We start from the raw sequence: 115,343 nt of genomic DNA on the forward strand, positions 1-115,343 counted from the left end.
TTGGAAACCCGCTTCTATCGTCTTTGGACCATGGACTATGGACAATCTCTATTCTCCCCCCTAAGCGTAGTCTTCCACTACGCTTTTTTATTTTTTGAATTTGGAATTCAAAAGCCGACTATGTCTTAATAAAACCAGTTTCTGGACGGTTTTGTAAAGCTCTTACTTAATAAAATAGAGTACCTCCGAAAGATAATAGACCACAATAGATCCAAATAAGACTTCAAAGCTTTGGGATCAGTTGCCTGACAGAAGGTTTTATTATTGTAATTGGCTTAAAGACCCTAACTCTTCATTGTCGCTTGTGCACATCGACACCAATGAATGCCTTAGGAGAAAATCGGTATTCCATGATAGATTTCTTTTTGGTTCTGTTCTTAAAACGAACATGATTATGTCATGGGAACTAAAAAAAATTTCGATTTAATAACTTAAACGAATGAAAATGAATAAATTAAAGGAAAGCTATTATCCGAAATTTAGTGCTTAAAATCCGCTACTTTTCATATTCAGGACTTTTGTGATGCATTAAAAAATAAAATTATGAAATGGATTTTTGTCCTTTTGACTTTTATGCTTTTTGCTTGTAACCAGCAAAATGACGAACTGTCCGCAGATGCAATTGAACGAATAAAAGAAGATATTATTAAATCATCCGAAAGACATGCTCAAGGGATCGAGAACTTGGACTATGAAACGGTTATGGAATTTTATTGTGAGGTTGAAGACTTCGTAATTTTTGGTGACGGGTATTATTGGGGTGATTATTTGACATGTTCTGGCATCTGGAAGGACTTTCTAAATCCCGAAAATTGGAGAAAGATGGTTAGATGGGATCTAAGCAATCACAAAGTGAGCGTTATCTCCAATGATGCAGCTTCATATTTGGTTGAATTTGACAATGTAAGGGTCAGCATGACTGGAGATACTACGATTGTAAAGGGTTGCTTCACCTACGGCATGAAAAAGATAGGTGAAGATTGGAAAGCAGTAACAGTCCATGTTACTCATAATTATAAACCTGGATATGGATTTGAAAATAGTCAACCAGGATATTATGTAAAAGAACAAGGGAAAGATTGGTGGCATAGTTACTCTCCCGAACTTAGAGAAGAATAGAAACAGAATTAAATTAGAAAAACATGAGAAATCTACTATCCGGATTTCTGATCATTACTATAGGGCTAGTATTGTTCAGTTTTGTAAATAATCAGAACACGTCAATTCAAGGCGACATACCTGAAAAAGAATGGATGATCGCTCCTCGTTTTTTAAAATTACAAGATGGCATTTCTAAAAAGGAGGCTAGAGAGTGGCTGGAGCAAGAGTACCTACCCTTGTACCGAGCATATCCGGGATTCAATTGCCAAGCAGGTGAACCTTGGAGATCAGGAGGTTGGGGAACAACTGATAATACTCTTAAATCAAAAGCAGATTTTGTATTGATCTATTCCTTCGATAATAAGACAACTTTCGATCGGTACTTTCCAGAAGATGGAGGAGGGTTTGATGCAGTTGCTGAAGAATCGGCAAAACATATGTCCATTGTTGAAGAGGTCTTTTTTGGAAAATATTTTATCAAAGATGAATATCAAATCGAGGAGTATTTGATGTTTGCTTCATCTAAATAATATAGATTCCATCGGCTAAATACATCTGATTTAAAATGAAAAACCGAGATCAACAAAAGTACCCCCTTAAGCGTTTCTGCGACTACGCTTTTTTTTTCTTGAATTTGCAATTCATGATATCCAGCTATCCCGATAATTACCGGGCCAGGTGCAATTGAATCTCAAAATCTCTAATCTCAAATTCTCTAAATCTCTAATAATGAAGATTTGGAATGCCACTTCTATCGTCTATGGACCAAGGACTATGGACAATCTCTATTCTTTAAATCTCTAATCTCTTAAATATCGAACATCGAATGATGGATATTGAATAATGAAGAATTGGAAACCCGCTTCTATCGTCTTTGGACCATGGACTATGGACTATGGACAATCTCTATTCTCTCAATCTCCATTCTCTAAAATATCGAACATCGAATGATGAATTTTGAATAATGAAGATTTGGAAAGCCACTTCTATCGTCTTTGGACCATGGACTATGGACTATGGACAATCTCTATTCTTTAAATCTCCAATCTCTTAAATATCGAACATCGAATGATGGATATTGAATAATGAAGAATTGGAAACCCGCTTCTATCGTCTTTGGACCATGGACTATGGACTATGGACAATCTCTATTCTCTCAATCTCCATTCTCTAAAATATCGAACACCGAATGATGAGTTTTGAATAATTAAGATTTGGAAACCAGCTCCCCCTCCCTATTTCTCGTACTCAATATTCCTGATCTTCCAGGTCATTAGCCCGTTGGGGGTTTGGACGATAGCCTCTTCACCGACCTCCTTCTTCAGCAAGGCCTGAGCCATAGGTGAATCGATGGAGATATAATCCCTTCGCTGAATGATCTCCTCCCCTCCAACAACACGGAGACGGATCTTATGCCCTTTTACATTTTCGATCTCAACCCAAGCTCCAAACATGACTTTACCTTCTTGAAAAGGAGCATAGGAAATCACCTTTAGATCATCGATACATTTGCGCAGGTAGTGCACCCGCTTGTCTATTTCTCGCAAACGCTTTTTATTGTAATGGTAGTCAGCATTTTCCGAGCGATCTCCTAGGCTAGCCGCCCAAGCCACTTTTTGGGTTGTTTCAGGACGTTCTACTTTCCAAAGATGATCCAGTTCTTCCTTCAGCTTTTCCAATCCCTCGGGGGTGATCCACATGGTTTTCATATCGGTAATTGAGTTTTTTGGGCCGGCAAGTTTAAGCATTCGATGTTCGAAATTCAAAAATAATAGTTGCATGTGTCTCACTTAGGTCTTTTTGATAATGCAATAAGGTTCCGAGTCGGCTCGGTCAAGGGCTTCTTGGATTAAGTTCCGTGAGGACACGGAACAGGGCGTAGGGACCAGGGCCGGCTCGCTCCATTCAAAGCAAACGATTCCGCAGTATTTGGATAGGCACAGCACCTCTCTTTGCTTTGCATTTGCTAAATTGATATCAAGAATCCCAAAAATAAAAACATGAAATCAACCTTATTGACCCTTTTATTTGCCTTTTCCCTGATTGTGTGCAAAGCTCAAGAAACCAGACCCGGACCACAGCTTCCACCTGAAACAGGTGAAACATTCAAAGTCGGAATTGCAGGATACACTTTTGCAAGATTTGATCTCGACAAGGCACTCGAAACCTTGAAAGCCTTAGATGTCCATAACCTATGTATCAAAGATTTTCATTTGCCAATGAATAGCACCGATGCTGAAATCGCAGCTTTTCATGAAAAGCTAAAAGCCCATGATGTGACTGGATATGCCGTTGGCCCTATCTATATGAAAACCCAAGAGGAAGTTGATAGAGCATTCGACTATGCAAAAAGAGTCGGTGTGAAGTTGATTGTGGGCGTTCCTAATGTAGAGCTACTTCCTTATGTCGAACAAAAGGTAAAAGAGTATGATTTCAAGTTTGCGATCCATTTGCATGGCCCAGATATCGCAATCTACCAAGATGCCGACGATGTATGGAATCATACCAAAGATCTTGATCCAAGAATGGGAATGTGCCTGGACATCGGACATGATACCCGTAATGGAAAGGATCCAGTTGCAGATATGGAAAAATACCACAGTCGCGTGTTTGACATGCATATCAAGGATGTGACTGGACCGACTAAGTTGGGATATTCTCTTGAAGTTGGCCGTGGCATTATTGACTTCCCGGCGATGGTAAGTATGATCAGAAAAGTAGGTTATACCGGAGTTTGTAGCCTGGAGCACGAGAGAAATATGGATAATCCATTTATGGGGATTGCCGAATCTCTAGGGTATTTCCGTGGTGTTATTGAAACTACTAAAGAATAAAGTTATATGAATATCCGCTTTTGCTCCACAATCCAAATTTTCTTTGTTAATCAGGGCCAGAAGACCGATGACGGATGACCGAAGTTTGCTAGACTGTGCTTCAAAGCTTCTTTTTAGCCGATTCCTGATTATACTGGAAAGATTGCGGACAATCATATAAAGTTATTAAGCTTTCTTTTAAGGGTCCAAGTCGGAAGGCTTGGGCCTTTCTTTTTGCAATTTTGATTAGCACGGAAGTCAGAGAGCTTAATTAAACTAAAAAAGAGGGCTTGGTATGGGGTCTTCCAATTTAATTTCCGCAAGCTCCTCGGCATTAAACCGCTACTCCTAGCAATATTTTCGTGGCCGAGGTCAAAAGATTAGGCCTTCTTCAACCCCGGGTTGCGGCAAGCCTTACCCGGGGTTATTAAAGTTTAGCCCCTTCAGGGTTAGTTTCAAATTTTGCACATAACTCAAAACTTGTGGTGCGGTGGGAGGTCGCAGCCGCGGGGAGTGGGTTGGCTATGTGCGGTGGAAGCTTAGCTGCGACTAGCCCTCGATAGCCATCGGGGTTTTCGTACTTTTGGGCCATGCCAAAAGTACATTCAGAAAGAAGGAGAAAAAGTGTGATTGCCTTGTAAAAATGATATCTCAAATTGCCTTGATTGTAGTTATAAGTCAAGAAACCAATACAAAGGAAGGAATAGAATAGAGTAAGGGTTCTTCCAATTTAATTTCCGTAAGCTCCTCGGCATTAGACCGCTAATCCTAACAATATTTTCGTGGCCGAGGTCAAAAGACAAGCCTTCTTCTACCCCGGGTTGCGGCAAACCTTACCCGGGGCTATTTAAGTTTAGCCCCTTCAGGGCTAGTTTCAAATTTTGCACATAACTCAAAACTTGTGGTGCGGTGGGAGGTCGCAGCCGCGGGGAGTGGGTTGGCTATGTGCGGTGGAAGCTTAGCTGCGACTAGGCCTTTTCGTACTTTTGGGCCATGCCAAAAGTACTTTAAATGAAAAATAAAATAATAGTCTGAATTGAACCTAAATCCCTTTCTATCAAACTAAAAGAGAATTTTTATTTGTTCTCTCCTTCATTGTGCGTAATTTTTAGTAGGTCAAAAAACTTCTTTTTACCAAACTTTCATTTATTCTTTATCCTTAATCAAATCAACCATGGCAAATGAAATTTTAAAATCAATCAAAAGCTCCATTAAAAATTGGTACCTCCAATTACTGATAGGAATATTGTTTATCGCCGTAGGCGTTTACACTTTTATGTCCCCGGGAGCGGCCTATCTTTCTTTGGCCATTTTATTCAGTATTTCCTTCTTCATCTCGGGACTATCTGACATCATCTTCTCTCTTTCTAACAAGGACGAACTTGATAATTGGGGGTGGATTCTAGCTATTGGCATTCTGACATTCGTCACCGGAATTATTCTGATGATTCATCCAGAAATCTCTATGGTTACTATTCCATTCATCGTTGGTTTTCTATTTATGTTTCGTTCTGTGGCTGGGATCGGGATTGCTTTGGATATGAAAAGCTATGGAATAAAAGAATGGGGATGGATGATGGCATTTGGCATTCTGGGAATGATATTCTCATTTATCATGATTTGGAACCCAATATTTGCGGGGATGACATTGGTAGTCCTTACAGGAATGGTAATGCTTACAATCGGCTTTTTCCACGTATTTCTTGGGTTTAAATTAAAAAAACTAAAAGGAAAGCTTCATTTATAATTAACCTAAACTTGGCTTAGAATGTGTAATTTCCATTCTAAGCCAAATTTTATCCATGCAACGAAGACCCTTCCTCCAGAAAATCACATTATTGAGTTCATCTTTAATGACTATGCCTTTTATGCTCTATGGGAAAATGGATTTTCCCAAAAACACCAAACTGAAATTCATCACCGCTTCTGACGGACATTGGGGCCAACCCAATACCGATTTCCACACTTCTCATAGGAACTTGATCGAAGCAATCAATCAGGAAAAGGATGTGGATTTTGTGGTGATCAATGGTGATTTGACTCATGATAATGCAGATTTGATTCCTGAGGTAAAAGGTGTTTTTGAGCAATTTGAGGCTCCTTTCTATGTGACTCGAGGAAATCACGATCATATGACTGATGCTGCTTTCTTGGAAACCATGGGCTATCCTGTCAATCATTCCTTCAAGGTCAAAAATGACTATGGAGTAGTTTTACTCAATTGCTCCAATACCAAAGGAGAATACCTATGTGTGGATATGGACATAGCAAAACAGAAATTAGAAGAGTTTAAAGATCTTCCCCATGTCTTTGTTTTCGTTCATATTTCACAAAATGACTGGACCCGACATGGGATAGACTGCAAGCCATTTTTGGATTTGTTAGCCTCCTACCCTAACGTTCGAGCGACATTCCATGGACATGATCATGATGTGGATGGCATTATGCTTTACAAAAAGAAACCTTTCCTTTGGTCAGGTCACTTCGGGGGCTCCTGGGGAAACCCTTTCCCTTCTTACCGTGTTGTTGAAGTAGGTGAAGATGGTAAGGCTGTTACTTATCTGAAAACAATCAAAGAAGGTATGATTTTGAATGGAAATAACCTTTGATTGAAATTTGGCTAGAAGGTATTGTAAATACCCCAAAACAAACTTATCTTCAATGAGTTACATTTTTTCACTTTTCTAGTATGCGTATGAGTAAACATCTACATTATCAGTTATTTTTCATTTCAGGCCTCCTATTATTTCTTGCTTTCGAAGGCAGAGGTCAAACTCATAAAATCAAGCCTGATTTCGAGCAAAGCCTTTTGGATGCAAGGATGTCTTTTCATCGTACCTACTATGAAAATGCCTCTCATCTTTTTGATCAATTGATTTTGATGAAGGAAGATCATGCCCTGGCTCATGCCTACATGGCTTTGATCGACTTTATGCTTTACAAAGACCCTAGTTTGCATATTGAAAGGGCTTTGACTCTTACCGACGAATCAGACCCTAATAATTCAATTACGCTGGCCTTATGCAGCTTTGCCAGTGGAGATTACTGGGGCTGCGAAAGCAATATCAAGGAATTCCTAATAAAGGATCCAGAAAATCAATTTGGAAGCCATCTCCTTGCCATGACCTTGATAGCCATGGATCGGGCTGAGGAAGGCAAAATCACCTTGATTGACCTACTGAAAAGGAATAAGGAATACTTCCCTGCGTACAATCACATGGGCTATGCCTGCCTAAAGCTCAATCAAAAGGAAGAAGCGATCCAGGCGTTTGAAACATTCCTTCAAAAAGACTCTTTGAATCCCAGCGCTTATGATTCCTATGCGGAAGCCTGGTTTGAAAGCGGCAATACTGAAAAAGCCATTGCCTGCTTAAATAAGGCAGTAAAACTTGATCCCTATTTTGCCTATGGCTGGAATCATATGGGTGATATCCTTTATCAGATGGGAGAAACCCAGATGGCCATCAATGCCTTTGAAAAGGGGAAAAAAGCTGCAAAATATTACGGTCCAGAGTTTACCGAATCTCTAAATCAGAAGTTGGAGGACCTCAAAAAGGAGCATTAAATCCCATAAAGCGAGTCTACTTTTCGCAAAAATTTCAATCAGCCTTCTTTCTTTCAATTTTTCCTAAATTGGGATACGTGTAGACATCAGATCCCATGGGAAGAGTTCACCTTTTTGAATTTGAAGATCAATCTTGGTTTCCTGATTTTTTGAGAAACTATGGAACGGACTTTTTACAATTCCTCTCCAACAAGACGAATATGTATAAGCCGATCATTCCATTGATTAGCAATATCCTCCAAAAACAGGGCATTGCTAAAATGATTGATTTGGGCTCCGGAGGTGGTGGTGGTTTGATTCGCCTCAATGAAGAACTTCTAAGTCTACATCTAGACCTTAAGATCATTTTGACAGATCTGTATCCCAATTTTTCAGCTTTTGAATACACAAAGGAACAAGCTAGCAACTTTGAATATTACCCAAAACCTGTTGATGCGAGGAATGTTCCTGAGGACTTGAAAGGTTTGAGAACGCAATTCCTGTCTTTCCATCATTTCAGGACTAAGGATGCGATCCAAATTCTCCAAAATGCCGTCAATTCAGATGAATCCATCGCTATTTTCGAAGCCCAAGAAAGAAGTATCCCGAGTGTTTTGGCTATGATCTTTTCTCCGATCACAGTTCTCTTGACCACTCCTTTTATTCGACCATTTAAATGGGGAAGAATCATTTTCACCTACCTGATTCCCATCGTACCAATTTTTGTTCTTTGGGACGGTGTGGTTTCGGCTTTCAGAACATATTCAGCGGATGAAATGAATCAGTTGATTTCCCAAGTGGAAAACCATGAAACCTATAATTGGGAAGTCAATAAGATCAAATCTGGACCCGGAGTGATATTATATTTGATCGGTACTAAAAAGTAAATCTCCCTACAAGAATTCTACCTCAGTATGAAAAAACCAGCTATCATTATTTTCCTTTCTACTTTGATTTTCGGCGCTTGTCAAGAAAAGACTGAAATCAATTTAGGCGATGAAATTACTCAAATTGAAAACGGTCTTTTGACAAGCTATCGCTCAGCTTCTGATTCCATTACCCATTACAATATCTATGACAGAATGGACTATTATCATGTCCCGGGAGTTAGTATAGCAGTGGTAGAAAACGGAGAAATCAAATGGGCTAAAGGTTACGGGATAGCCGATACGGAAACAGGCAAAGAAGTAGATCCTACTACCCTTTTTCAAGCCGGATCAATCAGCAAACCAGTTGCTGCTTTGGGAGCCTTAAAATTGATGGAAGAAGGAAAATTGGATCTGGATCAAAATGTAAATGACTATCTGCAAGGTTATCAGGTTGCGGAAAATGAATTCACCTCCGAGGAAAAAGTCACTGTACGAAGGTTACTGACTCATTCTGCAGGGACCACAGTGCACGGATTCCCAGGCTATTCCCAAACAGACACATTTCCTACAGTCATCGAAGTACTGAATGGAGATGGAAATACTCCCAAAGTATGGGTTGACACGATACCAGGCAGTATTTGGAGATATTCAGGGGGAGGCTACACAATCATGGAAAAAGTCGTCGAGGATATTTCAGGACAAGCTTTGGAAGTATTTTTGGAAGAGCAAATATTGAAGCCGATGGGTATGACAAACAGTACCTACCAACAGCCTTTAGGAGAAAAATGGCAATCGAATGCCAGTGCAGCTTACAATAGACAAGGAGAAATCATCGATGGCAAATGGCATAATTACCCCGAACAGGCAGCAGCGGGACTTTGGACCACACCCACTGATTTGGCAAAATATTGCATAGAAATCCAAAACATCAAATCAGGGAAAACAGATGGAGTGCTCAAAAAGGAAACTGTCGAAGCCATGCTAACCAAGCATCTGAATGAATGGGGATTAGGCCCAGCTTTAAGCGGAGAAGGTGACGATCTACTTTTTAGGCATGGTGGAAAAAACGCAGGCTTTTCCAATAATTTGGTTGCCTTTGCCAATAGTGGCGAAGCGGTTATCATCATGACCAATGCTGATCAAGGGGTTAGCCTGATGGCTGAAATCCTTAGATCTGTTTCCGATTTTTATGATTGGGACATCAGTAATCAAGAAGTCCTCGAAACTATTCCATTGCCAGAGGAACATCTCCAAGAATATTTAGGTACCTATCTTTTGGACGAGCAAGTTCCTGGAATTGGAGATTATTTCATCGATGTGGCGATTGTTGATGGTAAATTTCAAGTGAATGATCCCAATAATGGAGAAGTAAATATTCTGAGCGCATTGACTCCTGATAAGTATTTCGACCTCACAACCGGAAATCAAGTAAACCTTGAAAAAAATGGAGATGAGCTACTGATCATTTTTGACGGCAGATTCACATTCCACAAACAAAAAGAGTGAAAATTAATTTGAATGGTATTTCAGCATTCACTTAAAATATCTTTATTGGCAACTAATCATTTTTCAAAAAACTTGTCAATAAAAATATGGAAGAGAATACCACTTTTCAAGAAGAAACACCTTTAAAAAAGCCTTCATTAACGATCCCAGATACCTCCTTGCCCATATTGGCTGAAACCAGCAGATGGGGAAATTTCTTGGCGATTTTAGGATTTATCGGAACAGGTCTGATGGTTCTTATGGGTTTATTTGCAGGCACAATTTTCTCTTCGATTGGAAGTGAATTTGGAGGAAATCCTTTTCAGGGAGTCATGGGAATATTTATGGGGTTATTCTATGCCTTATTTGGATTGATTTACTTCTTTCCGTCCCTATATCTGTATCGTTTTTCTGATAAAATCAAAAAGGCAATCATTCAAAGAGATTCCGATATTTTGGCAAACGCTTTAGAAAACCAAAAGTCCCTTTACAAATTCATGGGAATATTCTGCATAGTTTCCATTGGGCTATACGTCTTGATTTTTGTTTTTGCAATTCTTGGCGGAGCGATTGGATCCATGATGTAAAACGAAAAAAGCCCCGAATTGCTTCGGGGCCTTTAAGTATATTCTAAACTGATTTTTAAGCTACATCAAAACGATCCAGATCCATCACTTTCTCCCAAGCTTTCACAAAGTCTTTTACAAACTTCTCTTTGGAATCTGAACTCGCATAAACTTCAGCATAAGAACGAAGTTCAGGATGAGAACCGAATACCAAATCAACTCGAGTACCAGTCCACTTCAAAGCTCCGGTTTCACGATCTTTTCCTTCAAAGTATTCTTTGGTTTCGTCAGTTGCATTCCAAACAGTTCCCATATCCAATAGATTTGCAAAGAAATCATTGGTCAATGATCCTGGAGTCTCAGTCAACACACCAGATTTGGATCCGTTGAAATTGGCTCCCATCGCACGCATACCACCTACCAACACGGTCATTTCTGGTGGAGAAAGAGTCAACAATTGAGCTTTGTCAACCAAAAGACTTTCGGTAGAAGCTGTTGTTTTTCCTTTCAGATAGTTTCTGAATCCATCAGCAACTGGCTCCAAGAATCCGAATAATTCTACATCTGTTTGCTCCTGAGTAGCATCCACTCGTCCTTTGGTAAATCCAACAGTCACATCTACGCCAGCATTCTTAGCAGCTGTTTCTACACCTACATTTCCTGCCAACACGATCAAATCTGCCAAAGAAACTTTCTTGCCGGATTGGCCTGCATTGTATTCAGACTGGATTTGCTCTAGGGTATCCAACACTTTGTTCAATTGAGTCGGGTTATTTACTTCCCAGAATTTCTGAGGAGCCAATCTGATTCTTGCACCATTTGCTCCACCTCTTTTATCAGATCCTCTGAAAGTAGAAGCAGAAGCCCAAGCTGTAGTTACCAATTCAGAAACAGAAAGTCCTGAAGCAGCAATTTTTGATTTCAAAGAAGCTATATCCTGATCTTCGATCGCATCATAATCTGCTACAGGAAGTGGATCTTGCCATACCAAATCTTCTGCTGGTACTTCTGGTCCCAAATATCTGGATTTAGGTCCCATATCACGGTGAACCAACTTAAACCAAGCTCTTGCAAATGCATCAGCAAACTCATCTGGATTTTCGTAGAATCTTCTGGAGATTTTCTCATAAGCTGGATCATATCTCAAAGACAAATCCGTAGTCAACATGGATGGAGCGATTTTCCCTTCCAAATCGGCAGTAGGAACAGTTCCAGATCCTGCACCGTTTTTAGGAGTCCACTGATGCGCACCTGCCGGGCTTTTGGTCAATTCCCATTCGTATTCGAATAAGTGAGTGAAGAAGTCATTGCTCCACTGTGTAGGCTTGGTTGTCCAAGTTACCTCCAAACCTGAAGTGATAGAATCGATACCCACTCCAGACTTATAGCTGTTCTTCCAACCAAAGCCCTGCAATTCCAAATCAGCTGCTTCTGGCTCAGGACCTACGTGATCCACTGTAGATGCACCATGAGTTTTACCGAAAGTATGTCCACCAGCAATCAAAGCAACTGTTTCTGCATCGTCCATCCCCATGTTTCCAAAGGTCTTTCTGATAGATTTTGCTGCCAAAACTGGATCAGGATTATGATCTGGACCTTCTGGGTTTACATAGATCAAGCCCATTTCTGTAGCACCAAGCGGATTGGCAAGTGATTCAGGATTTCTGTGAGATGCTACCCACTCCTTCTCATCACCCCAATAAATATCTTTATCAGCTTCCCAAACATCCTCACGACCTCCACCGAAGCCAAAAGTTTTGAATCCCATAGATTCCAAAGCAACGTTTCCAGTCAAAATCATCAAATCTGCCCAGGAAATCTTGCTTCCGTATTTCTGCTTGATTGGCCAAAGAAGTCTTCTCGCCTTATCCAAGCTGACATTGTCTGGCCAAGAGTTCAAAGGAGCAAATCTCTGCTGACCTCTTCCTCCACCTCCGCGTCCATCTTGCTGACGATAGGTACCTGCACTATGCCAAGCCATACGGATAAAGAATGGACCATAATGACCAAAATCTGCAGGCCACCACTCTTTAGAGTCTGTCATCAAATCCGTCAGGTCCTTTTTCAAACCTTCGTAATCAATACTTTCAAAGGCCTTGGCATAATCAAAGCCAGTGCCCATAGGGTCAACCAAAGACGAATGTTGTCTTAAAATATCCAAGGAAAGGTGCTTTGGCCACCAGTCTTTATTCTGGGTACCTTCCACACTAATTTTTTCCTGCTCTAATGTTCCATTATGGAAAGGGCATTTACTGATGTCTCCATTCCCATTGTGATCAAAAGCTTTGTCTGACATAATGTTGTGTTATTTATAAATGGTTAAGGTTAATTTCTGGAACCAATTTACCTAAAAGTTTTTAGATAAAAATATTTTTTCGATTGATAAAAACTATGACACTTATCACTTTTTGATAATGCCTACAACACCTCCATAAGTTACGAAAGATGCCATTCAGGTTCAACAAAATCATAAAGAATCAATGTGCCTTAAAATCAAGGTGACATTCGGGAAATATTCCCCCATTCTCTTATATTCAGATTTAATTTGATCCTTCTAAGAGTACTGATCCCAAATACTTAGATGTTCCTTTTCTTCAAAAAAATCAAGAAAAAACTTATCGTTGAAAACCGAATCAAAAACTACCTGGTCTATGCCTTAGGTGAAATTGTCCTAGTCGTGCTAGGTATCCTCATCGCTCTTTGGATCAATAATTCCAGCCAATACTATCAACTTCGTAAAAAGGAACAAACCTACCTCATTGGTTTAGAAAAGGAGTTTCTGATCACACAACAGAAGCTGGATACTCTCATAAAAATCAATCAAAAAAATATTCAAGGAGCACAGGAAATCGTCCAGGCCATGGACCAAAGGCCTATTGAAATTTCTGAAAGGCAATTTTCTAATTTGTTGTATCAGGCTTTGGCTTTTGATATATCCTTGAATTCAAATAATTCGCTTTTAACAGAAATTATCAATTCGGGTAGTTTGAAAGACATCACCAACCAAGAATTGAAACAATCCCTCACCACTTGGATGGCAACATTGGAAGACATCAAGCAGCAGGAAAGAGATCAAGAAGATCAGAGACAAGCTCTATTAGACTTTTTCAAATCCGATCAATACAGTTTAAAAACAATTTTAAATGAAGTCGGAGTACTTGAAAGCAATCAAGAAAAAAGTCAAGGTGGAACCGGAAACAATATGGATCTCTTGAATTCTGTTGCCTTCGAGAACGCATTATTGCTATTTATCTTTTCGGCGGAAGGTACAGATAAGTCTCACTACCTTCCATTGAAAGAGGATATTGAAAAAATCCTATCTCTTATTAATCAGGAAATTGAAGATTAGGAAACCCATTTAGCAAAAGCAAAAAATTCATCCAACCACTGGAACTAAAACCCTTTTTTATTTGGCATTTTTAGGTAATTTTTAGCTAATTGATTGAATTCCATATGGAATTCAATTTTTTATAAATACTCAAAAACCCAAAATGCTGACAATTTTCCTGATTCTAATCGTGCTGGCGATTATCCTGCTGGCAATAGTAAAATTTGACATTCACCCCTTCCTGGCTCTTTTTGGAGGAGCCATTTTATATGGGCTTTTATCAGGAATGTCTCCTGAATTAATCCTTCAATCTATTTCTGATGGCTTTGGAGGAGTTTTAGGTTCAGTGGGGCTTTTAATTATTCTCGGAGTCATGCTGGGGACTTTTTTGGAAAAAACCGGAGGAGCAATTGTCATCGCAGAAAAAATCCTCTCTTGGATTGGAAAGAAAGCCGTAAATCTCACCATGATGCTGGGAGGCTATATTCTTTCTATTCCCGTTTTTGGAGATTCTACGATCATCATGATGAATCCAATTGCCAAGTCCTTGGCATTGAAAAGTAATCGATCCTATGCAGGAACTATGATTGCGCTGTCTTTGGGAGCTATGTGCTCTCACTCTTTGGTACCTCCTACTCCAGGCCCGATAGCCACAGCAGGTATTCTTGGTGCTGACCTGGGTCAAATGATTTTCTTTGGTTTCATTGTTTCTCTTTTGACCTTGATCCCAGGCTATATTTTTGTCAATAAGTTCGTTTCCAAAATCCCATTAACTCCAAAATTATCCACCTCGGAGGAAAGTCTGGATAGAAGGCATTATCCAACAGCTTTCCGCTCATTTCTTCCGATCATACTTCCTTTGGTTCTGATCATTTTAGCCTCTGTGGCCAATTATCCCACCAAACCACTAGGAGAAGGGTCTTGGATCAAAGTGATTGAGTTTATTGGAGCTCCTGTCATCGCACTTTTGATCGGAGCTATCCTTTCTTTCACTTTACCACACAAATTCGACAAAAAGATGCTTTCCTCCTCTGGCTGGGTTGGGGAAGCCTTATTGATTGCAGCACCAGTAATTTTCATAACGGGATCTGGAGCAGTATTTGGAAAAATGCTTCAAAACTCCGGAATCGGTGATATGATCAGTAGCGGAATGAAAGATGCCAATTGGGGTATTTTTCTTCCCTTCTTGATAGCCTTCACATTAAAAACTGCTCAAGGATCCACCACTGTAGCCATGATCACAACTGCTTCTATTGTTGCACCATTACTTGGGCCTTTAGGATTGGATTCAGAAACTATGAAGGTTTTGACGGCCTTATCTTGTGGAGCGGGAGCTGTTGCAATTTCTCACGCAAACGACAGCGGCTTCTGGGTAGTCACCCAACTTTCTGGTATGACTATCAAGCAAGGAAACCAATCTCATAGCTTAGGGACACTGATCATGGGAACTGCCGCAATCTTGATCATATATGTAATCAGTTTGATTGTGGGATAGTCAAATCCAAATCTTATATTCACATAAGTTGCCGATTTTAGGGATTAGCAGGCATTTTTTAAATCACCTTTCCAAATCCAAATGAAAAATCAAATCTGGGAAAAGCTATATCTTGAATCCTCGTCATTGACTAGACCGGTGATGGCTGAAGGGCTAATACCTGAAAATCAACTAGAGGAATTCAAATCCCTTCTTTTATCAATCATCCGAGAATTTCTTCGAAAAGGGGACCTGCATTTGGGACTGAAAACCTATATCGACAATATCCAAAGTCAGGAAATCCCAGAAATCATGGCTTCAAAACTTCCTCAACAAGATGAGACCTTAGAAAACTGGGCCTATTCAATTTTTGGGGAGCAAAAATTTGGAGTAATTCTGAATTATTTGGAAGAGTACAGCAACGAATTTTCTGAAAAAGCGGCCATTTTGATTAAGCCACTTTTAGAAAAAGCCGGTTTACCATTGGAAGGGATATCCTTCCTTTTCTTCATGGGAAATTATGGATTCACTCCTTTTGGGATCCATAAAGAAAATGTAGGTGAAGAAGGGGTATTGTTCCATTTGGGACCAGGCGAAAAGCAATTCTATACTTGGGACAAGCCTGAATACAATGTCATTGAGCATAATTCGCAAATATTCCGCAACATCGATGAAATGCTCCCAGAAAGTGTTTCCTATAGTCTGAAGCCAGGGAATGCGATGTTTATCCCTCATCAAGTTTTTCATGTAGCCAATACCCCTGAGTTTTCGATCAGCTTTGTAATGGACTATGTCAATCCTCCTATGGATAGATTTGAAAATGAATTGCTCAAAGCTGCAAACGAGGAAAACCTGAACCTTCAAAATAGGTTTCAAAAGCCTTTACACGGCGACAGTCCATCATCTGAATGGGGACAATTTTTAAACCAAGAATCAATTCAAAAGAAACTTGAAATAGCTTTCCGAAGACACATTCTCAGTTTAAAAAGTAATGGAGGAATCAAAAGAAAATCAAAACCGAACTTTAGACTTCATCTTCCCAATGGAAATTTTATTATCAAAGGAAAATCCATTTTCCCAATTCAAATTGACAGCCAAGCCGACGGGAGCAATCTGATTTTTGCCAGAGGACATAGGATAGCATCCAAAGGACATCCAAAACTCTCTCAACTAATTCAAAAAATTAATGATGGCGAATCATTCAATCTAAATACAATCCAAAATTTATTATTTCCTGAATGGGACCTGGTAGACATTTTTAGCTTTTTTTCAGAACTACAAAAAACAGAAACAATTGATATTCAGCCACAAATAGAATAAATCAATTTATAATCCACGTCTGTATTTTTAGTCAAATCAATTTTTAGTCCCTATTTTTATCAGAGGCCCAAAAGCTATTTTTTGATCCTAAAACCAAAATACCATGATTATTCAGACGATCCGATTCAAATCCACTTTAGAAAAAATTGCAGTTGTAAAAGCTGCTATTCAAAGAGAAAAAGAAATGCTATTGGTCCCTGGCTTAATGCAAAAATACTATGTGAAGCCAGAGGAGAACGGGCATTATTCTGGGATTTTCGTTTGGGATTCGACAGAATCCATGAATGCATATTGGAAATCGGATCTGGCAGAACGATTTCCTCAAGACTTTGGTGTGGACGGGAACCCTTCTTTATTTTCTGAAGAAATTCTTTTCCAGCTTCGAAACTAGATCCATCCCAATTTGTCGGAAATGATTAGCTAATTTGACGGAAATAGCATCTTCCTTTCATCTTAGAATTTGGAGATTTGCTTAATATCAATTCAACTAAAATGAGACCATTAATTGTTATTTCAATGATCACCTTGGACGGAGTGATCCAAGGTCCCGGAGGTCCTGAGGAAGACACTTCCAATGGATTTGAATGGGGAGGTTGGGCTGCCGGATATGATGATGAAATTTCTGATAAAGTCCTCATGGCGGAACTTCAACCTGCCTCTTATTTATTGGGAAGAAAAACATTTGAAATCTGGGAAGCTTATTGGCCAAACCATAGTGAATATTGGCCGGCGATAAACGAAGGGACTAAATATGTTTTCTCCAAGTCCCGCAATTCAACCGACTGGCAAAACACAGTTTTCATCAATAGTGTAGAAGAAATCAAAAAGCTCAAAGATTCAGAAGGCCTACCTATTCATGTTTGGGGTAGTGGAGAATTGATTCAATTACTATTGCAAAATGATTTGGTTGACGAACTAAGGTTAAAAATCTTCCCAATCACCTTGGGGAAAGGAAAAAAACTCTTCCAAACTGGAGCAATTCCAGCTGCTTTTAGCCTGAAAGAAAGCTTTACAAATACCAAAGGACTTGTGATTCTCAATTTTGAAAGAGCTGGTGAAGTGAAAACCGGAGTAGCAGGAAAATAAGTGAATTCAATTTTCTAATCGATTTTGGCTTTAAATTTTGATAAACTAGTGCGATTGCACTATTTTTCAATTAATATTCAAAGCACTCCTTTCTTCATGAGATTCTTCCCCAAACTGTTTTTATTTTTCTTCTGCCTTTCCTATTCAATAATAACATTTAGCCAAGAGACATCCGTCTCTTTTACGGACCAATGGGAGTTTGTAGGAGTGGCAGTCGAAGAACCGGGATATACGATTTGGGGATCCTCTCCCATCATTGGTGAAGATGGTAAAACTCACCTATTCGTAGCAAGATGGCCAGGAGACAAAGTAGATCCAGGATGGAGAACTCATAGCGAGATTGCCCACTACGTGTCCGATTCACCAGAAGGCCCTTTTACCTTCTCAGAAATTGCAGTAAAGGGTGATATTGAAGGATTAGGATTAAAGTCCATGGCTGATCAAAAAGCCTATGCTCCTCACAATCCAGCCATCCACAAAGTAGGAGATCAATATGCTCTTTTTTACATCATGAATGATGGCATAGAAAAACATCCCTCCAACCAATACATCTGCCTTTCAGTATCAAAAAGTCTCTATGGACCTTGGGTAAAAGTTGGTGAAGATGGTGTTATCCTCAAACCATCTGAGAATGAAAATTATTGGACTCACTCTGCCACAAATGGAGTAAATAATCCCGCTTTCCTACAACATCCAGACGGTGGCTTCTTTCTGTATTTCAAATCCGAAAAGGCAAAAATGGGATTGGCAATGGCTGAAAAACTGGAAGGTCCCTATGTTCAGTTACCTTTCCCTGTTTCAGCCAATGACAGAAATATCGAAGATGGCTATGCATTTATTTATGATGGCAACTTTGCACTTCTAACAACCGATAATCATGGAATCTTAGAAGAAGGAGGAGGCTTACTTTGGAAATCTAAAGATGGAATTCATTTCGATTCCTACGAAAAGGGCTTTCACCGAATCAATGATTACACATCTGTGGATATGAGTAAGGTCGCTGTTCATTACGGTTCCAAAACCAGACCTTATGCAAAGTTTGAGCGGCCACAGGTTTTATTAATTGACGGGAAACCAAAGTACCTCTATGTAGCATCAGGCACCAATATTTATGGAGGCCCATTTACAGTTTCTTATGTTTTGAAGAACAAATCAACCCTTGACTAAGATGAGGAAACTGTATTCCTTTTTGGAATTAAACGTTTGAATTCTTAATTTTTAATAGCTGACAATCAATAACTTAATAATAAAATAAACGAATATTTTATTATAATAATCCATTTCTAGAGTAGCTATTTCATTTGTCAACCTTTTTCCTTGTCAGCATCATAAAATGAAACAAGTTCTTTTTAGTCTTACCCTTTTTCTGGTTTCTTTTATTTTTTTCTCCCAGTGCTCAAAGCCTGAAAAACAGGAATATCCTATTGAGGATATAATTGAGGTGAATGGATTGAAGACTCATTATATGGATTTTGGAGGAGAAGGGAACCCTATTATTTTACTCCATTCCGAAGGTTGGGATGCAACAACTTATAAAGATTTCGCCCCTCTTTTGACAGGAAACAATCATGTCTATTCTATAACTAGACCTGGCTATGGAAAATCCGAAAAGGGAGATTATTCTGTGGAAGGACAGGGAAATCACATCATTGCATTCGCAGATGCATTGGAAATCGATCAAGCCATTTTTATGGGCAACTCCTCCCAAACTTCGGAACTCACCTATTTGGCCGAGAACTTCCCTGGAAGAGTAGCTGGATTAGTTTATTTCAGTGGATTGGGAGGCTTTAATATAAAAGAACTATATGAAGACCCAACCAATTCTTTTGAAATGTATTCCCGAGTCGGGCCCGCCTCCAATACCAAAGACAATGATAAACTGGCAATCGATTTGGCAAGAAGGTCTTATAAACCACATTTTTTTCAATCAGATTCTTCTATAATTCAAATTCCGACTTTGGCCTTTGTTCCAAATAAAGAAGAGTCCGGAATTATGCTTGGCCCACCTTCTCTTTTATATATCGGATCAAGATTGATGGATTCTGTGAGATTGGGCTTTCCGGAATCCGGATTGAGAGATTTTTTAGATGGAGTTGCATTGGATTCCACTTTTCGACAAGAAGTAATAGATGAAATCCAGGACACAGATGCCAAGGAGTATTACACCCGACTTGCCAATGACACAACCTTCCAAAGAGAAGTATATCAAATTCATTTCGACCTGGTATTACCTGCAATTAAAGAAGCCGGAGAAAGACACTATAATGCCTTTGGAGAAAATTTGCGGCAGGTTCAATTAGATATTCCTGAAGTAACTGGCTATGAATACAGGGACAATCCTGATCTAATAATTGACCACATACTGAAATTCCTAGAAACAGTGAATTGATTTCTGTACTTACCTAGCGGTCCAACCTCCATCAACTGTTACCATGGAACCTACCAGGTAGGTAGCTGCAGGAGATGCTAAGAAAATTGCTACTCCCTGGATTTCCTTTAATTCTCCCCATCGGCCCAAGGCCGTTGCTCCAACAATAAACTTTTTACCTTCTTCCGTATCTGCAATGGGCGCATTCATCTCTGTTAAGAAAGGTCCTGGACAAATTGCATTCACATTGATATTCCAAGGGGAAAGCTCCAAACCCAATGCCTTGGTCATATTAACAATTGCTCCTTTACTAGCTGTATAAGGTGTTCTATTTGCCAAGCCAACCAATCCCAAAGTACTGGCCAAGTTGATAATAGCACCACTCTTCTGGCCTTTCATTGTTGGGATTACTGCTTTAGATGCCAACCAAGTTCCGTTGACATTGATATCCATGACTTTTTTGAAATCCTCCTCAGATATTTCATCAATAGCTCCTCTAATATTGATTCCAGCCGAGTTGATTAGCGTATCGATTCTCCCAAATGTATCAATCGCCTTTTGAGCCATTGCTTCCATATCAGAACTTTTGGTGACATCACCGGCAAAACCGATAGCTTTTACCCCATATTCTTGAGCAATCTCAGCTGCGGCTTGTTTGCATTCCTCTTCATTTCTAGCCACTAACATGACATCTGCACCAGCCGAAGCCAATCCTGAGGCCATAGCCAATCCCAAACCTTTGGAACCACCGGTAATGATGGCTGCTTTGCCTTTCATTGAAAAAAGTCCTATTCCGGGTAATTTGCTAAAATCAGTCATCTTATATCTTTTATAAATTCTTCAATTATATCTATTGGCTATTCGCCCATTGGATGCACTCTACCACATTTTTTTCTTCCAAACCTAATTTGGCATCATCTGATAATCCCGAGGTCATTGGTAGGGATCCTGAAAAGCTATTCTTTTTGATCATAGCTAAATGCCTAGCGAAATTCTGGGCTTTAGGATTATCGAAAGTCTCCCAATAACGATCTGTCAAACAAGGAACTTTCAAGGGATCCCGAGTAATCATTTCCAATGAAAAAGTGATTTCCGGGTTATACTTTTTGCATAAGTCCATCCCCTTCTTCAAATCCACAATCCCTTCACCCAAAGGAACTTCGGAAAGCAGAAAACCATCCTCATATTCCTGAACTCCCATGTCTTTTATATGGGTTGAAAATGCAAAGGGGGCTAAAGTTTCAATCACTTCATTGGGGTCTTCGATAAGCGAAACATTATTTCCAAAATCAACGGTGGCTCCTACCCATTCCGAACCCAATTGCTTTAAAATCTCAGCCAATTCAGCAGCTTTCCAATCTTTATGGTTTTCGATAGCCAGCTTGATTTGATGTTTTCTTACTATGGGTTCAGCCAGTTGTAATGATTGAATAGCTCCCTTTTTGAAATCCATAAACTCCTCCAGAGAATTGAAATTTTCATAACGCCTTCCATTCAAACAAACCGAGCGAACCACTGTGGCTCCAGCTTCTTTGGCAGCAAGAATATCAAATTCAAATCGAGCAACATCCTCTTTTAACTTTGGAAGACCTATACTTCCTTCCAAATACATTCCCTTTTTCTCTCGTTCCTCTCTTACCTTTTTGCTAAAATCACTCTGCCATCCATTGATTACAGTTTGTATCCCACTAGCCCCTATTTCATGGCAATGGTTCATAAAGTCTAAGGCATCCTGAAAAGCCGGAAATTCAGTACTTGGCAATCGCCCGCTGGATCGCATACCATAAGAATGTACCACAATCCCCAATTCATAACCTTTCATGAAATCTGGAATTTTTGGAAACGGAAGCCCAAAGGTCAAACCTAAAAGTCCAGCCTTTTTCACAAATTCCCTCCGACTATTTCCAGATTGAGTTTTCATGGCTTGGTTTCATTTAGCGTTTTCATATGTTCCACCAATTCAGAGACAGACCAAGGATAAACTCTTCCTTGCGAAGAATGGCGAACTCCACCAACAGTTTGTCTTGTGATCGGATCAGCTTGATTTCCCCATTCATTTCGGATATAGGTCAAAATCGCAGCGATATTCCCATCATCCATGGTCGAATGAGAAGGCATTACAGGCAAAATCTCCGGCTCGTCATACACTTTTCCTCTGACCGTAATCGGACCTTCTATTCCATGCAATAGAATTAATGCCAATTGACGTTCATCTCCCAACACCCACTCAGAACCTACCAATGGAGGCCCCATGTGATCAACTCCTTTTCCATTGCTACCATGACAGCCTGCACAAGAAGCCAAAAACTTTTGTCTTCCAGACGCAAAAAGCTCCAAAGCATTTCCTTCTAAATTGTGCGAACCTGAGGCCAGAGATTCTGGAGAATATCCTGGCCAAGAAAATAGCCTTTGAACCCTTGTCAGCTGAAATGAATCAAGTCCAGCAATCTCTTTTTTGAAGAAATCAGGTTTTTGAGAAAACTTAATTTTACCCAGATTTTCTGAATCTGCAGCTTGAATAGACAAGCCTGCTAAGGCTATTTCACCTTTCCAGTCTCCTTTGTTTTCTTCAATCAAAGACAAAAGCTTTATGATTTCACTTGGCTCTTGATTTTGGATAATCGAAGCTGTCAAAGTCTCTATAAAAATCTCACGATCCGGATTCGACTCCTTCCAGTTTTTTGCTAAATATTCCAAAAAGGCATACTCACGATTTTCCAATCCACTCATTACGGCATCTTTGAAAAGCGCCTGATTTCCATATTTATTGAAAATGGAGGCCAATCCCAAAAACTGATCATTTTCTTCCAAAACATTGGAGGAAAGTGCCATCTGTAAAGCCAGTATTTCAGAATCGGTTTCAGCATTTTTCTCATAAAAATCCCCAAGCATTTCTTTCACATGAGGGTAATTTCCAAAACCCTCCAATAACCTGAGAACATGAGCCTGAATTTGATAATCTGGAGTTTCTAATGCCGTCAATAAGATTCCAGGATCCAAAAAGCCCATGCCTTCCAAGGTATAAAGCGCATGTGTTTTTAATAATTTCCCTGAATTCGGATCAATGGCGATCTTAATCAACCTCTCAGCAACTGGTTCCCCTCCTTTTTCAACGATTAATCGCTGGGCTTGCTCTCGATAATAAGCATCAGGATGCCCAAGGAAAATGATTAAGTCTTCGGGAGTTTTTTGAGATAATTTTTCAGCTTTTTGAGGCTTTGAGCCTTTTGGAGCCACCCTCCAAATCCTTCCCATTTGAGCTGGAGCATCCAAATGTCTTTCCAAAGTTTGCTCAGTTAAATATGGGGTCATATAGGTCTCATGTTGAATGATCCCCTGATACATATCTACGATATACAATGCACCGTCAGGACCAACTGCCCCATAGACAGGTCGAAAACGCTCATCCGTGGAAGCCATAAATTCCCGACCTGGATTAGGGTCATGTGCTTCCAAGGTGGCTCCCTTTTGTGTTACCACATTTCTCTTGACCAAATTGCCTGCGCTTTCCATCACAAAGACATTTCCATAATATTCTTCAGGAAATAGTCTGCTTCGATACATGACTGGTCCTCCAGCTGAGGTAAATTCCAACAGCCTTCCCAAAGAATCCAAAACCCCAGGAATATAGCCTCGATTTACAGCTAAGGTCTTTCGAATCGGGTAAACTTTCCTATCAATGGTCAATCCATGATCAATCCCTGTACTCGGATTATGATTTGGATTTCTCGTCAAAGAATTCGGTGGAACTAGGTCTCCATGAAGCTGAGACCAGTTGTAATTGTATAAAAGTCTTCCTTCATCATCTTGAGAGATTCCCCACTGCCCACGAAACTCCGTGGTATCACGAATCCACTCTCCATTTTTATGTCGATATCTCAATCGGGATTTGGCACTGTAGTACCAGTTATCCAGATTTCTCAACATCCCATTATCTGTATGCTCAGGATTGGCACTTGCAGCATATGTTGAATCCAAGAGGATCATATTATCTGCAATCCAGTCTCCATTTTTGGAGTCCTCAGTCAACCAAAGAGATTGATTGGCTACCACAAGGGCGCCTCTACCAAAGGGAGTAACTGTACGAGGCATCACCAAGCTATCCAGATAGACGGTCCTTTGATCCATAACTCCATCACCATCTCTATCTTCAAGGATCGTGATTCTCCCTATCGGGTCGGGCTCTTCAGAGCCTTCCATGTCGGTCATATACCCTCGCATTTCCACAACCCACATTCGACCATCTTCATCGAATTGGATCATTACCGGGGATTCCACCATGGGTTCAGAAGCGACCAATTGAATATCAAACCCCGCATCTACTTGAAAATGTAACAATTCCTCCTCTGGAGACCGAACTGGGCTATCAGCTCTCTCTGGCAGGGGTTCTCTTGACTTTTCTTGACAAGACTGAAAAAAAACTAGAAGGAGAATAAGCTTCAGCCAATGGACTGTGCGCATAAGAAATTTGGAATTTTGGGTTCTATGCAATTAGAATTTTAGACTTTCCAACGAAAGCGCCATCAATAATAAACATATAACCCTCATTAACAAGAATTTATTTTTAAACGGACACTACACTTTTTTAAAAGTTCTTAAAATCAAAGAGTCCATAATATTTTCAAAAAGAAAACAATACAAGTTAGATACTTAAGTCATAGGCAAATTGACTATTAATGCACTCGATTTAGAAACATTAGTCCAAATGCACAAAAAACTTACAGAGCGTGTTCTATTTAAAAGAATGAACATTATTTTTAAAGAAAAATTTATCTCACCCTTTAATCAGGGAATTTTCTCAATTGAATTTTATGGTACACTCCTTCAAAAAAAGGGGCCTTATACTTGCCTTCATCCTTGGAATCATTGGGTGCAAACCTACTCCTACTCAAGTCTTTGAACCGACTGTTGAATCACTTCAACAATACCAAACACCCGAATGGTTTAAAGATGCCAAATTTGGAATTTACTGCCATTGGAACGCTCAGTCTGCCTCAAAAAGCGCCAATAATGGTTGGTATGCACGCCATATGTATCAAGAAGGTCATCCTGCCTACGAAGACCATTTGAAAAATTGGGGACATCCTTCTGAAGTGGGATACAAGGATATTATCAAGGCTTGGAACCCAGACAAATTTGATGCTGAAGAATGGATCAGACTCTTCAAAGATGCCGGCGCCAAGTATGTTTTGACGATGGCTGTTCATCATGATAATTTTGACTTTTGGGATTCCGAACATCAACCTCGTTGGAACTCACTCAACTATGGACCCAAGGTAAATGTCGTGGCAGAAATGAAGGAAGCGGCGACCAATGCTGGGTTGAGATGGGGAGTGAGAACACATTTGGCACGAACATATAGTTGGTTTCAAACCAACAAACGTTCCGATTCGACCGGACCCAAGGCGGGAATTCCTTATGATGGAAATGATCCGGAATTTGGGGATTTATATTTAGAAAAAGCTACTCCAGAGCAAATAGGAGATGATTCTGACCAGATCCGACATCCTCTAAATCCATCTGAAAAGTGGATGACTCATTGGAAAAACAGGATGTTTGACCTCATAGACAAATACCATCCTGATCATTTTTATTTTGATGGAGCGATCCCTTTCTTAAATGATGAAGGAAAAACCGGAATGGAAGTAATGGCTCATTTTTATAATGATAACGCTGCTCAGCATGGTGGAAGAAATGAGGGAGTCATGGTTATCAAAGACATTCCCCGTCATGGATATTTTTATGAAAAAGTCTCCACCGTGGTGCTAGAAAGAACTCGGGAAAATGAAATCGTAAAAATCCCAAGAGAAACAGAAAACTCTACTGGACCATGGTTTTATACAGGCAAGGAAGACGGCTATCGGACATCTAAAAGTCTTTTACATGAGATGATTGATGTGGTTTCCAAAAACTGCAATTTCGTATTGAATGTCCCGCCAAAACCTGATGGAAGCTTTGACGAGAAGTCTCTTGCCATTCTCAAAGATTTTGGAATCTGGTTTAAGCAAAATGGGGAAGCGATTTATGAAAGCAGGCCTTGGAAGACTTTCGGTGAAGGTGATGTTAGATTTACCACAAATGGCAATAAGCTATTTGCGATATTCCTAGAAAAACCTCAGCCCAACCAAATTCTAAAGTCTCTTCAGAACCTTAAAGATGGTGACATTGAATCAATTTCAATTTTAGGTTCCTCCCAAGCTCCCACCTGGAATCTTACTGCTGAGGGACTAGAAATCAAAAGTCCTGAAAATCTTCCCGAACAACTTGCTTATGTATATGAAATCCAATGCTCTAAAAAAGCTTCAGAATTAGAATTTACAGAAATCAATTTGCAATCCGCAGAAGAAATAAACAAAGCAAATCAAGAAAAATATGGAGCCGATGGACAGGGAACAGAAGCTCTTCCAGAAAGAAAGCAGAATAATTAAAAACCTTAAATAATCGCTAAAACCATGGAAATCTGATTCCATGGTTTTTTTGTTTGAATCGGAATAGCTTTTCTCCTCACATCCCTCATTTTTTCCCTAAACATAATTCTGGCTGTACTTCGGATATTTTTTAAGAAATTGAAGTTAGATCAACCCTTTTGAATGTTTAGAATCCAGTCCATATCGCTACTGATAGCACTGATTGCCCCTTTATTTTTGGCAATTGGATGGGTGAAACTAGACTTGGTAACCCATCAAAAAAAGGTAAAAAAAGAAATCAAAGAAGGGATCGAATCTTCTGAAAGAATTACCGAACTCACATTCTCTTTGGAAGAAACTAAAACGAAATTAAACTGGGAACATGACCGCGAATTTGAATTTCAAGGTCAGATGTACGATATCCTAGAAAGTCATTCCGAAGGAGACTCGATCACCTATAAAGTTTATATTGATCACGAAGAAACCAAAATGAAAGGCCTGCTTTCCAAGCTCCTGAAGAGGGGATTTGGTGAGGAAGAAGAAGATGCTTCAGTTCATAAAATTGATTTCTTGTTATTTTTTCAATTCGCCCAAATCAAAGAAAAAGCTAAAAACCACATTTATCTTAATTCGAATTCTTCAACTAAGAATTCTATTTATCAATCACCATTTCTAGGAACCTCCTGCCCTCCTCCTGACCATTGGGTTTAAACTTGTTTTTTCAATAATCCTGCATTCCAGGATGTATTTACACGTTTTAACCGATACACTATGAAATATGGACTTGTATTGGTTGGGATGCTGTGCGTGCTTTTTGGTGCCATGGGCCAAACCCTGACACTGATAGACCCCACTACGTCCGAACCAATCAAACACGCTACAGTCAGTAGTGAATTTCCTCCTGCCTTTGAAATCAGCAACTCAAAAGGTCAGGTGGACATCAGTGCTTTTGTCGATTCTGATAAAATCACCATCAGTAGCTTTGGCTACCAAACAATTGAAATCTCCTATGCCTCTCTAATGGAGGCAGGCCCAATTTTGAAACTGAATCTATCCAACCTCAACTTAAATGAGGTAGTGATTTCGGGAAGTAGATGGGCCCGAGATTCAGACGAAACACCTTCAAAAATCATCTCGATTTCTCCTAAATCCATTGAATTTCAAAACCCGCAGACAGCTGCAGATCTTTTGGGTATTTCAGGAAAAGTCTACATCCAAAAAAGCCAGCAAGGGGGAGGAAGCCCAATGATCAGGGGTTTTGCCACCAATAGACTTCTTTATTCAGTGGATGGAGTCCGCATGAACTCGGCAATTTTCAGAGGAGGAAATATCCAAAACGTCCTCAATCTGGATCCATTTACCATGGAGCATACAGAGGTCTTTTTCGGCCCTGGCTCTGTGATTTATGGAAGTGATGCGATTGGAGGTGTGATGAGTTTCAAAACCTTGACACCTAAGCTTTCGCTTGATGATCAAACTTTGGTTAGTGGAAATGCTGTCACTCGGTTCTCATCAGCCAACAAAGAAAAAACCGGACATTTCGATTTGAATTTGGGTTGGAAAAAATGGGCATCTGTCACAAGCGCTTCTTATTGGGATTATGATGATTTGAGACAAGGAAAAAATGGGCCTGATGATTACCTCAAATCCGTTTATGTCAAAAGAATCGGAAATGAGGATGTGGTTTTGACACAGGATGATCCATTGCTCCAGGTTCCATCGGCCTATTCACAATTGAACCTCATGCAGAAAGTCCGATTCAAACCTTCTCAAAAGTGGGATTTTCAATATGGCTTCCATTATTCGGAAACTTCTTCCTACGGCCGATACGATCGACATAATCGGATGAGAGATGGACTGCCTCGTTATGCTGAGTGGGATTACGGACCTCAAAAATGGATGATGAACAATTTGAGCATCAGTCATTTCACCAAAAATGGCTTGTTTGATCAAATGAGCATTCGTTTGGCTCAGCAAAGATTTGAGGAAAGTAGGATTGATAGAAGTTTAAATAAACCTACCCGTTCAACTCAAGAGGAAATGGTGGATGCATTTTCTGCAAACCTCGATTTCACCAAAGTTTTGGATTCCCATAACACCTTGATCTATGGTGCTGAATATGTAATCAACAAGGTGAATTCAACCGGTTTTACAACTGATATCACAGATGGAACCATGGAAGAAGGTCCAGCTAGATATCCTAAATCCACATGGAATTCATTCGGGTTATTTATCAATGAGGAGCACTATTTCAATAAAAAAGTCAATTTAAAAGCTGGCTTGAGATACAATATCTTCGGCTTAAACGCTGATTTTGACACGCGTTTCTATGATTTTCCTTTCTCAGAAGCAAAATCAACCAACTCATCTTTGACAGGAAGCTTGGGAGTGGTTTGGAGACCTTCTCAAACATGGGTTTTCAGTGGAAATTTTGGGACAGCTTTCCGTGCTCCTAATGTGGATGACATGGGAAAAGTATTCGATTCAGAACCTGGAGCAGTAACTGTTCCTAATCCTGATTTAGAAGCTGAATATGCCTACAATTTGGATTTGGGCTTTGCCAAGAAGTTTGGAAACTTCGCCAAATTTGATGTAACCGGCTATTATACCATTCTCAACAATGCTTTGGTCAGAAGAGACTATATGCTCAACGGACAGGATAGCATTCTCCACCAAGGTGAATTGAGTCAGGTACAGGCCATGCAAAATGCAGCTCAAGCTCGAGTTTATGGATTGCAGGCAGGTTTAGAAGTTCAACTGACCTCCAAATTGACTTTCAACTCAGACATCAATTTTCAAAGAGGAGAAGAAGAGTTGGACGACGGTACAACCAGTCCATCCAGACATGCAGCTCCGACCTTTGGTGTTTCAAGATTGACTTATGCCTTCAAAAAGCTTCAGGTTCAGTTTTATGCCCAGTATCAAGGAGAAAGATCCTTTGAAAAACTACCGGTAGAAGAAAGAGGTAAGGATGAAATCTATGCCAAGGATGCCAATGGGAACAATTACGCACCCGCATGGCACACCTTGAATCTGAAAGCAAGTTATTCCTTATTCGACTTCCTATTGGTAAATGCAGGTCTAGAAAATATTACTGATCAACGCTATCGACCGTGTAGTTCCGGAATTTCTGGAGCAGGAAGGAATTGGGTCTTATCACTCAAAGCCAGTTTCTAAAAGTATTTAAAGGTCTGGAGAAGCATGTTTCTCCAGACTTTTCTATTTTCAGGAAAAGATCCCACTTTTTCATGGCTACTTTTCCTTCCAACAAATCTGAGATTCAAAATCTAATCAAATCCGGTCTTTCCGATCAGGAGTCAGAAAAACAATTGGAAGAATTTGGGCCTAATTCTTTGAAGGAAAAAGCTAAAAAACCTGCGTGGAAGCTTTTTCTAGGTCAGTTTCAAGATTTTATGATAGTAGTCCTACTTGTAGCAGCACTGATTTCTGGAGTAGCTGGAGAATGGACTGACTCGATCATCATTTTGATCATTGTCGTATTGAACGCGATTCTGGGATTTATACAGGAATATCGCGCCGAAAAGGCCATGGAATCACTCAAAAAAATGAGTGAGGTCCAGGTTCAGACCAAGCGCAATGGTCAAATCAAAAAAATCCCTTCCCACCTTTTAGTACCGGGAGACTTGGTCTTTTTGGAAGCAGGCAGCATGATTCCAGCTGACATGCAACTGCTCGAGGAAGCTTCTCTACAGGTAGATGAGTCTTCCCTAACAGGGGAGTCTATTCCTGTTGAAAAATCCTCACTTTCTGAGAAAATCAATTCAGAAATCTCAATCGAAAACTCCTACCAAGTTTTCAAAGGCACAATGGCTACTCATGGTCGAGCCACTGCAATAGTCCTCAAAACCGGGATGGAAACCCAATTGGGAAAGATTGCAGATTTGCTTCAAGAGGAACAACCCAAAACACCACTTCAGGAAAAGATGGAGAAATTTGGGAAAACCATTTCCTATATGGTTTTGCTGATTTGTCTGCTGATTTTTGGTTTGGGGATTTTAAGGGGCGAAGAACCCCTTCCATTACTTTTGATTTCAGTAAGCCTAGCAGTGGCAGCTATTCCTGAAGCGCTTCCAGCTTTGATCACCATTGCTCTTTCTTTGGGGTCAGCCAGGTTGGCGAAAAAGAATTCCCTGATCAGAAAACTCCCAGCAGTCGAAAGCCTCGGCTCCATCACCTTTATCTGTACGGATAAAACCGGGACTTTGACCAAGAATCAAATGACAGTCCAGCAAGTGGAGCTCAGTGACCTTCCCGCCTTTTCTTCAAACTTTTCCAATCTGGAACTGGCAATGGGTCTCAACCATGATGTGAAAGAGGGAAAAGATAGCGAGTTAGTTGGAGAGGCTACCGAATTGGCTTTGGTCAATTGGGTTTTAAATGATTTGGGAGAAGAAAAGTTTCATCAACTGGAAAAGGACTTTCCTAGGATCGGAGAGCTACCATTTGATTCGGACAGGAAGCGAATGAGTACTTTCCATCAAATCGGAGATCAGGTTCTTATCCTTTGCAAAGGGGCCTATGAAGCAATTGATGATACCTTAAGCACCACTATTCATCTCCAGACTATCAAGAAAACAAGTTTGGAATGGGCCAAGAATGGAGAGCGGGTCCTGGCATTTTCTGGCAAACTTATACCATCACTTCCACCAAAAAAAGACTGGTCTACATTAGAAACTGAGCTTGATTTTATAGGGATCTCTGGGATGATTGACCCTCCAAGAGAGGAAGCTATTCAAGCTATTCATGAATGTAAAACAGCGGGAATCACACCTGTGATGATTACCGGTGATCATCCTGAAACAGCGAAAGCCATTGCTCAAAAAGTAGGCATTCTAGATGAACACAGAAAAGTTATTACCGGAGCGGAATTAAGAGAAATTCCCAACCAAGAGTTTGAAGAAATGGTGGAATCCATCGCTGTCTATGCCCGGGTATCTCCTGATCAAAAGCTTAAAATCGTCAAAGCACTTCAGAAAAAAGGAAACTATGTTGCTATGACTGGGGATGGTGTCAACGACGCACCGTCATTGCGAAGTAGTACTATTGGAGTTGCGATGGGAATCACTGGAACCGATGTAAGTAAAGAGGCTGCCCATATGATTCTCTTGGATGACAACTTCGCTACAATTGTAAAAGCCATCCGGGAAGGAAGAAGGATTTTTGACAACATCCGCAAATTTGTCAAGTACATAATGACCTGTAACGGGGCTGAAATATGGACGATTGCTTTGGCTCCTTTTTTAGGACTTCCAGTTCCACTATTACCTGTTCATATTCTTTGGATCAATCTAGTGACGGATGGGGTCCCGGCTTTGGCCTTGGCAGGTGAAAAAGCCGAAAAAGACATCATGAAGCGACCACCAAGACCACCCAAGCAAAGTCTATTTGCAGAAGGAGTCGGTTTCCACATCGTCTGGGTAGGAATCTTAATGGCGGCAGTGACCCTTTTTACCCAATATTGGGCGATCCGTCAAGGTTGGCATTGGCAGACTATGGTGTTTTCTGTTTTGGCCTTCTCTCAACTGGGGCATGTGATGGGTGTTAGAAGCGAACGTCAATTTCTTTTTCAATTGGGCATTTTCACCAATACTCCCATGATTATTTCCATAGCAGTTACATTGGTCCTACAACTGGCGGTAATTTATTTACCTCCATTGAATGATATATTTCACACTTCTCCACTATCAGCAACCGAATTGTTATTTAGTGGAGCCATGGGCTTGGTCGTATTCCATGCTGTAGAATTGGAGAAATGGATTAAGAAATTGGTCAAAAAATCTTAAATGATCGACACACCTTACCCTTTTGGTATTTTTCTCGTTGGCTATTAATTATGAAGCGAAGAACATTTTTAAAAGCCGGAATTGGCTTGGGATCTGCCACTCTTTTAGCCGGAATTTATGCTTGGCAAGTCGAACCCTATTGGTTAGAATTTGTCAAATTGGACATGCCGATTAAAAATCTACCCCAAGAATTGGTAGGCAAAAAACTAGTTCAGATTTCCGATATCCATGTGGGCAATCGCTTTTCCCATCAATACCTGATCGACTCATTTCTCAAAGCTCAGGTGTTAGACCCAGACTGGGTAGTTTACACAGGTGATTTCACTCATTTTGAAGATTCTGAGCAGTATGAACAATTAAAAAAAGTGATGAAATCGGCTACTAAAGGCAATATAGGCACTTTTGCTTCTTTGGGAAATCACGATTATGGACATGGCTGGTCCATGCCTGAGGTAGCTGATGAAACTCAAAGTATTTTGGAGCAATCAGGAATTCAGACACTCAGAGATGAAAAACTGAATTCAGAAGGACTGACAATCTATGGACTAGAGGATCTTTGGGGCACCAATTTCAATCCGCAAAAAGTGATGCAAACTTGGAGTCCAGAGGAGGCTAGTCTAGTACTTTGTCATAATCCGGATGTCTGTGATTTGAATGTTTGGAATGGCTTTGATGGCTGGATCTTAGCTGGTCACACTCATGGAGGTCAAGTAAAACCCCCATTTTTACCTGCCCCTATTCTGCCCGTAAAAAACCGTCGATATAGTCAAGGGAAAATAGATTTTGATGATGGCAGAACCCTTTACATCAACAGAGCATTAGGCCATTTGGTACCACTCAGGGTCAATGTGCGTCCAGAAATAACAGTATTTACTCTGAGTCAAGCCTAAATAAAATTTCGATTTAATTCTAAGCTCTTTCTGGTTATATTCCCCAAATAGTTTTTCACCCAAATCAAATTTTGTGTCTCAGGAAACTCAGGAGAAATTACCCAGAAATCTAGGCCTTTGGGGCATCTGGATGCTAGTAGCAAATGGATTAATTGGTGCAGGAATTTTTGGTCTTCCCAGTGGAGCCGTAGCCCTTGCCGGCGAATATAGCGTCTTGATGTATGCTTTTTGTGCCATTTTGATTTTACCGGTAATCCTTTGTTTCGCAGAATTGGGAAGCTATTTCCGGGGAACTGGCGGACCAATTCGTTATGGAACTTTGGCTTTTGGCCCATTTGTAGGATTTCAGGGAGGCTGGCTTTACTATCTAGCCAGGTTAATCTCTTTTGCTGCCAATACTGTTTTGCTGACCGATAGTATCGCCTACTTCCTTCCGGTCGCTGGAGAAGGAATGGGAAGATTGATCACGATTGCTTTGACTTGTGTGGCATTAAGTTTAATCAACATGGTCGGCTCTATGGAGTCCATCCGATCCATGACACTTTTTACCATTATCAAGTTTGCAGTCTTATTGGGATTGATTTTCGGTGGCATGGTGATTTTGGGAGACCAGATTATCCCTGATTTTAGCACTCCTCATCCTTCGACCTCTGATTTGGGCAAAGCAGCCTTATTATTGATTTATGCTTTCGTAGGATTTGAGGGGGCTGTAGTTCCGGCAGGTGAAGCTAAAAAACCCGAAAGAGACATGCCCATGGGACTTTTATTAGGCTTAGTCGTGGTAGCAGTCCTCTATATGTTGATTCAATTGGTTTCTCAGGCGGCAGTTCCCGATTTAGCAAATTCCACTACTCCCCTTTTAGATGCTTCTTCTGCTCTTTTTGGTGAAAGTGGAGCCTGGATTTTAATGGTTGGTGTGGCGACCTCGGTTATTGCGAATTTGATCGGAAGCATGTTTTCTGCAACTAGAGTGACCTATGCCCTTTCCTTGGAAAACAGCCTTCCTGCCTGGTTTGGAAAAGTCCATCCCAAATACCTTACTCCTTTCAATTCAGTTATATTCTTCGGAATAGCAGCATTTGCCCTTTCTGCAATGGGTTCCTTTATCTTTTTGGCAGCCATGACCGTTTTGGCCAGACTTTTCCTTTTTGGAATGAGTTGCGCTGCCATTCCAGTTTTACGACCAAAATTCAGAGGTCCCGGTCGTTTTATACTTCGAGGAGGATATTTAATTCCTGTTTTGGGAATATTATCATGCCTTTGGTTGATGCTTCAAGTTAGCTGGACATCTGTCTGGATGACAGCCCTATTTGTGGCTATTGGTTCAATCCTTTATTGGTTTGGGAAAAAACAAAATCCAAAAAACGTCTAATCCTTTTCCTGTAAGGGATAAAATGGATCAAGAAAAAGGCCGTTGAATCTAGGAGTCTTTTGTAATTTTGCGCAATGCCACGATCCCAATTAGCCATACGAACAGTAATTTTCAGCATGCTGGGAAATGTGGCCCTAGCCCTGATCAAATTCCTGACTGGATTTCTCGGCAATTCCTTCGCCTTGATCGCTGATGCGATCGAATCAGTGGTGGATGTTTTTGCAAGTATCTTAGTCCTATTGGGATTGAGGTATGCAGCGAGACCTGCTGATGACAATCACCCATATGGACATGGAAAAGCTGAACCCTTGATCACTTTTCTGATCGTTGGTTTTCTGATTTTTTCAGCCACCATTATCGCCTATCAAGCAGTCCAACATATTCGAATTCCTCATCAAGGTCCTGAACCTTGGACTTTATTGGTCTTGGCGGCGATCATCCTATGGAAGGAGGTTTCTTTTCAGTTGGTGATGAGTCGGAGCAAAAAACTAAAAAGCTCAGCACTCAAAGCCGAAGCTTGGCATCATCGAAGTGACGCGATTACCTCCGTTGCTGCTTTTATCGGGATTGTAATTGCTATCTGGGGAGGAGAAGGTTATGAAGTTGCAGATGATTATGCGGCATTGATTGCTGTAGCATTTATTCTTTACAATTGCTATAAAATCTTTCGGCCAGCTCTAAGCGAGGTAATGGATGAAGACAATCACGAAGATTTGGCTCAGGAAATAAGAGATATCGCCATCCAGGTCAAAGGGATTAAAGACACTGAAAAACTTTTTATCAGAAAAGCAGGAATGAAATACCATGTGGATCTGCATGCCCATGTGATTGGGGACCTGACCGTTCGTGAAGGCCATGAAATCTCCCATAGACTCAAGGACAAACTCAAAAGAGAAATCCCGCAATTGGGGCATATTTTGATTCATATCGAGCCTTTTGACTGATTTTGTGACAGTTGGTGAGAAAAGCTTGTCCTAAACTCAGAAAAGCAGCAATTTCAAGCTTTACAAACCCTTTTAGAAATGAACACTATACTTATCCAAGACTTTAAAACATCTGTTGGTGAACTGACTTTAGGGGTTTTTGAAGATCAACTTTGTCTTTGCGATTGGAAGTATAGAAAAATGAGAACTGCCGTCGACGAGCGAATCAAAAAAGGGTTGAATGCTGGTTTTGAAGTTGGAAGTCATCCATTGATCGAGGCAACCAAAACACAGATTCAGGAATATTTAGATGGAGCAAGAAAGGAGTTTGATATTCCTTTGAAGATGGTTGGATCCGATTTCCAACAGGGAGTTTGGAATGCCTTGATCCAGATTCCATTTGGAGAAACCAGAAGCTATTTACATTTATCCCAAGACCTGGGAAACCCGGATGCCATACGTGCAGTTGCATCTGCCAACGTGGCAAATGCCATTTCTATTTTGATTCCATGTCATCGGATTATTGGTTCGGACGGGAGTTTGGTGGGCTATGCAGGAGGCTTAGATGCAAAGAAAAAGTTACTCAAACTGGAGAATGCTAAAGCCATGCAGCCAAAAGGCCAGACAAGTTTGTTTTAAACCCAAGAAATTTTCCTCAAGATTTCCATAAATTAAACCTTAGAATTCTAGCAACCGAGGATGAAATTGATGGCTGAAAACAATAAACTTATCGCCGAATGGGGGAAATTCAGTCACTTCCTGAAAAGAAAGGAAATCCCCGCCAAAACCACCCTACTTCAAGAAGGCCAAATTTCTAAAACTGCATATTTTATTGAAAAAGGATGTGTCCGAAGTTGGTTCAATAACCTTGGCAAAGACATTACTTTTCAATTTTTTTTGGAAGGAGAAGGAGTAGCCTCAATAGAAAGTTTCGTCAAAGATCGGCCAAGTACATTTAGTCTGGAAACCATTGAACCCAGTGTTATTTTGTGCATTTCAAAAATAGACTTAGAACAAATTATCGGACTCTCGCCCATTTTGAAAAAGGATATTGAAAAACATATCCTTCATCGCCTACTTCATTACCAAGAACTTTTTCTTTCTCGAATTAAAGACAATCCACAAAAAAGATATGAGGAGCTCATTAGGCATCGCCCAGATATTTTGCAGCGAATCCCACAGCATTACATTGCCTCCTATTTGGGGATAACCCCCGTTTCACTAAGTCGAATCAGAAATAGGAGATAGATCGCTTATTAACAATTGTTATCGTCTAAGGAATCCAAAGCACTCAATTTTGCAATGTAAATTTTAAACAGAACAAAATGAGAGTAACAATTATATTTAATCATCCCTATGAAGGAAGCTATTGTAATGCAATTTTGGAGACAGTCAGCAAGGGCCTGCGTAAGGCTAATCACGAAATTGACCTTATCCACTTAGACAATGACCAGTTCAATCCAGTCATGACTTCCTCTGACCTAAAAGCTTTTAGAGATAAATCGCCTGTGGATCCAAAAGTTCTAGAATACAAGGAAAAATTAGAAAAAGCAGATCATCTGATTTTCATTTTTCCGATTTGGTGGGAATTGATGCCTGCCATGACTAAAGGTTTTATTGATAAAGTTATTTTTCCCGGTGTGGCCTATGATTACACCAATAAAGAGAATACCAGAATGAAGCCTTTATTCAATAAAATAAAGGGAGTGACCGTCATTACTACGATGAATACACCGAAATTACTTTACAGGTTATTCTTCGGAAATGCGATCAAAAAAGCCCTGATTTTGGGAACCTTTTGGAAGATTGGCTATAAAAATCGAAAATGGATTAGTTTCAATAATGTCAAAAAGGTAAGCCAAGAAAAAAGAATAAAATGGCTTGAGGGGCTTGAAACCAGATTTTCCTCTTTCGCTTAAATCAAACTTCAAACAATTAGCCCAAGATCCCTGCGACCATAAAACCTAGGTAGGTTCCTAAGGCATTTCCCAAACTTCCCACCAAGACTCCCGGAATCAAGAGATCAGGTCTTTCCAAACTTTCGGCTGCCGCCAAAGCAGTGGTATTTCCTCCCACATTCGCCAAAGAAGCAACTGATACCACATCCCAATCCATTTTCAACAGGCCTCCTACTCCGAAAATAAAAAGTCCATGGATCAGAACCATTAGGAAAACAAAAAGGATTAGGGTTCCTGCCAAACTTCCTATTCCAGAAATTGCTCCCACATCACAAAGTGTCCCGATCACAGCAAGGAATAAGAGGATAAAAAAGAAGCCGATCGTTTGCTTTCCTTTCAGTTTTTGGATGATAGGAAACTGTGCCAAAATCAAAGCGATCGTAGTCAATGTGATGATTTCCGGCACTTGAGGAAAAAGGGAGGAAACACCTTGACTCACAATCATTGCTAAAAAACCCAAAGCTAAAATTGCTCCCAAAGAGCCAATGGAAATCTGTTCAGTATGCGAAACCTCCTCCTGTTCAGATTTGGCAATTAGTTTCTTTCTTGGAAATGCTTTTTGAAGATATCGAGGTAAAATCAGCGAAATCACAATCCATGGTGTACCGATTAGATTGTCCACCACCGTGGTCGCTGCGAACAAAACCCCGTTTTCATTAACCCCATAACTCAATGCAATTGCATTGAAGTTGATACTTCCACCAATGTAAGTTCCAGCGAACATGCCAGCGACTGCAGATGCCATATCTCCTATTTCGGCGGCTGGTCTTACCAAAAACCAAGAAATAAATACACCAAGCAAAGTGCCTATCGTTCCCAATCCAAACATCAATAAAATAGGCCCTCCGGCTTTCCGAAGGCTTTTCAAGTCCACTTCCAAAAGAGCTATAAAAATCCCAAGTGGAGCTAAATACATAAAGACTCCATCATAGACCACATTTCCATCCATGGCACTTGGAATAATTCCTAAATTGGATATCAAAGCACAGATTAAAATTGAAAAAATTGGCGTTCCAATGGTCTTTCCCCATGAGAAACGAGTCAACCAAGTAGCCACGAATACTGTCAAACAAAGCATCCCTGCTACAAACAGGGGATTTTCAAGAAAAGCCATTGGGGAAAATACAAAGAGAATCTATCCAATCTGACTCCATTGATAAAAAAGCTTATTTGAATTTAAAATTATTGAGGAATAATAAATTGGTTTTCATGCCTCTCATTCCTAACTTAATTCTAACTAATCTTCAACTTTATGAAAAAGCTTTTTTCCCTTTTGGCCTTTGTTGGCCTTTTGGCAGCTTGTACTCCAGGAGCTGCTCCTCCGATTTTGACAGAAGTAGGTGATGCGGGTTATCATCCCGGAAGAGTGGTTTGGTACAATCTCGCCTCTCCCAATCCAGATGCCTCAAGAGTTTTTTATGAGACAGTTTTTGGATGGAATACCGTCCCTTATGGAGATGACAAAAAGAAAATCTGGGTATTCCGAGATGGTGATCAGCCCGTAGCCTTGATGGCTCTTTATGACAGTGATAATAATTCTGGAGAATGGATCGGTGCTATTTCGGTTCCTGATGTGGCTGAAGCAACAGATGCCGCCAAAAGCCAAGGTGCCAGAATCATGAGGAAACCAGATCAAATCGAAAATCAAGGAACAATTTCATTTGTTCAAGATCCTCAAGGGGCACATTTCTCCCTGATCAAGCTGGCGAATGGTGATCCAGATGTGAAAGTAGCTCCAACCAATCATTTTTTGGGTTTGGAACTTTGGTCCAATGATCCAAGTCAATCACAAAGCTTTTACAAGTCTGTAGTGGGCTACGAAGCAGCCTCTACCCAACAAGGTTCAATCGATTACACCGTTTTCAAAATGGGTGATATGAATTGTGCTGGAATGCTTCAAAATCCGTCCACTGCGGTAAGAAGTCACTGGCTTCCTTATATCCGAGTTGCGGATGTGAATGCGACTTTGGCAAAAGCCAAAACTGCTGGTGCGAAGGTTTTAATCGAGCCGAATGCATCCATAAGAAACGGTTCTGTTGCTGTTATTCTTGACCCAACAGGAGCCCCTTTAGCACTTCAAGTTTACAATCCTTAATTCCGAAATCATGAAAAAGAAAATCATAACTTTTGTAGCCATCGTAGCCGTTTCCATGATTCTTCCAGCATGCTCCAACATGCATATGACCGGAGGAGTTGGATTAAATTTCCATGGAGGGCCGTATGGCATGAGCGTCAGTCCTTCTATTAATGTTGGAATGTATGGAGGAGGGATTCGCTGGTAAAACCCCAATTAAAAATTAAACTTCTGAAATGGCACCTATCAAAATTTAATGGGTTTTGGTAGGTGTTTTTTCTATGTAAAAAACTCCTTCACCAACCTACAAACCTCTACCACTTCCTTCACCTCCAGCCAAGGGTTTAAAGGCAGAGAAAGCCCATTTTGACTGAGTTTTCTGGCATTGGCAAAATCTCCATCCTGCTTATAAACTGGAATATCCGGAACAATAATCGGATAATGAATGGCTGTCCCAACTCCATTACTTTGTAGGAATTCTTTTAATAAGTCCCTCTTTTCGGTTTGGATCACAAAAAGATGAAGATTGGAGTCTTCTGCTTTTGGAGGCAAGGTCAAACCCTCTATCCCTGCTAATTCCTCCCAATAAATTTCAGCTAGTATCCTTCTTTTCTCCTGAAACTCATCAAATCTTTCCAGCAATACATTCAAAAAAGCGGCTTGCAGCGTATCGATCCGACTATTTCTACCCACCAATGAATGCACATCACGTTGTGCTTGCCCATGGTTGGAAAGCAATCTGATTTGTTCAGCCAATTCTTTTTGATTCGTCAAACACATTCCTGCCTCTCCCAAAGCCCCAAGGTTTTTGGTAGGATAAAAACTCAAACAGCCCACGTCACCCCAAGTTCCAGCAGCCTTTCCTTCCTGAAAGGATCCAAAAGCCTGGGCGGCATCTTCAATTACAAAGATATCTGCCTTTTTAGCTTTGGCCATTAAGTCAGCCATTGGAACCATCATTCCATACAAATGAACAGGAATAACTGCCTTTGTTCGTGGAGAAATAGCTTTTTCCCAATCAGATCTTAACAGGCCCCAAGCATCTGTATCCCAAAAAACAGGTGTGGCTCCAATCATCAAAACAACTTCCGCAGTACTCACCCAAGTCATGGCAGGAACGATTACCTCATCCCCAGGCCCAATATTTAATGCTCTCAAGGCCAATTCCAAGGCATCTGTCCCATTTGCACATGAAATGGCATGAGGGCTTTGCAGCCTATCTTCTACTCTTTTTTCAAAAGTCAATACCTCCTCCCCGAAGGAAAATCTCCCTTCCTTTAAGACTTTTGCAAACTTATCTTTCAAAGTGGCTTGCAAAGCCTGATCCATCCGACTTAAATCAAGAAATGGAATTTTCATCCAGAATGCCTCCCAGTTTTATTGCCAAATTCTTCCTTGAATACTCTTCAGGGTTTCCTCCACTTTCGCCTTCAAAATCTCCATCCATCAATTTTCTCAAAGCCACTTGGATGCCTACCAAGTTTTCGTGAGAAACCACTTGATTTTGTCCTGAACTTTTTAAAATCTGAGCAGAATCCCCTTCAGGATCTCCCAGCGCTAAAACAGGTACTCCTATCGCTAAATATTCAAACAACTTCCCAGGAATATTGCCTTTTGCATTTTTGGTATCTGTCAGGATCAAAACCAAAGCATCTGCTTTTGCATAAAAATCAAAAACTTCCTGATGGCTTACATAACCCGGAAAAAAGACATGCTCTTTAAGCCAATTGTCATTTTTCACATATTCCTGAACCGGCTCGCTTACTTTCCCAACGAAGCTCATGTTCACTTCCTCTCCCGTCCCTTTGAACTCTTCTTTGATTGATTTCAATAAAGGAATTGGATTTCGGATCGCATCAATGATTCCTGTATAAACCAAATGCAGCTTCTTTTTTTCTTTCTTTTTGAATTGGAACCCTTTGGGCAAATCTGCCGGATCAAAGCCATTAGTCAACAACTGGATTTTTCGCTTGCCAATTTTTTCCAAATCCTTTTGAAAAGTGGGAGAAATCGTCAAAACCTGATCGGCTTCTTTCAAAACCTCTTTCTCAAGTTTTTGATGCTTTTGGCGAACAGAATCCTTCATGGGAAGTGTGTCCAAAAACTCCCATTCTGACCAAGGGTCGCGGAAGTCAGCTATCCACTTGATTCCGGTTTTCCTTTTCAGATCTCTACCGATCAGGTGCATGGAATGGGGAGGCCCTGTGGTAATAACTGCCTCAAACTGACCATTGGACAGTAAATCAGTCAAAAATTTGACGGAGGGCTTTACCCAAAAAACTCTTGGGTCAGGAACCAGATAATTCGCTCTCAACCATATAGATGCTTTCTCAACCCATCCCTTTTCTTTTTGCTCCAGCATACGGGCAGGATGGCTTTTTCCTTTTCCTCTGATTTTGGAAACCAAGGAATAGGGTTCCCAAATCGGGAATTTGATCACTTCTAAAGAATCAGGAATCTCTTTTAACAAAGACTCATCTTGCAAATCAAAATCCGGGTTTTCGGGAGTAAAGATGACTGGCTCCCAGCCCGCTTCAGGAAGGTATTTGGCGAATTTCAACCAACGTTGAACCCCTGAACCCGCGCTAGGCGGCCAATAATAGGTAATGATTAATACTCTTTTGGAAAGTTTGTGCTCCATACAAGGCCGAAATTGGAAAAATATAGGACAAAAAGAAAGGGAGAAATTCCTTCCTCCCTTAATCTCTTTTTTATTATAAATCGAAATCCAATTTCAAATCTTGAATTTCAATTTTCAAATCTTATTCTCCTTGAGCCAAGGAATAACCTCTCACTCCGTCAAAAGAATACAAATTAGCAACTTGGATGAATTCCAATCCTAAGTCTCCGATTTGCTTCAATAGATCCAGAATCTGAGCTGGAGAAATTTCTGATTGCTCAGCATTTTGGAATCTACATCTCCAATGATCAGTACAGAAAGACTCCTTCATTCCACCTGGGAATACTTTGATACCACGGTTAGTGATCAAGGTCAACTGAAGACCCGCTGCATTGGCTTTTCTTAATGTCTCACCCAATACTTGAGGATCTCTTCCGCTTTCATTCCAATCAACGAAAACATCAACACCGATCAACTTTTTATCTTGGTTTGGCTTGTCAGTAACGAAGATGTTCATTGGCTCTGTATCTTCAGTATTGAAAGATGCAGGAGTCATTTTCTCTGGCTTCTGACCCATTCTTTCAATTACAGCTGCCGCAAATTCCTGAGTTCCTACTTTCTTGGTAGAAAGCTCTTCTTGGTAGATATCACCTGTATGGATTCCGTCTTCCAAAGTTTTCATCCAAGCATTAGCTACTTTCTCTGCAACCTCAGGCTGACCGATATGCACCAACATCATGATCGCACCGTTCAACAAACCTGATGGGTTTGCAAGGTCCATTCCTGCGATATCTGGAGCAGATCCGTGGATTGCTTCAAACATAGCAACTTCCTCACCTACGTTGGCAGAACCTCCCAATCCAACTGAACCAGTTACTTGAGCTGCAACGTCAGAAATAATATCACCATACAAGTTCAACGTAACAACCACATCGAACATCTCTGGTCTATCAGCGATCAAAGCAGTTCCGATATCGATGATTTTGTGATCAGCTTTGATATCTGGATATTCTTTTGCGATTTCATCAAAAGTCTTGTGGAATAATCCATCCGCCAACTTCATGATATTATCCTTGGTCATACAAGTCACCTTTTTACGACCGTTTTTCTTAGCATATTCGAACGCGTATCTGATAATTTTCTCAGAACCAGGTCTAGAAATCAATTTCAAAGACTGGACAACTTCCTGAGTTTGTCTGTGCTCGATTCCAGCATACAAATCCTCTTCGTTCTCACGAATGATGACCATATCAGTCTCAGGAAAATGAGTCTGAATGAAAGGAGAGAAAGACTTACAAGGTCTTACGTTTGCGTACAAACCGAAAGAAGTACGGGTTGTCACATTCAATGACTTAAATCCACCACCTTGAGGGGTGGTAATAGGAGACTTCAAAAATACTTTGGTTTCACGAAGAGAATCGAATGCACTTGGTTCCATACCGGAAGAAATTCCCTTTAGATAAACCTGCTCACCGATTTCAATCACATCATATTCCAGCTGCGCACCAGCGGCTTCTAGAATATTCAATGTAGCTTTCATGATCTCTGGTCCGATACCATCACCGTAAGCAACGGTGATTTTTCTTTTTGAAGACATATATAATTTGGATTTGATTTAAATTTTCAGGGGCAAAAGTAAATAAAAAATGCTGGATGGAGCCTTGAAAATGATTAATTTAGATCAAAAAGCTGGACACATTTCTTATTAGGGGATTTCACAGTTTTTGGATTTTCCCAAGATGTAATTTGGGATTGGCTACCCCTCTTGTATATTTGTTTCTTACTGAATTCATATTCTATGGAAGATTTTCGAAATATTCTAACAGATGAAAAAGACGGCGTTCTATACCTGACCGTAAACAGGGAAGACAAAATGAATGCACTCAATTTTGCTACGTTAGACGAATTGAGGGAGATTTTCGAGGAAGTTGTCGACAATAAGGCTATCAAAGCAGTTATCATCACGGGTTCTGGCGAAAAAGCTTTCGTGGCTGGCGCTGATATCCAAGAAATCTCAGAATTGAATGAGGTGAATGCACGTAAATTTGCTGAAAACGGTCAGGAAATTTTTGCCATGATTGAAAACTGCCACAAACCGGTAATCGCTGTTACAAACGGCTATACTTTGGGTGGTGGTTGTGAGTTGGCGATGGCTTGTCATATTCGTATTGCTACGGCAAATGCAAAATTTGGCCAACCGGAAGTCAATTTGGGAATTATCCCGGGTTATGGAGGCACTCAGCGTTTAACAATTTTGGTAGGCAGAGGAAAAGCCAATGAATTGATGATGACCGGAGATATGATCGGAGCCGACGAGGCTCTCAAATTGAATCTGGTCAATTACGTTTTACCAACCAAAATAGACGCTATGGACAAGGCCGAGGAAATCATTGCCAAAATTATGTCCAAGGCTCCTCTTGCAATTGGAATGATTGTTGACTGTGTTAACGCAGCCTTTTTATCGGATGAAAATGGATTCCAAACAGAGGCAAACAGCTTTGCACGTTGTGTGAAATCCGGAGATTATGTGGAGGGAACCAGTGCATTTTTAGAGAAAAGAAAACCTATTTTCAAGGGAGAATAAGTCCCTTGGTACTTCATGAGTAGTTTAAAAAAACTCGCCGGGCAAACCGCAATTTATGGACTGAGCAGCATTTTGGGCCGGTCCATTAATTTTTTACTGATTATCCTATATACCGAGTTCCTGAGTACGGAATCCATGGGTTCTTTTACAAGTATCTATGCTCTGGTCGGATTTTTAAATATCATTTTCACCTACGGAATGGAAACCAGTTTTTTCCGCTTTTCGACCGGAAAAAACTTAGATCCCAATCGGGTTTACAACAATACCCAATCCTTACTAATCCTAACAACTCTCGGTCTTGGATCCGGGCTTTATTTGTTAGCTCCATCCCTTTCAGTATGGATGGATTATCCAGGCCAAGCTTATCTATTCAGATGGACAGCCTTAATTCTTTCTTTTGATGCGATTCTGGCTATTCCTTTTGCAAAGCTGAGGCTAGACAACAAGCCTATTGTCTTTGCAACAGCCAAGCTCCTAAACATCTTCATGAATGTGGGTTTCAATATTCTTTTGATTGCCATTTTCCCAAAAATGATTGCCGAAGGTATCATTCCAGAAGGATTCTTAGGATATAGGTCAGATTGGGGAGTTGAATATATTTTGCTGGCCAATCTTTTTGCCAATGGATTGATTATTCCATTTGTTTGGTGGAAAGCCGGACTTTTCCGATTCAAACTAGAAAAAGAAATCATCCAACCCATGTGGAATTACTCTATCCCACTCTTGTTTATGGGTTTAGCAGGGGTAACGAATGAATTACTATCAAGATTTCTATTTGAATATTTGTTACCAGACAACTTCTATTCAGGTATGTCAAGCAGGGAATCTGGAGGTGTTTTTGGTGCCAATTTCAAACTCGCGATTTTGATGAATTTGGTAGTGCAAGCCTTTAAATATGCTGCAGAACCTTTCTTTTTTAGTAAATCCAATGATAAAGACAGTCCTCAGCTATATGCTAAAGTGATGCATGCATTTATCATATTCTGTACTTTTCTGATGGTCGCCATTTCGGTCAATTTATTTTGGGTTGGACCTCTATTTCTGAGAAATGAAGTTTACGAATCAGGGTTATTCATGGTCCCAATGCTATTGATGGGATACTTATTGTTGGGAATTTATTTCAACCTCTCTATTTGGTTCAAAATCACTGATCAGACCAAATACAGCTTCTGGATCACTTTGGCAGGAGCTGTAGTCACCTTGCTCGTCATTTTCCTTTTGGTTCCCAAATACGGATATATTGGAGGCTCATTGAGTACTATTCTTTGCTACTTGGTGATGTGTATTCTTTGCTTCGTCTATGGGCAAAAGTTTTACCCGATCCCCTACCAAACTGGAAAAGACGTGTTCTATCTAGTTTTTGCTTTCGTGCTTAGTTATGCTGGATTCTTTATGGATTTGGGAAGCCCGACCTTAAATTTAATTGGCAAAAATGGACTTCTGATTCCTTTTGCACTCATTTTAATTTTCTTAGAAAAAGAAACTTTAAAAATCCTCAAGAGAAAAACTTCCTAAAGTAATTGGGATCATTTTTTGCTTTTGTATGTTACACACCTGATTCTTTTTGAAAGAATCTTTCTTTAAAGCCTTTCGTCAAAAGGCATTATGTTTGTGATCTGACTCTCAAGACCTGTATCCTGTGATTTCAAAGAAATTTCTAATAATATATACACTCCTCTCTTTAGTGATCTGGAATGGCTATTCCCAAGAAAAGCTATCCAAAAAAGAGAGAAAACAGCAAGAAACGGAGGCAATGGCCAGCCGCTATTTTATCGAAGGCACCAAGCAAATGAACTTGGGAGACCTTGATAAGGCTTTTTTCTACCTTCAAAAATCTCTTGAACTCACTCCGGACGAGCCTGCTATCAATTATAAAATTGCAGAAATCTATTCACGAGCGAATCAATCAGAAAAAGCGCTTCCTTTTGCAGAAAAAGCTGCCGAAATCGATCCCCAAAATAAATATTATGCCTTGATGGTGGCTGAGATTTATACCAAACTTAAGCAACCTCTTAAAGCTGCTGATATTTTGGAGCAATTGACCGCTGATGGTGAACACAACCAGCAATACAATTTGGATCTTGCTTCTATTCTATTGAATGCCAAAGAATTTGACAAAGCCTTGGTCGTTTTGGACAGAGCCGAGGAATATTATGGAGTGATGGAACCGATCACGATCCAAAAGCAACGGATTTATCTTCAAAAAAATGATCTTCCAAAAGCAATTGAAGAAGGAGAGAAATTGATCGAGGCAAGACCTGGCAATCCTAATTATGTCCTCAATTTGGTGGAAATCCTTTACAACAATAATCGATTGGAAGACGCCTTGAATTTGGTTAACGAGGAAATCACCAAATACCCCAATCAGCCTGAATTGCAGATGGCTGCCCATTCATTATGGAAAGAAAAAGGGGACATCAAAAAATCAAATGAATACCTAATCAAGGCCTTTTCCAGTCCAGATTTGGATCCAGAAGTGAAGGCAAGAGCCTTTGTTTCCTTTTTGAATGAGATCAAAACTCCAGAAAGAGAAAAGCTTTTGGATACACTTTCGGGCTTTATGAAGGAGACTGAGCCTGCAAATGCTGCGATTTATGAGGCTTTGGGAGAAAGAAAGGCTAGAGAAAACCAACAAAAAGAAGCCATTGCTCTTTTTAAAGAATCACTAAATCTGAACCCGAAAAATGCCAAATTATTGGAGCAGGTGATTTTGGGTTCTTTTGGTGAAAACCCTGATTTCGTGGAGGCGGAAAAATACACCGTCATGGGAGTTGATGAATTCCCTGAGAATCCAGAATTCTGGTTTTATGATGGAGTGGTAAAATCTGCGGTGAAAAAAGATAGCGCTTCGGTCGTTTCTTTGGAAAAAGCGATTGAACTGAATAACAATGCCAATGCCCAATTGGATCAGGTCGCTTTTGGAACCCTTGGCAGTTCTCTTTATAATTTGGGAGAGAAAGAATCGGCTTTCAGCTACTTTGAAAAAGCCCTTGCTCTCAATCCAAATGACGAACAAACTCTGAACAATTACGCCTATTTCCTTTCCTTGGAAAAGCAGGATTTGGAGAAGGCAAAAACCATGTCTGAAAAAGTTGTTAAGAAATTTCCAGACAATGGCACTTTTTTGGATACATACGCCTGGGTATTATTTCAGCTAGGAGATTACGAGGATGCTCGGAAGTACATGGCTTTGGCCATGGAGCATGAAAAAGAGCCTAGCGGAGTGATGCTGGAACATTTTGGAGACATTCTTTATCATTTAGGCGACAAATCTGAGGCAATTAGCTATTGGAAAAAAGCGGCGGATAGCCCAGAGGCTTCTGAAAAATTGCCCTTAAAAATCAAAGATGGAAAATACCATGAGTAAATTTCTGACCCCACTCCTACTGATTGTTGGTGTGATTTTTTTGAATTCTTGTGCTAAAAAAACTGTCCTATATCAAGCAGATGGAAAAATGGAGGATTTTTCTCCAGTCTATGCAGATTTTGACTATCTCAGTGCCAAAGCCAAAATTGTAATCGAAGAGGAGTCCGGAAAAATCACTAGAGGAACCATGAACCTAAGAGCTAAAAAAGACAGTGTTCTTTGGTTTACTATTTCTCCCGGAATGGGAATGGAGGCAGTAAGAGGTTTAATAACAAGTGAAAAAATCCAAATCAAAGATAGAATCGGAAAAGAAGATGTAAATCTGACCTTTGCTGAATTTGAAAATTACTATGGATTAAAGCTATCCCTCGATTTATTCCAAAACTTACTTTGGGCAAACCCTCCCTATAGATTTGACTACAGTGACCGTTTGCTTAGGGTTGGAAAATCCTATGAAATGACACAAGTCAGAGAGCAAGTACGCTATTTCAGCAAAGTTGACGTTAACTCTGCAAAAGTCTCTGAATTAGTCAGCAATTCTTTGGATGACCGCGGAAGTTTATTGGCTAGCTATGCCACTTATCAGGATATAGAGGGCAAACCATTTCCAGCCGATGTGCTTTATAAATTGGCCTATAAACTTCCTGAAGGAACTCAAAATACTATTATCAATTTGGAATGGGTTAGCATTGATCCCCAATCTACTCCTCTAAGCTTCCCATTTAGATTCTAAAAAGAAAGCATGCGTCAATCTGCCCTAATTTTTGGTTTTACTTTAATTCTTTTTGGAGTTCTATCCCAAAACCTTTTTGCTCAAACAAGTAAAACCCGTGAGCAATTGGAGAAGGAAAAGGCTGAAGTTCAGGCCAAATTGAGAGAGTTTGATGCCATTCTAAAACAGACAACAGCTACTAAAAAGACTTCCATTGGAGAACTGAATGCTATCACCAGACAGTTTCAAACTCAAACTAGATTGGTCAACACCCTAGCTAGAGAAGTGAAGCTTTTGGATCAAGAAATCAATGAAAACGAAGAAAAGATTTCGAGCTTAGAGCAAGAATTGAAAGACCTAAAAGCAGAATATGCTCGTATGGTTTACAATGCCTCTAAAATGAATAGGAACCTATCCATTATTTCATTTGTTTTTAGTTCAGGCTCTTTCAATCAGCTGTATATGAGACTTAAATACCTCAAACAATATACAGACAGTAGAAAGCAGCAAGCAGCCCAGATTGAAGAACTTTCAGTAGAACTGGAAGAAGAAAGAAAGCTTTTGGATGTCAGAAAAGCTGACAAACAAAAAGTATTGGCCGAAGAGCAAAGTGAGCGAGCTAAACTTGAAAAGTTGCGAAAGGATCAACAGGGAATGGTCAATATCTTGACTCGAAAAGAGACAGACATCAAGAAACAGATCACAGCTACCAAGAAGCAACAGCAGCAATTGGAGTCCATGATCAGAAAAGCGATTGAGGATGAAATTCGTCTTGCAGAAGCTGCAGCCAAAAAAGAGAACAGTACTGTAACCAAATCATCCGGAAGCAGCATGCCTCTGACCCCAGAAGCTGCTGCTTTGTCCAGTTCTTTTGCAGGAAATAAAGGAAGACTTCCATGGCCAGTTGAAACTGGTTTCATTACCATGAATTATGGAAATAACCCCCACCCTTCATTGAGAGGGATTTATGTTCAGAATGACGGGATCAATATCAGAACCCAACCGAATTCAAGTGTTAGGACTGTTTTTGATGGAACAGTCGCCAAAGTAGCTTCGATGCCTGGTTATGGAGAAACGGTCTTGATCAAACATGGCGAGTATTATACCTTATACAGTAAGCTTAAGTCCGTTTCTGTAAAATCAGGACAGACTGTCAAAGCAAAAGACGTAATTGGCCAAGTCGCTACAGATGCAAATGGAGAGGCAGAAGTTCATTTCCAAACTTGGAAAGGTCTACAAAAAATGAATCCATCTACTTGGATCACGTCCAAATAGGTTTAAAATTCGTATATTCAATAAAAAGATTCACAGAGTTACAAAGCTTCTTTGTCTAAGCCGATGACAGTTATATCTTTGTAACCATATTTACCCTAAACCAAAAGTAATTATGACAACATTGGGTTTTATTCAAAACATGGGCGGTGGCTCGATCGTATTGATCATTTTGGTCGTCCTCCTATTATTTGGTGCTAAAAGAATCCCGGAATTGGCTAGAGGCCTTGGACGTGGAATCAGAGAATTCAAGGACGCAACAAAAGACATTCAAAACGATCTTGAGGAGGGACTTAAAGACAAAAATAAGTAATCCCTTAAGCCAATAAGCTTTGGAAAAATTTATTTCATTCGACGAAATTCAAAAATCGCTCGAAAAAAAGGAAACTGATTGTCAAGCGATAGTCAGCTATTATCTACAAAACATTCAGACGAAGGCGCATCTCAACGCCTTCGTTGAAGTTTATGAGCAATCCGCATTAAATCAGGCCAAAAAAATCGATGAAAAACTTGCCAGCGGTAAAGCCGGAAAATTGGCAGGAATGGTCATCGGTATCAAGGATGTATTGTGCTATCAAGGCCATGAATCCAATGCCTCTTCTAATATTTTAGCAGGATACGAAGCTCAATTCACAACCACTGCTGTTCAAAGATTAATTGATCAAGACGCCATCATTTTGGGTCGTTTGAACTGTGACGAGTTCGGCATGGGATCTTCCAATGAGAATTCAGCTCACGGAAAAGTTCTGAATGCTGCAGATGAAGGCCGAGTTCCAGGAGGTTCTTCAGGAGGTTCGGCTGTAGCTGTTCAAGCAAACTTATGTACTGCATCCCTGGGAACTGACACAGGTGGATCTGTTAGACAACCAGCAGCTTTCACAGGAGTGATTGGCATGAAACCTACCTATTCTAGAGTTTCTAGATGGGGTTTGATTGCTTATGCCTCCTCGTTTGATACGATTGGAGTCTTTTCGCACACCGTCAAAGACAATGCACTGATCATGGAAGTGATGGCTGGGCATGATGAATTTGATAGTACCTCATCCAGGAAACCGGTTTTGCATTATTCCGAACTTTTGCATTTTGAGAAAAAAGCGAAAGTAGCTTATCTAAAAGAGACGATTGAATCCCCTTCCCTACAGCCTGAAATCAAGGAGCATACCCTTGCCATTTTAGACAAATTAAAAAGTGAAGGCCATGAAGTACAGGAAGTGAATTTCCCATTATTGGAATACGTTCTTCCTACATACTATATCCTAACCACTGCGGAGGCTAGCTCTAACCTTTCGAGATTTGATGGAGTAAAATATGGCTATAGAAGCCCAAATGCTCACAATCTGGAAAGCATGTATAAAATGACCAGATCTGAAGGATTTGGAGAGGAAGTGAAAAAGAGAATTATGCTGGGAACTTTTGTATTAAGTGCCAGCTATTATGATGCTTATTTCACAAAGGCTCAGAAAGTCAGAAGATTAATAAAGGACTTCACTGAAGATCTTTTGAATGATTTTGACTATATTATTATGCCAACTACGCCAAGTTCAGCGTTTAAATTTGGCGAGCATAGAGATGATCCTGTTGCCATGTATTTGGAAGATTTATTCACAGTACAGGCTTCCGTATCTGGGGTTCCGGCTATTTCTATTCCAAATGGAACAGATTCTGATGGAATGCCAATTGGGCTTCAAGTGATAACCAATTCATTCAAAGAAGCAGAACTCTATGCATTTAGTAATTATTTAACAAAACTAACTCCATAACAAGAAACCTAATGAAAATGACTTGGTCCAGACCATTCCTACTCGCCGCTTTTACGTGTACGATACATCTGCCCCAAGCCTTTTCTCAAGAGGAAGGAGATGAAGTTGCAGCGGCTACCACTTTTTCCGAGGAAGAGGTATTGCCAAACTATCAATACGAATACATACCTGATTTCACCTATGATCAGGTAGACCAGAGAATCAAGTCTATGGATCTTGAAATGCCTTTCAAGCTAAATGACCGTATCTTCTCTTTTATCCAATATTTTACTGTCAGAAATCGAGACTATACCAAAATGGTTTTGGCTCGAAAAGACCTGTTTTTCCCAATGTTTGATGAGATGTTGGAAAAACATGAAATGCCAGCAGAAGTAAAATATCTGGCAATCATAGAATCAGGTTTAGATCCTCAGATTAGATCCCGAGTAGGTGCTATGGGACTCTGGCAATTCATGCCTGCTACAGGTCGAATGTACGGTATGAATGTCAATCCAGATGTGGATGACAGAATGGATCCTGAACTGGCTACAGAATCTGCAGCTAAATATCTCAAATCACTCTACAGAATGTTTGGTGACTGGGAGCTGGCATTGGCTGCTTATAATTGTGGGCCTGGAAACGTTCGTAAGGCAATAAGAAGATCCGGTGGTAAAAAGACTTTCTGGGAAATCTATAATTATCTTCCAAGAGAGACCCGGGGATACATCCCTCAATTTCAAGCCATGCTCTATATCCTCAATCATTTGGATGAGCATAACTTCCACCCAGAAGAGCCGACTTATGCGGTAGCGTATGAAAAAATCAGATTTGATAGAGCCATGAGTTTGGAGAAGCTTGCTGAGCTAACAAATCTTTGCGTGGCGGATCTTGAAAAACTCAACCCATCCATTAAAAGACGAAAGGTTCCAGAAACCAATCGTACTATGGCTTTGAGAGTACCCAAATCCAAAGCTCCCTTTATCCAAGAAAACTTAGCTTGGATCTCTGATTCTTTAGGAAATGCCCCGTTGCCACTTTTGGCAAGTGACAAGTTGATAGTTCAACCAGTTGAATCTTTAGCTCAAGAAATACAAAGAGAAGGGATTACATACCGTGTAAGATCTGGAGATGTGTTAGGTAGAATCGCCAGCAGACATGGTGTGTCAGTTTCCCAAATTAAGTCTTGGAATGGCCTTTCTTCAAACCTGATCCGAGTTGGCCAAAGATTAACCATTTATTCTGCCAATACTGGCACGCTAGCTCAAGTCCAAACTAATTCCAATGGACAAAAGACCTACACAGTTCAACCCGGTGATTCTCTTTGGATCATTTCCCGGCGACATGCAGGACTAACAGTTGAGCAAATCAAGCGCCTCAACAATCTTCACAACAACAATATTAAACCAGGTCAGAAGTTGATTATTGGCTAAAAAACGTCCTTAGAGCCCATTTTTCATTTACTTAAAAGTTAATTTTTTTTAACAAAAGCCAAAAGATGTGATCACTTTCTGATTTCCTCTGGGAAATAGTTTATTTTGAAATTCCCAAAAGAATCAAACCGTATCAGAATGAAAACCCTTTCAAAAATTATAGGCTTATTTATCCTTTGCGCAGCACTATATTCCTGCGGAGGTGATGGAGCTGGAATAGACAGCACAAAACCTCGAGCAAGAGGCTCAATCGGCGAGATTATTTTAGTTATTGATTCAGCCAAATACGCTGGACCTGTGGGTGAAGAGCTAAAAAATATATTTGAAGCTGATCTTCCTGGAATGTTGAGGTCAGAATCAATTTTCAATGTTCACCAAGTAGACCCAAGAGCAATGACACGGATGCTTAGGATGTCTACCAATTTGATTTACGTCACTACATTTGATGACAGAAGCTCAGCTTCTCAAGTGATAAATCAGCAATTCTCAAAAGAGTCTAAGGAAAAAGCACTTAACGACCCGAGTATTTATTCTCTAAGAGTTGAAGATGAATATGCTATAGGTCAGGAAGTATTGTATCTATTTGGTAATACTGATGATCAGTTGATAAAAAATTTAAAAGCTAATGCTGATAAACTTCAAAACTTATTTGAGGTAAGAGAAAGAGGTAGATTGGAAAAAATCCTGTTAGCCAGAAAGAATTCTGCAGCTAATGCCGAGGCAGAAAAAGACTTAGGAATTCAGATCAATGTCCCTGCTTCTTATCAAGTTGCGAAGTCAGAACCGGGCTTTTTATGGGTTAGACAGCCTACCCCAAATGGAAATCGAGCAGATATCAGCCTCTTTTTTCACGAGGAAGATTACACCTCTGAAGAGCAAACTTTTCCAGAGAACATCCTGAAACTCAGAGACTCAATCACTCACGAACATATATTCGGGGACCCAGAAGATCTCAATTCCTTTGTAGTAACTGAAAAACAAATCGTTCCCTCTTTCCGAAACATGGTGATAAATGGTAATTTTACCACTGAAATCAGGGCTACCTGGAAGACCAACAACATCAGCATGGGAGGATCCTACCTTGGATACCTCATGGTGGATGAGAAAAAAGGGAAATTGTATTACCTCGAAGGGTTTGTGTATTATCCGAATGAAATTCATCGGGATGCCTTAAGAGAAATCCAAACCATTTTGCTCAATACGGATGTAAGTTGGACTCCGGATCAAGGGTCCTAAAACCCAAATAATGAGCTTTTATGGCAATCAAAATTCGCAAGGAGGACGCACTTAACTATCATACGCAAGGTTCTCCAGGGAAAATTGAGGTTATTCCCACCAAACCACTATCCAGCCAATTGGACTTGGCTTTGGCGTATTCTCCAGGCGTAGCAGAACCATGTAAGGAGATTCATCAGGATGTAGAGAACGTCTACAAATACACTGCAAAAGGAAATCTTGTAGCGGTTATCTCCAACGGAACAGCAGTTCTTGGTCTTGGAGACATCGGTCCTGAGGCAGGAAAACCTGTCATGGAAGGTAAAGGCGTTCTTTTCAAGAAATTTGCTGGTATTGATGTTTTCGACATCGAAATCAACGAAAAAGATCCTAAAAAACTTATTGAAATCATTCGATCTCTTGAGCCAACTTTTGGCGGAGTGAACTTGGAGGATATCAAGGCTCCTGAATGCTTTGAAATCGAGCAAACACTTAAAAAAGAGATGAATATCCCTGTCATGCATGATGATCAGCATGGTACGGCGATTATCTCTGGTGCAGCTTTATTGAATGCACTTGAAATCGTAGAAAAAGATATCTCTCAAATCAAGTTGGTAGTTAACGGTGCTGGCGCTTCAGCGGTTTCATGTACCAGATTCTACATGTCTCTTGGAGTAAAGCGTGAAAACCTAGTCATGTGTGACAAGGAAGGTGTAATCCGTCAAGACAGACCAGAATTGGATGAGATCAAGCAAGAGTTTGCTACAGATAGAGACATCCACACCTTAAGTGATGCCTTGACTGGAGCAGATGTATTCTTGGGACTTTCCGCTGGAAATGTGGTATCTCAAGATCAAGTAAAACTCATGGGGCCTGACCCTATTGTATTTGCTTTGGCGAATCCAGATCCGGAAATTCCTTATGAACTGGCTGTTTCTGCTAGAGAGGATTTGATTATGGCGACTGGTAGATCTGATCATCCTAATCAAGTGAACAATGTTTTGGGATTCCCTTACATTTTCCGCGGTGCATTGGATGTCAGAGCAACAGCAATCAATGAAGAAATGAAACTGGCGGCAGCAAAGGCTATTGCTAAGCTTGCTAAAGAGCCAGTTCCAGATATCGTAAATAAAGCATATGGAGAAAGTAAATTAGGCTTTGGTAGACTTTACCTTATTCCTAAGCCACTTGATCCAAGATTGATCACGACAATCGCTCCGGCAGTGGCAAAAGCGGCTATTGAAACTGGAGTAGCGAAAAACCCGATCACTGACTGGGAAGCTTATGAATTAGAGCTTCAAGAAAGAATTGGTATTGACCAAAGACTCATGTCTGTGGTAATCGCTAGAGCGAAGAAAGAGCCTAAGAGAGTTGTATTTGCAGAAGCAGATAACCGTAAAATTCTAAAGGCTGCGCAAACTGTTAAAGATGAAAAAATTGCTATTCCTATCCTATTGGGTAACAAGGAACGCATCTTAACCTTGATCGAGGAAAACTCACTAGATCTTCAGGGGGTAACGATCATCGATCCAATGGAAGAAGGTAAAACCCTTTCTCAGTTCGCTGACATTCTTTATAAGAAGAGAATGCGAAAAGGAATGACTCATGGTGATGCTGCCAGATTGGTAACTCAAAGAAACTACTTTGGTGCTATGATGGTAGAAACAGGAATGGCTGATGCATTTATTTCTGGTTTGACTAGAGATTACCCTAAAACTATTCTTCCTTCCTTACATTCTATAGGAGTGAAAGACGGTACCAAGCGTGTAGCGGGGATGTATATCATGAATACCGACAAAGGACCTTATTTCTTTGCGGATGCTACTGTAAACTTGAACCCAACTGCTGAAGAATTGGTAGAAATCATCGGGCTAACAGCCGAAGCAGTAAGATTCTTCAATATGGAGCCGAGGATTGCCATGCTTTCTTACTCCAATTTTGGATCAGCAAAAGGTGAAATCGCTGAGAAAATGGCAAAAGCAACAGCTTTGGCCAAAGCTAAATATCCAGAACTAATCATAGAGGGAGAAATGCAGGCAAATGTCGCATTGAATGATGAGATCCAAAAAGAGGTTTACCCGTTCTCCAATTTGATTGGCAAGAGAGTAAACACCTTGATCTTCCCAGATCTAAGCTCTGGTAACATTGCTTACAAATTGATGGCGGAATTAGGAAATGCAGAAGCTATTGGACCAATCTTGTTGGGTATGGACAAGCCAGTTCACATTCTTCAATTGGGTAGTTCAATCCGTGAAATCGTAAATATGGTAGCTATCGCTGTGGTTGATGCCCAAACACTTGGCCAATCATGATAGCATATTTGCAGGGAAGACTGGCGTTTAAAGACCCAACCTATGTCATCATTGACGTGGGAGGAGTTGGATATCAGGTGAAAATCTCCCTTCAAACATACAGTAAAATTAAGGATGAGGAGCAAATCAAGCTCCTCACCTTTTTACATATCAAAGAAGACGCCCATACACTTTATGGCTTCAAAGAAGAAGATGAAAAGCGTCTATTTTTATTGTTGATTTCTATCAATGGAGTAGGCCCCAATACGGGATTGATGATACTTTCTTCCCTCTCCTCCGAAGAAATCGAACAAGCTATTTTAGCTGGCGATGTGGCTACAATTCAACATGTCAAAGGCATTGGTGCAAAGACCGCCCAGCGGATTATTTTAGAACTGAAAGACAAAGTAGCAAAAGGATCTACTGAAACTGCTCCAACCCAAATGGGTTTCCTAAAATCAAGCAATAAAATACGCGAGGAAGCGTTACAAGCCTTGATTACCTTAGGATTTCCAAAGGCGGCGGCAGAGAAAAATATAACTCAGGTCCTCAAAAAAACCACTGGAGAAATTTCCTTAGAAGATTTAATTAAAGCATCTTTAAAGACAACATAATTTGAATTTGGATTGAACTTTAGGACGATACTGACTTTTTGCAGGGGAAGGTCTTGGGGCAGGTTGCCTTTTTGCTTCATCCTGTTTGGATTGTTTCTGAGCTTCTCATCCACTCAGGCCCAACAAACAGCCACCGATACCACAAGCCAATCCCGCATCGACTCTCTGAATCAGAGACGAATGTCTCCTTCTTTTTTGCTATGGCAAAATATGAGGACCAATCCTCTATTTCCTAATCGCAACCCATTTTTATATCAACGCTCCCCATTTATCCCCAACTCTTTACTCCGCCAAAATGTCGAAGTAAAAATTGATTCTACGCTTCGCTACAACATTGTGGATGAGTTAGACAGCGCAAGATATGGAAACGAGCAGGAATATGATTTTGATGAATTTTCGAAAATTCAAGAATATAAAGTTCGTCAGGATTATTGGAGAAGCAGGGCCAGAGGCGGAGATGGTGAAAGTGCCGTAGAAGGAAGAGGCTTAATTCCTCCTATGACAGTCAGTCCAAGTTTTGACAGGATATTTGGAGGAAGCGATATCAATATTACACCTACTGGATATGTGAATCTGGACTTTGGGGCCATTTTTAGAAGGATCGATAACCCTACCCTTCCGATCCGTCAACAAAGAAACGGAGGCTTCAATTTTGATCAGCAAATCCAAATGGCTGTCAATGGTTCCTTGGGTGAGAAAATGAAGATTGCCGCTAACTTCGACTCCAACAACTCCTTTGATTTCCAGAATCAGATGAAACTGGAGTATGATGGTTTTGAGGAAGACATCATTCAATCCATTGAAATCGGAAATGTTTCCATGCCGGTTCAGAATCGTTTAATTCAAGGAGCCCAAAACCTATTCGGTGTAAAAACTCAACTACAGTTCGGAAAATTAACCGCAACCGCCGTCGCTTCTACCCAAAGAGGTCGTAGAGACAATTTGGTGATTGATGCCAATGGCCAGGGCCGATCCTTTGATATTCAGGCTTCCAAATACGACGAGAACAGACACTTTTTCCTCTCCCATTTCTTCAGAGATAATTATGAAAGATGGCTCAGAGGACTCCCCCAAGTCCTTTCTGGTGTGAATGTGACTCGTATCGAAGTCTACATTATGAACCGGGCTGCAAATACTGAAACTCTCAGAAATTTTGCAGCATTTATGGATATGGGTGAAGGAAGAGTTATGCTCAATCCTACAAATCCAAATATTGGACCGGGAGACCCCAGTTCACCGGCTCAAAACAGTGCCAATAGCCTTTTTGCAAACATTACAGGAAATCCTTCTTTTAGACCATTTGACACTGGATCCAGAGCAATGGAAAGCTCTCTTGGCTTGAAAAAAGGAGTAGATTTTGAGCAAATCAATGGAGCTAGAAAACTGGAATCTACTGAATTCTTTTTCAATCCACAGTTGGGTTACTTATCCCTTTTCAGAAGACTTCAAAACGATGAGGTACTGGCCGTTTCATACGAATACACCTACAATGGACAGGTTTACAAAGTCGGTGAACTGACAGAAGACTATCAAAACCGTCAGGAGGATGAGTTAATCTTCATGAAACTTCTTCGACCTGCCAGAATCAATCCACGGGTTCCTACTTGGGACTTGATGATGAAAAACGTCTATAGCTTGAATGCCAGCCAGATTCTTAGAGATGGTTTCCAGCTTCAGGTGATTTACAGAGATGACCGTACAGGTCTGGATAATCCTTCCTTATTAGAGGGTCAAAATGTTAAAGATATTCCTCTCATCAGACTTACCGGTTTGGACAATTTGAATCCTCAAAATGACCCTGCCCCTGATGGAAACTTTGATTTTGTTGAAGGACTTACCATGATTTCTAATCGGGGTCTTTTGATATTTCCGGTTCTGGAACCTTTTGGATCTAATCTGGACAGCAAATTCCTGGATTCTGAGAAAGTATTGAAGGAAAAGTATGTCTACGATACATTGTATAATACCACTCAGGCCGATGCAGAGCTAGTTACTCGATTGAACAAGTATTTTATCAAAGGTCGTCTGACAGCAGGTTCTGCAAGTGAAATTCAACTTCCTGGCTTAAATATTTCCCCAGGATCAGTGATTGTAATGGCTGGAAATATTCCATTGACCGAAGGCGTTGATTTCACTATTGATTACAATGTAGGCCGATTGGTAATTATCAATGATGCCATTCTTCAGTCTGGAAAACAACTCAACATCAGTTTTGAAAAAGCAGATTTGGTTTCCTTCCAAACTCGAAGTCTACTGGGGACAAGACTGGATTATCTTTTCAGTGATAAATTCAATTTGGGAGGTACTTTCCTTTACTTAAATGAAAGACCCAATGTCACTCGAATTGCCACAGGGAGCGAAACTTTGAGAAATAGTCTTTGGGGATTGGATGCAAATTATTCTGATGAATCTAGAATGCTAACCAAACTGGCTGATGCCTTGCCATTCACCGATACCAAAGAAACCTCAATGGTTCAGGCAAGTGCTGAATTTGCCCATTTGATCCCTGGAACTTCCAATACCGTGGATGGTGAACCTGCATCCTACATTGACGATTTTGAAGCCGCTATCACCCCATTCAATTTAGGCGCAGCAGCAAACCAAAACTGGAAACTTGCATCGACTCCTCAAACCCCTGACAATCGATTTGACTTGAGCTTGCAAACAGAAGATAATCTGGGAGCAGCTTACAGGAGAGCAAGAGTTGCTTGGTATAATATTGACAATATTTTCTACAGAGAAAGTGGACCGGGTGTTCCGACTAATATCACTCGAGAGGACAGACAAAACCATTACGTCAGAAGAGTTGTCCCTCAAGAAATTTTTCCTCAGCAAGACCGAGATGTGATCATCACGCCTCAGCCTTTGTTTGAAATGGCCTACTTCCCAAGTGAAAGAGGGATGTATAATTACAATCCAAACTTGACTCAAGATGGTTTGCTGCCTGATCCTAAGAAAAATTTTGGAGGTGTAACTAGGGCAATCACTACTGAAGTGGATTTTGATAGAACCAATATTGAATATGTGGAATTCTGGTTATTGGACCCTTTCATTGAGGGAGAAAATGGTCGAGTTTTGGACGGGATCTATAATCAAAACAATACCACTGGTGGTAAATTGTTCTTGAACTTGGGGGATATTTCGGAAGATGTCATGAAGGATGGAAGTCATGCCTTCGAAAACGGATTGCCCGAAGATGGTGATCCTGCTGAAACCCGAACCAATGAATGGGGTCGAATAACGAGAGAACAGTTCTTATTACCTGCTTTTGATAACTCCGAATCATCCAGAGAAAACCAGGATGTCGGTTTGGATGGATTGAAAAATGAAGATGAAGCTGCATTTTTCCAAAACAGATTTTTAGATCGATTGAGTGTAAGCCAACAGGCATTGAGTCAAATTCGCCAAGATGTTTCAGGAGATTTATTTGAATATTATTTGAATGATGATTTTGATCAGCAAGACATCAAAATCTTGGAGCGATATAAAAAGTATAATGGCATGGAGGGTAATTCCCCTGTCACGTTGAATCAAAGTTCTCCTTATACTCCTTCTGGTACAAATAATCCTGACAACGAAGACCTCAATACAGATAATACCATCAACGAGCTTGAGAACTATTATGAGTATGAGATTGATTTGAGACCAGGCAATCTTGAGGTTGGTCAAAATTACATTGTAGATAAGGTTACAGCCACTCAGAATGGTGATCAAGTCAATTGGTATCTATTCAGAATCCCTGTTAGACAGCCTGATCGTACGGAGGGAGATATTACCGGGTTTAAATCCATCCGATGGATGAGAACCTACCTAACTGACTTCGAACAACCGGTGGTGTTGAGAATGGCTAATTTTAGAATGGTTGGAAGTCAATGGAGAGTGTTCCAAGAATCACTTTACGAAAGAGGTTTCTTCGAAATTCCTGAACCAGACAATTCAAATGTCACTGTAGACGTGGTCAGTATTGAGCAAAATTCTCAAGGAAGTGATACAGAAAGTCCTTATGTCTTGCCTCCGGGGATCAATCGAGATAGAGACAATACCTCGACAGTTGAAAGAAGATTGAATGAACAATCTTTGAGAATTTGTGTAGAAGATCTGGCTGCAAGAGATGCAAGAGCTGTTTTCAAGAATCTAACCAATTTGGATTTGGTACAATTCGAGCGAATCAAAATGTTTTTCCATGCTGAAAGTGAAGATGCTTTGGATGGAGAAATGACTGCGTTCTTGAGATTAGGCACTGATTATACTGATAACTATTATGAGATTGAGGTTCCTTTGATCCTGACTCCAAAAGGAACAAGAGATCCTCGACAGATCTGGCCTCTAGAAAATGAAATTGATATCGCGATCCAGGACATTGTGGATGTCAAAATTGAAAGAGATAACAATCATGTTCCTCAAAACCTTCCTTTTTCAAAGCAAATCGGACAATATACTGTAACCGTTGTAGGAAGACCTGAATTGAATCAACTTCAAGGTAGTATGATTGGGGTAAGAAATCCTGGTGATGGAGTTGGAGGCAGTAGAAGTATCTGTATTTGGGCTAACGAACTTCGAGTAACTGGATTTACCAAATCAAATGGTTGGGCAGCTAACGCCTATATAAATGCTAAAATTGCGGATTTGGCAGTTGTCTCTGCATCTGTTCGTCACAGTTCCATTGGGTTTGGAGGCTTGGAAACTCGACTTTCCCAGCGTTCTAGAAATGCAACAACCCAATATGACATCTCTACCAATGTCAATGTAGACAAACTCCTTCCTCAACAATTGGGTGTGAGTATTCCAATGTATTTCAGTGTCGAAAATTCATCCACAAGACCAGAATACGATCCGCTAAACCCAGATGTTCCATTTGAATTGGCTTTAGCAAAGTATGAAACAGAGGCCGAAAGAGAACAGTACAGACAAATCGCTCTTGACCAATTGAATCGAAGAAATATCAGTTTTAGCAATGTTAGAAAGCTAAAGCTGAACCCAGAATCTCCATCAAGATTCTATGATTTCAGTAATTTCTCATTCTCTTATTCAGTGGGAACTGTTACCCAAACAAACGCTCAAATACAGCAATATAATTTTAAAACAAATAAAGGGAATATCACTTATTCATTCCAACCAAAAGCTTTGAGTATACAGCCATTCAAAGGTTCTGAATGGTTGAGTTCACCGCATTTGCAGTTGATAAAAGACTTTAATTTGAATTTATCTCCTACCCTATTAATGGCAAGGTTAGATGTAGATAGAAGGTTCTTGAGATCACAGTACAGAAATGACCAATTGAGTACTTCTGGAGTAGATCCATTGTTCCAAAAGTCTTTCTTTATGAATAGATTCTACACCGTCAATTGGGATTTAACTCAGAATTTACGAGTGGATTACTCAGGAACGATCATGGCGGTGGTCGATGAACCAGAAGGTGATTTGGATACAGAGGCAAAACAGGATTCTGTCAGATCCAACTTTTGGAGATTTGGTAGAAAAACAAATTACAATCATAGCGTCAACCTCAATTACACGATACCTTTTGCTAAAATCCCTGTTCTTGACTGGGTGAGAACAGACTATAAATACAATACAACATATACTTGGTTGACAGGTGCCATTGGTCAGAAAGATACTCTTGGTAATTCTATTCAAAACACCAGACAACAAGCCCTTACTGGAAAATTTGACCTAATCAGGTTATACAATAAAAACAAAAAGCTAGAAGCATTGAATGCTCCTAAAAGGCCTAGTATTCCAGGGAGGAATTCTGTATCTGCAGAAGATACTATAGGAACTCCTTTTAGTAATAAGCTTTTGAAATTCCTGATGATGGTTAAAGAAATCACTTTCAACTACAATGTTGCTGAAGGGACTTTCTTACCAGGATATTTACCAAACACTGGACTTCTCGGGATGGATAGAGCCTTTTCAAATCCTGGATTAGCATTTCTATTTGGTAGCCAAGATCCTACAATCAGGAATGAAATGGCTATGCGAGGTCTAATGGCCCCAAGCACAGAACTAACCCAAACCTTCAGGCAAAACAAATCTGTCAATTTAACATTAGGTGCGTTGGTTAGGCCTGTCCAAGACTTCACCATTAACCTAAATGCAATCAAACGGGAAACCGGTGACTATAATGAGATATTTAGGAATTCCACAGATAACCCTGGGGAATATATTTCAATCAGTCCAAATCGAATGATGCAGGCTTATTCAGTCACCACCATCCTGCTTGGAACAAGTTTTTCAAGAGATGATAGTGAAAACAATTCTGCTCTATTTACAGATTTTGAAAATAACAGATCCATTATCAAATCCCGGTTGGATGCTTTGAATAACAATGATGGTGAATATGGCATCAATGGACAAGATGTATTGGTTCCGGCCTTCATAGCTGCATATAGAGGAAAAGATGCCAATTCAGCAAATCTGAATCCGTTCCCTAAAACTCCACTTCCAAACTGGAGATTGAATTATACTGGCTTATCCAGGCTGAAGGGAATTAGAGATGTATTCACCAATTTCACAATTTCCCATGGGTATACATCCACCTACGATGCTAGTAACTTCTCAAATTCACTTCAGTACCAGCAGGGCTTAGAGCTTTACAATTCCTTACAAAGAACAAGGCTTCCAAATCAAATCAATACCGAGGGGCAATTCATCCCGATTTACATCCTAAATCAGGTGATTTTGACAGAAAGATTTGCGCCTTTGATAGGTTTGGACCTTTTGACCAAAGACCGATTGAATATTGGCATTATTTATAACAAAGAGAGGTCATTGGGCTTGAATTTCTCCAATGCTCAAGTAACCGAACAGCGAAGTAATGATTTTGGGTTTGACATTGGTTATATCAAATCTGGAATGAGGATTCCTTTCAAAATCCAAGGAAAAGAAACAATCCTAAAGAATGACCTTACCATGAGAATGGGATTGAAAGTCGTGGACACAAGACAGGTACAAAGAAAAATCGAGGAAGGAAGTACAGTTACCAATGGAAACTTGAATATCCAGTTCCGACCAACCATCGGATATGTAATCAATCAAAACCTAAATCTGACCATTTATTTTGATCGAACAATCAATGATCCTCGTGTAACGACGGCCTACAAACGTGCTTCTACTTCTTTTGGAGGGCAATTGAGATTTAATTTATCTCAATAGATTTTTTATAGATCGGAATCATCTTATTTTTGGGCTTCCTTTTAAAAAATAGCAAACATGAATTTTCCACAGGAATTAAAGTACACCAAAGATCACGAGTGGGTAAAAATTGAAGGCGACATCGCAACTATCGGTATTACTGAGTTTGCTCAGGCTGAGTTGGGTGACATCGTTTATGTTGAAGTAGAAACAGTAGGTGAAACCATCGAAACAGGTGAAGTATTCGGAACTGTTGAAGCTGTAAAGACCGTTTCTGACTTATTCATGCCTCTAAATGGTGAAATTCTTGAGTTCAATGAAGAATTGGAAGGCTCTCCAGAACTAGTGAACGAATCTCCATATGAGACCGGCTGGATGGTGAAGGTGAAAATTGACGGAGACTTGCCAAGTGATCTATTGAGCAGCGAAGAGTACGCTGAATTGGTAGGAAAAGACTAATCAATTTTGAGGCTATTTCTTAGCATTTCTTGGTCTATCATTTTGGCTTTTGCCATGTTGACTCCCGGAGATCGCTTTCCCGAAATAGATGCATTCAGTTTTCAGGACAAGGTCATTCATCTGATTTGTTTTGCCCTCCTATCCTATTTATGGTTAGGTGTAGGTAGAAAAAGCAAATCCGAACCTTGGACCAAAAATAATTTGATAATGTCGGTGGTCTTCATAGGGATTCCATCGGTGGTTTTTGAATTTGCACAACTATATATTCCCAACCGCTCATTTGATATATATGACCTGATTGTCAATCAAATAGGTGTTTTAACAGGAATATTAGCATATTTTAAGACTCCAACCATCCCTTTCCGCTTGCATTAATGCATCATTATCCTTACAATTGTTAGACTGAAATAGAAAAAAATTAACCTGTATAAACCAAATTCGCAATGGAAGCAAAAAAGACTCCTAGTGCTGATCTAACCAAAAAGACGGGAATGTTCCTGAACTTAGGTTTGGCAGTGGCAGTAGGCCTTACTCTTGCTGCCTTCGAATGGAAGTCATTTGATGACGGAGCCCTTAAGGATCTAGGCATGACAGATGACAACTTTGAAGAGCTGCTGGATATTCCTATTACTGAACAACCACCGCCACCACCACCACCGCCGGTAGAGCAGCCTATCATTCAGGAAATTCCTGATGAAGTAGAAATTGAAGAAAAAATTGAGGTAAACTTTGACGTTGACGTTAAAGAAGAAACCGTAATCAAAGAGGTAGTTATCGCTGAAGCTCCAGTAGAAGAAAAAGCAGACGAAATCTTTGATGTGGTAGAAACTCAACCTCAGCCACCAGGTGGCATGTCTGGATGGAACCAATATCTTTCTAAAAACTTGAAGTACCCTACTCAAGCTAGACGAATGGGTATCGAAGGAACTGTAATCGTGGTTTTCGTAATCAACACTGATGGTTCTATTCAAGATGTTGAAGTATTGAGAGGTATCGGAGGCGGTTGCGATGAGGAAGCAGTGAAGGTAGTTAAAGAAGCACCTAACTGGGAACCAGGTAAGCAAAGAGGTCGTCCAGTACGTACTCGTATGAGACTTCCAATCCGATTCAAATTGAGCTAATTAATCCTAGCGATATAATGAAAGCCCCGAAAAATTCGGGGCTTTTTTTATGTCTAATCCAGAAATCCATTGACAACTTTTAACATAGTTAACATCCGTTAATTAACAGATTTTCAGACAATTACTAGGTAATTTCTATGGTAAATGATTTAAAACCTAATCTAATAACACCATGGAAACCAAAAAATACCCTAAGGCAGACCTAAAGAAATGGTCAGGAACTCTCATGAACTTAGGCTTAGCCACAAGCATTGGAATTTCACTAGTAGCCTTTGAATGGAAAAGCTATTCAGAAGGACCATTAAAGGAAATTTCTGCAAGCCAACAACAATGGGATGACTTAGACGTCCCTATTTCAATTCAGGCCCCTCCAACGAAACCTATTGAAGTAGCTCCTGTAATTATCCAAAAGCCTGATGAAATCGAAATAGATGATATGGATTTCAATATTGATGTAAATACAAGCGAGACAACTGAAATACCTGTAGTGGTATTGGTGGATAGTCCTCCCATTGAGGAAGACCCAGATGAAATAGTGGATTTCACCGAGGTCCAAGCTTCATTTAAAGGAGGAATGGAGGCTTGGTATGAATACTTGAGAAAAAATCTTAAATACCCATCTCAGGCAAGAAGAATGGGGACCGAGGGCACTGTCCTAGTCCGCTTTGTAGTAAATAAAGATGGATCTGTTCAGGATGTGGAATTACTCCGAACCATTGGAGGAGGATGTGATGAGGAAGCAATGAAAGTTATCCAAAACTCTCCCGCATGGAACCCCGGAAAAATGAGAGGAATACCTGTTCGATCAAGGCAAGTAATACCCATAAAATTCAAATTAAACTAAGAGAAAGGGCTTCGGCCCTTTTTTTATTATCCAAGTTTTGATAATTGGCTAAATCTTCTCCTTAGAATGCTTTATTTTAAACCCATCAACCCTTTATCTATGAAAAAGCTTCTTTTAATTATTTGTTTAATCGGCTTCTTTTCCTGCACTGAGGAATCTTATGACATTATCATTTTGAACGGAACTGTATTTGACGGTACTGGAAGTGATGGTCAACAGACGGATATAGGAATCATTGGTGATAGAATTACCAAAATTGGAGACTTATCGAAGGCAAATGCCAAAATAACAATTGATGCTTCTGGAAAGGCGGTTAGTCCGGGCTTTATAGATATGCATACTCATCTGGAACCTATCATGGAGATGCCTGAGGCAGAGAGCCTGGTAAGACAAGGAGCCACTTTAGCTCTAGGAGGACCAGATGGAAGTAGTCCCTGGCCTTTTGGCGAGTATTTGGATTCTTTGGAGAGAAAGGGAGTTGGCCCCAATCTAGCCTATTTGGTAGGACACAATACCATCAGGAGGACTGTCATGGGAAATGAGGATAGAGCTCCAAGCTCTCAAGAATTAGACACCATGAAATTCTATGTCCAAAAGGCAATGGATGAAGGAGCATATGGGATTTCAACAGGCTTGAAGTATTTACCAGGGACCTTTGCTAAGCGTGATGAAGTAGTGGAACTTTCTAAAATTGCTTCTGAGCAAGGTGGAATATATACCTCTCATTTAAGAGAGGAAGGATTAGGATTAATCGATGCAGTAAAGGAGGCGATTCTAATTTCTAAAGAGGCAAATATCCCAGTCGTTTTAACCCACCATAAAGCAATTGGAGTCAAAATGTGGGGTGCAAGTTCTCAGACATTGGCATTGGTTGACTCTGCAAGAAATGCTGGCTTAGACATCATGATGGACCAATATCCATACACTGCCAGTCACACTGGAATTTCTGTATTGATTCCTAGTTGGGCCCTCGAAGGGACAGAATTTGCTGAAAGGGTAAGTAACCCTTCGTTAAGAGATAGCATCAAAGCGGGCATTGTATTCAATATACTCAACGACAGAGGCGGAAGTGACTTAAGACGAATTCAATTCTCCAGAGTATCCTGGAAAAAAGAATTAGAAGGAAAAACTCTTCATGATTGGGCAATTCTGGAAGGTTTAGAACCAACCGTAGAAAATGGAGCTGACTTGGTCATTCAAGCTCAATTAAATGGAGGAACCGGAACAATCTATCATGCTATTGATGCTGGAGACGTGGCAAATATCATGAAACACCCAATGACCATGACCGGCTCAGATGGGAGGCTTTCCCGACCTGGCGAAGGACATCCTCATCCAAGAGCATACGGTACTTTCCCACGGGTTTTAGGATATTACGTCCGACAAGAAAAAGTATTAGACCTTCCTACCGCTATTCATAAAATGACTGGGCTTTCGGCCCAAAGATTAGGAATTTCTGATCGAGGCATCATCAAAGAAGGCTCCTATGCAGACATTACCATTTTCGACCCTGAAACAATCATTGACCAATCTACTTTTACAGATCCTCATCAATATCCTCTAGGAATAGACTATGTGATCATCAATGGGAAACTGGCTGTAGAGAAGGGGGAATTTAAAAATATCCGACCAGGGAAAATTCTTCGCAAGAATCAATAAAAAAAGGGGCTAAAGCCCCTTTCTGTTTTATAGAACGTTCATTGATTGTTCTTTGATTTTTTCAAGTTCATCTTTCATGAGAATCACATGCCTTTGGATACCTGCATCATTTGCTTTTGACCCAATTGTGTTGATTTCTCTTCCTATTTCCTGACTGATAAAGCCCAACTTTTTCCCTTGATTGGATTCCTCAGCCAAACATTTTTTGAAATATTTCAAGTGAGTATCTAATCGAACAATCTCTTCTGTGATATCCAACTTTTCGAAATAATAGATTAATTCTTGCTCGAATCGATTAGCATCAAAGGAATTTTCATCCAACCACTCTTGAAAATGATTTTTGATTCTGGATTGAATTCTTTCTTTTCTCGCTCCTTCATCAGCTTTTACACTTTCCAATCCTCCAGCAATGGTTGAGATATTTTCCAATAACTTCTCTTCCAACACTTTACCTTCATCAACTCTGAAATCATTACACTTTTTGACAGCTTCTGTAATTACTTTCTTCACCAATTCCCATTCAGCCTCTGTGTCTCCTTGTTCAGTATTTGTATTTGTAATTACCGAAGGGGCCTGTAAAGCCAATTTAAATAGCTCTGAGGGACTATCTCCCACTTGCTTTGCCAAAGCTGCAAACTTACCATAATACGCCTGAAACAGCTCTTCATTGATGGTCACGGGGATATCTGAAGACTTCTTTGCTAGAAACTCAATAGATAAACTAACCTTGCCACGCTCCAAAATGGACTGAACCAGGTTTCTTATTTCTAATTCTTTATCTGAAAATTGTCTTGGACTGCGAATTGATAAATCCAAAAATTTGGAGTTAAGAGTCTTCACTTCAACGTGAATCATAAACTCCTCATTTTCCCATCCGGCATTTCCGAAGCCGGTCATTGATTTAATCATGCTTTGTTTTTTTAGAAATTATAGCCCAAAGTTACATAGAACTTCAAATCTTCCGCCTCATAATTTCTAATTGGTCGGGCTACATCAAATTTCACGTAATAATTCAGCAAAACAGTTCTTAATCCCGCACCATAACTTTGAAGCCAAGGGTTGTTGAAATTATTCAAAACAATGGTAAATGGTGAGCCTTCTGTGTTGATTACCTCTGTATTTTGATCATTTACTCGTTCCCAAGGAGCTGACTCGTCCCATGCAGATCCGATGTCATAGAAACCTACCAGTTGGAAGTTCCGAATGAAGTTGGAAGTGATATTGCCTCTAGTTAAATAAGAGAAAACAGGAATTCTCAACTCAGTGGTGAAAGTAATTACATTATTCCCTCTAATTTCATCATAATCATACCCCCTCAAGTCCATAAAGTCTGCGAATAGAATATTTGAGTTTTCTACGCCTGTTGGGTTTCTAACTGGAGAAGACTCAGGCCTATTTGATGGAGGATTATAAAACTCGTTGAACAGCCAGTTATCCATCCCTCCTACTAAGTAGGTTTGAGGATTTTTCCCAAAGAAGGAACCAGCATATAATTTAGAAGCTAAGACAATATTCTTATGGATTACCTGATAGTTCCTGAAGTCTAGATAGAAATTACTAAAACTTCTATCGGCATGATTTAGTCCTTGATAATGAACAAAGCCTACCTTCCCTTTGAAACCAGTTTGGGAGTAAAGGCCAATTTGGCGGGTCTTATCAAAAACCAATTCAGCTTTTGCTCCTCCGTAATTCACATCGTATCGGTTCTCTTCCGGAACTTGTCCCAAAATCAAAGAATCAGGATTCAAATTGAAATATTGAGATTTTGCAAGGAAAGGAGCAACTGTAAAACGAGCATTTACATTGAAAGGGTAAGAAACTCCAGCTTCGACTTTTGTTAAGACATATTTTTGGAAAGTGATGTCTCCCTCAGATATCCTGATAGTTTTTCTATCAAATCTACCTCTGAAATCCAATCTGCCTGGCAGATACTCATATTCAAAATACAAATCTCCACCAGATCTAAAATCCAAAGCAGTGGTTACGCCTCCTTGAAATGAATGATTGTCCAAAAGGTCAGTCATCTTTCCCTGAAGGCTAATTCCAAATCCTCTCAAAGGATCTACAATAAATCGGGTATTGATATTATTGGTAAAGAACTGAGGTTCCATTCTTCTTGGTCCAACCACTCGTTTTTGCAAACCTTGTTTTCTAAAGCTTTCAAGAAGATTGATTTTATTTTCTTGACCTGCAGTAGAAGCCTGTTGACGATTAGGTACATTTTTAGGAAGTGTATCGAACGTATAATTCTCCGTATTGATTCCATTCCTGTTTTGGAACTTTAAACGATCCAAGTTGATGGAAGTGGTTTTGTTATTAGCAGTCGTATCGATCTGAACCTGATTTTCTTCTTTATTAGCTTGAGTTGGAAGTGATTCACCTCCCCTTTCGGCAGGTTCTTTTTGAGCCTCCTCCATTACTCTTCTAGCAGCGATTCTTTCATTCAAGCTTTTAGCTTGCTCCAATTGAACTCTCGGAGTACTTGGAGTGAATTGATCGGCTCCACTATAATTTTGCAAAATCAAGAAGCTTTCTTTTCCATCTCTAACAGAGAAAGCGATCTTATTCATTCTTGAATTCACATCGAAGGACTCCAAACTTAAATTATAACCGGAGATTTGGCTGGTAACCTGACTTCCAACAGTCATTCTCATCAGATTATTAATACCACTTAAATCACTAAGGTAGATCACCGAATTGGAGTTGACTTTCCGAGGCCTCATATTTTTACTAGAGGCATTGGTTAACCTAGATATTCGAAGAGTATCCCGATTTTCTATCAAAAACAGGTTGTAACTATCCTGAAACTTTTCCAGGCTTTCTTGATTCTTTGTAGAATCTACCTCATCTGTATAATTGGTGGAGTAAATGATAGTAGAATCATTTAAAAACATCGGAGTAAGATCATCAAACTCATCGTTTGTCAACCTTCTTCCTTGACCTCTTGTATTGAGGGTATAGATATCAGTTTTACCATTAGAAATGGCTGATAAAACCATATTTTTTCCAGTGCTATTGAAGTCAAGACTTAGAATCTCTGTAATATTTCTTAAGAAGATTTTGTCTTGATTGCTACCATCAATAGATCTCAATCTAAGAGTAGTAATTCCTCTTTTAAAAGAAGCTATCGCCAAATTTGCCGAATCCCGCCATGCTATCACCGGGGCTCTGAAATTCGGGTTCTGATCCTCATAAACCGCGCCTCCTTGCATCAAGGTTCTTTCATTGCCAGAGCTTATTTCTCGTATCTGAACCTTATACTTACCTCCATTATTGATCACATATGCCAGGTTCAATCCATCTGGGCTGAATTTGATATCATTGATCACACCAATAACTCGTTTTGAGGTCTCAGCTATAGCACTACCACGATCGATATCTCTAAAGTTTTGAGTTACCTGCTGATTGATAGTTAGATAATACTTTTTCCAATCATCTGTAAAAGTCTTATAATTCAACCCAACGGTATTGGCTATACTGTTTTCCTCATTTCTATTGATTCGAGAAAGATTCAGAATACTTGAAATATATCTTCTGCCGTACCTCTCTGCGATGTAGTTCCAAACAGATTGTCCTACCAAAGCCGCTTCAAGGGATTTGAGCTTTAAGATTTTGGGATTTTCATCCTCTTTTAAATAGTGACGGATGTAATCATCCATTTGCATACTCCAGCCTTTGGCTAGGTAAAGAGCAATACCATCTACATACCAATCAGGAAAGCCATTCATTAAATTGGACTGGAATGCATCTGCAACAGAAGCTCCATAAAGCATCTCTTGAATAATCACTTTGGAGGTTCCGTATATAAGATCTTCTTTGAAAAGATCCATTTCCCCTTTGAAGGCCACCTCTGCAATTAATCGACTGAAATTAGTCTGGCCCTCCTCGCTGAAAGTCTCTTTATTCAAATTCAGATTACTCTGCAAAAGCTCTTCAGGGGAGTTATAGATATAAATTTTCGGCTTGGTATAGGCTACATACCCGATCATTTGAGTCAGCCTGTTGAATTCAGATTCCAGGTATTCAATCGCCATTTTCGCATTGGCACCTCCACGGTCATAATAATAGACCTCAAAATTGTTGGAGGAATAGAAATACCATTCAAATTCTTTGTGTTGAACCCTGTTTTTACCGAACCGCTCTTGGTCAAATTGGGCGAATGCCCCTCCGGCAACCAGCCAGAAACCTAAAAAAAGAACAAATCGAGTCAACTTTATTTGCATTCTTAACGGTGATTTTGTCTAAATATAATTAAAATACCTAGCGATATCTACCTCAGATGGAATGCTTGTAGATTCTACTAGATATTGAAACATTATTTTGCTATAAAACGGTATCAGAGAAACACCTTTCGCTCCGAAACCATCGAATATGTAAACGTTTTGCTTATCAGGATGTTTTCCCAAAAATGGTTTTCTGTCCTTAGTAGCAGGACGTATTCCAACCTTATGTGATACATATGCCTCAATTGGTTGATTTACAAGGCCTGCTAAACGCACTGTCAATTCATTTTTCGCACTTTCTGTAGGCCCTTGATCCAAGTCATGCCAAGTGTAAGTAGATCCAACTCTATGAATTCCATCCCCTAAATGAACTCGAAAAACTCCCCGATTGACGATATAATCTGGGCAAAACTCTTGTTTTACCTCCAAAATCTCTCCTTTCACAGGTGCAAATGGGAGAAAATCAAAGAAGTTAGATTTGTGTGCTGCCACTCCATTACAAAAGATCAGGTTTTTAGCCTTGATTTCTTTGTAATTCCACATTCCATCCTCAAACTTCAAAAGCTCCAATTCCAACCATTCATTTTTCAAATCCTCTCCAAAATATCCTTTCATGCTATCCAACATGGTCATAATATCTAGCCAACCGCTATTTTTAAGCATGACACCTCCAAAAGGGTCGTTTAAAGATTCAGACTGACTTTCTTGAACAATTGCCTCCAAATAATCCGAAAAGGCTTTATCCGCACTATTCCCCATCCACTCATTCTGTTCTTCAATAGAAATAAAAGGTCTATAAATCGTTTGCTGATGAAGAAACTTTTCTCTGGAAATAGACTCCAATTCTTGATAAAAAGGGACTATCTCAGGGAAAAGCTGGTCTGCATTCCAAGTTTTGACCATTTTTCTACCCGTCACCGGATTAAATAGTCCTGCCGCTACCCTACTTGATTGATTAGATTCGGATCGATCAAATATCTGAATGCTAAAACCAGCCTTTTTCAATCGATAGCCTAAAGCCGTACCTGCTAGTCCTTGCCCGATGAGCAAAAAATCTCTTTCCATAGCTCAAAATAAAGGTTTTATTCCTTAATTTGTTTGTATTGGAAAGACAAAAACCATGTTGAAAATTAAGTCGTTCACCTTCAATCCTTTTCAGGAAAACACCTATGTTATCTACGATGATAAAGGAAATGCTGCGATCATTGATCCGGGATGCTATGAAAAGTATGAACAGCAGGAATTGCATAGTTTTATAGAAGGAGAAGGACTAAAACCTCAACTTCTTCTCAATACTCATTGCCACGTGGATCATGTGTTAGGAAATGCATGGGTAAAACGAACCTACGGAATTCCTTTTTTGATTCATCAAAATGAAGTAGCCGTATTAAATTCAGTACAGGTTTATGCTCCGAATTATGGATTTGCGCTTTATGAAGCTATTGAGCCAGATGGATACCTGAGTGAAGGCCATGATATCGAAATTGGTAGTGAAGAACTGAAGGTATTATTTGTTCCGGGTCATGCTCCAGGCCATGTGGTCTTCCATCATGAAGGGACAAACACTTGTATCGCTGGAGACACTTTATTCAGAGGAAGTATTGGAAGAACTGACCTTCCTGGAGGAAACCACGAACAACTGCTAACAAAAATAAAATCGGAACTTTTTAGCCTTCCTGATCAAACTGTCATTTATCCTGGGCATGGCCCAGAAACCACCATTGAGTTTGAAAAGATTCATAATCCATTTGTAGGCAAAAACGCATCCTTTTGAGTATCAAATCCCAAATCCCAAATAGCCTTACTTTGCTCAATCTTCTATCTGGTGTGATAGGAATTAGCTTTGTTTTGAATGGAAATATCCAGTCAGGCGCTTTATTCATAGTGCTTTCTGCCTTTTTTGATTTTTTCGATGGCTTTGCAGCCAGGTTATTGAAAGTTTCCGGCGAGCTCGGAAAGCAACTCGATTCTTTAGCGGATATGGTATCGTTCGGTGTGTTACCGGGCTTTATTGCTTTTCAGACATGTCAGCAGTTGACAGATTTGGAATGGCTCCCCTATCTAACCTTAATTATTCCAATTCTTTCTGCTTATCGATTGGCAAAATTCAACATTGACACCCGTCAATCCGACCGATTTATTGGAGTTCCTACTCCTGCCAATGCATTGTTTTTTAGCACTCTTCCTTTTCTGGGAGAAAAATGGAGGTTTTTGGATGGAATTCTTCTAAATCCTTGGTCTTGGGTGATTCTAGCCTGGATATTCTCAATCCTTTTGGTGAGCGAGATTCCATTAATTGCTTTGAAATTCAAAAACTTTAAACCAGCTGATAATCTTTTCAGGTATTCATTAATCGGACTTGGGGCTATATTACTATTGATTTTTGGAATCGGAGGAATACCTCTCATCATCGTATCCTATTTGATTCTTTCCCTGTTGGAAAATGCAATTGGAACCTCATGAAAGCTCAGTGGGTAAAAGTCTTTGTGATCTTCCTGATGGGATTACTTTCCCTTGAAAACTCTTTTGCCCAATCCCGTTATCTAAAAGTTCAAATTACCGAAGAAGGAGTATACAAGTTAGACTCTGAAACCCTTTCGGATTTTGGATTTAACAACTTGGAAAATATTGCTTTTTTCGGGTATCCAGGTTCTCTTCCTCAATTGGTATCAGAAAAATCGCTTAAGCTACAAGAAATTCCGACCCTTTTAAAAAATGGTGAGCTGTTTGTATTCCTTTCAGGAGCACATTCTTTTCAGTGGAATAAAGAATTAGAATATTCCCATCACATCTATCGTGATACTCTTTCTTATTTAATCGGAATAAAGGAAAAACCCTTACGGGTTAATTCCAAAGAAAGTGTTGCTGCAAGCCGAGTAAATACCTTGGTTTATGAATGGTCCGCTTTCAAAGGAGAAGAAACTAACATCTTGAATTCTGGCAGAACTTGGTATTCAAGCCCCATTTCTAGCGGTTCATTACGGTCAATTCCTTTTAGAAAATCTTCGGACTTAAGTGCTCCATGGAAAATATTTGGAACAATGATGGGACAAAGCATCAATGAAAGCTCGATCAGACTTTTAGAAAATGGAAATGAAATTTTTCAATCCATTATTCCTGCAATCCCCAATTCCAGTTACGGACTAAAAGGTAAAGAAATAAGGTTTGAATCGGACTTTTCTTCAAATCAAAACTCAATTCAAACAATTGAACTGAGTTATACAAGTTCAGATCCGAATGGAAATGGCTATTATGACTTCATCGCTTTAGGTGTCCCGACATCTACCGAAAACTTGAATCAAGGCATCTTTTTCAACCATTCTAAATCTCCCATTTTGACCAACAGCTCGGGTTTAGAGTATTGGAATGTCACAAACTTCTTCCAGCCAGAAGCTTTTGATTTTTCAATCGAAAAAGGGATTACTGGAAAAAAGATAGTCGCATTTAACCCAGACCAGACACCTCGTATTGAAAATATATCAGAGGTCAGCTTAGAATTAAGGGAGCAATCTTCTTGGCCGGAATTATTAATCATAAGTCCGAAGGCCTTTATTTCTGAAGCTGAGAAACTGAGAGTCCATAAATTGACTCAGGGGATTCAAGCGGATGTAATTGATGTCCAAGACATTTATGATTCTTTCGGCTATGGAAACCAGGATGTGGTGGCAATTAGGAATTTTCTAGCCTGGCATTTTCAAAAGGGGAAAACCTTAAAAAACGTCCTGATTCTAGGTAAAGGCACTTTTGACTTTAAAAACAAGTTGGGAGGAAGACCCAATTTGGTTCCAATCTACACAAGTAGAAATAGTCTAAATCCTTTGACGACTTATAGTTCAGATGATTTTTATGGACTTTTGGAAATAGGTCAAGGTATGTGGGAAGAATCCAAAGAAGGTGATGAGCTCTTACAGATCGGAGTAGGACGACTTCCCGTGATCACAGTTCAGGAAGCTGCTTTGGTGATTAATAAAATCATTGAATATGAGGCAAACCACAGTCTAGGTGATTGGAAAAGAAAGATCACCTTGATGGCAGATGATGGGGATAGCAATATCCATTTGAGGGATTCTGAAAAGCTGGCAGATTTACTTTTTACCAACTTTCCTGAATTTGACCAAAATAAGATTTATCTGGACCAATTTTCCCAAGTTTCAAATGGAGATTCACAAAGCTCTCCTGATGCAAAAGAAGAGCTACTGGAAACCTTGAAAGAAGGGACTCTTTTCCTCAATTATATCGGGCATGGAAATGAAACCACCCTGATGGAGGAGGAAATATTTAGAGTAGAAGACATCCCCAATTGGCCAGAATTTGATCAGCTCCCTCTCTGGATCACTGCAACATGTGAATTTGGCAGACATGATAGTCCTTTTATTCGTTCGGCAGCTGAGGAACTTCTAATTGCCAAAAACAAAGGTGCAATAGGACTTCTTACCACCGGCAGACCAGTTTTCAGCTCAGTAAATTTCACATTGAATCAAGCTTTTATTCAATCAGTCCTTGCGGCAGAAGATAGGATATATCAGGATTTAGGCACGATCTTCAGAAAGACGAAAAACAACAGTTTAAATGGGGCTTTGAACAGGAATTTTAGCCTTTTGGGTGATCCAAGTATGAGATTAGCTAGACCTGAGTTCCAAATCCAACTTACGTCCCTTAAAGACAAAGAGGGAAATGACTTGGAAACAATAGCCTCTTTGGAGGAAGTCAATTTTGAAGGAAAGATCATCAATTCTTCCCAAAGTTTACAGACTGGATTTGAAGGAGAGTTTACCTTAGAGATCAAAGTTCCAAATCAAATGGAAAAGACCCTAGGTGATGAAAGCCCACCTGTTGAGTTTCCTTTTGAAAAAGACAACCTGGTTCGTATGATGGGTCAGGTATCCAAGGGGGTTTTCCTGGGAAGATTTAAAATCCCAACGGGAATCGGAGAAGAAATATTAAAAGAAAACATCAAACTATTTGCCTTTAACCCTAATTCAAAACATGAAGCTTTTGGGGTTGAGGCAATTCAATTGGGTGGAATCCCAGCTCAAAATCGAGAAGATACAGAAGGCCCTTTGATAGAAGTAAGCGTAAATGAGCAACAAGCTCCCTGGATCTTCCCATCGAAAACACTTCCAATTCTAATTAACCTTTCTGACTCATCAGGAGTAGATATATCAGGGATTGATCCTGAAAAAAACCTGCAAATCACAATAAATGGCTCTAAAACCATTATATTAAACGCACAGTTTTCAAATATTGATGGTGACTTCAAACGAGGAAACGTCCTGTTAAAAGTCAACGATTTGAAGGAAGGAATAAATTTTCTTGAAATTCAGGCTACGGATTTAGCGGGGAATCAAAGTATCTTTCAATTTGAAATTCAAGTAGAAGGAAGTAATCGAATTCAAATCCTTGAACACATTGTTTATCCAAACCCAGCATCTGTTTCAAGTCAATTTGAAATCAAACATAATCGACCAAACGAGACCCTAAATCTATCAGTTGAAATAATAAATTTAAACGGTCAAATACTATTTAATGATTCTTATCGTTTAGTGGAAGCCGATGAAATTATTAGGGATTTGGAATGGATTTTTTTACAAAACCAAACCAAATATCCAGCAAAAGGAACTTATATTTACAAAATAACGCTTCACTCTGAAAAAGACGGGACCACAGATTCCGCAAGTGGAAAAATTGTCATTGAATGAAAATAAAAGCCATTAAGAAGGAGTTCGGATTACTTTTGGGGGCATTGACCCTAATGGGCTCTTCGGCATTGGCACAGAACTCAGTGGTTGTATCTGGTCAGGATCCTGACCGACGAGTGATCACTACAGCTGTACCATTCCTTAATTTTGCTCCCGACTCCAGACATTCTGCCATGGGCGATGTTGGTGTTGCAACTACTCCAGATGCGAATTCAGCACATTGGAATAGTGGTAAGTTGGCTTTTGTCGATGATCAAATGGGATTTTCGCTTTCCTACTCTCCATGGTTGGGAAAATTAGTCAATGACATGTCACTAAGCTACCTAACAGGTTTCTTCAAAATTGACGAAAACTCAGCATTTGGATTTGATATGCGCTACTTCAATATGGGCGATATTCAATTGACTGATGGGAGAGGAAATGAGCTAGGCGAATTCAATCCAAGAGACATAGCAATCGGAGCAACCTATTCGAGAAAGCTTTCCAGCTATTTAGGTTTGGGTATTTCCGCACGCTTTATTCATTCTAATCTTTCTGGAGCCATTTCTTCTGTAGGTGGAGCAGAAAGCAGACCCGGAGTAAGTGTAGGTACGGATGTAGGCCTATATTATAGCAAGCCGATTTTGGCTGGAAACAAAGAAGGCACTTGGTCTTGGGGGGTGAATATCTCCAACATCGGTCCGAAGATCACCTACAATAGTGCGGATGACTTGGATTATATCCCAACCAATCTACGAATCGGAACAGCTTATTCCATTGAGTTGAATGAGCTGAACGAATTGACTTTCGCTTTAGACTTCAATAAGCTTTTGGTACCAACTCCTCCAGTTTATCAAACCAATCCTGACGGAACTTTGGCAACTGATGAGGATGGAAACTTAATCATTGAGCCAGGAAGAGGAAAAGACCCTAATCGCCCATTGATTTCTGGAATGTTTGGTTCATTTGCGGATGCTCCTGATGGTTTTTCAGAGGAACTTCAAGAGGTAATGATTTCATTCGGTGCAGAATATGTCTACAATGACAAATTCGCTTTGAGAACTGGGTATTTCTACGAAAACAAAAACAAAGGTGGAAGGAAGTACTTCACCATGGGTGTAGGATTTGACCTAGAGAAAATAGGTTTTGACTTTTCCTACCTAGTCCCACAAACACAAAACAATCCATTGGCAGAAACCTTGAGGTTTACGCTGATGTACACCATTCCTAGCAACTAAAATATGTCTTTGGACAGAAGTCAAGCACCGGAGTTTCAGATTCCGGAGGATTTCCAATTGGTTCAACCTGAAAAATTCATTCTTCAATCAGGTGCCAAATTATATTTAATGCCAACTCCAAATCTGGAGGCGGTTAAAATCGAAATCACGGGAAAAGGCCAAAGAGCAAATCTTCCCCTATCTCAATCACTCCTTCCATCATTTACTTTACAAATGATGCTAGAAGGTTGTGGAAAAAAAAACAGTGAGGACATTGCCAATTTCTTGGATTTCCATGCCAGTGAGATTTCTCCGGTGGTTTCTTTCGGATTCGAGGGATTGAGCCTTTTGAGCACTAAAATTCACATTTTCGAGATCTTACCTATACTCTTGGAAATCATCCACTCCCCGACTTTCCCTGAAGAAATTCTAGCAAAAAGAAAATCCCAAAGGAAGCTCAGCATTCAGCTGGAAAGAGAAAAAACTGCAGCTAGAGCTGGCCAATTGTTCAGGCAAGCTCTTTTTGGGAAAACGCATCCCTATGGAGTGGAGGTAGATTTTCATCATGTAGATGAAATCACCCAAGAACAAATGGAATTCTATTCCAAAAACATGCTTTGGCAAGATTTGGAAATATTCGTAACTGGGAACTTTGATAGTGAAGAATGGAAGAGTTTAACTACATTCTTGGAGAAAATCCCCAATAGACCACTTGCTGAATCTGTACTAATTCCAGAACCTGCAAGCACACTAAAAATAGAAGAAAACCGACCAAACTCTGTTCAGAGTAGTTTGAGACTAGGGACCTTTTCAATTCCCAAAAACCACCCAGATTACATTGCATTAACTGTTTTCAACACCATTTTAGGTGGATATTTTGGATCTAGATTAATCAAAAACATAAGAGAAGACAAAGGTCATACTTATGGAATTTATTCTAGTTTGGCTGAGATTGGAGACTCTAATTACTGGTTGATTTCAGCTGATGTCCAAAAGGAGTATACCCAAGAAGTGATTCGAGAAATTTACCATGAAGTGCAGCAATTATGCACTGTTCCTATTTCACAAGACGAGCTAGAAATAGTCAAAAATTATCAAATTGGTCAGATGCTATCTCGCTTTAGCTCGTCATTCGATTTGATGGATCGATTCAGGGCTGTCCATTATTCTGGATTGGACCTAAGTTTCTATGAAGAGAAACTGGATTATTTGAAAAATTTCCAAGCAGATGATGTTTTAGCTATTGGGCAGAAGTACTTCAAGGACAAAGAATTCATTGAAGTTATTGTGGGATAATCTCTCAGGTAATTCGGACATACAACCAGGAAACATCCACTTTCCATTTTGCCCACAGCTTATAAAGCTTGAATTGAAGGGACTTTAAGCCACATTGAATCCCAAGGTGAATAAAACCTTCAGCTACTCCAAAATTGGCTGACCAGAGTGCATGTTTTAGCTCATACATGATCCTTTTGTGCAGCGCTTCATTCTCCCGGTCATTTTCATTCATCTCTAGCGCCTTTTCACAGACTTTCAGTGTACTGGGAAGCATCTTGGACTCATAGCGTCTGTATTGGCCTGCAGACATAGAGTCATCATGGACTCTCTTTAAAACACCCACGTGATCTGAGAAAAGGACAGGATACTTTCTGGCTAATCTCAATTGAACATCGAAATCCTCGTAATACAAATCAGGATCGTAACCGCTTTCTTTTTTAAGAATCTCAGCATTAAACACCATAGTTGGAGCTGAAATAAAACTTCTCTCCAAAAGGGTCTCATAGATCAAACCCAATTCAATTTCTTCGGCTATTTCACCAAAATCATTTCTCTTGTAAAAAGTCCTGATTTCCCCATTCGGTTCTAAAATATAGGCATCTGAAAATACAAAAGCCGCCCTTGGATCCTTAACTAGCATATCTACAGAATTAGAAATATGGTCTGGATACAAGACATCATCTCCTGCCAAATCCACAACATAATCTACCTCCAACTCTGAAAGGCATTCATTAAACAGCTCACAGTAAGGCCTTGACTTATCGAGAAACTTGGTTTTCACCGTGAACAAGCCAGTAAATTGCCCCAACCAATCTTGAATTTCATCTCGAGTCTGATCCTTACTACCATTATCAACAATCAACAACTCCTTATGATAATAATCTTGGAGTGAAACACTTTCAAGTGTCTCCTTCACCCATTTTTCATGGTTGTAAGCAATGCAGATTATTCCAACCTGTGGTTTATCAATCATCTTAAAAAGCTTTCTTCCAAGTTAGCTTATTTGAGACGTCATTGGAAAACTTAGATTTAAAAAACATCAAACTATGATTAGCTTCATTTTCTAAATCTGAAGACCCTAAATCCACAAAATCAACCTTCAAATCTACCGCCAGTTGAAAAAGTCGCATTAAGAGCATCTCTCCCAAATTTTTTATTGAAACTTTTGGGTCGATCGCTGACTGAAAATAGTATAGACTTTTTGGAGTTAGGTTTACTCCCAATGTATGAGCAACAACTTGTTCATTTTGCCAGACAGAAATCAGGTGATAGCACTCGGGAAACTCCGAAACCTGATTGATAATTCGTCCCTCATCTAAACTTACTTCATATCCTCTACTCCTATTCCACTGTCGGATTTCTTCAAGAAACGAGAAATTTTGAACAGGATGGCAAGTGATTTGAACCTTGTTTTGAAGGATCTTTTTGGAAAATTTAGGTTGATCTTGCTGGACAGCTTTCTTTAATTTCTTTTTCCCAACAAAAAATTGATGGGCCAAAGCTCCGGAAAATTGATATCCACTTTTGAAAAGTAAATACGAGAACAAATCCTGAGATTCCTGATAGGGTTTTGGAGCAAGAGTGAGTGACAATTCATAAACGCCAATGGATTTCAATTTTTGTTCCATGGATTGGATAAAAAAATCAACTTCCTCTGAATGGACTAGTTCTTCCATCCAAAACCCACCAAATGGGGCTTTGGGTAAAGAATTGGCTTTTCCGTCTTTTACGGCAAATGAAATAATCCCTTTTAGTTTCTCTCTTTTGTAAAAATTAATATCCCAATAATCCCCATAACCAGAAAGTGTCTCATTGTAGAGCAAATACTCCTTTCTATCGGGGGAAGCGGGGATTAATTCAACCCAAAAATTTTCAGTGATTTCTTTCTTGAATACTTTCAAAGTCTTTTATGTTTCGGATATAGTCATCTTCGGAATATACTTGATCTGACAAAACCAATAAAACGGCCTTTTCGCCAAATTCAGTTTCTACCCAATGCAATGGAGGAATAAAAAGACCCTTATCAGATTCGTCCAAGACAAATGTTTGAACATCTTGTCCGGGTTGGTGAACCATCACTTTGATTTCACCATGAATTGCAACCAAAACCTGAGATTCTTGCCAGTGGGCATGACTTCCTCTGGAGACATTGGCAGGGACATCCGAAATCCAAAAACAACGCTGTATTCCACCTGGAAATATTCGAGCATTCTCCCAAAAAACCAAGTTTCCCCCCTCGGACTTCCGACTATCTAGGGTGATCAATCGAAGTGTTTCTTGTTGGGTCAATTTATTCATTTGAAAAGCAATCGACTTAAAATTAAGATAAATCCAAAGGATTCTAGATTACACTTCCGTTAATTTTCTAATTTCGAAGCCTGATACTTGAACCAATCCCCAGATTTTTGGAAGATCAACTAGCTTCAGATACATTCCTCACTTTGGCAGGAGAATCCAACGGACTCTTCAAGGACCGAAACAGCAAATTCCTTTACTATGCTTTTCCTGTTCGATCTGAGGAAGAAGTCAAAGAAAGACAGGCCGAGCTCAAGAAAAAATATTATGATGCAAGACATCATTGTTATGCCTTTGTGATCGGAAGGGATGGGGATTTTTTTAGAGCTTCAGATGACGGTGAGCCTAATCATACTGCTGGAGATCCTATTTTGGGACAAATCCGATCCCATAACTTGACCAATACCCTCATCATAGTTGTTAGGTATTTTGGGGGCACTAAACTTGGTGTAAGTGGTCTGATCAATGCCTATAAAACTTCAGCCTCCATGGCTATTGAAGAGAATGAAATCATCGAAGAACAGGTCAAAGAGAGAGTCTCTATTCATTTCCCCTACCCAGTGATGAACGATGTCATGAAACTAGTAAAGCAATATGAATTAGAAATTTTGGATCAGGAAATGACTTTGGATTGTAAAATGACGCTTGAGTTTCGGGAAAAACTTAAAGAAACAGTCCTTGAGACTTTGGAGGACATTCAGGATCTCAGAATCCTAGAGTCCTAATAATTCATCCAAATAACCTTCTACACGAAGTTTTTTGAAGACTTCCAGACAAGCCCAAGCATCTGTGGCCGCATAACGAAGCTGTTTTTCTGTCAATTCAATCGCCTCCCAGTTAGAAACCTGTTCAGATTTTGATATCCGCATTCCCAAAACCATTGCGGTAAGATTACGAACTCCGACATTATGAAAACCCACTTTTTTCAATTCGTCATTCAAGTCGAAAAATGAGTTAGCATAAAATGAATCAGTCAGCTTTGCCAGTCCTTTGATGTCATCATGAACGGCTGCTCCGATTTTCACGATTGTTTCCCTTTCCAATATCCCACGGATAGAATCTGGAAAACCGATTTCATTCAGTCTGAATAAAAAGGCCTGATTAGGAGTTGAAAGTTGAAGCAAAGAAACTTGATTGATGATTCCTTTTTTAAATGATGGTTTTGTTTCAGTATCAAAACCCAAAAGAGGTTGTTCCTCCAAAAACTCTACAACCTCATCCACCAATTCGGCATCATCTATCAAATAGATTTCACCTTCAAATTGGCCTAGCGGCAATGCATTGACTTCTTCTTTACTTATCCGAAATGGGATCATGCTGTTACTTCTTCCTCTTCGTAAAAATTAATTCCAATTTTCAGGTATCCATATAGGATGGTCATAAATGGGCTAATGATATTGAAAAAGCAAAACGGCGCATACACCAAAGTTGCCACTCCCAAAACCGACGCCTGAGTAGCTCCGCAGGTATTCCACGGAACCAATACAGAGGTAACAGTTGCTGAGTCCTCTAAAGTTCGACTTAAGTTTTCGGGCTTCAAACCTCTTTTTCTGTAGATATCAGCATACATTCTTCCTGGCACCAAAATCGCTAAATATTGATCTGAAGTAGTGATATTAAAAAACACACAAGTAGCGGCAGTTGTTGCGATCAAAGAGCCAACTTTGTGGACTTTTCTTATAACTGCCTCAGCCAAAACTCGAAGCATACCACTGACTTCCATAATCCCTCCAAAAATCATTGCGCATATGATCAACCAGATGGTGTTTAGCATCCCTCCCATTCCTCGAGTTACCAATAACTCATTGACAACGTCATTGGAAGTCACAACAGAAATCTCACCATAAAGGGACATCATCACAGCTTTAAAGCTTTGATAGGCAAAAGATCCTGGCTCATTTGCAATCAATTGAATGATTTCAGGTTGGAAAATAATTGCAAACACCCCTCCCAATAAGGCTCCGATCAACAAGGCCGGAATTGCAGGGACTTTCTTGATAATCAAGGTCAATACCACACCTGGCACTATGAATAACCAGCCATTGATATTGAATTTCTCTAAAATAACGGTAGAAATAGCTTTTACATCCTCAACAGAACCTTGAGTCTCATAATTAAATCCAATCACGATAAATAGGATCAAGGTAATGACAATTGACGGAACTGTCGTCTTCGCCATGTGCCTGATGTGAGTAAACAAGTCTGTTCCCGCCATAGCAGGAGCCAAATTGGTAGTATCAGACAAAGGAGACATTTTATCACCAAAATAGGCCCCTGAAATAATCGCTCCTGCAATTATTCCTTCTTCAAATCCCAATGCTTTTCCAATTCCCAATAATGCAACACCGACTGTAGCAACAGTCGTCCAAGAACTACCTGTAGAAACAGAAACCACTCCACTTACAAAACATGCTGCAAATAGGAATATAGTAGGACTTAATACTTGCAAACCATAATAAATCATAGCTGGTACGATCCCACTTAAAAGCCAAGTACCTGCTAAAGCTCCGATTAAAAACAGTATCAAAATACTGGACATAGCCGAGCTAATACTATTAACTATTCCATCTTGGAGAGTTTCCCAGTTGAAGCCGAGTCTGAAAATAGCTACCAAAGCGGCAACTCCTGCAGATAAAACCAAAACGATTTGATTGGATCCTGACAAACCATCGGTACCAAAGACTCTGATATTCAGAACAAGAAGTATGATCAAGAAAATCAACGGAATCAGTGCATCTAGCACTTTGGGTTCTTTAAACGGTACCTGCATTTATAATATATTGGTGATTTAAACTTTGAATCTAACCAAAAAAAATTAATTCCCTTTTCTCAAAAGGTCGCTCAGCTCCTTTCCTACCTGCCACCCTAGAGCTACCCCCATACCTCCCAAACGCACAGCTGCAGCAGTTTTCTCCCCAACCTTTTGAAGAATGGGGGTTTTCGTTGGGCCAAAACCCATAATTCCTGTCCATTCCATCTCCCATTCAATTTCTTTTCCAGGAAAAATGACAGTGGATGCCATCTCTTTCAGATGATTCTGAATTTTCGGATTTACAGAAAACTCTGTTGTATTCTCTCCTTCAAAATCTTTATTCCTAGCTCCTCCCAAGAGTAATCTTCCATCAACAGAACGAAAATAAACATAGCCTTTGTCCATATGGAAACATCCTTTCCAAGGAACTTTGAATCCTAGTGGTTTGGAAACCATCACTAGTCCTCTTCCTGGCTCAATCCCTGATTCAGGCCATATTTTTTTGGTAAAGGCATTGGAACAAATGGCAACTCGGCCGCCTTCAAAATTAAATTCTCGATTCAGGCCTTTATCCATTGCCAGCAATTTCCCTGTATCTTTTTCAATTTCCAGAACTTCTACACCGGTAATGATTTTTACACCGGTTTTTCCAGCCAATTCCCATAAAGCGGCTAAATATTTCCCTGGATCCAGTTCTCCTTCAAAGGCATTTTTCACAACAGTCTGAACTGAATCAGAAAACCCCAGCTTACCAATTTTACCTACTTTGGAAAAAACAGGCCCTTTGAATGTTTTCTTTAGGATTTGATTAATCTCTGGGATTTGTTCGACAGCTGCCAATTGTTCTTGATCTATCAATTCAAATCCACCAAGTGTTTTGTAATCCAAAACTTTGTCTCCAAATTCTTTTCTGATTTTTTGTAAGCCTTTATATCGTCTTTGAACCAACTCTACCACTTCATCCTGTGTCATGGTCCAAAAGTCATCCAAAATCTCTGTCAAGCTCCCAAAACAAGCAAACCCAGCATTTTTCGTGCTCGCCCCTGTCGGAAAAACACCTCTTTCCAATACCAAAATTTTCGCTTTGGGGTGCTTCCTTTTAAAATGAATGGCAGTAGATAAACCAACAAAGCCAGCTCCAACTACGACCAAGTCATGGTTCAAAAAATGCTTTTGTTCCCAATAGCTTAACATTTTACCTGAGTATTAAATTTTGAGAGTGAGAATTTGTAATTTATATGCAAAACTTAAGAAATATACCCAAAATGCCATGAGAAAAATAGATGAGCTGTTGAATGAATATGGTTTAAGTCATCAAAACCCTACCAATAAATTGATTCATTGGTTTTGCGTTCCAGCCATTTTCTTTAGCATCGTGGGTTTGGTTTTTAGCATACCTGCAGGACCTCTGCCTGAATTCTTTCCGCTTTTGGACAATTTTGCCAATTGGGCCACAGTAATTCTATTCATTGTATTGATTTACTATGTTACTCTTTCCGGCCCTCTGGCGTTTGGCATGCTCTTCTTTTCAGCTCTTTGCCTGGCCTTAGCCAATTTTCTTAACCTTACATTTCCTGGAAAGCTCTGGATGATCAGTTTGGGAATATTTATCATTGCTTGGATCATCCAATTCTATGGGCATAAAGTGGAAGGCAAAAAACCTTCATTTTTTAAGGACGTCCAGTTTCTAATGATCGGTCCAGCCTGGTTGATGCACTTTATTTACAAAAAGCTAGGATTTGCTTATTGATTCGACACCATCACAGAATCTTGACTTTCGAACAACTCTTTTATTCTAGCCAACGAATTCTGGTTTTTTGAGGTGTGAATACTCATGAGTATTGATTGCTTTTCCCTAGCAGTAAGCCTCCAGTTCAAAGAAGCCCGTTGCATAGTCTCCTGACTCCCTGATAGCTCTTCTGTTTGAACTAATTCCGGAGCGTATTCAAATTCAATTTTCTCCAAGTCAAAAGGCATGGATTCCGCCATGTAATTGAAAAGCACCTCATTTTGGATCGTCTGAACATTATCCCAATTGGAATAAATATTCTTCAATGGGGTAAACACTTTTTCAAAAATTCTCGGAGAAGGAGTTTCTGGAATTTCAAGAGATTTTTCTGAATCACGAATGGTTACCAAAACCACTCCTGATGTATTCTCTGCAATCCATTTTTGAAACACATAGGTGAAACGCAAAGCATCCTGGATACCAAAATTATCAGACAAACCAGTGTCCATCGTCTCCATGATAGGATCAGATGGCAATTGAATGTTTGGGGTAATAAATGGAAAAGTTGCACTCATCCTCAAAGCGGTTAAAAATCGCAGATCTTGGGCATCCTGATCTCTAAAGAATCTCAAGAAATCAATGCTTTGTTTCTTCTCATTGGCTCCCAATTTACCCATGACCGAAGTTCCCAAATAGGACATGGAATGGGGAGAAATCACGAGTTTACGACCGTCGTTGGTGATTAAAGATGAAACAGGCATTATGGGAATTAAACCGTTTTCCTCAGGTTCCTTGTATGCATGGAGTGGCTTATCCAATATTCTTTCAGTATTGATATTAAACTGATTTTCAAAAGCAAAACCCCTATCTTTCAGATACTTAAACCCATTATAAGAATAATATTGATTTCTAATCAGCAAGTCATTGACCAATAAAGAAAAAATGATAGGATTGAGATTATCAGCGGACATTTGATCCAAATAAACTGAGTCTGCAGGATTGATTTGAGAATCAGACTTCGATCTAAGGTATAATTCTCTAAAAAACGCTTCACCCAAAACGCCACCAGAGGCCCCTGTAAATAATTCTGTATGCTTGATAACCTCCCCCTCATTGATTTCATAGATATTTTGTAAAACCAATAAGGTCCAAAGTGCGGCTCTTTGCCCTCCTCCACTAGCAGCTATCAACACCAATTTAGGCTTTTCATCCCCCGTTTTCTTTTTCCATTCAGCAAGAATCGCTTCCGTATTCTCTCTGTCTTTTTCAACTGTATCGGGATCCAAAATCTCATTTAACCTTTCCAGATTGTAGGGGGCAGGACTGACCTGATAGTTCATCCCAAAAGCCTCATGAGGCCTATTGAGAAATCCGAAATTGGAAAAATAGTTGGCCAAAATTAGTAGCGAAAAAACAACCACAGTAGACCAACTTCTCAACCAAAAGCTTGCAGCGCCGACCAACATGACCAAAATCGCCAATAAAATAGTGACACTCATCGCTGCTGGTAATTGCAGAATTGGGTTCTCTTTGAAAAAGCCCAAAAACAAAACAAATAGGATCAAGAAAATCTGAATCACGAACAAGTTCAGGTGATTTTGATCAAATACCTTAAGAAGCTTTTGCCTTTCAAACCTTGAAATATCAGGTCGCACTGGAATCAGTTTGAAATTGACTCCAAGATAATATTGGACAGAATCTTTTTTGTTTTTTAGTTCTTTATAGCGACTGAGTACATTGGCACGAGTTAACTTTACTTTTTTGAGTCGCTTATTTAGAGTGCCAGCAAACAAGACAAAAAAGTCCTTGTTCGTAAAGGCGAAATAGGCAAAAATTAAGGCATAGGAAACAATACTACCTACTGTAAATCCTGCAAAATAGCCCAACACTCTCCAGTCATTAGGCACACTATTGTGCAACTGAAAATCAATAAATTTTAGATTATAACACAAGTAAAAAATGGTCGGAATAATGGAATTATTGATGCAATAATGGATAAATGGCTTATTGACTACAGCCAAAAATGGAAAGTTTCTCCCATCCATAATGTATGTCGTCATATGGAAGGCCATAGTAAAAATGGCAAAGCCAATTCCCATCATCAAGAAACTTACCCAAGAGACCTCATGAAGGTATTCAGGATCTAAAAAAAGAAAAGGAACTCCCAGAACTACTCCGAAATTTTCGAAGACAATCATTAGTAGAAGGACCCAAATCAGGATCAATGCCAGGTTTTTCTTTAGATGTAATAAAAACAACTGGACCGGAAAACTATTCCAAAGTTTATCTCTCATGGGAATCGATAATTCTAAAAGTTACAGCTTTTATTTTCATCCAAAAAAGTCAAATCAAACAATACTGATATTCAGAGCCTTAAAACTTCAATTCAGAACCCATTAGATTTTTACAAAAATCCACATGGTCATTCAAATGAATAATTTTACCTTCATGCCCCAAATAGAAAACATATGAGAACCTGGTTTTTGTGCAAAGTCAAGTACGCCAAAGAAAATGAACAAGGCCTACTTAAAAATATATCAGAACAATACTTAGTAGACGCTGTTTCGTTTACGGAAGCTGAGGCGATCCTATATGATCGTCTGGGATCTCAGATTAGAGGGGATTTTCAAGTGACTGGTATCAGCAAAAGTAACATTGTGGATGTGTTCTTTTATGAAGATGCTGACCTTTGGCATAAATGTAAAATCACCTATCTGGTGGCCGATGGCGAGTCTGGTAAGGAGAAGAAGGTCACACAATACATGATTGTTACTGCCGAAGATGTGAAGCAGGCATTTGAAAGAATTCAGGAAAGTCTGAGCAATATGCTTGTCAGCTTTAGGGTTCCAGATATCAATGAAAGTCCGATTGTCGAGGTATTCCCATACGAAAGAGATGAAGTGGCTGAGCAATTGCCTCCTGGTAACTTCAGACCAGTTTCGGAAGTAAATGAAGATGAATAAAAGAAAAGGCCGCTTTAAGCGGCCTTTTTTAGTTTTCTACTTCTTCAACTTGAACTATCTCGTACATGTCTTTTCCATCTTGTTGGACAGGCATATAGTAGGTATCTCCTATTTTCACATAGGACTGATCACCAACTTTTACTTCTTCACCACCTTCAGGCAAAGCATCTACGACAGCTCCTGCTGGAGGCGGTACAACTGTATATCCTCCGTCTGATTTCTCATAAAAAGTACCTCCATAATAGTAATTGTTTACAGTTGGAGTTACTTCAACTTCTTTGGATTCCTTTGGAATCACTTTGACAGTAGCACCCTGAGGAGCCTCTACTACCACATAGCCATCATCAGTCTCTACATAAAAGACTCCTTCATCGTATTGGTATTGCTGATTATCCACAGCAATGGCAACTGCTGTCACAGCTAGAGTAGCTGCAAAAAATCCCCATGGATGCCATACTGGACCCCAATAATAAGGTGTATATGGATGATAGTAATAAGGTCTAAACCAAGAGAATCCGAACCCTCCCCAAACATATGGGGGTCTTGGATAAGGTCTATAGGGAGGTCTATAAGGACGGTAACCATGCACATGGTTATTCCTTATGTTGACATTGATATTTGTATTGTTATTGATGTTTACCCTATTCCCTCCATTTCCGCGATTGCCATTAGGGTTTCGATTGATATTCGGATTTCTATTATTATTACCACCTCTATCTCCCTGAACGTTGTTCACGCGATTATTAGGCTTTTGCTTAGAGGTAACTCTATTGGAACCTCCATTTACCGTAGGTCTTGAACTTGAGTTTTTGGAGAAGCTTTGATTTCTATTATTTGGAACATTCCGAGTAGTAGGCCTATTGGCAGTAGGTCTAGATGTACTAGGCCTAGATGTAGTAGGACGGGAAGGCATCTGTCTGGTAGTTGTTGGCCTACTCATAGACCGTCCTCCACCACCACCTCTCATGCGTTGAGCCATCAAAGAATCAGGAGTTGCCAAAAGCGTAATTGCTCCAATCCCGAGTATCAAAAATTTATAGTTTAAAGTTTTCATGTTTCTAATCTTTAATCTTTGCTTAACCAAGTGATTTGTTTAGCTCCAGGAGGAGGTAAAAACTCGAAAATTGAATCTGGATAATCATTATTGATTTCCCAATCAGAAAAATCTGCTTCTACTTGATGGGCATAGGGTTCTCCCAAATAGGTAATCAGAATTTTCTTGGGTAAGAAATAGGCACCATCGCTAATCCAAAACTGAACAGTCATATGCTCATTGGCTGTTCCAATATGATAAGTTCTATCCCCATCCATCATCACTGTTCCCAAAAACTCGATATAGTCCATATTTTCACTTAAATCAGTCGTGAAATTGGGGTATAAAAAGTCCGCAAAAGTAAATTCTATATCAAAGTCATGGTAGAGCCAATCCAGGGTCTCAATTAAATTGTCTGGAGCTTCTGCGGCGGTGAAAATATTATTCAAAAAAGAATAATAAACCACTTGATCACCCTGATATGCAAACATTTCTGCCTTTCGCTCGCCAGTACTTTTAACATAAAACTTATTGGGTCCCTTCAGAACAATTTCACTGGATTCAAATTCTTTGATGAAAAAATTCTCAGCGTAGGCAACATCTTTTGATAATTGAGTGTGAAACCCAAGAGATTTTACTTCTCCAACTAGGGTTCCCATCTTATCTAAGATCATCAATGCAGTACTATCCTGAAATTTTTCCTGCGAAAAAGCACTTATAGAAATTAACAGGAGCAAACTTGATAAATAAAAATTCTTCCTCATTTTCAATATGTTTAGGCTATTAATTTAACCAATGATTCTTGAAAATCTTAAAGCAAAAACTTATCCCTTGTATCAATTTGGTTAATCACTACAAACTGGATCAATTCATCAAGAGAAATCCCAGCCCTATTTGCAGCATCAGAAATATCTTCACGGCTTACCTGCGCGGCAAATGATTTATCCTTCAGCCGCTTCTTCACCCCTTTGACATTCATACCCACATACCCTTCTGGTCTCATTAGAGAATAGGCATGTATCAATCCACTCAATTCATCAAAAGCATATAACATTTTGTCCATATCAGACTTTGGTTCCACTCCAAAGTATTTAGGACCATGTGATGCAATTGCACGAATAATTTCTGGGTCAACCCCTCTTGACTCCAGCTCTTCTATGATTAGCCTACAATGACTTTCTGGCCACTTTTCCCAGTCGGCATCATGAAGCAAACCAGCCAAATACCATCTATATTGATCAGATTCTGACAAACCCTTTGTCTCGGCAAATGCAGCCATCAAGTGAGCCACCTGCTTCATATGAGCAATTAATTTTTCATTTTTCACCCAATCATTCAATAATTCAAACGCCTCGTCTTCAGGGATTACTTTTCCGTAATCTTCATCTTTCCCAAATCGATCCCGATTTAATTTCATTGACTCAAAATTCATTTTAAATATAATTTTATGTATTTTGTATAATATTTTATGTAATTAATAATTACTTAGTTATTTTTACCCCATGAATAACGCGAAGTCATTGGAGATTTTGGGAGAACTAGCCATTAGTTCAGAATACTTTATGCAGGTAACCTTGGATGCGAAAGGAAATGTATTGAATTCTGACTCTGGGATAGGACCGACACCTTCTCTATTTGACCAAAGTAAGCCTCCTATTACCTTTTCAGACTGCTTCATATCTTCCGACTGGATAAAATATGAAAATAACAGATTAAAAGCCTGGAAAAGCCACCATCAATCTTTCATGGTGGATCTACAGAAAATAAATTATCCTTCCGGAAATCTTTTAAAAACGAAATGGGAGTTCTTTTTTCTCCCTGATCAATTAGGAACCTGCATTGGAATAGGCCATCCTTTGGAGCCTATTCAGCCTTATAATCTCCAATTAGGAGAATTCATGGATAAAGAATCTTCCTCCAACGAAATATTAGACACATTATTGGAAGATCGTCTATTAGGGTTTTGGGAACTGCATCCGTTTGAAAAAACCAATTCTATCAGCTCCGGAATAGCCTTGACTCTAGGATATTCTAAAAAGGATTTAGAATCTTTAGGAAAAATTTCATGGGAAAAGCATATTCACCCCGATGATTTCAAAACCTTGACTAAAGAATTGGATTACCATTTCAAAACTGCCGGTGGAGTCCCATTCAAAAAAGAATTGCGATTGATTTCGAAAAGAAACCAAACTATTTGGGTAATGGCTTATGGTAAAGCAATCCAATGGGCCAGCGACGGACTTCCCAATAAGGTGCAAGGAATAATCATCGATATTACCGAAAGAAAAAAACAAGAGCTCTGGATTCAAGAACACCATCATTTTTTAAGAGAATTAGCCTATCAACAATCGCATACATTGAGGGCGAGAGTCGCTAACATTCTGGGCCTGATCGATATTCTAGGAATTGAAGCTCAAAGCTTAGAAGTAAAAAGGATCGTAGAAATCATCAAAAATGAAACAATTCAGCTAGATCAGGCATTGAAAAAAAGCATCAAAGAATCTGTTCAGCAAAACAAGAGTCTTGAAAAGGACGCAAGTTCTACTTCTCTAGATAGGCCTACAAATCCCTGATTTTCCATTTTGATTTCAAATAGCCCCAAATCACCTTGGGGCTCATGGCTTTTTTCCGCGACTGGCTTCCATCATGTCCCACATTTCCTGAGGGATTTTATCCAGGTTATTAAATTCTCCAGCGCCTTTCAACCATTCTCCCCCATCTATTGTCATCACTTCTCCATTGACAAAGGAAGAAAAATCAGAGACTAAATAAGCCGCCAAATTCGCCAGTTCTTGATGTTCCCCCACTCTTCCAACCGGAACTTTTTTAGCAGGATCAAATTTCTTTACCAATTCACCCGGTAACAACCTGCTCCAGGCACCCTCCGTTGGAAAAGGCCCAGGAGCTATGGCATTTGACCTAATTCCATATTTTGCCCATTCCACAGCCAAAGACCTAGTCATAGCCAACACTCCAGCCTTGGCTGCAGCTGATGGGACCACGTATCCTGATCCTGTCCAGGCATAAGTAGTCACAATATTCAAAAAAGTACCTGTTTGCTTTTTAGATATCCAGTCTTTACCTGCTGTTAGAGTCACTTGAGAAGTTCCTTTCAAAACGATATCCAAAACAGTATTGAAGGCATTGGTTGAAAGTCTTTCGGTAGGACTTATGAAGTTTCCTGCGGCATTGTTTAAGACCACATGGATTTCTCCAAACTCAGTAACAGCATCCTCCCACATTTTCTCAACTTGCTCAATTTCACGTACGTCACAGGACAAGGGAAGAACTTTTCCTCCTTTCTGCCCCATCATTTCTTTGGCAGTAGCTTCCAACACATCCAACTTCCTTGAAGTAATCACCAAATTCGCTCCAAGCTCCAAAAAGTATTCTCCCATTGACTTCCCTAAACCAGTTCCTCCACCAGTGATGAGAATGTTTTTTCCTTTCAAAGCCCCTTCCTTGAGCATGCCTTCTTTTAAAATCATGGTAAATTTGGATTTATGTTGATCCAAGATAAAGACTCGGCCTGGTAATTGAAAGAGAAACATCCAGTCAAAAGACTTCATTCAATGAGAAAAATTCAAACTTCACTTTTTTTCCTTTTCCTAATTTTAGCAGCTTGTAAAGAGGACGCGGATAAAGTAATCCATACCAATCTTCCTCTAGAAGCTACCCAATTGTTGGAAACCTCTACTTCTTGGGGCGAGAGCATTTATTTCACGGCTTTGAATTTTCAGAATTATGAGCGCTTGGACACCTTAAATTTGCCAGGCTGTCCAACTATCACTATCGAAGAAGGGATTCGATCAGTAGAATTAGATTTTGACAATCCATTGGAATGCAATCTTGAAAACTATGTAGCAAGAACTGGGAAGATCACGATCAATTATGGTTTGATTTCACTGGAGTCAACTTCAAGATGGACTGTGGCATTTGAAAACTATTCTTTTGGAAATGTCTCAATAACTGGCTCAAAAACCTTTAATCAGTCATCACCAGATAATATCCAGGAGACTTTTGAAAATCTTACTTTTAAATCTTCTGAAAATTTATCTACAACTCTTTCGGGAACCTTCAATCATACACTAAACAGAACCGACACGCTATTAAATTCTATCAGTACAAGCGGAGTTGGTATAGGGACAAATCCAGCAGGAAGAACATTTGATTGGGAGATAACAGAACCAAGAATTACTGATTTAAATTGTCTGAATTCAAGTGAATATCTTCCTCAGGCAGGAAAGGAAAACTGGACAATCAGTCGATCTCCCGGAAGAGAGGTGATGCACTCTTTGGAATACATTGCTTTGGATTCTTGTAAAGTACAGGTTGATGCTAAACTCTCAGATGGAAGAAATCTTATTCTTAACCCATAAAAAAAGCCTTGAGGAAATCCTCAAGGCTTTATATTTTATAACTATAACTATTAGTATCTGTAATATTCTGGTTTGAATGGACCTTCAACAGCTACCCCAATGTAAGTAGCTTGCTCTTCAGAAAGCGTATCCAATTCAACACCCAATTTAGCCAAATGCAAGGCTGCTACTTTTTCATCTAGGTTCTTTGGAAGAACATAAACGCCTGGCTGGTATTCACCGTGCTTTTCCCAAAGCTCCAATTGAGCCAAAGTTTGGTTGGTGAATGAGTTAGACATTACGAATGAAGGGTGTCCAGTTGCACAACCCAAGTTCACCAATCTACCTTCTGCCAAAATGATCAACTCATTTCCATCTACGTTGTACAAGTCAACTTGAGGCTTGATCACGTTTTTGGTATCACCATAGTTTTTGTTCAACCAAGCCATATCGATTTCATTGTCGAAGTGGCCGATGTTACAAACGATAGTTTTATCTCTCATAGCTTTGAAATGCTCACCTGAGATAATATCCTTGTTTCCTGTAGCAGTTACGATGATATCAGCTTCTTTTACTGCATCAACCATCTTTTTCACTGCAAAACCGTCCATTGCAGCCTGAAGTGCACAGATTGGATCGATTTCAGTTACAATAACTCTAGCCCCAGCACCTCTCAAGGAAGCAGCAGAACCTTTTCCAACATCACCATATCCAGCCACAACAGCTACTTTACCGGCCATCATCACATCAGTAGCACGACGAATCGCATCTACCAAAGACTCTTTACAACCGTATTTGTTATCGAATTTAGACTTAGTCACAGAATCATTCACGTTGATTGCAGGCAATGGAAGAGTTCCATTTTTCATTCTTTCATACAATCTGTGAACACCAGTAGTAGTTTCTTCAGACAATCCTCTGATTCCAGCTACCAACTCAGGATACTGATCCAAGACCATATTGGTCAAATCACCACCATCATCCAAAATCATGTTCAACGGAGCTCTTTCTTCACCGAAGAAAAGAGTCTGCTCAATACACCAATCAAATTCTTCAGCAGTCATACCTTTCCAAGCATAAACAGAAATACCAGCAGCAGCAATTGCAGCAGCAGCATGATCCTGAGTAGAGAAGATATTACAAGAAGACCAAGTCACCTCAGCACCTAGAGCAACCAAAGTTTCGATCAAAACAGCAGTTTGGATTGTCATGTGAAGACATCCTGCGATTTTGGCTCCCTTCAATGGCTGAGAAGCACCGAATTCTTCTCTCAAAGCCATCAAACCAGGCATTTCTGCTTCTGCCAATTTGATTTCTTTTCTTCCCCAATCTGCTAGGGAAATATCTTTCACTTTATACTGAATGAATTTTTCAGATTGAATTTCTGACATAGTATTATGATTTATTTGTCTCGAGACTTTTTCAAAAACTTCCGCAAAGGTACCTCTAAATAATGGGATTTTAAAATCAACTGTGGTACTTGGGAAACTGAATGGTTTTGAATTCAAAACACTGGATTTCACCATTTTTCGATTCTATTTCAAGTCTTCCAAAAGAATCCACTCCCACTATTTTACCTATAAATTTTCCAGTTGGAATTTGAAATTCGGCCCATTCATCCATTAAAAACAAATGAGACAGGTAAGTGTTTTTGATTTGTTTAAATTCCCTCTTTTTCAAGGTCAAATAATGTCTTTCAATACGAGTAATCAAAAGCCGAAATAGCTCTTCTAGATTCAATTCAGATCCTGTCACTTTTCTCAAAGATGTTGGTCCTTCCATCGGAAAATCTACCTGATTTACATTCAAACCCAGCCCGACTACTGCGTATTCCCAACCATTTGAGCCTAAAGAGTTTTCTATCAATATTCCCCCAAGCTTTCCAAAACCTGGAACAATCAAATCGTTGGGCCACTTGAGTTGCAGGATTGAAGTATATTCAACTAAAACCTCATAAATTGAATTGGAAATGGCCATATTCAGGTAAAATTGTTCTGAAACATCCAAGAAATCAGGCCGAAGGACCAAAGAAAAAGTCAGGTTTTTACCAGGCTCAACCGACCAGGTATTTCCTCGTTGACCTTTTCCCAAAGTCTGGTTTTCTGTAATGATTATCGTACCTTCCTTGGCGGTTCTTTCTCTGACTAATTGGAGGGCTTTGTCATTGGTGGAGTGACACTCTGACAGGAAATGAACATCTTTCCCCAAAAAAATGGTGTTGGCAAGAATTTTATACATAAGTTTCCGAATTGCCCGCTACCCATTAGATTTAAGCAGGCATTGCAAAATTAACCAATAAATATGACAGCAGAAGAGCTGAGCAAGATCATCGTCAAAGGAATGGAAGAGAAAAAAGCTTCCAACATTGTGGTGATGGACCTTAGAAACATTAAAAATACAGTTAGTGACTTTTTTGTTTTATGCTCGGGCGGTTCCGACACCCAAATTGAAGCCATCTCCGATTCTATTGAAGAACAGGTGATCAAAGCTGGAGAATCCGCCCCATACAGAAGCGAAGGAAAAAGTGGCAAACAGTGGATCCTAATGGATTATGTCGATGTGGTTGCCCACATTTTCCTAAAAGATAGAAGAGAGTTTTTCGGATTGGAAGAACTTTGGGGAGATGCAAAAATCACCCGAGTTGAATAAAGTTGTCAAACTTTAATCAAGTCAACCCGTTTTACCTTAAGTTTAGAGAATTACCTACTAATCAATGAGCGATACTAATAAAAGCAAAAAATTTGTCCCAAAACCTCCTCAAAAACCCAACTTTCAGCTTTGGCTGATCGTGACGGCTGTTTTGGTATTGATCGGACTGACCTGGATCAACCAAAGAGGGGCTATGGTAGACATTACCAAAAAGCGATTTGAAGACATGTACGAGGCCGGAGATGTGGCCAAAGTCGTGTTAGTAAAAAATATGGACCGCGTGGATGTGACTTTGAAGCCTTCCGCATTATCCAAAGACAAATACAAAAACGAACTGGAATCCAATGCAACCTTCTTTAATCCGAATGGGCCACATTACTCCTTGCAAGTAGCTTCAGGCGATAAATTCGCGGAAGATTTTGACGCTTTGGAACAAAAAGTCAGTCCTGAAAATAGGATTGGATATTCAGTCACTTCAGAAGAAAACTGGAGTAGTTGGTTTGGAAGCTTCGGATTCTTGATACTCCTTTTTGTATTCTTCTGGTTTATGATGAGAAGAATGGCCGGTCCTTCCGGTCCGGGAGGTCAGATTTTCAATGTGGGTAAATCGAAAGCTCAATTGTTCGACGCTGAAAACAAAGTCAAAATTACTTTTGACAATGTGGCAGGTTTGGATGAGGCCAAAGAGGAGATTCAAGAAATCGTAGAATTCCTTAAAAACCCTTCAAAATTCACTAAGCTGGGAGGTAAAATCCCTAAAGGTGCGCTCCTTGTAGGACCTCCGGGTACTGGTAAAACTTTGCTTGCAAAAGCTGTAGCTGGTGAAGCAGGCGTTCCTTTCTTTACGCTTTCAGGTTCTGACTTCGTGGAAATGTTTGTGGGTGTAGGTGCGGCTCGTGTTCGTGATCTATTCAAACAAGCAAAAGAAAAAGCTCCTTGTATCATTTTCATTGATGAGATTGATGCGATTGGTAGATCCAGAGGAAAAGGCCAAATGCCTGGATCCAATGATGAGAGAGAAAACACTTTGAACTCACTTTTGGTGGAAATGGATGGTTTCGGAACTGATACGGGTGTAATCGTATTGGCAGCAACTAACAGACCAGATGTATTGGATAGTGCCTTGTTGAGACCAGGTCGATTTGACAGACAGATCTCTATCGATAAGCCAGATATCGTGGGTAGAGAGGCAATTTTCAAAGTTCATTTGAAGCCTATCAAAATCTCCAATGATGTTGACGCTAAGAAATTGGCAGCACAAACTCCAGGGTTTGCTGGTGCAGAAATCGCTAACGTATGTAATGAGGCGGCATTGATCGCGGCACGTAGAAACAAAACTGCAGTAGATATGCAAGACTTCCAAGATGCGGTTGACAGAGTCATCGGTGGTCTTGAGAAGAAAAATAAAATCATCTCTCCAGAGGAAAAGAAAATTGTTGCCTATCACGAAGCAGGTCACGCTGTGGCTGGCTGGTTCTTGGAGCATGCTGATCCTTTGGTAAAAGTTAGTATCGTTCCTCGTGGGGTTGCAGCTTTGGGCTATGCTCAGTATTTGCCGAAAGAGCAATTCCTATATCAAACTGAGCAACTCATCGATGAGATGTGTATGACATTGGGAGGTAGAGCAGCTGAAGAAATCATCTTCGGAAAAATCTCAACAGGAGCCCTGAGTGACTTGGAAAGAATCACAAAATTGGCCTACTCTATCGTCTCGGTATATGGTATGAACGAGAAATTGGGTAATGTCTCTTTCTACGACAGCAAGAGTGATGGATACAAAATGACCAAGCCTTATTCTGAAGCAACAGCAGAATTGATCGACCAAGAAGTTCATAAACTGATTGATTTCGCTTATCAAAGAACATTGGATTTGTTAAGAGAAAGAAATGAGGAATTGGAAACATTGGCTCAGGAACTTCTTCAGAAAGAGATTCTATTCCAATCTGATTTGGAAAAGTTGATCGGCAAGAGGCCTTTTGCGAAGGAAACAACCTATCAGGCTTTCACCAACAAAAAAGAAGAATTGAAAGAGGATGCTCCAGCACCTGATTCAATCGAAAGTAGAAACAAACCAGAATCGGAAGTAGAACCAGTCCCGACACCGGAGCCGGATCCGAAACCTGAAAATTGATTTCATATTTAAAGCCCCGTTTCATCGGGGCTTTTTATTTTTGCAGTTGAATTTTATCTTTCATGATGCCTTCCCAACCAATCAATTATACCCTCGGGGACAAAAAACTATATTTCGCTTCTGATTTTCACTTGGGTGCACCCAATGAAGCCATTAGTAAGCAAAGAGAACAAAAAATCAATCGTTGGTTGGATCAAGTAAAAAAGGATGCTGCGGCGATATTTTTGGTGGGTGATATTTTTGACTTTTGGTTCGAATACAAGGAAGTCATTCCTAAAGGATTCATACCTTTTATTTCCAAAATCCATCAATTGCGAGAAGCTGGAATTCCAATCTTATTTTTCACTGGAAACCATGATCTGTGGATGAAAGACTATTTCACAAAGGAATTGGGAATCCCAGTATATCATCACCCAATCGAAATCGTAGTCAACAACAAATCCATTTTGATAGGCCATGGAGATGGATTAGGGCCGGGAGATCGCTCCTATAAGTTTTTGAAAAAAGTCTTTACAAACCCACTTGCAAAATGGCTATTCCGCTGGTTCCACCCAGATTTGGGAATCAAATTGGCAAAAGCTTGGTCTGGGAGCAGCCGAATTTCCAACATGGAGAAAAATGAAAATCATTTCTTAGGAGAGGATGAATGGCTTTGGCAGTATTGCAAAGAAGTAGAAGAAAGAAAACATCATGACTTATATATCTTCGGTCATCGCCATCTTCCTTTGGAACTGGAAGTAGGTAAAAACTCGACCTATTACAACTTGGGAGAATGGGTAAGTCAATACACTTATCTGGAACTTTCAGAATCTCAAGCTATTCTCAAGACTTTTGAAGGATGAAAAAGCTTTGGGTCATCTTCTTTTTGATTTCAGGACTTTTAAAAGCTCAAGAAGCTTTGACAGAAGATCCCATTGCAACCATTCCTTTTCAGCAATTAGACCTGATATCTTTCGACACAAAGGATCAGATATTTGCAAGCAACACAAAAGGGGACATTTATTTGTATGACTCAAAAGGGAGTCAAAAAAACTACTTCTCCCCTCCTAGACAGGGAAAATTGAATCAATTGGAAGCCAATTGGACAGTCAATATTTTCTCTTTTTCCTACGATCTCCAGTCTTATCAGATTTTAGATCGTTTTTTGAATCCTATTTCTGATGGAAGCCTCATGATCCCAGATATCAATTTGGCGAAAGCAGCCACTTTAGGAAACAACAATGTGGTTTGGATCTGGGATGAATCTGATTTTTCACTTAAACGAATGGACTTTTTACGAAAAATCATTCTCGACTCCCAGCCATTGAACCTGATTTTGGATATTGGGATTTTAGATGTGAAAGAAATCCGGGAATTCAAAAACATGCTCTTTATGAATGTACCTCAGACAGGTGTATTCATTTTTGACAATCAGGGGAATTTGATCAAAAAGCTAGAGCAACAGGGTATTGAAAGGTTATGCTTTTGGAAAGAATATCTTCTCTGGATTGAAAATGAAACCATTTGGTCGGTATCAATCGAAAATGGAGAAAAGTCTCCACTCATGGAATCGCCAATACCTGAAGCTACAGGAATTCAAATTGGGCAAGAAAACATTGCCATTTATGGCCAGGATAAAATCTACCTTTATCAGTTACCTGAAAAAATAAAGACCTTGAATTGATCAAGGTCTCTAGTGACTAAAACTTCAAAGTGTCTGGTAGAAATTTCGCTGCCAAATCCTCATAATAAGGCCTCAATTCCTTGACATTCGGCGGGACTGCTGCCTTGGAATACAAATCATATGGATTGAATTTATTGACCCACTCGAATAGTCTGTGATCATCTTTATTCATCAAATGTTCGTAGGCATTTTCTCTGTGTTGGGCATAGAAGCTATGGTATCGAAGCATGGCCAATCCCTCCTCGGGAAGATAATCCTTCATGATTTGATAGATGTACTCGTCATGTCCCCAAGACATATGCACGTTGTCGAGTCCGCAATTGGCCTCATATACGCCGTATTTGGTATTGAATCTGGAATCTTGGCTATCAGGATTGTCTTTGAAAAACTCAGGATAAACGATTTTATCAGAATGCTTGCATCCAACCGGAAAGGTATCTCCAACTACACACCATTGCGGCTCACCAAATAGACAAAGGACTTTCCCCAAATCATGCAAGAAGCCCGTTAAGACAAACCAGTCTGGATGCCCATCCGCTCTGATTGCTTCGGAAGTTTGAAGTAAGTGTTGGGTTTGATCCAAATCTGTATCAGGATCTGAATCATCAATTAGCGTATTTAGAAATTCAACAGCTTCCCAAAGGGTCATCTCCTTCCTATCGAATTTCAAAAAGTCTTTCTCCTTCCCGAGCACAAATTCATAAGTCTGATTGAGGTGGTTTTGCCGATAAAACTCACGAACTGTATCTCTTCCCGGATTCTCATAATTCCGGAATTCCTCCTTCGCTTTTTCAGGTTTACCTGGTTCTGGATAGCGCTGCAAAAGATCCTCTTCCCAGAGCTCTTCCATTTGATGCGGTGTCACTTCTTTCATACCGATAAAATTTACCCTAATATATTAATTTCCAATGATTTCAATTCCCAAGCCAGATATAAATCACAATTGTCAGAACCACTAACAATAAGCCTAAGTGATTGGCATATTTCCAAGGTTTCAAAGCAACCGACCCAGTATCCGTAGGCTTGAATGGATTGGTATTGGGATAGAAATAAGATACCCCAAACATCACCATCATATTCAAAACGAATTCAATCCCCCAAATGTGTACAAAATGGATATCCACAGGAAAAATAAATACTGTTAAAATATAGAATAAGAGACCTACAAAAAGTCCTGCTTTGGCTCCAGTTGCTGAGATTTTTGGAATAAATAATCCTGCTAGAATGATGCTGGCAATCGGAATGAAAAAGATCCCGTTTAGCTGCTGAAGCAATTGATACAATCCATCAGGTGCTCCGGCTACCATCGGAGCAGCGACAATAGCACAAATAGCCAAAATGATAGAGGTCAACTTACCTATCCAGACCAATTGTTTGTCACTAGCATTGACATTGAGATGTCTTTTGTAAATGCCTAAGCTGAATATCGTAGCGGTACTATTCAAAACACTATTGAATGTACTCAAAACTGCTCCCATCACCACAGCCGCAAAGAACCCAGTCAAACCCACCGGCAGAACCTTTTTTATTAATTCTGGATAAATCAAATCCTGAGTATCATAAAGACTATCTCCGAAATAGTAAAAACCTATTACTCCTGGTAAAATGATAATCAAAGGCACAAAAAGTTTTAAAACACCTGTATACAAAAGGCCTTTTTGGGCCTCTGCCAAATTCTTCGCTCCTAATGCCCTTTGAATAATCGGCTGATTCATACACCAGAAATAGAGCTGGTTGATCATCAAGCCTGTAAACAAAACCTCAAAAGGAAGCACAGAATCTTTTCCACCTATCACATTGAATTTTTCAGGAGCAGCATCGTAGACTTTTTGTAATCCACCGATCAAATTTCCCTCTCCAATGTCCCATAGTGCAAATCCCAAAACCAACAGACCACCTAAGAACAATCCAATTCCATTTATGGTATCTGAATAGGCCACCGCTTTCAAACCACCAAAAATGGCATAAATAGAGCCTATCACTCCTATCACAATTACCGTCAACCAAAGTCCTTCTTGATGGCTTATTTGAAAAGTCTCCGACACATTGAAAATGCTTTCCAAATTGATCGCCCCTGTGTATAAAACAATAGGCAATAATGTCACCACAAAGGATACAATTAGAAATAAAGCCACCATTGTCCTTGTCATCTGGTCAAACCTCATCTCCAAATACTGTGGAATGGTAGTCAGGCCCATTTTGAGATAATTGGGAATAAAATATAATGCTCCGATCACCAAAGCAATGGCGGAAGTCACCTCCCAGGCAATGATGATAAATCCATTTTTATAGGCTGATCCATTCATTCCGATTAGATGCTCAGTCGAAATATTGGTGAGCAGCATGGATCCAGCGATCACTACTCCTGTCAAACTCTTTCCCCCTAAAAAATATCCATCTTGGGTATTGAGCTTGTCTTTGCGAAGCTGGTACCAGGAAAAAAAAGCAACAAAGGCCGTGAAGGCTAAAAAAGAGAGAATGGTCAGGGTCATGTTAATTGGATTGGTGATTACCAAACTCTTAATATACTGGAGTTCCCTAACAAATTGCAGAAGAATTACGGAATCGTTTCAATTCTTCCACTAAACAAAAAAGGGCCATACTGGCCCTTTAATAAATTCTATTTGAATATCAGATTATCCGATTTTTACCAACTCAATGTCGAAAATCAAATCTTTTCCAGCCAACTGATGGTTTGCATCCAAAGTGATTTTCTCATCATCTACATGAATAACGATCACTGGCATTGGCTGACCATTTCCTCCCTGAAGAGTCAATTGCATTCCAATTTCTGGCTTGATGTCAGCAGGAACTTGAGTTCTTGGTACATCGATCAACATATCATCTCTGCGCTCACCGTAAGCTTCAGCAGCAGGAATAGTCACAGTTTTTTTATCTCCAACAGCCATTCCATTTACAGCTGCGTCAAATCCTTGAATCATCTGTCCTCCACCAACGGTGAATCCTAGTGGCTCGCGCTGAACTGAAGAATCAAATACAGATCCGTCTTCTAGTTTTCCAGTATAATGCACTTGGACGTTGTCACCTTTTTTTGCTTGCATGGTATTGTTTCTTTTTTTGTGAAAGCACAAAGGTACAAATAATACGCTGGCCAGAAAACCGTACGAATTCTTCAAAAATTGTCCGATAGCAGTATAAAATCGTACAAAACCGGACACTAATTCCTGAAAATTGCCGAAATTGAGCAAATAAGGGACTTGGCACCATTTTCCCCTATAAAAGAGCAAAACAATAGACTATGGAAAATCAAGACTTGGGAAAGATTCTGATCATCGACGATAATGAGGATTTACTTTTTGCGGCAAAAATGCTTTTGAAGAAACATGCCAAGGAAGTCACTATTGAAAAAGATCCTAGAAGAATTCCATTTTTGATCAACAACAACAGTTACGATGTCATTTTATTGGACATGAACTTCCGTGAGGATACCACCTCTGGCAAGGAAGGATTTTACTGGTTGAACCAAATTAAAGAAATAGACCCAAAAGCAGTTGTCATCTTAATCACCGCATTTGGTGATGTAGAGATGGCAGTTCAGGCATTGAAAGAAGGAGCAACAGACTTCATCTTAAAGCCATGGCAAAATGAAAAATTGCTAGCAACTCTGTCTGCGGCTGTTCGCCTTAAAGAAAGCTATAACGAAGTTGACAAGCTTCAGAAAAAGCAGAAGCAATTGCAGTCTGACCTGAAGAAGCCCTATACTGACATCATTGGTAGCAGTGCCGCGATGAAGAACATATTCTCCATCATCGACAAAGTAGCCCAAACAGATGCGAATGTCCTGATATTGGGAGAAAACGGAACAGGTAAAGAACTTATCGCCAGAGCTATCCATGAAAGATCATTGAGAAAAGATGAGATTTTCGTCGGAGTAGATATGGGAGCGATCACCGAAACACTTTTCGAATCTGAGCTTTTCGGACATAAAAAAGGAGCATTTACCGATGCCAAAGACGACAGAGCAGGTCGATTTGAAGTTGCAGACAAAGGCTCTTTGTTTTTGGATGAAATCGGAAACTTGTCCATGCCTTTACAATCCAAATTATTGACTGTTTTGCAAAAAAGAGAAGTAACTAGAATCGGTACCAATAAATCCATTCCAGTAGACATTCGTTTGATCTGTGCTACCAATATGCATGTGCATGAGATGGTGATGGAAAACACTTTCCGCCAAGATTTGCTTTACAGAATCAATACCGTGGAAATTTTCCTTCCTCCTTTGAGAGAGCGTCACGATGATATTCCACAGCTTTGCCAGCATTTCTTGAAACAGTATTCTCAAAAATATAGAAAGGATTTCAACAGCTTCACTCCTTCTGCAATGGAGCTTTTGCAAAGGTATCCTTGGCCTGGAAATATCCGTGAGCTTCAACATGCCATTGAAAGAGCTATCATCATGGCCGAAGGAGATCAGTTGGATTCTAGAGATTTCTTCTTCCTATCTGCCAAGCCAGCATCCGAAAAAGCCCCTGTCAACAACACGCTGAATTTGGATGACATGGAAAGAAGTACCATCCAAAGAGCAATTGACAAAAACGGTGGAAACATATCCAAAGCTGCCAAAGAACTGGGCTTGACCCGAGCTTCTTTGTACAGAAGATTAGAAAAGTATGGATTATAAAGTCGGATTATTAGGGCGGATTGTGCTACTGGCCGGCACCCTATTTTTGCTGGCATATACCATTTTCGATGAATGGGGAGTTTTTGTGACTTCCCTTTTCATCATTTTGGTAATTATTCAAATCATTTTTTTACTCCGCTACAGCGAAAGCTCATTTAAAAAAGTCCGGACATTTCTGGACAATATCAAACAGGATAAATATTCCCAAGTCTATCCAGTAAAGTTTGATGGAACCGAGACCGATGATCTCCATATTGAGTTTAATGCCATCTTGGCCAAGCTTAAAGAGGATCAGGCTGAGAAAGAAGCTAATTATCAGTACTTCCGATCCGTTTTCAAACATTTGAGCATAGGCTTGATCACTTTTGGTGAAAATGGGGAAATTCAGATTCTAAATGTTGCTGCCAAAAGAATCCTCAATGTAGACGAGCTGAAAAACATTGGAGAGATCGCGAATGTCAATAAAGAGCTTCATCTAGCCATTCAAAATCTTCGTACAGGAGGTTCGGAATTGATTAAAATCGCACATCCAGATGGGATTATGCAGCTTTCGGTTTATGTGATCGAGCTTTTGATGAGAGGTGAAAAATTCAAATTGGTTTCCCTTCAAAACATTCAGTCCGAACTGGAAGAAAAAGAAATGGAGGCTTGGCAGAATTTGGTGAAAATCCTGACCCATGAAATCATGAATTCCATTGCTCCTATTTCTTCACTGGCTGGCACTTTGAAATCGGATATTGAGCATAAAATCGAACATAATGAGGAAGCCACGGAAGAAGAGTTGGAAGACTTCCTGATGGGAATGGGAACCATCGAAAAGCGAAGTGAAGGCCTGATCAATTTTGTTTCAGACTTCAGAAGTTTGGCTCATATTCCTGCTCCAAAGTTCACTTCTATCCGTATTTCGCACCTTTTTGAACAATTGGAAACCTTGCTAAATCATCAGATCGAAACAGGAGGAATCAAGCTAATTCAGGAGATTGACCCTGAAGAATTGATTCTCTTTGGTGACCAAACTCAAATTGAACAGGTGATGATCAATTTGACTCAAAACGCAATTCAAGCTGTAGAAGAATCCGAGGAAAAAATCATTCGACTAAGAGCTTTTATTGATGAGGCGGGGAAGATCATAATCGAGGTATGTGATACTGGAAAAGGAATCGAGGAAGAGGCATTAAGCAAGATTTTCATTCCGTTTTTCACTACTAAAAAGAAAGGTTCAGGTATCGGTCTTTCACTTTCCAAACAAATCATGCGTCGACACAAAGGAAATATTCAGGTTCGATCGCAATTGGGAGAAGGAACTACTTTTAAACTGATTTTCAACGGATAATTTCGGAATCTTTATAAATTAAAAGCTCTAAAAATCAGCTTATATGAAAAAGTCAACTTTGGTATTTTCCTTTTTCATTTTAGCAAAGTTCTTATTGCAATACATCGCAGTTCATCCCGAATTTGAACTACATCGGGATGAATTTTTGCATTTAGACCAAGCACGACATTTGGCTTGGGGCTATTTATCTGTTCCTCCTTTTACCTCCTGGGTTTCTTTATTGATTCATTTTTTAGGAGGAGGAGAATTTTGGACTCGATTTATTCCAGCCCTTTTTGGAGCATTGACTATCGCCATAGTATGGGATATGATCAAAAGGCTTGGAGGAAACCTTTTTGCTCAAAGTTTAGCCTCTGTAGCCCTCTTGTGCTCAGCAATGATCCGTCTGAATATGCTCTATCAACCCAATTCGGTGGATATCCTGTGTTATACCCTGATTCCATATACTTTGATCAGGTATTTTGAACACAAAGAAAACAAATGGCTCTATGGGATGGCGCTGACTTTTGCTCTGGCAGCACTCAATAAATATAATATTGCCTTTTTGGGATTTGGTTTACTTCCTGCTTTGTTGATCACCAAGCAAGGCAGTCTATTTTCCAATAAGCATCTCTATTATTCCATTTTACTTCTTTTTGTCTTGATTTTGCCAAACATCATATGGCAAATCAACCATGGTTTCCCAGTGCTTAGACACATGGAATTATTGAAGGAATATCAATTGGTCAACAATAGTCGACTGGGATTCTGGATGGACCAGATTTTATTTTTCTACCCTTCCCTTGGATTATGGTTCCTGGGTCTGATTTATGTTTTGACCTCGAAAAAAACCAAGAAATATAGGTTCATTGGCTGGACCTATATTTTCACGATGGGGATTTTTACCTATCTACATGCCAAGGGCTATTATGCCATAGGAATGTATCCCGTTCTAATTGCATTTGGTTCAATCTGGGTATCTCAATGGATCCCGTCAAAATCAAAACAGCCGAACCCAGATGGGAATACTCCCCCTGTAGTTCCTGAAATGAGTATTACAGTGATCCTTGCTCTTTTTTCAAAAAAGAAATACCTGATCCAAACCTTAATTTTGATCATTCCGCCAATTCTTTTTTCATTGGCGTTTGACCTTATTCATCCATTTTATTCTCCTGAAAAAATTCTAGAATCACCTCCACCCTATTCCAAATTAGGTTTAAACACATGGGAGGACGGAAAAGAGTACCCTATTCCTCAGGATTTTTCAGATATGCTGGGGTGGTCGGAGTTAGCAGGATTGGTAGATGAAGCCTATGCCCAAATGCCAAAAGATGGCCGAACTCTCATCATTTGCGATAATTATGGAGAAGCTGGCGCCATCAACTTTTATACAAAAACACCAGGATTGGAAGCTTTTACCATGAATGCCGACTACCTCTATTGGTTTGATCTTGAAGAGCCTATAGACAACTTGATATTGGTATGGATGGCTGGTGAAGAAATCACAGACCGAGAATTAAATTTCTTTGAGGAATATAAAGAGATTGGGAAGGTGACAAACCCCTTATCACGTGAGAAAGGAACCACTGTTCACTACCTAAGAGGAGCCAAAGTAGACGTCAATTCTATTCTTGCAGGCGAGATCAAAGAGAAAAAACAACTTTGGGAAGAAAGAGATTAAGGATTCATTGCTGAAAAATGTATTTTGAGGAAATAAAACCAAACCCTACATGAAGCTTCCCTTGAACTGTCATGCTGAATACCTTCAAGACTTTTTGGAGACAAATGAAGCTAATGAGCTATTTCAAGAACTTTTTGACCTTGTAAAACCTCTAGATTACAAATTCAAAACCTTTTCTGGAGAAGTTGTAGAGACGGATTTTAAAAAAATAATTTTTCTAGAAAAAGAACTTAAAAATCAAAATGCCTTTCCTTTTGAATTTTGGGGAAATAGCATGGAAAAAACCGAAAGTTTATACGCTTTAACCAAGAAAATCGAATCCTATGTAGGGCAATATTTTGAGGTTTGTGTGCTAGTATTTTATCCTAATGGAAACTCTGGAGTTGATTTTCACTGTGATTTCTCTGCCTTTGGAGATACAACGACGATACCTTCTATCAGTCTAGGGGAGGAAAGAGAGTTTCAATTGAGAAACAAAGAATCCTGGGAAATATATTCAAAAGTATTAAGGCATGGAAGCATGATCATCATGGGAGAAAACTGTCAGAATAATTATGATCACAGCCTCCCAGTCAACCCTTCCTATATCAATCCAAGAATCAATCTTACATTCAGAAGGTACGGCTTTTAATCCATAGCAAGAATCCATGAAAACAGTTTTTTCTCTCCTCTCTTTTTTAGTACTCACTATTCAGCTTTCAGCCCAAGAAATCATCCAATTTTCAAAAAACCTGGACCCAAAAGAACCCTATGAAGTCATACTTTTGGCTGGTCAATCCAATATGGAAGGATTAGGAAAAGTATCAGATTTGAGTCCTATGAATTTCGGAAACATCCATTTTTTCGATTTCGGATTGAATTCAAACATGAAAAAGCAATCTGGGAACTTTGGGCCTGAAATAGGGCTTGCAAAAACGCTAAGCGAAAACTTTCCTGATCGAAAATTCATCTTCATCAAATACGCAATTGGTGGTTCCTCACTTCTGGATTGGGCTCCAAAATACGATGCTGAGAAAGCTAAAATTACCGGACACCCTGAGTTTGGAAACATGTACGCCCGACTTCTGGAGTTGACAGACAGCTTAACCAATGGGCTTAAAACTGAACCTGTGGCAATTCTCTGGATGCAGGGGGAGAGAGATGCCAGAGTCCCAGAGGCAGGAAAAGATTATTACAAAAATTTCAAATATCTAATTCAATCACTCAGGAAAGACCTAGATCATAAATCCCTTCCATTTCTTTTTGGAAAGGTAAATCCACCCCTAGAAACTTATTTAGCCTTGGAAACCGTAAATAGAGCTCAGGTTAAAACAGCTGATAAGATTAAAAACACCTTCCTCATTTCTACGGACAATCTAGATAAATGGGGAGACAATCTTCACTATTCAAGTCAAGGCCAATTGGAATTAGGAGAAAGATTTGGTGAAAAATTACTGGAAATATTAAAAGAAAATTGAAAGCTAAGAGGCACTTTCTTTCTAAACCATCTGGACTAAAACCCTTTCCATTCATCAAGGCATTTTTTATCTTGGAATTCATCCACTCCCCCTATGAGTTCAAGATATTTCATTCTCCTGTCGTTGCTTTTTCTTACCATTTTAAAAGGATTTTCCCAAGAAGCTCATATTTCATTTCAACTTGGTTCTGATCAATCCATAGAATCATTTCAAATCAAAGGGCAAACTTTCCAAATCGGTAGATCTGTCCCTTTATTTTCTTATCAAATAGGAGAATCACTTTTTTCTTCGATTCAGCCTTCTGATCAATTGGCTGTTTCCATGAGTCAAGATGGAGGTCATTGGAAAATCACTTTTAGCAACATTTCCCAGGACACGATTCAGCTCCACAATGTCATTCCTTTCTCAAAAGAAGGAACAGAAGTTTACATCACTGGAAATGGAAATCATGGACTTTCAAGAACACACCTTTTCTTGCCTGGCAAGGTACCAGTCAACGTGATCGTTCCTGACAATGCATGGGATCTTGGATATGCAGGGTTGGATTTAGATGGAGAATCAAAAATAGCATCGCTAACCAGACGGGACCGAGAAAGTATCCAAAAAGGTAGTCGAAGAAGATTTGAAACTTATTTATTCCCAGGTGGCTCTGTAGAATACCTTTTTTACCTTCTTCCTTATTCTGGAACTTGGCAAAATGGCTTAACTGAAGTATTTCAGAGAAAAATGCTTTGTGACATAGCCTATTTTGAAAATGAGCTTTTCGAAAGGAAAGATCTTCAATGGATTCGTCATAGCTACATCATGCACCTGATGTATGCTTGGGACAAGTTTTACTATGACATAGACAAAGAAGAATATACTTTACAGGACTTTTTAGCCAGAGGCAAAAAGCTTTACGGAGGCGATGATGTGGTCAGTATCTGGCCTACTTGGCCAACTTTAGGTTTGGATCAAAGAAATCAATTTGAGCTATTCGAAGACCTTCCTGGGGGACTAGAAGCCATGAGATCACAGGCTCAATTGAGCCGAGAAAAAGGGACCAAGTTTTTTGTTTGTTACAACCCTTGGGATGTCGGAACTGAAGAAAAAGACCATTTTGAAGGGTTATATGATTTGATTTTGGCCACGGATGCTGATGGGGTAGTTTTGGATACAAAAGCAGAGGCTGGCAAAGAATTTCAGGACGCTGCAGATCGGGCAAAATCAGGAGTAATCATGTATAGTGAAGGGATGGCAGTTCCTAAGTCCATGCCTACAATTGTTTCAGGAAGAGTCCATAATGCACTTTACTCCTCCGATGCTTAATCTGAACAAATTAATCAAACCCGAATTTGCGATTTTCAGAGTAGCGGAGCTTTTCAAGGAAAAAATCAAAAGGGAGTTTGCCACGGCTTTTTTCAATGGGTATGGCACTGAAATAAACATCATGGCTCCCGGTCAACCGGACTGGGTTGAGGAGCAATACTTTTTCTTGGGAAAAACTTCAAGGATCCTACGTGAAAACACTTTCAATTTTACTTCTCGAGGCTATACCCCCCTCCTTCCGACTACAGCGGACAATATCTGGGTAAATGAATGGAAAGCAGATGAAAAGACTGTTTATACCATTTACAGTACTATCCCACAAGGCTACAAAGGGAATTTATTCGAGGTAAAACCTGATGAAAAGAGTCACTTTGTAGATATCTGGTATCATGAAAATTTGGAACCTATTCAGGTAAATGGGAAATGGATGGTAGAAGCAAAGACTGATGCTTTTCCTGAATATGAATTAGGAACCAACAATGAAGGTGCTGTTGATTGCATTGCTCAATTCCCAATTATCCTTGAAGGAAAAATAGATGGGGACTTTATCCTGTTTTCTAGCACAAGAAATAAAGGTGAAATAAGACTTTGGGCAGGTAGCCCAAGCTATCAAAATGAGGCTGTTATTTTGGAGGCAAAGAATCAGTCCATTCGAATTTCAGAGCATTTTGGTCGATATGAAGGAGACTTTGTTTTACAATATTTGGAAGAGGGAATACTTAAAGATGAAATCATCCTCAATCTTAAACCAGGAACTCCTCGACGAATATCTTTTTCTCGAAAAACAGGCATTCCCCAAGAAGGTCCCAATCAAATGGTTATGGTTCCTTCAGGAAAATTTGAATACAAAACGACCAATGGAGATGCATTCATTCCTTATCCAAAACAGGATGAAGGAAAATTAATTGACATGGAATCATTTTGGATGGACCAATTCCCTGTTACCAATTCAGATTTTGAGGAATTTCTTGTTGCCAGCCGATATCAACCAACTGATCCATCCAACTTCTTGAAGCATTGGGAGAATGGTAAAATCCCAAAAGGAATCGAAAACCTACCCGTGATCTATGTGAGTTTGGAAGATGCCAAAGCCTATGCCGATTGGGCAGGAAAACGACTACCAACCGAGGCAGAATGGCAATATGCTGCACAAGCTGGTGAAGATAGAGAGTGGCCATGGAATCAGAAAACTCCAGTTACTAGAAGGCTTGAACCAGTAACTGAAACTTTGACCTTTGTCCATTTGGAAGGAATTGATTCCACATTGGTAAATTTAGGAAATGGAAAATTAGATCCAGTTGGTGTACATCCGAAAGGAGCCAATCCTTGGGGAATTCAAGATTTGGTTGGTTCAGTATGGCAACTGACTCAGGATGAATACCAATCAGGAAGTCATAAATATATCATCTTAAAAGGTGGTTCCTATTTCAAACCTTCTGGGTCCTGGTGGTATGTTCAAGGTGGTCCAAGAGAATTAACTCATCGCCAACAATTGTTGAGAGTAAGTCAGGGATTTGAAAGAAATGCAACTGTTGGGTTTCGATGTGTCATGGATGCAAACTAATCCAACCAACGCTATTCTCTTCTCTCCTCTATATACTTAAATTATCGCATAATGAATGTTAAAATATTAGTATTCAATTACTTTTCATCTTATTTTGAGTTATAAACTCTATGACAATGAAATATCTACTAGCTTTTTCTTGCTTCACTTTTCTATTTTCTCTTCAAGGATATACCCAAGATTCACCTTCTTTTGAATATAAGGGTAACATCAAATTTGGTGTACCAATGGGTGATTTTCCTTCAATCGATTTTTCAAAAAAGGAACCTACTATTTCATTGAACAAACCTTTTAACAAGGCCGATTTGGTCCAAACTCCAGTTTTTTACAATAGGGAACCGAGTGAAATGGGTATTAAATTCAAAAGAAATCCGCAACCTGAAATGGATTTCACACTTAGAATCCAACAGCTTCCTTACATTAGCAGCAGGATGCCGATCCAAGAATTCCCGGAGGATAAAAAATATACGCTTTTGATCAAGGAGTATAATTAAAAGGACTCCTATACTGGGACATTTTTTCGATTCTTCTTGTAAATTACTCCAAGAAGAATCGAGTCATGAATCAAGCAAACACCACCTCAAAACCTCAAGTTACTCTAGATAATTATTTAGACAATCACTATATCAATCGAAGCAATTGGTTGAGAGCGGCGGTCTTGGGTGCCAATGATGGAATTATTTCTGTTTCTAGTATTGCGATTGGGGTTGCAGCTGCGAGTAGTACAAGAGACCCTGTCGCTTTGGCTACAGTAGCAGGATTAGTTGCTGGAGCTTTGTCTATGGCTGCTGGTGAATATGTTTCAGTTAGTTCCCAAACTGACATCGAAAAAGCTGATATCAAAAGAGAGGCTCAGGAATTGAAAGATATGCCTGAAGCAGAGGAAAGAATACTTGCTCAAATTTATGAAAAAAGGGGCCTTCAACCCGAAACTGCTAAGCAAGTTGCAAAGGAAATGATGGAGTTT

Annotated in this window: 96 protein-coding genes (1 of these 96 only partly in view); 68 read left to right on the forward strand and 28 right to left on the reverse strand. The window is 39.7% G+C overall.

Features of this window, described 5'->3' with window-relative positions; translation table 11 throughout:
• Nucleotides 1-543: 543 nt before the first annotated feature.
• Nucleotides 544-1,119 carry a hypothetical protein gene (locus BUF13_RS11660; protein WP_073571984.1) on the forward strand — a complete coding sequence of 192 codons (576 nt, stop codon included), beginning with the start codon at nt 544-546 and terminating at the stop codon, nt 1,117-1,119.
• A 23-nt stretch (nt 1,120-1,142) separates the two neighbouring features.
• The gene (locus BUF13_RS11665) at nt 1,143-1,631 is read left to right on the forward strand and encodes a hypothetical protein (RefSeq protein WP_073571985.1); all 489 of its coding nucleotides are present in this window, start codon (nt 1,143-1,145) and stop codon (nt 1,629-1,631) included.
• A gap of 705 nt (nt 1,632-2,336) precedes the next feature.
• On the opposite strand, the gene greB is transcribed toward BUF13_RS11665, so the two are convergent.
• Complete coding sequence (gene greB, locus BUF13_RS11670) at nt 2,337-2,882, reverse strand: transcription elongation factor GreB (RefSeq protein WP_243839733.1); 546 nt, start codon at nt 2,880-2,882, stop codon at nt 2,337-2,339.
• A gap of 219 nt (nt 2,883-3,101) precedes the next feature.
• On the opposite strand from greB, the gene BUF13_RS11675 reads away from it, so the two are divergent.
• The 7 genes from BUF13_RS11675 to BUF13_RS11705 all read left to right on the forward strand — a co-directional run bounded on the left by BUF13_RS11675 (nt 3,102) and on the right by BUF13_RS11705 (nt 10,399).
• Nucleotides 3,102-3,935 carry a sugar phosphate isomerase/epimerase family protein gene (locus BUF13_RS11675; RefSeq protein WP_073571986.1) on the forward strand — a complete coding sequence of 278 codons (834 nt, stop codon included), beginning with the start codon at nt 3,102-3,104 and terminating at the stop codon, nt 3,933-3,935.
• A gap of 1,153 nt (nt 3,936-5,088) precedes the next feature.
• Nucleotides 5,089-5,661: an HdeD family acid-resistance protein gene (locus BUF13_RS11680; RefSeq protein WP_073571987.1), complete on the forward strand. Its 573-nt coding sequence runs from the start codon at nt 5,089-5,091 to the stop codon at nt 5,659-5,661.
• Between the two features lie 55 nt (nt 5,662-5,716).
• Nucleotides 5,717-6,523, forward strand: coding sequence for a metallophosphoesterase family protein (locus BUF13_RS11685; protein ID WP_073571988.1), 807 nt, complete (start codon nt 5,717-5,719; stop codon nt 6,521-6,523).
• 86 nt (nt 6,524-6,609) lie between these two features.
• Complete coding sequence (locus BUF13_RS11690; protein WP_073571989.1) at nt 6,610-7,479, forward strand: tetratricopeptide repeat protein; 870 nt, start codon at nt 6,610-6,612, stop codon at nt 7,477-7,479.
• Between the two features lie 95 nt (nt 7,480-7,574).
• On the forward strand, nt 7,575-8,345 hold the full coding sequence (locus tag BUF13_RS11695; RefSeq protein ID WP_073571990.1) for a hypothetical protein: 771 nt from the start codon (nt 7,575-7,577) through the stop codon (nt 8,343-8,345).
• Nucleotides 8,346-8,372: 27 nt separating this feature from the next.
• Nucleotides 8,373-9,833: a serine hydrolase domain-containing protein gene (locus tag BUF13_RS11700; protein ID WP_073571991.1), complete on the forward strand. Its 1,461-nt coding sequence runs from the start codon at nt 8,373-8,375 to the stop codon at nt 9,831-9,833.
• Between the two features lie 86 nt (nt 9,834-9,919).
• The gene (locus tag BUF13_RS11705) at nt 9,920-10,399 is read left to right on the forward strand and encodes a DUF5362 family protein (RefSeq protein WP_073571992.1); all 480 of its coding nucleotides are present in this window, start codon (nt 9,920-9,922) and stop codon (nt 10,397-10,399) included.
• Between the two features lie 55 nt (nt 10,400-10,454).
• On the opposite strand, the gene katG is transcribed toward BUF13_RS11705, so the two are convergent.
• The gene (katG, locus tag BUF13_RS11710) at nt 10,455-12,674 is read right to left on the reverse strand and encodes a catalase/peroxidase HPI (protein ID WP_073571993.1); all 2,220 of its coding nucleotides are present in this window, start codon (nt 12,672-12,674) and stop codon (nt 10,455-10,457) included.
• A 285-nt stretch (nt 12,675-12,959) separates the two neighbouring features.
• Here katG and BUF13_RS11715 point away from each other — a divergent pair, with 285 nt between their 5' ends.
• The 7 genes from BUF13_RS11715 to BUF13_RS11745 all read left to right on the forward strand — a co-directional run bounded on the left by BUF13_RS11715 (nt 12,960) and on the right by BUF13_RS11745 (nt 19,975).
• Nucleotides 12,960-13,727, forward strand: coding sequence for a hypothetical protein (locus BUF13_RS11715; RefSeq protein WP_073571994.1), 768 nt, complete (start codon nt 12,960-12,962; stop codon nt 13,725-13,727).
• 142 nt (nt 13,728-13,869) lie between these two features.
• The gene (locus tag BUF13_RS11720; protein ID WP_073571995.1) at nt 13,870-15,201 is read left to right on the forward strand and encodes a GntP family permease; all 1,332 of its coding nucleotides are present in this window, start codon (nt 13,870-13,872) and stop codon (nt 15,199-15,201) included.
• Nucleotides 15,202-15,282: 81 nt separating this feature from the next.
• The gene (locus tag BUF13_RS11725) at nt 15,283-16,500 is read left to right on the forward strand and encodes an RNA methylase (protein WP_073571996.1); all 1,218 of its coding nucleotides are present in this window, start codon (nt 15,283-15,285) and stop codon (nt 16,498-16,500) included.
• 103 nt (nt 16,501-16,603) lie between these two features.
• Entirely contained in the window at nt 16,604-16,891 is a 288-nt protein-coding gene (locus tag BUF13_RS11730) for a hypothetical protein (RefSeq protein ID WP_073571997.1), read from the forward strand.
• A 101-nt stretch (nt 16,892-16,992) separates the two neighbouring features.
• Complete coding sequence (locus BUF13_RS11735; RefSeq protein ID WP_073571998.1) at nt 16,993-17,586, forward strand: dihydrofolate reductase family protein; 594 nt, start codon at nt 16,993-16,995, stop codon at nt 17,584-17,586.
• A 96-nt stretch (nt 17,587-17,682) separates the two neighbouring features.
• Nucleotides 17,683-18,753 (forward strand): glycoside hydrolase family protein, encoded by a 1,071-nt coding sequence (locus BUF13_RS11740; protein WP_073571999.1) that lies wholly within the window; start codon nt 17,683-17,685, stop codon nt 18,751-18,753.
• A 166-nt stretch (nt 18,754-18,919) separates the two neighbouring features.
• Nucleotides 18,920-19,975: an alpha/beta fold hydrolase gene (locus BUF13_RS11745; protein ID WP_073572000.1), complete on the forward strand. Its 1,056-nt coding sequence runs from the start codon at nt 18,920-18,922 to the stop codon at nt 19,973-19,975.
• A gap of 9 nt (nt 19,976-19,984) precedes the next feature.
• Here BUF13_RS11745 and BUF13_RS11750 read toward each other — a convergent pair whose 3' ends face one another.
• The 3 genes from BUF13_RS11750 to BUF13_RS11760 all read right to left on the reverse strand — a co-directional run bounded on the left by BUF13_RS11750 (nt 19,985) and on the right by BUF13_RS11760 (nt 24,415).
• On the reverse strand, nt 19,985-20,731 hold the full coding sequence (locus BUF13_RS11750; RefSeq protein WP_243839734.1) for an SDR family NAD(P)-dependent oxidoreductase: 747 nt from the start codon (nt 20,729-20,731) through the stop codon (nt 19,985-19,987).
• A gap of 73 nt (nt 20,732-20,804) precedes the next feature.
• Nucleotides 20,805-21,875, reverse strand: a complete 1,071-nt coding sequence (locus tag BUF13_RS11755; protein WP_073572002.1) for a sugar phosphate isomerase/epimerase family protein — start codon at nt 21,873-21,875, stop codon at nt 20,805-20,807.
• The gene (locus tag BUF13_RS11760) at nt 21,872-24,415 is read right to left on the reverse strand and encodes a DUF7133 domain-containing protein (RefSeq protein ID WP_073572003.1); all 2,544 of its coding nucleotides are present in this window, start codon (nt 24,413-24,415) and stop codon (nt 21,872-21,874) included. The genes BUF13_RS11755 and BUF13_RS11760 overlap by 4 nt, the downstream gene beginning before the upstream one ends.
• A gap of 350 nt (nt 24,416-24,765) precedes the next feature.
• Between BUF13_RS11760 and BUF13_RS11765 the strand changes: the two genes are divergently transcribed.
• From BUF13_RS11765 to BUF13_RS11810, 10 genes are all read left to right on the forward strand, one after another.
• Complete coding sequence (locus BUF13_RS11765) at nt 24,766-26,382, forward strand: alpha-L-fucosidase (protein ID WP_073572004.1); 1,617 nt, start codon at nt 24,766-24,768, stop codon at nt 26,380-26,382.
• Nucleotides 26,383-26,544: 162 nt separating this feature from the next.
• A complete protein-coding gene (locus BUF13_RS11770) occupies nt 26,545-27,072 on the forward strand; it encodes a hypothetical protein (RefSeq protein ID WP_073572005.1) in 528 nt (175 codons plus the stop codon).
• A 60-nt stretch (nt 27,073-27,132) separates the two neighbouring features.
• Nucleotides 27,133-29,538, forward strand: coding sequence for a TonB-dependent receptor plug domain-containing protein (locus BUF13_RS11775; RefSeq protein ID WP_073572006.1), 2,406 nt, complete (start codon nt 27,133-27,135; stop codon nt 29,536-29,538).
• A gap of 71 nt (nt 29,539-29,609) precedes the next feature.
• Complete coding sequence (locus BUF13_RS11780; RefSeq protein ID WP_073572448.1) at nt 29,610-32,165, forward strand: cation-translocating P-type ATPase; 2,556 nt, start codon at nt 29,610-29,612, stop codon at nt 32,163-32,165.
• 50 nt (nt 32,166-32,215) lie between these two features.
• Complete coding sequence (locus BUF13_RS11785) at nt 32,216-33,055, forward strand: metallophosphoesterase (RefSeq protein ID WP_073572007.1); 840 nt, start codon at nt 32,216-32,218, stop codon at nt 33,053-33,055.
• A gap of 73 nt (nt 33,056-33,128) precedes the next feature.
• Nucleotides 33,129-34,427, forward strand: a complete 1,299-nt coding sequence (locus tag BUF13_RS11790; RefSeq protein ID WP_073572008.1) for an APC family permease — start codon at nt 33,129-33,131, stop codon at nt 34,425-34,427.
• 74 nt (nt 34,428-34,501) lie between these two features.
• Nucleotides 34,502-35,371: a cation diffusion facilitator family transporter gene (locus tag BUF13_RS11795; protein WP_073572009.1), complete on the forward strand. Its 870-nt coding sequence runs from the start codon at nt 34,502-34,504 to the stop codon at nt 35,369-35,371.
• Between the two features lie 78 nt (nt 35,372-35,449).
• A complete protein-coding gene (locus BUF13_RS11800) occupies nt 35,450-35,989 on the forward strand; it encodes a methylated-DNA--[protein]-cysteine S-methyltransferase (protein WP_073572010.1) in 540 nt (179 codons plus the stop codon).
• Between the two features lie 69 nt (nt 35,990-36,058).
• Nucleotides 36,059-36,598, forward strand: a complete 540-nt coding sequence (locus BUF13_RS11805) for a Crp/Fnr family transcriptional regulator (protein ID WP_073572449.1) — start codon at nt 36,059-36,061, stop codon at nt 36,596-36,598.
• Nucleotides 36,599-36,675: 77 nt separating this feature from the next.
• Nucleotides 36,676-37,269 carry an NAD(P)H-dependent oxidoreductase gene (locus BUF13_RS11810; RefSeq protein ID WP_073572011.1) on the forward strand — a complete coding sequence of 198 codons (594 nt, stop codon included), beginning with the start codon at nt 36,676-36,678 and terminating at the stop codon, nt 37,267-37,269.
• Nucleotides 37,270-37,285: 16 nt separating this feature from the next.
• On the opposite strand, the gene BUF13_RS11815 is transcribed toward BUF13_RS11810, so the two are convergent.
• Nucleotides 37,286-38,422 carry a DUF819 family protein gene (locus BUF13_RS11815; protein ID WP_073572012.1) on the reverse strand — a complete coding sequence of 379 codons (1,137 nt, stop codon included), beginning with the start codon at nt 38,420-38,422 and terminating at the stop codon, nt 37,286-37,288.
• Between the two features lie 138 nt (nt 38,423-38,560).
• Between BUF13_RS11815 and BUF13_RS11820 the strand changes: the two genes are divergently transcribed.
• The gene (locus BUF13_RS11820) at nt 38,561-39,403 is read left to right on the forward strand and encodes a VOC family protein (RefSeq protein ID WP_073572013.1); all 843 of its coding nucleotides are present in this window, start codon (nt 38,561-38,563) and stop codon (nt 39,401-39,403) included.
• A 10-nt stretch (nt 39,404-39,413) separates the two neighbouring features.
• Nucleotides 39,414-39,590 (forward strand): hypothetical protein, encoded by a 177-nt coding sequence (locus BUF13_RS20640; RefSeq protein WP_166669828.1) that lies wholly within the window; start codon nt 39,414-39,416, stop codon nt 39,588-39,590.
• A gap of 71 nt (nt 39,591-39,661) precedes the next feature.
• On the opposite strand, the gene BUF13_RS11825 is transcribed toward BUF13_RS20640, so the two are convergent.
• From BUF13_RS11825 to BUF13_RS11835, 3 genes are all read right to left on the reverse strand, one after another.
• A complete protein-coding gene (locus tag BUF13_RS11825; protein ID WP_073572014.1) occupies nt 39,662-40,741 on the reverse strand; it encodes a DegT/DnrJ/EryC1/StrS family aminotransferase in 1,080 nt (359 codons plus the stop codon).
• On the reverse strand, nt 40,722-42,023 hold the full coding sequence (locus BUF13_RS11830; RefSeq protein ID WP_073572015.1) for a glycosyltransferase family 4 protein: 1,302 nt from the start codon (nt 42,021-42,023) through the stop codon (nt 40,722-40,724). Before BUF13_RS11830 ends, BUF13_RS11825 begins: the two co-directional genes overlap by 20 nt.
• A gap of 121 nt (nt 42,024-42,144) precedes the next feature.
• On the reverse strand, nt 42,145-43,599 hold the full coding sequence (locus tag BUF13_RS11835; protein WP_073572016.1) for an NADP-dependent isocitrate dehydrogenase: 1,455 nt from the start codon (nt 43,597-43,599) through the stop codon (nt 42,145-42,147).
• Nucleotides 43,600-43,800: 201 nt separating this feature from the next.
• On the opposite strand from BUF13_RS11835, the gene BUF13_RS11840 reads away from it, so the two are divergent.
• The 17 genes from BUF13_RS11840 to BUF13_RS11920 all read left to right on the forward strand — a co-directional run bounded on the left by BUF13_RS11840 (nt 43,801) and on the right by BUF13_RS11920 (nt 68,443).
• Nucleotides 43,801-44,586 carry an enoyl-CoA hydratase/isomerase family protein gene (locus BUF13_RS11840; protein ID WP_073572017.1) on the forward strand — a complete coding sequence of 262 codons (786 nt, stop codon included), beginning with the start codon at nt 43,801-43,803 and terminating at the stop codon, nt 44,584-44,586.
• A 15-nt stretch (nt 44,587-44,601) separates the two neighbouring features.
• Nucleotides 44,602-46,101: a polysaccharide biosynthesis C-terminal domain-containing protein gene (locus BUF13_RS11845; protein WP_073572018.1), complete on the forward strand. Its 1,500-nt coding sequence runs from the start codon at nt 44,602-44,604 to the stop codon at nt 46,099-46,101.
• Between the two features lie 124 nt (nt 46,102-46,225).
• The gene (locus BUF13_RS11850) at nt 46,226-47,953 is read left to right on the forward strand and encodes a tetratricopeptide repeat protein (protein ID WP_073572019.1); all 1,728 of its coding nucleotides are present in this window, start codon (nt 46,226-46,228) and stop codon (nt 47,951-47,953) included.
• Nucleotides 47,946-48,686 carry a lipoprotein insertase outer membrane protein LolB1 gene (gene lolB1 / locus BUF13_RS11855; RefSeq protein WP_073572450.1) on the forward strand — a complete coding sequence of 247 codons (741 nt, stop codon included), beginning with the start codon at nt 47,946-47,948 and terminating at the stop codon, nt 48,684-48,686. Before BUF13_RS11850 ends, lolB1 begins: the two co-directional genes overlap by 8 nt.
• A gap of 9 nt (nt 48,687-48,695) precedes the next feature.
• Nucleotides 48,696-49,940, forward strand: a complete 1,245-nt coding sequence (locus BUF13_RS11860) for a murein hydrolase activator EnvC family protein (protein ID WP_073572020.1) — start codon at nt 48,696-48,698, stop codon at nt 49,938-49,940.
• Between the two features lie 112 nt (nt 49,941-50,052).
• On the forward strand, nt 50,053-50,250 hold the full coding sequence (gene tatA / locus BUF13_RS11865; protein WP_073572021.1) for a twin-arginine translocase TatA/TatE family subunit: 198 nt from the start codon (nt 50,053-50,055) through the stop codon (nt 50,248-50,250).
• A 19-nt stretch (nt 50,251-50,269) separates the two neighbouring features.
• The gene (gatA, locus tag BUF13_RS11870; RefSeq protein ID WP_073572022.1) at nt 50,270-51,697 is read left to right on the forward strand and encodes an Asp-tRNA(Asn)/Glu-tRNA(Gln) amidotransferase subunit GatA; all 1,428 of its coding nucleotides are present in this window, start codon (nt 50,270-50,272) and stop codon (nt 51,695-51,697) included.
• Nucleotides 51,698-51,714: 17 nt separating this feature from the next.
• Entirely contained in the window at nt 51,715-53,106 is a 1,392-nt protein-coding gene (locus BUF13_RS11875) for a LysM peptidoglycan-binding domain-containing protein (RefSeq protein WP_317129065.1), read from the forward strand.
• 138 nt (nt 53,107-53,244) lie between these two features.
• Nucleotides 53,245-54,342, forward strand: a complete 1,098-nt coding sequence (locus BUF13_RS11880) for a DUF4837 family protein (RefSeq protein WP_073572024.1) — start codon at nt 53,245-53,247, stop codon at nt 54,340-54,342.
• 20 nt (nt 54,343-54,362) lie between these two features.
• Nucleotides 54,363-56,633: an NADP-dependent malic enzyme gene (locus BUF13_RS11885; RefSeq protein WP_073572025.1), complete on the forward strand. Its 2,271-nt coding sequence runs from the start codon at nt 54,363-54,365 to the stop codon at nt 56,631-56,633.
• Entirely contained in the window at nt 56,630-57,226 is a 597-nt protein-coding gene (ruvA, locus tag BUF13_RS11890) for a Holliday junction branch migration protein RuvA (protein WP_073572026.1), read from the forward strand. Before BUF13_RS11885 ends, ruvA begins: the two co-directional genes overlap by 4 nt.
• A 210-nt stretch (nt 57,227-57,436) precedes the next feature.
• Complete coding sequence (sov, locus tag BUF13_RS11895; RefSeq protein ID WP_243839735.1) at nt 57,437-64,381, forward strand: T9SS outer membrane translocon Sov/SprA; 6,945 nt, start codon at nt 57,437-57,439, stop codon at nt 64,379-64,381.
• A gap of 57 nt (nt 64,382-64,438) precedes the next feature.
• Nucleotides 64,439-64,819 carry a glycine cleavage system protein GcvH gene (gene gcvH, locus BUF13_RS11900; RefSeq protein ID WP_073572027.1) on the forward strand — a complete coding sequence of 127 codons (381 nt, stop codon included), beginning with the start codon at nt 64,439-64,441 and terminating at the stop codon, nt 64,817-64,819.
• A 6-nt stretch (nt 64,820-64,825) separates the two neighbouring features.
• Nucleotides 64,826-65,194 (forward strand): VanZ family protein, encoded by a 369-nt coding sequence (locus BUF13_RS11905; RefSeq protein ID WP_134204442.1) that lies wholly within the window; start codon nt 64,826-64,828, stop codon nt 65,192-65,194.
• Between the two features lie 68 nt (nt 65,195-65,262).
• On the forward strand, nt 65,263-65,940 hold the full coding sequence (locus BUF13_RS11910) for an energy transducer TonB (protein ID WP_073572029.1): 678 nt from the start codon (nt 65,263-65,265) through the stop codon (nt 65,938-65,940).
• A gap of 172 nt (nt 65,941-66,112) precedes the next feature.
• Entirely contained in the window at nt 66,113-66,784 is a 672-nt protein-coding gene (locus tag BUF13_RS11915; RefSeq protein ID WP_073572030.1) for an energy transducer TonB, read from the forward strand.
• A 99-nt stretch (nt 66,785-66,883) separates the two neighbouring features.
• Nucleotides 66,884-68,443, forward strand: a complete 1,560-nt coding sequence (locus tag BUF13_RS11920; protein ID WP_073572031.1) for an N-acyl-D-amino-acid deacylase family protein — start codon at nt 66,884-66,886, stop codon at nt 68,441-68,443.
• Nucleotides 68,444-68,470: 27 nt separating this feature from the next.
• On the opposite strand, the gene BUF13_RS11925 is transcribed toward BUF13_RS11920, so the two are convergent.
• Genes BUF13_RS11925 through BUF13_RS11935 form a run of 3 tightly spaced genes read right to left on the reverse strand, consistent with a single transcriptional unit; the run spans nt 68,471 to nt 73,731 of the window.
• On the reverse strand, nt 68,471-69,352 hold the full coding sequence (locus BUF13_RS11925; RefSeq protein ID WP_073572032.1) for a YicC/YloC family endoribonuclease: 882 nt from the start codon (nt 69,350-69,352) through the stop codon (nt 68,471-68,473).
• A gap of 11 nt (nt 69,353-69,363) precedes the next feature.
• A complete protein-coding gene (locus BUF13_RS11930; protein ID WP_073572033.1) occupies nt 69,364-72,666 on the reverse strand; it encodes a biopolymer transporter Tol in 3,303 nt (1,100 codons plus the stop codon).
• Nucleotides 72,667-72,684: 18 nt separating this feature from the next.
• Nucleotides 72,685-73,731, reverse strand: a complete 1,047-nt coding sequence (locus tag BUF13_RS11935; protein WP_073572034.1) for an NAD(P)/FAD-dependent oxidoreductase — start codon at nt 73,729-73,731, stop codon at nt 72,685-72,687.
• 55 nt (nt 73,732-73,786) lie between these two features.
• Between BUF13_RS11935 and BUF13_RS11940 the strand changes: the two genes are divergently transcribed.
• From BUF13_RS11940 to BUF13_RS11960, 5 genes are read left to right on the forward strand one after another with little or no spacing between them, the layout of a single operon-like run.
• Nucleotides 73,787-74,440, forward strand: a complete 654-nt coding sequence (locus tag BUF13_RS11940) for an MBL fold metallo-hydrolase (protein WP_073572035.1) — start codon at nt 73,787-73,789, stop codon at nt 74,438-74,440.
• Entirely contained in the window at nt 74,437-75,129 is a 693-nt protein-coding gene (gene pssA / locus BUF13_RS11945; RefSeq protein ID WP_073572036.1) for a CDP-diacylglycerol--serine O-phosphatidyltransferase, read from the forward strand. Before BUF13_RS11940 ends, pssA begins: the two co-directional genes overlap by 4 nt.
• Nucleotides 75,126-78,365, forward strand: a complete 3,240-nt coding sequence (gene porU / locus BUF13_RS11950; RefSeq protein WP_073572037.1) for a type IX secretion system sortase PorU — start codon at nt 75,126-75,128, stop codon at nt 78,363-78,365. The genes pssA and porU overlap by 4 nt, the downstream gene beginning before the upstream one ends.
• On the forward strand, nt 78,362-79,582 hold the full coding sequence (gene porV / locus BUF13_RS11955; RefSeq protein ID WP_073572038.1) for a type IX secretion system outer membrane channel protein PorV: 1,221 nt from the start codon (nt 78,362-78,364) through the stop codon (nt 79,580-79,582). The genes porU and porV overlap by 4 nt, the downstream gene beginning before the upstream one ends.
• A 3-nt stretch (nt 79,583-79,585) precedes the next feature.
• Nucleotides 79,586-80,857: a M16 family metallopeptidase gene (locus BUF13_RS11960; RefSeq protein WP_073572039.1), complete on the forward strand. Its 1,272-nt coding sequence runs from the start codon at nt 79,586-79,588 to the stop codon at nt 80,855-80,857.
• Between the two features lie 4 nt (nt 80,858-80,861).
• On the opposite strand, the gene BUF13_RS11965 is transcribed toward BUF13_RS11960, so the two are convergent.
• From BUF13_RS11965 to BUF13_RS11975, 3 genes are read right to left on the reverse strand one after another with little or no spacing between them, the layout of a single operon-like run.
• Nucleotides 80,862-81,812: a glycosyltransferase family A protein gene (locus BUF13_RS11965; protein WP_073572040.1), complete on the reverse strand. Its 951-nt coding sequence runs from the start codon at nt 81,810-81,812 to the stop codon at nt 80,862-80,864.
• A gap of 1 nt (nt 81,813) precedes the next feature.
• On the reverse strand, nt 81,814-82,740 hold the full coding sequence (locus BUF13_RS11970; protein WP_083586441.1) for a hypothetical protein: 927 nt from the start codon (nt 82,738-82,740) through the stop codon (nt 81,814-81,816).
• Nucleotides 82,712-83,137, reverse strand: coding sequence for a sugar 3,4-ketoisomerase (locus tag BUF13_RS11975; RefSeq protein ID WP_073572041.1), 426 nt, complete (start codon nt 83,135-83,137; stop codon nt 82,712-82,714). Before BUF13_RS11975 ends, BUF13_RS11970 begins: the two co-directional genes overlap by 29 nt.
• Before the next feature lie 107 nt (nt 83,138-83,244).
• Here BUF13_RS11975 and BUF13_RS11980 point away from each other — a divergent pair, with 107 nt between their 5' ends.
• A complete protein-coding gene (locus BUF13_RS11980) occupies nt 83,245-83,859 on the forward strand; it encodes an IMPACT family protein (RefSeq protein ID WP_073572042.1) in 615 nt (204 codons plus the stop codon).
• Here the strand turns inward: BUF13_RS11980 and BUF13_RS11985 are convergent.
• The 3 genes from BUF13_RS11985 to BUF13_RS11995 are packed head-to-tail and all read right to left on the reverse strand — an operon-like array spanning nt 83,848 to nt 87,080.
• A complete protein-coding gene (locus BUF13_RS11985) occupies nt 83,848-84,450 on the reverse strand; it encodes a 3'-5' exonuclease (RefSeq protein ID WP_073572043.1) in 603 nt (200 codons plus the stop codon). The genes BUF13_RS11980 and BUF13_RS11985 overlap by 12 nt on opposite strands.
• The gene (gene nhaC, locus BUF13_RS11990) at nt 84,447-85,904 is read right to left on the reverse strand and encodes a Na+/H+ antiporter NhaC (protein WP_073572044.1); all 1,458 of its coding nucleotides are present in this window, start codon (nt 85,902-85,904) and stop codon (nt 84,447-84,449) included. Before nhaC ends, BUF13_RS11985 begins: the two co-directional genes overlap by 4 nt.
• Before the next feature lie 45 nt (nt 85,905-85,949).
• A complete protein-coding gene (locus tag BUF13_RS11995; protein ID WP_073572045.1) occupies nt 85,950-87,080 on the reverse strand; it encodes an NAD(P)/FAD-dependent oxidoreductase in 1,131 nt (376 codons plus the stop codon).
• A gap of 76 nt (nt 87,081-87,156) precedes the next feature.
• On the opposite strand from BUF13_RS11995, the gene BUF13_RS12000 reads away from it, so the two are divergent.
• The gene (locus BUF13_RS12000) at nt 87,157-87,636 is read left to right on the forward strand and encodes an Mpo1 family 2-hydroxy fatty acid dioxygenase (protein WP_073572046.1); all 480 of its coding nucleotides are present in this window, start codon (nt 87,157-87,159) and stop codon (nt 87,634-87,636) included.
• Here the strand turns inward: BUF13_RS12000 and BUF13_RS12005 are convergent.
• The gene (locus BUF13_RS12005) at nt 87,630-89,909 is read right to left on the reverse strand and encodes a patatin-like phospholipase family protein (RefSeq protein ID WP_073572047.1); all 2,280 of its coding nucleotides are present in this window, start codon (nt 89,907-89,909) and stop codon (nt 87,630-87,632) included. The two genes, BUF13_RS12000 and BUF13_RS12005, sit on opposite strands and share 7 nt — an antisense overlap.
• 174 nt (nt 89,910-90,083) lie before the next feature.
• On the opposite strand from BUF13_RS12005, the gene BUF13_RS12010 reads away from it, so the two are divergent.
• A complete protein-coding gene (locus BUF13_RS12010; RefSeq protein WP_073572048.1) occupies nt 90,084-90,578 on the forward strand; it encodes a DUF4494 domain-containing protein in 495 nt (164 codons plus the stop codon).
• Between the two features lie 28 nt (nt 90,579-90,606).
• Here BUF13_RS12010 and BUF13_RS12015 read toward each other — a convergent pair whose 3' ends face one another.
• From BUF13_RS12015 to BUF13_RS12025, 3 genes are read right to left on the reverse strand one after another with little or no spacing between them, the layout of a single operon-like run.
• Nucleotides 90,607-91,632, reverse strand: coding sequence for a DUF6515 family protein (locus BUF13_RS12015; protein ID WP_073572453.1), 1,026 nt, complete (start codon nt 91,630-91,632; stop codon nt 90,607-90,609).
• 11 nt (nt 91,633-91,643) lie between these two features.
• The gene (locus BUF13_RS12020; protein WP_073572049.1) at nt 91,644-92,375 is read right to left on the reverse strand and encodes a DUF2092 domain-containing protein; all 732 of its coding nucleotides are present in this window, start codon (nt 92,373-92,375) and stop codon (nt 91,644-91,646) included.
• A gap of 47 nt (nt 92,376-92,422) precedes the next feature.
• Entirely contained in the window at nt 92,423-93,028 is a 606-nt protein-coding gene (locus tag BUF13_RS12025) for an HD domain-containing protein (protein WP_243839736.1), read from the reverse strand.
• Between the two features lie 85 nt (nt 93,029-93,113).
• On the opposite strand from BUF13_RS12025, the gene BUF13_RS12030 reads away from it, so the two are divergent.
• Nucleotides 93,114-94,184: a PAS domain-containing protein gene (locus tag BUF13_RS12030; protein ID WP_073572051.1), complete on the forward strand. Its 1,071-nt coding sequence runs from the start codon at nt 93,114-93,116 to the stop codon at nt 94,182-94,184.
• A gap of 42 nt (nt 94,185-94,226) precedes the next feature.
• Here the strand turns inward: BUF13_RS12030 and BUF13_RS12035 are convergent, their stop codons facing one another.
• Entirely contained in the window at nt 94,227-95,099 is an 873-nt protein-coding gene (locus tag BUF13_RS12035) for an SDR family oxidoreductase (protein WP_073572454.1), read from the reverse strand.
• An 84-nt stretch (nt 95,100-95,183) separates the two neighbouring features.
• Between BUF13_RS12035 and BUF13_RS12040 the strand changes: the two genes are divergently transcribed.
• Complete coding sequence (locus tag BUF13_RS12040; RefSeq protein WP_134204444.1) at nt 95,184-95,990, forward strand: hypothetical protein; 807 nt, start codon at nt 95,184-95,186, stop codon at nt 95,988-95,990.
• A 50-nt stretch (nt 95,991-96,040) separates the two neighbouring features.
• On the opposite strand, the gene ahcY is transcribed toward BUF13_RS12040, so the two are convergent.
• A complete protein-coding gene (gene ahcY, locus BUF13_RS12045) occupies nt 96,041-97,360 on the reverse strand; it encodes an adenosylhomocysteinase (RefSeq protein WP_073572455.1) in 1,320 nt (439 codons plus the stop codon).
• A gap of 76 nt (nt 97,361-97,436) precedes the next feature.
• On the reverse strand, nt 97,437-98,207 hold the full coding sequence (locus BUF13_RS12050; RefSeq protein ID WP_073572053.1) for a biotin--[acetyl-CoA-carboxylase] ligase: 771 nt from the start codon (nt 98,205-98,207) through the stop codon (nt 97,437-97,439).
• Nucleotides 98,208-98,270: 63 nt separating this feature from the next.
• Here BUF13_RS12050 and rsfS point away from each other — a divergent pair, with 63 nt between their 5' ends.
• From rsfS to BUF13_RS12070, 4 genes are all read left to right on the forward strand, one after another.
• On the forward strand, nt 98,271-98,618 hold the full coding sequence (gene rsfS / locus BUF13_RS12055) for a ribosome silencing factor (protein ID WP_073572054.1): 348 nt from the start codon (nt 98,271-98,273) through the stop codon (nt 98,616-98,618).
• 64 nt (nt 98,619-98,682) lie between these two features.
• The gene (gene ftsH, locus BUF13_RS12060; RefSeq protein WP_073572055.1) at nt 98,683-100,749 is read left to right on the forward strand and encodes an ATP-dependent zinc metalloprotease FtsH; all 2,067 of its coding nucleotides are present in this window, start codon (nt 98,683-98,685) and stop codon (nt 100,747-100,749) included.
• A gap of 65 nt (nt 100,750-100,814) precedes the next feature.
• Nucleotides 100,815-101,591, forward strand: a complete 777-nt coding sequence (locus BUF13_RS12065; protein ID WP_083586442.1) for a UDP-2,3-diacylglucosamine diphosphatase — start codon at nt 100,815-100,817, stop codon at nt 101,589-101,591.
• The gene (locus BUF13_RS12070) at nt 101,588-102,412 is read left to right on the forward strand and encodes a hypothetical protein (protein ID WP_073572056.1); all 825 of its coding nucleotides are present in this window, start codon (nt 101,588-101,590) and stop codon (nt 102,410-102,412) included. Before BUF13_RS12065 ends, BUF13_RS12070 begins: the two co-directional genes overlap by 4 nt.
• 16 nt (nt 102,413-102,428) lie before the next feature.
• Here the strand turns inward: BUF13_RS12070 and BUF13_RS12075 are convergent, their stop codons facing one another.
• The 3 genes from BUF13_RS12075 to BUF13_RS12085 form a co-directional block, all read right to left on the reverse strand.
• Entirely contained in the window at nt 102,429-103,286 is an 858-nt protein-coding gene (locus BUF13_RS12075) for an inositol oxygenase family protein (protein WP_073572057.1), read from the reverse strand.
• Nucleotides 103,287-103,326: 40 nt separating this feature from the next.
• On the reverse strand, nt 103,327-104,904 hold the full coding sequence (locus tag BUF13_RS12080) for a solute:sodium symporter family transporter (RefSeq protein ID WP_073572058.1): 1,578 nt from the start codon (nt 104,902-104,904) through the stop codon (nt 103,327-103,329).
• A gap of 144 nt (nt 104,905-105,048) precedes the next feature.
• Nucleotides 105,049-105,474 carry an FKBP-type peptidyl-prolyl cis-trans isomerase gene (locus BUF13_RS12085; protein ID WP_073572457.1) on the reverse strand — a complete coding sequence of 142 codons (426 nt, stop codon included), beginning with the start codon at nt 105,472-105,474 and terminating at the stop codon, nt 105,049-105,051.
• A 197-nt stretch (nt 105,475-105,671) separates the two neighbouring features.
• On the opposite strand from BUF13_RS12085, the gene BUF13_RS12090 reads away from it, so the two are divergent.
• From BUF13_RS12090 to BUF13_RS12125, 9 genes are all read left to right on the forward strand, one after another.
• On the forward strand, nt 105,672-107,054 hold the full coding sequence (locus BUF13_RS12090; RefSeq protein ID WP_073572059.1) for a sigma-54-dependent transcriptional regulator: 1,383 nt from the start codon (nt 105,672-105,674) through the stop codon (nt 107,052-107,054).
• A complete protein-coding gene (locus BUF13_RS12095) occupies nt 107,044-108,387 on the forward strand; it encodes a sensor histidine kinase (RefSeq protein WP_073572060.1) in 1,344 nt (447 codons plus the stop codon). Before BUF13_RS12090 ends, BUF13_RS12095 begins: the two co-directional genes overlap by 11 nt.
• A 43-nt stretch (nt 108,388-108,430) precedes the next feature.
• A complete protein-coding gene (locus tag BUF13_RS12100) occupies nt 108,431-110,047 on the forward strand; it encodes a glycosyltransferase family 39 protein (RefSeq protein WP_073572061.1) in 1,617 nt (538 codons plus the stop codon).
• Between the two features lie 49 nt (nt 110,048-110,096).
• The gene (locus BUF13_RS12105; protein WP_073572062.1) at nt 110,097-110,678 is read left to right on the forward strand and encodes an alpha-ketoglutarate-dependent dioxygenase AlkB; all 582 of its coding nucleotides are present in this window, start codon (nt 110,097-110,099) and stop codon (nt 110,676-110,678) included.
• A gap of 16 nt (nt 110,679-110,694) precedes the next feature.
• Nucleotides 110,695-111,504, forward strand: a complete 810-nt coding sequence (locus BUF13_RS12110) for a sialate O-acetylesterase (RefSeq protein WP_073572063.1) — start codon at nt 110,695-110,697, stop codon at nt 111,502-111,504.
• Nucleotides 111,505-111,597: 93 nt separating this feature from the next.
• Nucleotides 111,598-112,812, forward strand: a complete 1,215-nt coding sequence (locus BUF13_RS20520) for a hypothetical protein (RefSeq protein WP_134204446.1) — start codon at nt 111,598-111,600, stop codon at nt 112,810-112,812.
• Nucleotides 112,805-114,376, forward strand: a complete 1,572-nt coding sequence (locus BUF13_RS20525; protein ID WP_166669829.1) for a formylglycine-generating enzyme family protein — start codon at nt 112,805-112,807, stop codon at nt 114,374-114,376. The genes BUF13_RS20520 and BUF13_RS20525 overlap by 8 nt, the downstream gene beginning before the upstream one ends.
• Nucleotides 114,377-114,492: 116 nt before the next feature.
• The gene (locus tag BUF13_RS12120) at nt 114,493-114,870 is read left to right on the forward strand and encodes a hypothetical protein (RefSeq protein WP_073572064.1); all 378 of its coding nucleotides are present in this window, start codon (nt 114,493-114,495) and stop codon (nt 114,868-114,870) included.
• Nucleotides 114,871-114,935: 65 nt separating this feature from the next.
• On the forward strand, nt 114,936-115,343 hold the 5' portion of the coding sequence (locus BUF13_RS12125; RefSeq protein WP_073572065.1) for a VIT1/CCC1 transporter family protein. 324 nt of this gene lie beyond the right edge of the window; the window shows 408 of its 732 coding nt (coding positions 1-408); it begins with the start codon at nt 114,936-114,938; its stop codon lies beyond the right edge, outside the window.

Source organism: Algoriphagus zhangzhouensis (genome assembly GCF_900148515.1).
Classification (GTDB): domain Bacteria; phylum Bacteroidota; class Bacteroidia; order Cytophagales; family Cyclobacteriaceae; genus Algoriphagus; species Algoriphagus zhangzhouensis.

Bases quoted from the DNA above. Each gene is read 5' to 3' on its own strand.
- BUF13_RS11660 (WP_073571984.1), top strand. From the start codon at position 544: ATGAAATGGATTTTTGTCCTTTTGACTTTTATGCTTTTTGCTTGTAAC.
- BUF13_RS11665 (WP_073571985.1), top strand. From the start codon at position 1,143: ATGAGAAATCTACTATCCGGATTTCTGATCATTACTATAGGGCTAGTA.
- greB (WP_243839733.1), bottom strand. From the start codon at position 2,882: ATGCAACTATTATTTTTGAATTTCGAACATCGAATGCTTAAACTTGCC.
- BUF13_RS11675 (WP_073571986.1), top strand. From the start codon at position 3,102: ATGAAATCAACCTTATTGACCCTTTTATTTGCCTTTTCCCTGATTGTG.
- BUF13_RS11680 (WP_073571987.1), top strand. From the start codon at position 5,089: ATGGCAAATGAAATTTTAAAATCAATCAAAAGCTCCATTAAAAATTGG.
- BUF13_RS11685 (WP_073571988.1), top strand. From the start codon at position 5,717: ATGCAACGAAGACCCTTCCTCCAGAAAATCACATTATTGAGTTCATCT.
- BUF13_RS11690 (WP_073571989.1), top strand. From the start codon at position 6,610: ATGAGTAAACATCTACATTATCAGTTATTTTTCATTTCAGGCCTCCTA.
- BUF13_RS11695 (WP_073571990.1), top strand. From the start codon at position 7,575: ATGGGAAGAGTTCACCTTTTTGAATTTGAAGATCAATCTTGGTTTCCT.
- BUF13_RS11700 (WP_073571991.1), top strand. From the start codon at position 8,373: ATGAAAAAACCAGCTATCATTATTTTCCTTTCTACTTTGATTTTCGGC.
- BUF13_RS11705 (WP_073571992.1), top strand. From the start codon at position 9,920: ATGGAAGAGAATACCACTTTTCAAGAAGAAACACCTTTAAAAAAGCCT.
- katG (WP_073571993.1), bottom strand. From the start codon at position 12,674: ATGTCAGACAAAGCTTTTGATCACAATGGGAATGGAGACATCAGTAAA.
- BUF13_RS11715 (WP_073571994.1), top strand. From the start codon at position 12,960: ATGTTCCTTTTCTTCAAAAAAATCAAGAAAAAACTTATCGTTGAAAAC.
- BUF13_RS11720 (WP_073571995.1), top strand. From the start codon at position 13,870: ATGCTGACAATTTTCCTGATTCTAATCGTGCTGGCGATTATCCTGCTG.
- BUF13_RS11725 (WP_073571996.1), top strand. From the start codon at position 15,283: ATGAAAAATCAAATCTGGGAAAAGCTATATCTTGAATCCTCGTCATTG.
- BUF13_RS11730 (WP_073571997.1), top strand. From the start codon at position 16,604: ATGATTATTCAGACGATCCGATTCAAATCCACTTTAGAAAAAATTGCA.
- BUF13_RS11735 (WP_073571998.1), top strand. From the start codon at position 16,993: ATGAGACCATTAATTGTTATTTCAATGATCACCTTGGACGGAGTGATC.
- BUF13_RS11740 (WP_073571999.1), top strand. From the start codon at position 17,683: ATGAGATTCTTCCCCAAACTGTTTTTATTTTTCTTCTGCCTTTCCTAT.
- BUF13_RS11745 (WP_073572000.1), top strand. From the start codon at position 18,920: ATGAAACAAGTTCTTTTTAGTCTTACCCTTTTTCTGGTTTCTTTTATT.
- BUF13_RS11750 (WP_243839734.1), bottom strand. From the start codon at position 20,731: ATGAAAGGCAAAGCAGCCATCATTACCGGTGGTTCCAAAGGTTTGGGA.
- BUF13_RS11755 (WP_073572002.1), bottom strand. From the start codon at position 21,875: ATGAAAACTCAATCTGGAAATAGTCGGAGGGAATTTGTGAAAAAGGCT.
- BUF13_RS11760 (WP_073572003.1), bottom strand. From the start codon at position 24,415: ATGCGCACAGTCCATTGGCTGAAGCTTATTCTCCTTCTAGTTTTTTTT.
- BUF13_RS11765 (WP_073572004.1), top strand. From the start codon at position 24,766: ATGGTACACTCCTTCAAAAAAAGGGGCCTTATACTTGCCTTCATCCTT.
- BUF13_RS11770 (WP_073572005.1), top strand. From the start codon at position 26,545: ATGTTTAGAATCCAGTCCATATCGCTACTGATAGCACTGATTGCCCCT.
- BUF13_RS11775 (WP_073572006.1), top strand. From the start codon at position 27,133: ATGAAATATGGACTTGTATTGGTTGGGATGCTGTGCGTGCTTTTTGGT.
- BUF13_RS11780 (WP_073572448.1), top strand. From the start codon at position 29,610: ATGGCTACTTTTCCTTCCAACAAATCTGAGATTCAAAATCTAATCAAA.
- BUF13_RS11785 (WP_073572007.1), top strand. From the start codon at position 32,216: ATGAAGCGAAGAACATTTTTAAAAGCCGGAATTGGCTTGGGATCTGCC.
- BUF13_RS11795 (WP_073572009.1), top strand. From the start codon at position 34,502: ATGCCACGATCCCAATTAGCCATACGAACAGTAATTTTCAGCATGCTG.
- BUF13_RS11800 (WP_073572010.1), top strand. From the start codon at position 35,450: ATGAACACTATACTTATCCAAGACTTTAAAACATCTGTTGGTGAACTG.
- BUF13_RS11805 (WP_073572449.1), top strand. From the start codon at position 36,059: ATGGCTGAAAACAATAAACTTATCGCCGAATGGGGGAAATTCAGTCAC.
- BUF13_RS11810 (WP_073572011.1), top strand. From the start codon at position 36,676: ATGAGAGTAACAATTATATTTAATCATCCCTATGAAGGAAGCTATTGT.
- BUF13_RS11815 (WP_073572012.1), bottom strand. From the start codon at position 38,422: ATGGCTTTTCTTGAAAATCCCCTGTTTGTAGCAGGGATGCTTTGTTTG.
- BUF13_RS11820 (WP_073572013.1), top strand. From the start codon at position 38,561: ATGAAAAAGCTTTTTTCCCTTTTGGCCTTTGTTGGCCTTTTGGCAGCT.
- BUF13_RS20640 (WP_166669828.1), top strand. From the start codon at position 39,414: ATGAAAAAGAAAATCATAACTTTTGTAGCCATCGTAGCCGTTTCCATG.
- BUF13_RS11825 (WP_073572014.1), bottom strand. From the start codon at position 40,741: ATGAAAATTCCATTTCTTGATTTAAGTCGGATGGATCAGGCTTTGCAA.
- BUF13_RS11830 (WP_073572015.1), bottom strand. From the start codon at position 42,023: ATGGAGCACAAACTTTCCAAAAGAGTATTAATCATTACCTATTATTGG.
- BUF13_RS11835 (WP_073572016.1), bottom strand. From the start codon at position 43,599: ATGTCTTCAAAAAGAAAAATCACCGTTGCTTACGGTGATGGTATCGGA.
- BUF13_RS11840 (WP_073572017.1), top strand. From the start codon at position 43,801: ATGGAAGATTTTCGAAATATTCTAACAGATGAAAAAGACGGCGTTCTA.
- BUF13_RS11845 (WP_073572018.1), top strand. From the start codon at position 44,602: ATGAGTAGTTTAAAAAAACTCGCCGGGCAAACCGCAATTTATGGACTG.
- lolB1 (WP_073572450.1), top strand. From the start codon at position 47,946: ATGAGTAAATTTCTGACCCCACTCCTACTGATTGTTGGTGTGATTTTT.
- BUF13_RS11860 (WP_073572020.1), top strand. From the start codon at position 48,696: ATGCGTCAATCTGCCCTAATTTTTGGTTTTACTTTAATTCTTTTTGGA.
- tatA (WP_073572021.1), top strand. From the start codon at position 50,053: ATGACAACATTGGGTTTTATTCAAAACATGGGCGGTGGCTCGATCGTA.
- BUF13_RS11875 (WP_317129065.1), top strand. From the start codon at position 51,715: ATGACTTGGTCCAGACCATTCCTACTCGCCGCTTTTACGTGTACGATA.
- BUF13_RS11880 (WP_073572024.1), top strand. From the start codon at position 53,245: ATGAAAACCCTTTCAAAAATTATAGGCTTATTTATCCTTTGCGCAGCA.
- BUF13_RS11885 (WP_073572025.1), top strand. From the start codon at position 54,363: ATGGCAATCAAAATTCGCAAGGAGGACGCACTTAACTATCATACGCAA.
- ruvA (WP_073572026.1), top strand. From the start codon at position 56,630: ATGATAGCATATTTGCAGGGAAGACTGGCGTTTAAAGACCCAACCTAT.
- sov (WP_243839735.1), top strand. From the start codon at position 57,437: ATGAGGACCAATCCTCTATTTCCTAATCGCAACCCATTTTTATATCAA.
- gcvH (WP_073572027.1), top strand. From the start codon at position 64,439: ATGAATTTTCCACAGGAATTAAAGTACACCAAAGATCACGAGTGGGTA.
- BUF13_RS11910 (WP_073572029.1), top strand. From the start codon at position 65,263: ATGGAAGCAAAAAAGACTCCTAGTGCTGATCTAACCAAAAAGACGGGA.
- BUF13_RS11915 (WP_073572030.1), top strand. From the start codon at position 66,113: ATGGAAACCAAAAAATACCCTAAGGCAGACCTAAAGAAATGGTCAGGA.
- BUF13_RS11920 (WP_073572031.1), top strand. From the start codon at position 66,884: ATGAAAAAGCTTCTTTTAATTATTTGTTTAATCGGCTTCTTTTCCTGC.
- BUF13_RS11925 (WP_073572032.1), bottom strand. From the start codon at position 69,352: ATGATTAAATCAATGACCGGCTTCGGAAATGCCGGATGGGAAAATGAG.
- BUF13_RS11930 (WP_073572033.1), bottom strand. From the start codon at position 72,666: ATGCAAATAAAGTTGACTCGATTTGTTCTTTTTTTAGGTTTCTGGCTG.
- BUF13_RS11935 (WP_073572034.1), bottom strand. From the start codon at position 73,731: ATGGAAAGAGATTTTTTGCTCATCGGGCAAGGACTAGCAGGTACGGCT.
- BUF13_RS11940 (WP_073572035.1), top strand. From the start codon at position 73,787: ATGTTGAAAATTAAGTCGTTCACCTTCAATCCTTTTCAGGAAAACACC.
- porU (WP_073572037.1), top strand. From the start codon at position 75,126: ATGAAAGCTCAGTGGGTAAAAGTCTTTGTGATCTTCCTGATGGGATTA.
- porV (WP_073572038.1), top strand. From the start codon at position 78,362: ATGAAAATAAAAGCCATTAAGAAGGAGTTCGGATTACTTTTGGGGGCA.
- BUF13_RS11960 (WP_073572039.1), top strand. From the start codon at position 79,586: ATGTCTTTGGACAGAAGTCAAGCACCGGAGTTTCAGATTCCGGAGGAT.
- BUF13_RS11965 (WP_073572040.1), bottom strand. From the start codon at position 81,812: ATGATTGATAAACCACAGGTTGGAATAATCTGCATTGCTTACAACCAT.
- BUF13_RS11975 (WP_073572041.1), bottom strand. From the start codon at position 83,137: ATGAATAAATTGACCCAACAAGAAACACTTCGATTGATCACCCTAGAT.
- BUF13_RS11985 (WP_073572043.1), bottom strand. From the start codon at position 84,450: ATGATCCCATTTCGGATAAGTAAAGAAGAAGTCAATGCATTGCCGCTA.
- nhaC (WP_073572044.1), bottom strand. From the start codon at position 85,904: ATGCAGGTACCGTTTAAAGAACCCAAAGTGCTAGATGCACTGATTCCG.
- BUF13_RS11995 (WP_073572045.1), bottom strand. From the start codon at position 87,080: ATGTTAAGCTATTGGGAACAAAAGCATTTTTTGAACCATGACTTGGTC.
- BUF13_RS12000 (WP_073572046.1), top strand. From the start codon at position 87,157: ATGAGAAAAATAGATGAGCTGTTGAATGAATATGGTTTAAGTCATCAA.
- BUF13_RS12005 (WP_073572047.1), bottom strand. From the start codon at position 89,909: ATGAGAGATAAACTTTGGAATAGTTTTCCGGTCCAGTTGTTTTTATTA.
- BUF13_RS12010 (WP_073572048.1), top strand. From the start codon at position 90,084: ATGAGAACCTGGTTTTTGTGCAAAGTCAAGTACGCCAAAGAAAATGAA.
- BUF13_RS12015 (WP_073572453.1), bottom strand. From the start codon at position 91,632: ATGAAAACTTTAAACTATAAATTTTTGATACTCGGGATTGGAGCAATT.
- BUF13_RS12020 (WP_073572049.1), bottom strand. From the start codon at position 92,375: ATGAGGAAGAATTTTTATTTATCAAGTTTGCTCCTGTTAATTTCTATA.
- BUF13_RS12025 (WP_243839736.1), bottom strand. From the start codon at position 93,028: ATGAAATTAAATCGGGATCGATTTGGGAAAGATGAAGATTACGGAAAA.
- BUF13_RS12030 (WP_073572051.1), top strand. From the start codon at position 93,114: ATGAATAACGCGAAGTCATTGGAGATTTTGGGAGAACTAGCCATTAGT.
- BUF13_RS12035 (WP_073572454.1), bottom strand. From the start codon at position 95,099: ATGATTTTAAAAGAAGGCATGCTCAAGGAAGGGGCTTTGAAAGGAAAA.
- BUF13_RS12040 (WP_134204444.1), top strand. From the start codon at position 95,184: ATGAGAAAAATTCAAACTTCACTTTTTTTCCTTTTCCTAATTTTAGCA.
- ahcY (WP_073572455.1), bottom strand. From the start codon at position 97,360: ATGTCAGAAATTCAATCTGAAAAATTCATTCAGTATAAAGTGAAAGAT.
- BUF13_RS12050 (WP_073572053.1), bottom strand. From the start codon at position 98,207: ATGTATAAAATTCTTGCCAACACCATTTTTTTGGGGAAAGATGTTCAT.
- rsfS (WP_073572054.1), top strand. From the start codon at position 98,271: ATGACAGCAGAAGAGCTGAGCAAGATCATCGTCAAAGGAATGGAAGAG.
- ftsH (WP_073572055.1), top strand. From the start codon at position 98,683: ATGAGCGATACTAATAAAAGCAAAAAATTTGTCCCAAAACCTCCTCAA.
- BUF13_RS12065 (WP_083586442.1), top strand. From the start codon at position 100,815: ATGCCTTCCCAACCAATCAATTATACCCTCGGGGACAAAAAACTATAT.
- BUF13_RS12070 (WP_073572056.1), top strand. From the start codon at position 101,588: ATGAAAAAGCTTTGGGTCATCTTCTTTTTGATTTCAGGACTTTTAAAA.
- BUF13_RS12075 (WP_073572057.1), bottom strand. From the start codon at position 103,286: ATGAAAGAAGTGACACCGCATCAAATGGAAGAGCTCTGGGAAGAGGAT.
- BUF13_RS12080 (WP_073572058.1), bottom strand. From the start codon at position 104,904: ATGACCCTGACCATTCTCTCTTTTTTAGCCTTCACGGCCTTTGTTGCT.
- BUF13_RS12085 (WP_073572457.1), bottom strand. From the start codon at position 105,474: ATGCAAGCAAAAAAAGGTGACAACGTCCAAGTGCATTATACTGGAAAA.
- BUF13_RS12090 (WP_073572059.1), top strand. From the start codon at position 105,672: ATGGAAAATCAAGACTTGGGAAAGATTCTGATCATCGACGATAATGAG.
- BUF13_RS12095 (WP_073572060.1), top strand. From the start codon at position 107,044: ATGGATTATAAAGTCGGATTATTAGGGCGGATTGTGCTACTGGCCGGC.
- BUF13_RS12100 (WP_073572061.1), top strand. From the start codon at position 108,431: ATGAAAAAGTCAACTTTGGTATTTTCCTTTTTCATTTTAGCAAAGTTC.
- BUF13_RS12105 (WP_073572062.1), top strand. From the start codon at position 110,097: ATGAAGCTTCCCTTGAACTGTCATGCTGAATACCTTCAAGACTTTTTG.
- BUF13_RS12110 (WP_073572063.1), top strand. From the start codon at position 110,695: ATGAAAACAGTTTTTTCTCTCCTCTCTTTTTTAGTACTCACTATTCAG.
- BUF13_RS20520 (WP_134204446.1), top strand. From the start codon at position 111,598: ATGAGTTCAAGATATTTCATTCTCCTGTCGTTGCTTTTTCTTACCATT.
- BUF13_RS20525 (WP_166669829.1), top strand. From the start codon at position 112,805: ATGCTTAATCTGAACAAATTAATCAAACCCGAATTTGCGATTTTCAGA.
- BUF13_RS12120 (WP_073572064.1), top strand. From the start codon at position 114,493: ATGAAATATCTACTAGCTTTTTCTTGCTTCACTTTTCTATTTTCTCTT.